Below are 115,343 nucleotides of genomic sequence, written 5' to 3' on the forward strand. Positions count from 1 at the left end.
GTGAGCGCGCTGTGCGGGGCCGGCGGCGCTTTCTCCCTCTCCCCTTCGGGGAGAGGGTCGGGGTGAGGGGTGGGTGCTTGCGACGGAGCCACCGATGGGCGCTGCCGCACCCATGGCGACTACGGCATCCGGCCGCGATCCTTCGTCGGTTTTATCGCGCATTGGGTGCGCTCCTGCAGAAGAAGGCCATCGCGCCGTGTCGCGTAAAGCCTCCACTTCCCTTCCCCTCTACCTGCCAGGAGAGGGCCGGGGTGAAGGGGTGGGTGCTTGCGACCAGCCCATTGCCTCGACTGCAGGAGCGCACCCAGTGCGCGACCGCAGAACCCAACAGCGGCGCTTCGCCGGTCGTTCGCGCACCAGGTGCGCTCCTGCATGAAGCGGTTACATCGCGCCCAACGTGTCAGCCGACGCATTCAGCCAGATCAAAAATCCGCTGCATCGGCACCCACTTCTGTCCCGCCGCCGCCCACGGCAGCGGCTGCTGGAAGGTGGACATCAACGTCTCCCAGGCCTGCACGCGTTCGCTGGCCGCATCCGCGGCCGCCTTGGCGTCGGCATCGAAGTCCGCCGGCACGCGCATCAGCATCACCAGCCGCGTTCCGGTGCGAAAGATCTGCATGTCCAGGATGCCTGCCTCGCGAATCGACGCCACGATCTCCGGCCAGATGTTTTCGCGTCGATGCCAGTGTTCGTATTCGGCAATCAGCGCGGGATCGTCGCGCAGGTCCAGTGCCAGGCATTGCCAGTTCATGCCGTCACCCCGGCCACCGCACGCTGCCAGTGCTGTTGCGCAAACAGGAAGATCGCCACGAAGCAGACCGCCGGCACGAGCATCGCGTGCGCAATGCCGACGCAATCGGACGCCACTCCCATGGCCGCGGTGAGCACCGCGCCGCCGATGATGGCCATCACCAGCAGGGCCGCCGCGAACTTGCGTTCGTCATCGCCCTTGCCTTCCACCCCGAGCGCGAAGATGGTCGGATACATCACCGACATGAAGAAGCTCGACGCCACCAAGGCATAGATGCCCGGACGCCCCGCGATGAACGCCGCCACCGCCATCAGCAGCACGTTGGCCAGCGCGAACAGCGCGAGCACGCGCGAAGCCTTCAGGTGCTTCATCAGGGCAGCGCCGGCAAAACGTCCCGCCATGAAAAAGACCAGGCCCGCCGTGACAAAGCCGGCAGCTGACTTGGCCGACGTGCCCGGCATGGTCGCCTGCGTGTAGCGGATCATGTGGCTGAATACGGCGACCTGCGCGCCCACGTAGAAGAACTGCGCCGCAATGGCGCCGAGCAGGCGCCCGTCGCGCAGCAGGCGCTTGAGCACGCCGCGCGGGGCCGGCACGCCATCCTCGCGGTGCGCCACCGACGGAAAGCGCGTCAGCCAGATCACGCCCGCCCAGGCGATCACGCCCAGGCCGATCACCAGGTAAGGCAGCTGCACCGCTGCCGCCTCGCTCTTCATGAAGGCCTCATGCGCGCCCGCGCTCATCGCGGCGAGTTCCTGGGGCGTGTGTTCCACGCCCGTGAAGATGAACTGCTGCCCGATCAGCACACCGGTGATCGATCCCAGCGGATTGAAGGCCTGGGCAAGATTGAGTCGCGCGGCAGCCGACGATGCTGGACCCAGCAGCGTGACGTACGGATTGGCCGAGGTCTCAAGGAAGGCGAGCCCGCAGGCGATCACGAAGAGCGCTGCCAGAAACATGGCATACGTGGCGTAGGCAGCTGCCGGCCAGAACAGCAAGGCTCCAACGCCATACAGGCACAGCCCGAAGATCACCGCGGACTTGTAGCCGTATCGCCGCATGTACGCGCCCGCGGGGAGCGCGACGATGAAATAGCCGAGGTAGAACGCGCTTTGCACGAGCGCTGCCTGGAAGTCCGACAGCGTGAATGCCTTCTTGAACTGCGCCACCAACACGTCGTTGAGGTTGTTGGCTACGCCCCAGAGAAAGAAAAGACTTACGATCAAGGCCAGGGGCAACAGGGGCGTGCTGCCGTGCGAGTGACCACCCGCCGTTGTCGACGCGGCTTGTGGGTGCATAGATGTCATCCTCCGGCGATTGGCGAATGCGGCCCTTGTGCACCGGGCGCCACACATGTGCAAATATGAACTTATAATTCACCTGTATAACAAGTTGCAGCGCAGCATGCCGCGGTCGGGGAGGCAAGCGATCCCGCCCGCATAGACCGCAGACGAGCCACCCAACACCACGGACGCCCATGGCCGCAGAGTCTCCCAAATACCGCGCTCCCGCCCTCGACAAGGGCCTGGACATCCTCGAGCTGCTGGCACGCGCCGTGGCGCCGTTGACCATCGCGGAGATCTCCGAAGGCGTGGGCCGTTCGCGCGGAGAAATCTTCCGGATGCTGCAGGTACTGGAAGAACGCGACTACATCAGCCGTCCGGACGGCGAAGGCCGCTATTCGCTCACGCCACGGCTTTTCCGCCTTGGCATGGAGCAGCCGCCGGTCAAGAGCATGGTGGAGACCGCCCTGCCCGTCATGCACAGGCTGGCGGACGACATCGACCAGTCCTGCCACCTGGTGGTGCCTTCGCAGGAGCAGATCGTGGTGATCGCGCGCGTCGACCCGCCAGGCGAAATCGGCCTGGTGGTTCGCGTGGGTCACCGGCGTCCGATCTCGCACTCCGCTTCGGGGCACGTGTTGCTGGCGTGGCAGGACGACGAAACGCGCGAGCGCTGGTTCACCATGATGATCGCGCACGAACCCCAGCTGCAGCGCGCGGCCATCGACACCGCGATCAGCGATATCCGCGCCGCCGGGTTCGCCACCATTCCCAGCCAGGTGGTGGACGGCGTCACCGACATCTCGGCGCCGGTCATGCAGCACGGCCGGGCCACGTGCGCCATGACCATCCCCTTCATCGAGCGCCGCGGCTCCGCACTGAACATGGCGACCACCACGAAGCTGCTGGTCGAAGCAGCCAACGAAGTGTCCGAAGCACTGGCTCATCGGCCCACGCCATCCCTGGGGAACTGAAAAGCGCCTCTACACCCATGCGAAGCCGCAAGACGGGCGGCGCTCAATCAGCCATTGGTTGTAGCGCCCATGGCGATACACGGGCACGACGGCCGTGCTAGCTTGACCCCCAGCCCGGCAGCTGCACGGCAAACCGCGCCGCGCCGGCTGTGGCATCACCCGCAAGGATCGCCCTTGGTTGCGTTGGCGCTTGACCATCAGAAGGGGGCAGCATGGGACACGACAAGACGCGCTCGGACGTTTCGGTCGGCCACGTGGATTGGGATGATCCACAGATCAACCGCCTGCTCGAAAACGCCGGCAGCTGGAACATCGACCATCGAAGCCACCTGCCGCCCCAGCGCGTGCAGATCCGCGTCATCTGCGGATGGAGCGCCAACGATGTCAGCAAGCCCGCGCTGCTGATCTCCGACGCCGACGGCATCATGCTGCTCGCCACGCATGTGCCCCTGCCGCACGGCGAAGAGGTTCAGGTGAACAGCGAAACAGGCGGCATCGCGCGAACACGCTGGGGCATCGTGATCGAGGAGCGCGAAGGACAACGCCAGGAAGACCGGGCGCAGGGCCTGTATCTGAACTGGTTACGACATCGCGCCCGCTAGCCGTCCAAAAGACAACCGGCACCGGCACGCCACGAATGCTCCGCGGCACGCCAGGCGGCGGACTCCTCGACGCCCGTCACGCGGCCGCCCCTGCCCGAACCACGCCGATGCCCTCCAACGACCTGTCCTGGGACCATGACAGGTCCTGACCGGAACGTCGTGTCAGCCGCGTCACGACACCCCTTGCCTGGGATTCATCCTCCCAGACAGCGAAGCTCATGCCCGCTTCCATCATCGGGAGCGCCACGTCGGCCAGGAGCAGCCGGACCTCGACCTCGAACCACTCGCCCTGCAGGTGCTCGCCGTCGAAATGTAGGGTCGCAGACCAGAATTCATGGCCCATCTCCACCACGCTCCGCCACTCACCTCCCGAGAGGTGGCTGTCGCAACCACCGGACTCCGTCGGGACCAGGTAAATCTCTGCGATGAAATCTGGCGATGTGTGTGCGGCCATGTCGGTTGCCTGCTGACGACAACACCCTGCGCGGTCGATCCTATTGACCCGGAACGAGCGATCGATGGCCTGGTTGCTTGCCGCTGACGGGCGCCAGGCACGCGGCATCGTCACTCCCCGCCGATCGCTTATACTCGATCGGAGTCGCACGGCGGCGCGCTCCAGTTGCGTGACACCACGCCACCCTCCGGAACGAATCCCACGGTGGGTCAATGCAGGACCGCCGGGCCCGACCGACCGGAAAAGCATGCTCGCGGAACCCGGCGGAACGCGACTGCAAATCTACGGAATGCGGGTTGCGTAAATCTACGTACGGCTGGCGAATGCGCGCCGCCAGCCGGCTTTCCATGTCCCGCCGACCGCTCCCGACGGGCAATCACACTCCCGCGTCAGCCCGCAGCCATCAATGGCCGCGCCGGCCCCGGCTTGCTGGGAAACGCATGACGCAGGATGCGCCATACCACGGTGCCGAACTGCCTGGGCAGCGAGCCGGTGTTGTAGTGCTGGCCGTAGCGGGCGCAGATCTCGCGGACCTCCACCGCCATCGACGCGTAGCGGTTCGCCGGCACGTCGGGATAGAAGTGATGTTCGATCTGGTGGCTCAGGTTGCCGCTCCACAGGTTCATGAGCCGGCCACCGGTGAGGTTGGACGATCCGCGCAGCTGCCGCAGGTACCAGTGGCCACGGGTTTCGTTGACCACGCTTTCCCTGGGAAACACTTCCGCATCGGCGGTGAAGTGACCGCAGAAGATGATCACGTAGGTCCAGATGTTGCGGATCACGTTCGCCACGATGTTGCCGAGCAGGACGGGCAGGAAGAACGGGCCCGCCAGCAGCGGAAACAACACGTAGTCCTTCAGCGTCTGCTTGCCGATCTTTTTCACCACCGGCGTCGCCATCTTCCACAAGGCGCGGCCCGTCATCTTGCCCGCGAACCAGCGACCGATGCGCAGGTCCTGCAGGGCTACGCCCCATTCAAAGAGCAGCGCGAACACCACCGCGATGGCCGGCTGCATCAGGTAGAAGGGCTTCCAGCGCTGTTCGGGGAAGATGCGCAACAGGCCGTAGCCGATGTCGTCATCCATCCCGCGCACGTTGGTCCAGGTGTGGTGGCTGTAGTTGTGCGTCTTGCGCCAGTTGTCACTGGTGCCGACGATGTCCCATTCGTAGCTGCGCCCCTGCAGCGCGGGATCGCCCATCCAGTCGAACTGCCCGTGCATGACGTTGTGGCCAAGCTCCATGTTCTCCAGGATCTTGGCCAGCCCAAGCAGCACCGTTCCCAGGATGCACAACGGCCATAGCAGCGACGGCAGCACGGTGCCACCCAGTATCGCGCCAGCCATGAGCACGACGCGACCGCCCAGCCCCAGCCAGCGCACGCCGGCCACGATCCTGCGGATGTAGTCGGCGTCACCCTGCCCAAGCGTCGCCAGCGTGCGGGCGCGCAGTGCATCGAGTTCCTCGCCGAAGCGATCCAGTTCCTCCGGGCTCAGGGCGCGGCTCTTGATCTTGGGCATGACGTTCAGAGTTCCAGGGAAAGATCGCTTTGCGCCGCGTGCATGCACAACCGCAAGGCTTGGGTAGGTTCGTGTTGCACGCTGCGATCGTGCAGGGCGCGCGTGGCGCCGCTGGGCTTGCCGCACGAGCATGTGTTGCAGATGCCCATGCGGCAGCCGTGCCGGGGTTTGATGCCCTGCTCTTCCAGCGCCTCGAGCAACGACTTGTTCCGCGCGATATCCAGTGTTCGGCCGGTTTGAAGCAAGGTGACGCGCACATGACCCTCGTCGCTCGCGTCGACGACACGCGGCGGCGGGCTGAAGGCCTCGGACTGAAAGGACAGGCACCGGCTGTGCAACAAGGCGCGGGCGCGTTCGACGAAACCATGCGAACCGCAGGCGAGCACGTGAATCCGCCCGTCTTCCGGCAACAGCGTGGCGAGGTGGTGCGAATCGATTCGCCCCGCCGACTCGTCCGCGGCGTGCGCAGTCTCGCCGGTCAGCATGAAGTGCACATGGAAGTTCGGATGGCGCGCCGCCAGGCCCCGCAATGTGGCGGCCTGCACCAGCTCGGCACGCGTGCGGGCCCAGTATGCCAACCGCACCGGCCGGGGAAATCCTGCCGCGGCCTGCGCCTGGACAAGGGCGAGCATGGGGGTGATGCCGCTACCGGCTGCCAGCATCAGGCAAGGCGCCTGTCCGGCGGGCACGCAAAGCTCTCCAAACGCCTGGCCCAGCTGCAACACGCTGCCCACGGCCAGGGCCTGCAGATGCACACCGAGCTTGCCGCCCTCCACCGCCTTCACGGTCATCCGGATACACCCATCCGCGCGCGGCATGTCGGACGCGCTATAGGAGCGGGTGTAGCGCACGCCGTCGATCTCGACACCGATATTCATGTGCTGTCCGGCGCGAAAGCCGCGGAAATGGCGGTTCGGCTTGAGCACCAGCGTGGTGACGCCTTCGGCTTCGGGCCGGCGCTCGACCACCCGGGCGCGTGCGTCACCCCACGACCACAGGGGATTGAGGCGGGACAGCCAGAAGTCGAGGACGGCAGGCGGGGCCCATGCCGCGTTGAGGCGGGACAGCCAATGGGGTCGGCGAATAGCGGTTACCATGGGGTCATTATACAATCATATATACAAGTGTATATACGGTTGTCTATACAGCTGTCTGCTATTCTTTCGCGAGCCCCTCCGACCCGAACCGATGCCTCAAGCCGCCGCCAACGACGCCTCCGAAGCCGGGCGCAAGTCCCAGATCAGCCGGGATGACCTGCTGGCGGCGGCCCTGCGCCTGCTGGGCCCGCATCGGAGCGTCTCCAGCCTCGGCCTGCGTGAAGTGGCGCGCGAAGCGGACATCGCCCCCAACAGCTTCTATCGGCACTTCCGCGACATCGACGAACTCGCGGTCGCCTTGATCGAGCTGTCCGGCGAGGCCTTGCGCAAGGTGGTCGACCAGGCGCGCGTCAACGTGGTGAGTGGCCATGCGGTGGTGCGCGGCTCCGTCGAAGCCTTCATGTCCCAGGTACGGTCCGAGGACGGGTTGCTGCAGGTGCTGCTGCGCGAAGGAACGGCCGGGTCCGACGCCTTCAAGCGCGCCGTCGACCGCCAGCTCGATTTCTTCGAGGAGGAATTGCGGGTTGAGCTGGTGCGACTGACCGAGGCCGCCGACCAGCCCCTGCACGACCCCGCGGTGGCCGCCAAAGCCATCACGCGACTGATCTTCGCGATGGGCGCGCACGCGCTGGATCGCCCCATCGAGGACGATGCGGAACTGATCCATCAGATGACCCAGATGGTGACGATGATCCTGCTCGGCTCGCGCCACCTGCGGACACGCCTCGGCTGACAGCCGTCCGCCGGCCTCGGTGCAAGCCTCGAGTATTGCGCAGGCATCACCCGATGCCATCGCATCGATGCTCATGGGATCAAGCCTGGCGGCCGGTCCACCAGCGACACGGCGCGCGGATCGCTTCCGGTTTTACTTCTGCACGGCGGCAGCCCAAGCTACCCGGAAGGCCTCGACGGGAGACAATCCATGGCCAAGCTGGTCTTCGAATTGAACACGTCGCTGGATGGCTATGTCGATCACCAGAAGCTGGGGCCGCCTGACATGGCGCTCTTTCGCCATTTCACGCAGCGCGTGCGCGACCTGACGGGCATGCTGTACGGCCGCCGCATGTACGAGGTCATGCGCTACTGGGACGAGGACCGACCCGAATGGGGTGCCGATGAACGCGATTACGCGGTGGCATGGCGAAGCCGCCCGAAATGGGTCGTGTCGCGCTCGCCGGAGCCAGTCGGCCCGAACGCAACCCTTGTGGCCGATGACGTCGAAGCCGCCATACGGAGGTTGAAGGCCGGGCACGCCGGTGACATCGAAGTCGCCGGGCCGGATCTGGCGCAAAGCCTCACCGGGCTTGACCTCATCGATGAGTATCGACTTTATGTTCACCCTGTCGTGCTTGGCCACGGCAAGCCATTTTTCGCGGGCCCTCGCCCGCCGCTCCGCCTCGTGGCCAACGACTTGATCGGCGAACGCGTGATCCGGCTGACCTACGTGCCCGCGTGATGGCACGAGGCGTCCGCCGGGCGCTGTCGATGCACTGAGTACCGAACCGGATCGAACGGGCAGCCGCGCTTGCGTTTGGCGCACCACTCATCCGCGACCTGCGTCGTCGCGGCAAAGGTCATCTCGCCCGAACGCCACCCTGGCTCGGCAGCCCGACGATCCTCCACCCGAATTCGCATCGCCGCCTGGTCGCCGCTTGCGCCCAGGTTGACGGCATTGAAGCGCGCGCCACTCGCAGGGCAACCCTGCGGTCTGCCCGCTCAACTTTTATCCACCCATCCGGAGACAGCCTGGTGACAGGCTTCGCGGCAAAAACCGCCCCTCCCGACTCGCCGTAAGCGTGGCGAAAACATTATATACATCAGATCATTACGCGACATATCTCGAGTCATCAGGCGAACCGTTCGCATTATTGTTGCAGTGCAACTTGCATCGATCCAGATTGGGCCTATAACTCTACGCAACTCACATATGAACTCTTAGTTCGTATATGAATCGGACCTGACGAAAAGGCGGGGCCGGGCGGCACGATCGCGGGGAGAGGTGGTATGCGGGGCACGAGCTCGATACAGCCAATAGCCGGCATGGCGGCGCAGCACCCGGCGTGTGCGCCGTGGACGCGCGCGAAAACGAATGATCGATGCATGGCATGGACGCGGGCAACCCTCCGTGATGGTCCGTGCGCAATCACCCGTGGTTGGAGCGGGAACGAGCAGACAAAGCCGTCACGGGGCCTTGTCGCGATCCGGGCGGCCTGAAGCGTCTGTTGCGGTCAGGGGAACCGCAACAGCGGGCCGGCAGGCGAACGAACACAACGCAAAGAAGTGAGCCGAGCTGGCGAGCGCACAACTCAAAAGCAATCACAACATTGAAGCTTTACGGGGAGGATTAGTCATGAGCACCACCTGTCTACGACGCAGCGTACTCGCCAGTTCCCTGGCGCTCGCACTTTTCACGCCGCATGTGTTCGCGCAGTCGGCATCACCCGCCAGCGACCAGTCATCGACACAGCAGGCGCCATCGAGCGCACCGTCGGATGCCAAGCCGGCCAAGGCGGTCGACCTGAAGGCGATCACGGTGACCGGCTCGATGATCCCGCGCGTGGAGGTCGAAGGACCCGCCCCGGTGGTCTCCATTACCGGCGAGCAGATCAAGGCGCAGGGCTTCACCACGCTGTGGGAATTCCTCGATTCGCTACCGCAGGTGGGCCAGCAGGTTTCGGACTCGCCCTCGTGGGGCTCCAGCTCGGTCAATGCGCGCTCGGTCAATCTGCGCGGCCTGGGCCCTGGCTTCAGCCTGCTGATGATCAACGGCCATCGCGTGGTGGACTACCCGCAGCCGTTGAACAAGCAGAGCAACTTCCAGAACTACAACAACATCCCGACCGGCATGATCGACCATGTCGAAATCCTGGCGTCGGGTGCCTCGTCGATCTACGGCTCCGACGCCGTGGCGGGCGTGGTCAACGTGATCCTTAAGAAGAACTACCAGGGTGACGAGCTGCAGGTGACGGGCGGCGGCGCCACCCGCGGTGGCCGCAGCTATGGCGACATCAACTTCCTCGGCGGCAAGTCCGGCGAGAACTGGCACATCCAGTACAACCTGGAAAAGACCAACCGCACGGCGCTGTGGGGCCATGATCGTCCGTACCAGGACTCGGTCTCCGATGCGGGCTATGGCGCCTGGGGCCCGGCCGCGCGCATGTTCGGCTACCAGTACGACGCAGCCGGCGCCATCGCCCTCTCCGCGAAGGACGCCAATGGCCAATACATCACGCCGCCCACCGGCACCTGCTCGAAATTCACCAATTCGCAGCTGGCCCAGTCGCACACCGTCACCACCAACGGCACGCAGATCGCCAGCATCACCGACAACGGTTACTACTGCGCGCAGCCCCATCTGTTCCAGGACTGGGTGCTGACCGGCGGCACGCGCAGCACCAATGGCTACCTGGGCGGCGAGTACGACTTCTCCAACGGCCTGCAGCTGTACGGTTCGGCCGCGCTGTATGACACGGTGGGCACGTCCAACACGCAGTTGAATGCCTTTGGCACCGGCCAGTTCTACGACCAGACCACCGGCCAGGTCATCAGCCAGGCCATCCGTCAGCTGACCGCGACGGAAATGGGCACCTCGGCCAATACCCACGACCGCGAGCAGAACTGGAACCTGGAGCTCGGCCTGCGCGGCTCGATATTCGACAACCAGTTCCACTGGGACCTGAACCTCAACAGCCAGCGCTACACCGTGCGCGAGGACTACACGGCCTACAACCAGAAGGGGATGAACGATTTCTTCCTCGGCAAGCAGCTGGGCACCACCGCCGCCGGCGATCCGATCTATGCGATGAACTGGCAGCAGTGGTGGAATCCGATCAACCCGCAGCAGTACAGCCAGTTCGCGGTGAATGGCGAAAACACGTCGTCATCGTGGCTGGACCAGGCGCAGTTCCGCATCAACGGTGACCTGTTCAAGCTGCCGTGGGTCAACGACTCGGTGGGTTGGGCCGCGGTGCTGGAAGCCGCGCACAACGGCTTCAAGCTCTCGCCCGATATCCGCGGCCTCGACCCGACCACCTTCCAGAACCCGTTTGGCGCGTTTCTCACCGGCGAAGGCACCCGCCAGCGCTTCTCGCTGGGCACGGAGTTCCGCATACCGCTGCTCGATTCGCTGACCTGGACCATTTCCGGCCGCGGCGACAAGTACAACGACGCCAGCAAGGCCGACGTTGCCAAGACCTGGGGCACCGGCATCGAATACCGCCCGTTTGACAGCCTGCTGTTGCGCGGCAGCTACGGCACCAACTTCAAGGCGCCGGACATGCAGGCCATCTACCTGACCGGCTCGACCTCGCCGGTAGGTGATTACATCGACCCCCTGCAATGCATCAACGCCATCAAGTCGGGCCAGTCCAACAGCACGTGGTGCAACCTGGTGCAACGCCCGACCTCGCAGTACTACACGCTGTACACGAACGGCAGCCGCCTGCTGGAGCCGCAGACCGGTCATTCCTGGACCTACGGTTTCGTGTGGCAGATCCCGGGCGTGCAGGGCCTGTCGATGTCGGTCGACTACTGGCACATGGGCGTGGACAACGCCATCCAGTACCTCGGTGCGGACACCGTGCTGACCGATGAGGCCGGGTGTCTTACCGGCGTGCAGGCAAGCGGCACCTCGGCCTTGTCGCCGTACACGGCGCACGTGCCGGGCTCGCAGTACTGCCAGATGGTCACCCAGATGGTCCAGCGCAATGCGGCTGGCCAGATCGTGTCGGAGCAGTCCGGCCCGATCAACGAGGCGTCGCTGTATGTGAGCGGTATCGATGCGCTGCTCGACTACAAGCTGCACACCGAAGACAGCGGCGATTTCCGCGCCACCATCAACTACACCAACAACCTCGAGTACAAGCAGCGTGTGCTCGCTTCCGACCCGCTGCAGAACACCCGCTACAACAACGTGGCGAGCCGCATGACCTGGATCGGCGACTGGACCAAGGGCAAGTGGAACGTGTCGATCTCGGGCGTGCGCGACGGCAGCATGCGTGCCCCGAACTACGCCGGTTGCAACGTGTTGCCCAACGGCATCCAGCCGGGCATGGTCAACGTCGTGAACGGCAGCCAGTCGATCAGCACCGGCATCTGCCAGGTCACGCAGGATGGCAACCCGGTGAACGTCGCCGACACCACGTACCGCGGCAGGACGCCGGTGTGGATCACCTGGAACAGCTCGGTGGGCTACCAGATCAACCCAGACACCCGCCTGAAGCTCACCGTGTCCAACATCTTCGACAAGGTCGGTGCGATCCCCTACTACGCCGGCGGCTTCGAGTTCGTCACGACGGGGCAGACCGCCAGCGAATACAACGGTCGCGAGTGGTTCCTCACGTTTGACTACAAGTTCGACTGATCGATCGGAGGGTCGCGCCTGATCAAGCCGGCCCGTTGAAAAGTGAGCTCGGGCGGCGCCACCCCCTCTGGCCTGGCTCGAGCTGACTTGTGGAGCGAATCGGCCCCGGTGTTTCCGGGGCCGATTCTTTTTGTGCGCCATCCATCGCCATGTGCGCCTGCAGGCTTCGCGGCCCGCGCTGGTCCGATGGCGTGCAACACCAACGCCGCTCGCAAGTTCCTGCCGCCCTCGACATGAGGGCGCGCATGGATCGCCCCAGAAGGCGAAAGCAGCGACGATCAGCGCGGCGACGCCCTTAAATCAATTGCTTATGTCGCCCGCCCCGCTCCGCACGAGCCGCCGGGTGCTCACCAACATCCACTTTGACGCTTGAGCGACCGGCGCTTCTCATTGACCTCCTGCATCGGATGCCACATTTAGGCTCCTGGCTATCGACACGATGGGACACAAGGACAATCCATGAAGCTCGGCATGATCGGTTTGGGCAGGATGGGCGCCAACATGGCGCAGCGCTTGTTGCGCGGCGGACACGAGGTCGTGGGCTTCGATCCGCAGCCCGCCGCGAGACAGGCGCTCGAAGACAAAGGCGCGGCCTCGGCGGATTCGCTGCAGGCCCTGGTCGCCGCGCTGCCCGCGCCGCGGGTGCTGTGGCTGATGGTGCCGGCCGGCGAAGCGACGGACAAAAGCCTGGACGCACTGCGGCCGCTGCTTGGCCCGGGCGATGTCGTCGTCGATGGCGGCAATTCGAACTACAAGGACACCTTGCGCCGGGCGAAGCAGTTCGGCGAGCACGGCATCGCCTATGTCGACTGTGGCACCAGCGGCGGCGTGTGGGGCCTGGATGAGGGCTACAGCCTGATGATCGGTGGCGACGAAGCCGCCGTCGATCGCCTGCGCCCGGTGTTCGAGACGCTGGCGCCCGCCAGGGATCGCGGCTGGGCTCGCGTCGGTCCGGTGGGCTCCGGCCATTTCACCAAGATGGTCCACAACGGCATCGAGTACGGCATGATGCAGGCGTATGCCGAAGGCTTTTCCATACTCAAGCACAAGACCGCCTTTGGCCTGGATCTGCACGCCATTGCCGAAGTCTGGCGCCACGGCAGCGTGGTGCGTTCATGGCTGCTGGATCTCACCGCCGACGCCTTGAAGAAGAACCCGGACATGTCCGGCATCGCGCCTTATGTTCCGGATTCCGGCGAAGGCCGCTGGACCGTCGATGAAGCCATCGACCTCAACGTTCCCGCGCCGGTGATCACGCAGTCACTGATCGAGCGCCTGCGTTCGCGCGACGACGATTCGTTCTCCGACAAGCTGCTGTCCGCCATGCGCAACGAATTTGGCGGCCACCCCATCAAGAAGGAATGACCTGCCGCGCCGGCCACACGCGCTGCCGCTACCTGGCGAGCAGCGCCCTGGCCCGCGCCACCACCGCATCCACCGTAAAACCGAACGACTCCAGCAGTACCTTGGCGGGCGCGGACGCGCCAAAACGCTCCATGCCCAGCATGTCGCCATCGGGGCCGATGTAGCGCTCCCAGCCCTGCGATACGCCCAGTTCCACGGCGAGCCTGGCTCGCACGGAAGGTGGCAACACCTGGTCGCGCTCCGCTTGCGTCAAGGCATCGAAGAGTTCCCAGCTCGGCATCGATACGCAGCGCACGGCCACGCCCTCTTCCTGCAGGCGCTCCGCCGCATGGACGATCAGGCCGACCTCCGAACCGCTGGCGATGAGGATCAGCGCCGGCTTGCCATCGGGCGGATCGCTCAGCACATAGCCGCCACGGCGCAGCCCATCCGCCGCGGCAAACCGGCGGCGATCCAGCGTGGGTACGTCCTGCCGGGTAAGCGCCAGCAGCACCGGACGATCCTTCGTCTCCATGGCGACCCGCCAGGCCATCGCCGTTTCATTGGCGTCCGCGGGGCGGATCAGCACCAGGTTCGGAATGGCGCGCAGATTCGCCAGCTGTTCGATGGGCTGGTGCGTCGGCCCGTCTTCGCCGAGCGCGATGCTGTCGTGGGTGAACACATGCACGACGTGCAGGCCCATCAACGCAGCCAGCCGCACCGGCGGCCGCATGTAGTCGGAGAAGATCAGGAAGGTCGATCCGAACGGCACGATGGCGCCGTGCGCGGCGAGGCCATTGACGATGGCGCCCATCGCATGTTCGCGGACGCCAAAGTGCAGATTGCGGCCGAAGTAACCCCAGCCCGCCGAATCCGAACCTTGCAGGTCCTCGCCTTCCGACGCCACTGGATTGAAATCGCCCAGGCCTTTCAGCACGGTTTTCGTCGACGGGTCCAGATCGGCCGAGCCACCGGTGAACGCGGGCACCCTGGCGGCGAATGCGTTCATGACCTTGCCCGAAGCGTCGCGCGTGGCCATGCCCTTGTCGTCTGCCTCGAACACCGGGATGTCGGCATCCCAGCCTTCGGCAAGCTCGCCGCGAATGGATTGCTGCAGTTCGGCATGAAGATCCGGAAACGCCTTCGCATAGGCATCCACGCGGGCATCCCAGGCTGCCTCCAGCTCCTCGCCGCGTGGCACCGCCTGGCGAAAATGCGCCAGGACATCGTCGGGGACCAGGAAGTCGGGCTCCGTCGGCCAGCCGAGCTTCTGCTTGGTCTTTCTCACGCCCTCGGCGCCCAGCGGCGAGCCATGGGCCTTGAAGCTGTCCTGCTCCGGCGAGCCGTAGCCCAGGTGCGTGCGCACCAGGATCATCGTTGGCCGCGTGCGCTTTGCGCGCGCGGTTTCCAGGGCGGCCTCGATCGCCGCAAGATCATTGCCATCGTTCACGCGGATGGTATGCCACCCGTAGGCATCGAAGCGGCGCCGGCGATCTTCGGAGAACGTGATGTCCGTGCCCGCCGATAGCGTCACGGCATTGTCGTCGTACAGGCAGATCAGCTTGCCCAGCCGCAGGTGCCCCGCAAGCGAGGCGGCTTCCGAGGCAACGCCTTCCATCAGGTCGCCATCGCTGACCAAGGCATACGTGCAGTGATCGATCACGCGATGACCGGGCCTGTTGTAGCGCGCAGCCAACTGCGCTTCGGCCATGGCCATGCCGACGGCATTCGCCATGCCTTGACCGAGGGGGCCGGTGGTGGTTTCCACGCCCGGCGTGTGGCCGCGCTCGGGATGTCCCGGCGTCTTGCTGCCCCATTGGCGGAACCGCTTGATGTCGTCCAGGGTGAGCTCGTAGCCGGTGAGGTAGAGCAGGCTGTAGAGCAGCGCCGATCCGTGCCCCGCGGAAAGCACGAAGCGATCGCGATCGAACCATTGCGGATTGCCGGGATTGAACTTCAGCCATCGCGTCCAGAGCGCGTACGCCATGGGCGCCGCATCGAGCGGCAAGCCCGGATGCCCGCTGTTCGCCTTCTGCACCATGTCGACCGCGAGAAAACGGATGGTGTCGATGCATGTCTTGTCGAAGTCGTTGGACATAAGGTTTTCCGAAGAAGCGTCGCGTGCCTTCGTGCCATGCCAGCGGGTGCGCCCTTCCCTGCGCCACCAGAAGCTCAGGAAGCTTTCGCGCCGCGCAGCGCCTCGCCTTTCTCGGCAACGCGACGGAGCAGTGCCTTCCAGGATTTGACGAACGCCTCGGCGCCCTCCTGCTGAAGTCGAACGGCAAGTTCGTCGGTATCCACGCCTGCCCCGGCAAACCTGGCCAGCACGGTGTCGGCGTCGCCGCCATCCCTTGGCATGACGCCCCTGAGCTCGCCGTGGTCGGCAAAGGCCGCCAAGGTCTTTTCAGGCATCGTGTCGATCGTGTCGGACGTGGCCAGCGCCTCCACATACAACGTGTCGGAGGCGTTGGGGTCCTTGGTGCCGGTGCTTGCCCAAAGCAGCCGTTGCGGAAGCGCGCCCTCATCGGCCAGCGCACGCCAGCGCGGCGATGCGAGCATGTCCCGGTATGCGCGATAGACCGTTCCGGCGACAGCCACGCCAAGCGTATTGCGCAACTTCTCGTCGACCTTGTCCTTGACGGCCACGTCCCAGCGGCTGACGAACAGCGACGCCACGGAACATACCTCCGCATCCAGCTTAGCCTCGAGCCTGCGCTCGATGCCGCGCATATAGGCCTCGGCCGCAGCCATATACTGGTCACTGGAAAACAACAGCGTCACGTTGATCGGAATACCCGCGAAGATCGACTCCTCGATGGCCGGGATGCCCTCCGGGGTGCCTGGGATCTTCACGAACAGATTGCTGCGCGCCGCCTTCTGGTGGATATCGGCCGCGGCGCGGATGCTTTCCTGCGTGTCGGCGGCCAGCAGCGGCGACACCTCCATCGACACCCAGCCGTCCATATGGTGGCTTGCCTCGTAGACGGGATAAAACATGTCCGCGGCGCGGCGCAGGTCGGCCAGCGCCAACTCCATGAACAGCGGCTCACCGGACTCGCCGGCGCGTGCCCTCTCGCGGATGTCCGCGTCATAGGCATGGCCGCCGCCCACGGCCGCGTCGAAGATGGTCGGGTTGGAGGTGAGGCCGGTAACCGAAAACTCGTCGATGTAGCGGCGCAACCTGCCGTCGTCGAGCAGGTCGCGGGTGATGTTGTCCAACCAGAGGCTCTGCCCCAGGTCATGCAGTTGCCGGGTCGGTTTCATGACGAACACCGCGTGTCGCGCATGTCGTGATCGCGCCTTTCCCCGGCACCCGGGAGATCGCGAAAACTTGCCCGCATGATGCACATCGCCTCTGCCTCACTGCTTGAGCACCGCCGCCCCTGCACGACGTTCCGCCGGGGTCCGGCTACCCTGGCCCACCGGGTGTTAAAGCCCGGCATGGAGTGCATGGTCGTCGCGTGATGCCGTATTCCAGCCTTGAGGCGGGATCGAACCGATGGCAGCCTGGCCGGAGAGCCGGGCCTGCAGGGTCCGTTCGCGGGCGCTTGACTGCCCATTCACTACGGCCGTGCGAATGGTTGAGCTCCGTCTCCGGAGGAGCCGTCATGACCGACGACAAGAACCTGCGCGCGCCACGGGACGCCGAGCGCGTCAACGTCAACGAGGACTACGAGGTCCGCTACTGGTGCCGGAAGTGGGACGTCTCGGAGCAGCAGCTGCGTGACGCCGTCAAGCGCGTCGGCGTGATGTCCAGGGACGTGGCGAAGGCGCTCGGAAAATAACGTGTCGCTTCGCGATTACGAACGAAAGCGCCGGTTTGACCGGACACCCGAGCCGCGACCGGAAGGCTCCGCCATCGGCACCGGGCGCGAGCTGTTTGTCGTGCAGCTGCACCATGCGCGGCGCAGGCATTACGACTTCCGGTTGCAGGTCGGCGACGTGCTGAAGAGCTGGGCCTGCCCCAAGGGGCCAAGCTACGACCCGGCCGTGAAACGCCTCGCCGTGGAGGTCGAGGATCATCCCGTGTCCTACGCCGCCTTCCAGGGCGACATTCCCGACGGCTACGGCGCCGGGCATGTCGACACCTTCGACACCGGCGTCTGGTCGGCCTTGGGCGACCCCGAGGAACAGCTGCAGAAAGGTCACCTGAGCTTCGAACTCTTCGGCCAACGGCTCAAGGGTCGCTGGCACCTGGTGCGCAGTCATCGGGCCGAGAAAAAGCCCGCATGGTTCCTCATCAAGGACAAGGACGCCTATGCGTCCAAGCTGGAGGCAGACGACCTGCTCGACACCGCCATGGTGGAGAGCACCCGGCGCGGCGCGGGAAAGAGCGGAGGCGCCAAGGAGGTGGCCGAAAAGCTCAAGCGCGGCAAGCGCCAGGCCGCACCGACCGGCAGGCGTCGTCGCGTGTCAGCCGCGACGTGGGCGGCGAAGATTCCGGGCGCCCGCGAACACTCGATGCCTCCCGGCTTCTTCAAGCCCGAGCTGGCCACCCTGCGGCCCTCGCCACCGACGGGCGATGACTGGCTCAACGAGGTGAAGTGGGACGGCTATCGCATCCTCACGAGCATCAGCGACGGCAACGTCGACCTGTGGTCGCGCAATGGACTGCCCTGGACCGGGAAGCTGCCGGAAATGCGCCAGGCCATCGAGGCCCTGGGGCTCGCGTCGGCGCGGCTGGATGGCGAGCTCATCGCCATCTCCGACGGCCGCCCCGATTTCAATGCACTCCAGCAGACGCTCTCGGGCGAACGCGCCTCGCCGCTTCTGTACATGCTGTTCGACATGCCTTGCCTGGAGGGTTTCGACCTTTCACGTGCCGCGCTGCTGGACCGAAAGAATGCACTGGAACGACTGCTGCAAGACGCACCGCCGCCGTTGCGCTACAGCACGCACGTGATCGGCAACGGTGCGCAGGTTTTCCAGAACGCCAGCGAAAACCGGCTGGAAGGCATCATGTGCAAGCGTGCGGACTCGCCTTATCGCAGTGGTCGCGGCGATGACTGGGTGAAGGTCAAGCGCCTGGAATCCGACGAGTTCGCCGTCGTGGGCTATACGGCAGCCAAAGGCTCGCGCAAGGGCTTCGGCTCGCTCCTGCTCGCCAAACCGGCGCCGGACGGTGAATGGGCTTACGTCGGTCGCGTCGGCAGCGGATTCTCGGACGAGATGTTGGGCAAACTCACGCGCTCACTGGCCAAGGCAGGCACGCGCGTGCCCAGTATCAAGCATGCCGGCGAGGCACCCAGGGATGCGCATTGGATCCAGCCGACCGCCGTCGCGGAAGTGTTCTATCGCGGCATCGGCAACCAGGGACTGCTGCGTCAACCCAGCCTGAAGGCGATGCGGCTGGACAAATCGCCGGCCGACCTGCGCAGCGGCGACCACGATGCGGGCAAGCGCGCATCCACGCCCACCCGCGGGAAACGGACGACTACCGGCGAAGCGATCACCATTACCCACCCCGATCGCGAGGTCTATCCGGGCGAAGGCATTACCAAGCAGGACGTGGCCGACTATTACACGGCCGTGATGGACTGGTTCCTGCCGGGCGTGCTCAATCGACCCACCTCCGTGATCCGCTGGCCGCATGGCATCGGCAAGCCCAGCTTCTTCCAGAAGCACATCCCCGCCGGCGGGCTCGAGCATGTGGGTTCGGCGCGGCTGAAGGAAGAAACCGGCGCATCGGCCGTCTATCTCTATCCCGACAGCGCTCAGTCCATCATCGAGCTCGTGCAGTACAACGCCATCGAGTTTCATCCGTGGGGAGCGCACGTGGACCACCCCGACGGCGCGGACCGCGTCGTGTTCGACCTGGACCCCGGCCCGGATGTGAGCTGGACGCGTGTCAAGGCCGCTGCCCGGCTGGTGCGCCAACGGCTGGACCAGCTCGGATTGCAGTGCTTTCTCCGCACGACGGGCGGCAAGGGACTCCATGTGGTCGTGCCGCTCAAGCCGGTTTCTCCGTGGAGGGAGGTCAAGCTGTTTGCGCAGAGCTTTGCGCAGGTGCTGGAGTCGATGCATCCACTGGAGTTTATCGCGGTCAGCAGCAAGGCCCGCCGCCGCGGGAAGATCTATGTCGACTATCTTCGCAATGGCCGCGGGGCCACCGCGGTGGCCTCGTACTCCCTGCGTGGCCGGCCGGGCGCACCGGTCGCCATGCCCTTGCGCTGGGGCGAGCTCGGCAAGCTCAAGAGCGCCGCACAATTCAATATCAAGACGACCGTTGCCCGGCTGAAGCGTCAACGCGCCGATCCCTGGGAAGGCATCGACAAGATGCGCCAGGGTCTCGGTGCCGTCATCGAATCCCTCTCTTCGTAAGCGCCCCTGGCGCCAGGAGTCCCCATGAAATCCCCGCGGCGTGCCGCATGGATTGTCTTCGTCCTCGCCCTGCTCATCATTCTCGCGGTGGGTTTCTATCGGGCCGCGCGCCACAAGGAACCTCGCCCCGAAGCCACGCCGGCGGTGCCGACGTCCACGGCTTGAACGGCACCCGCCTCCTGTCCCGATGTCGCGCGAGAAGCCCGCGCTCACCGGGCAGGCACGTTGCGACGGACTCCTCCACACGTGCTGCGCGCGGTCGTGGCTAGTCTCACGCCATGTATGCCAGCAGGAATCAACCATGGCGGTGCGCATCGGCATTTCGGGTTGGAGCTACCGGCCGTGGAGGAAGGTGTTCTATCCCGCCGACCTGCCCGCCGACGACGAACTGGATTTTGCCTCGCGACAGTTCAATACCATCGAGCTGAATGCATCCTTCTACCGGCTGCTGACGCCTGCAAGCTATCGGGACTGGCGTCGCCGCACACCGAAAGGCTTTGTCTTTGCCGTGAAAGCGCCGCGCTTTCTCACGCACGTCAAGCGACTCAAGGATCTGGACGAACCGTTTTCCGTGTTCCTGGCGTCCGGCCCGCTCGAACTGAAAGGCAAGCTGGGCCCTTTCCTGTGGCAACTTCCACCGAACTTCCGCTACGACCGTGATCGCATCGAGGCTTTCATGACTGGCCTGCCACGCTCCGGTCGCGATGCCCTGGCGATGGCGCGCCGATACGCCAAGGTGAACAGCACGAGTGCCTTCGAACGGCAACGCCTGAGGCATGCGCTTGAAGTGCGGCACCCGAGTTTTCTCGACGAGGGCTTCATTCGCCTGGCGCGCGACCATGGCGTCGCCGTCGTTGTTTCCGACGGCGCGGGACGCTGGCCGATGATCCAGGACGTGACGGCGGGATTCATGTATATCCGCCTGCATGGCGAGAACACGCTGTATGGAGGGCGCTACAGCGAGCCTGCGCTGACGAGCTGGACCGCGAAGATCGAGGCCTGGCGCAAGGGTGCGCAGCCGGCCCATGCCGCGCTCATGCTTCGCCAGGGCGCCCCGTCCCGGAAGTCGCGGGACATCTACGTGTACTTCGACAATGACATCAAGGTAGACGCGCCTTTCGATTCGCAACGACTGATCAAGCGCCTCAAGCCATGACGGATGCTTTCGTCGCCGAGTCAGCCAGGCGGCGAAAAGGTGCCATCAAGCCTGCGCCGCCTAGCAAAAACTTCACGAAAACCACGCGCGGGCTTGTGCACCGCGCGGGCAACCTGACGCCATGGGTACCCAGGCAAAGATCTTGCTGCCCATCATTGCCTCCTTTTTTGCCAGGGAAGTGTCGCCATGACCGAAGCACGGGAACTTCTGATCGACTGGATCCGTAACGCGCATGCCATGGAGGTGCAGTCCGAAGAGCTGCTGGTCAGCCAGCTGCGCCGCATCGACCATTACCCCGAACTGCGCGACCGCCTGAAATCGCACCGTGACGAGTCACGCACGCAGCGGGCCATATTGGAGGACTTGCTGCACGACTATCGGACGACGCCCTCGGCGTGGCGCGAGGCAGGCGTGAGGCTCATGGCGTTCGGCCAGAACATGTTCCAGGTCGCCAGCAGCGATGAGGTGGTCAAGGGCGTGATCATGCTGGCGTCGTTCGAGCGCATGGAAATGTCGGTCTATCGCGCCCTTGGTTCCGCCGCCCAGCTCGCGGGTGAAGCCGCCCTGGTGGACATATTCGACCGTCTATACGCCCAGGAGCAGGCCATGGCGACGTGGCATGACGAGCATCTATCCGACCTGGTCCGGCAATTCGTGGTGCGCTCGGAACTTCCCGATGTCACGGCCCGGCACTGACCGCCGCTAGCGACCGTCGTCCCGGGGTGAGCGGTCCCGGCGCAGGGAGCTCAGCAGCAGGCCCGCCCCCATGATCGCCCCGGCGCCGTACATCAGCATCGGCAAGGCATCGTGAACGCCGTGCTCCGTGCGGTCGAGCATGGAGCCCGCAATGAACAACGCCGCGGCAATCACGCCGGTGGCGATGCGGTTGGCGATCTTCTGCAGGTTCTCTATGAGATGGGATTCCTCCAGGCCGTCGATACGGAAGCGCATGCGGTTGTCGGCCAGCGTCTGCAGGATGCGCGTCAATTGCTCCGGCGCATCGAGCAGCGCTCGTCGCGCGTCGAGGGCGACCATGCCGTACTCCGCCTGCGCGGCGCCGGGCCGCAGTTGCTCCAGGAGCAGGCGGCGCAGGTTCGCACTGATCAATTCCCGGGTCGGCAGGATCGGCGAGAGATGGCGCAACGCAGGTTCGAGGTTCAGCATGGCCCGCCCGAGCAGGCTCAACTCGGCGGGCGGGCGCAGGCCGTACCTGGCGCCAATGGTCGTCAGCGAGAGCAACAGGCGCCCCATCTCCAGCGTCGCTTCGCCATGGGTCACCGCGTAGCGCAGCACCGCATCGCCGACGGCACGGCGATACCCGACGAGATCGGCTTCCGGCAATTCGACGAATAGCCGCTCGCAAAGACGGGCGACGGCGTCACCATCGCCCTGGGAGGCAAACAACAGCACCTTGAGCAGCGCCCTGCGCGTGACGGGCGCAATGCCCGCGATCATGCCGAAATCCAGCAGGGCCAGCCGGCCGTCCCCGGTCTGCACCAGGTTGCCCGGATGCGGATCCACATGCACGAGCCCATGCAGGAAAACCTGGTCGATATAAGCGCACAGCAGCTGACCCGCCTGCTCCGTGGCCACGTCCTCGCTGACCGGCAGCGGCGCCCCGAAACGCAACTTGTCGCCATGCACGCGGGTCATCGTGAGCACGCCGCCCGAACAATAAGCCTCGTGCACGGTTGGAATGTAGAGCCTTGGATAGCCCGCGAGCTGGCCCGCAAACTGTCTCATGTAAGCAGCCTCGGCCAGGAAATCCAGCTCATTGAGCAGGCTTCTGCGCAACTCGTCGATCCACTGCACCGCGCCATAACGGCGCCCCCATGGCCGTGTGGCGCTGAAACCCATGGGCGATGCGCTCGAGAATATCCAGGTCGGTGCGTATGCGCTGCTCGATGCCGGGTCGACGTACTTTCACCGCGGCATCCGTGCCATCGCGCAAGGTCACCGCATGTACCTGGGCGAGCGACCCGGCAGCCAGCGGCTGCCCGTCGAAACGGAGAAAAACCTGCTCGGGCTCCGCGCCCAGTTCATGCCGGATCGTTTCGCGAATCGCCTCGACCGGCACGGCGTCCACATCGTTCTGGATCTTCTCCAGGGCGGAAAGATAGGACGCACTGACGAGGTCGGGCCGTCCGGACAATGCCTGGCCCAGCTTGATGAATGCGGGGCCAAGACGTTCGAGATCGGCAACGAAGCGTTCGGGTCGATCGACCACCGGAGCCGCCTGCGAAGCATCTTCCTGGCGGAAGATGCCGGCGCGGCGATAGCGCAAGACGAAGCGGAGGATCTGGGCGTAACGCGAGAGGCTACCTGGCATGAGCAAACCCGGAAGTTGGCGCTGCCGATCCATGCGCCTTGCTGACGAAACGCAACGCGGGCCGGCTCAGTCTGACGCTAGCGATGCACAGGTGCACATCGCGTCACGGACCATCATTCCATTCACGAAAAACTTCCCGTTTGCCGGGAAAAGCGGCCGCGAAGGCGCCATTTCCGCTGGAAGGACTTCGCCATTGCCGGGTACAAGGCTCACTTCCCTATCGTCGCCGAGGGCGCATGTCGCGCATCAGCATGCGATGCCCGCCTGCACACATTTCCCGTATGCGCCGGGTACAGGCGGCCCATCCATGCACCGGATGCATCCCCGTCGCGCGGCCGCCTTCCCGCCGGCCGCGTGCGACGGTGCTCACGTCCCTGAGCCGGGCGTGGAAATCCGGCAGAAGCAACGCGCCTCTTTCCCGGCTACTCCGCCTTGGCCGCCTTCCACCCCTCGATGACCTCCTGCTTGCGTTGCGTCATGCGCTCCCCGAGTTCCCGCAGGGTCTCCTTGTCGAGCAGGGACCTGGCCTGCTTGAACATCTGCTGCTCCTCTTCCTCGACATGATGCTCGACCAGTTCCTTCAAAACCTTGGCGCGGCCGGAAAACTGCTCGGACGACGGATCCGTCTGCAACAGGCCCGGAAGCACCAGGTCTCCCGCTGCGCGATGCTCCTCCAACGCCTCGTAATACAGCTTCACCTGCTCCTTGTCGCCGGCTTCCCTGTACGCGGGATAGAAGATCTCCTCTTCGATCCTGGTATGCGCGTGCAGGTTGAGATGAATCTCGCGCAGCAACGTGGCGCGACGCTTCACGGCGCGTGTAGTGGTCCGTGCAAGTTCGCCAAGCAGTGCCTTGACCGCCTTGTGATCGTCTTTCAGCAGTTGGATCGCGTCCATGGGGAAGCCCTTGAATCGTCTTGCGGGCGATCGTGCGGGCTTTGCCGTGAATGCCTCGCGGCGCGAAGGAAAAGCTCTCGTCAAAAAGGTGACCGGCATGGATCGGCCCTTCCCGCTCGAATTGCCGAGGGCATGCATGCCGTGATTGATCAAGCGGCTCGCTCAAGAGGCGTCCCTTCCGGTCGTCGAGAGGAGCGGCCACCGGCGAGGCTCCAGGAAGATGCGCTGGATCTCCGGCTGCTGCCGGCGAATGGCGTCCTCGAGCTCGACAATCGCATCCTCAAGCTCCGCCATGGAGAGGCGTTCATCGAACTTGATGCTTACGGCCAACAGGATATCGTTTGGGGCGAAATGCATGGTCCAGACGCGATGTACCTCTCGCACCGCTGCGTGGCCACACAGCAACTGCCTGATCTTCTCCCTCACCGGCCTGCTCGCGGCCTCGCCGGTGAGCAAGCCGCGGATCTCGTTGGCAAGCAGCGTGGCGGTGGCCGCCAGGATCAGCCCGATGAGCACCGAAGCCAGGCCGTCGTACAGCGACCTGCCGCTCCATTGCGTCAACGCCACGCCGATGAAGGCAACCAGCAGTCCCGCCAGCGCCGCCGTATCCTCGAACAGGACGGTAAACACCGCCGGATCCTTGCTCAAGCGCACGGCACGAATCCAACCCAGGCGCCGGCTCTCCTTCCTGAACTCACGCAGGGCGATGAGCCATACCGTGCCTTCGAAGACGATGCCCACGCCAAGCACGATGTAGTTCACCCAGATACGGCTCATCGCTTCCGGCCGAAGGAGCTTGCTTATGCCCTGGTAGATCGATACGCCCGCACCCAGGCCAAAGATCATCACCGCCACCACGAACGACCAGAAGTAGAGTTCCAGTCCATGGCCGAACGGATGGGCCTCCGACGCAGGTCGCGCCGAACGCCGCATGCCAAGCAGCAGCAACCATTGATTGCCGGTGTCCACCAGCGAATGCACCGATTCGCTCCACATCGCCGAACTGCCGGTGAACATGGCCGCCACCATCTTGGACACGGCAATGGCAAGGTTTCCCGCAAGCGCCGCCCACACGACCCTGGTCGAGCGCTGCTTACCAACGGGAGCGTCGCGCGATGCAGGTGGTTGCATGATGTCGGCCTGATTCTCCGGGCGATACCGTCGTGTTCGGCCGCGAGGCGTTGATGGGGGCCAGGCAAACCGCGATCGCAGTGCCGCTTGTCCGGGTCGATGAGCGGCCCGCACGTCTGAAAGTATTGGCCCATGTGATGGCGATGGGTCGACGCGGGGTGACCGGCATCGTCACAGGCAAACGGACCGCTCCCCGCACTGCCATTGCCGCTGGCACTCGCGGACTGCCCGCCCGCATCGCTTGCGGCGGGCGGTGAACGGACTCATGCATTGGCGTTTCACCAGCGTGGTACGGCGCAATAGGTAGCCTGGTTTTGCGCACCGGCCACCGCCCCTGACTTGGGCCGTCCCCTCTCCCAAGCGGCTTCATACTGCCGGTGCGCATCACGGGGCAGCGGGTTTCCCTCTACCTGGCCCGCTGCCCCATTCTCATGAGTGGCCCCATGGCGCGCGCCGCGCCGGTGAGATGGGTTTCCCATCGACATGCCGGTCGAAGCGAGTAGCCGCTTCACGTCGACGATTTGCGATCGCCCCACGGCAATGCCTGTGACCAGCCGGCTGGTCGACTTTGGAGAGGCGCGGCTCAATCCACGCTGGCCTCGTGTCTGCTCGAGATGTCGTCGGCATGGTTGGCCTTGTAGATGTCTTCCACCACCGAACGCTGCTTGCCGTCTTCGGTATGCACCGAGATGAGGATGTTGCCTTCGCGGATCTTCGCGTCGTAGCGCTTGGCCTCGAACTCCGGAATGCCCAGCCCGATGAGCGCGCCCACGATGCCGCCAGCCGCCGTGCCCACGGCCGCGCCACCCAGCGCCGCCATGATGGGTCCCGCCGCGATGAAAGCTCCGACGCCGGGAATGGCCAACGCGCCGATACCCGCCAGCCAGCCCAGCGCCGCACCCACGCCCAGCCCTGCCACACCGCCCGCCGTCGCACCTTCCGGCGCCTTGGTGTTGTGCTCGTGGGCGAAGTCCTTGCTGCCGCGGCGGTCGGGCAGCAATACGGAGATGTCATCGGCGGGGCATCCTGCCTGCTTCAGGTCCAGCACGATCTTCTCGGCTTGCTCGACCGTCTTGGCGATGCAGTAAACGGCGCTTTTCATGGTGATCTCTCCTCAATGCTCGACATCGAGCTGGTTGTCGACCCGGGTCACGCCGGGCGTGCCACCGGCTATGGCTTCAACGCGGGCCTTCTCTCCCGCATCGCGCACGACCCCGCGCAGCGTCACCACGCCGCCAATGGCGATCAGCTTGACGTTGTGCGCCGACGACGACAGCGAGTGATCGCCGACGATGGCCTTGCGCACGCGCGCCGCCAGTTGCACATCGGCCTTGTCGTTGGGCTGGTTCTGCGGCGTGGGGTTGGCGCCATGGGCGTCGCGCTGGTTGGTCTTGCTGTCGTTCGGCGGCGGCCCGGACGAGGTGGCGGTGGCTTGATAGCCAAGGCCTTGCACCGCATATAGCAGGAGCGAGGCGGACAGCAGCAGACCGGTGCATTTGGCGGCTTTCATGGCGGGCGAATCCGTCGGTGACGTGGCTGTGGGTTGTCGCAATCCGTGAGTCCAGCCGTGGTGAATATCCCGCCAAGCCTTAGTCCATGACGCGCTTCTTGCGCACCTGAACCATGACGCAGTTTTCCTTGTTCAACGAAGGCCCCCTCGTCCTGCTGAACGACGCCAGCGGGCGGATCGTGTACGAGGAAAACGTGATCGATCCCGCGACGGCCGACCGCTGGTTCCAGCAGTTGCTGCATGGTGCGATCTGGTCCCAGCAGCGGCGCGTGATGTACGAGCGCGAGCTGGACGTGCCGCGGCTGACGGCCCATTTCGGTTTTCGCGACGAGTCCTGGCCCCAGCCGCTTGCCGACGCCATGGAACGCGTCAGCCGGCACACCGGCCAGGACTTCGACAGCATCGGACTCAATCTTTATCGCGACGAGCATGACAGCGTCGCGATGCATAACGATCGCCTGGCCGACCTGGCTGAAGGCAGGCCCATCGCCTTGCTCTCGCTGGGCACGACGCGACGCATGCTGATACGCAGCAAGGCGGTGCCGCGCCGCCGTTTCGACCTCGACCTGAACCCCGGCAGCCTGCTGTTGATGGACTGGCAAAGCCAGCATCACTACGACCACGGCATTCCCAAACAGACCCAGCCGGTGGGTCCGCGCATCAGCGTCGCGTTCCGCACGCGCCGGCGCGACGACTGAGCATCACAATCCGACGTTGAGCCCGAAGGTGAGCCAGCGGTCATGCGCGGCGACACTGCCGCGGCCCACGATCACGTCCACGCTGTCGTTGTTGCGGAACGTCCACCGCAATCCGATCTGCGAGGTGGCATCGCCGAGCCAGGGGTGAATGTGCTCGGCCACCACGGCGAGATGCGTGGAGAGCTTGTATTTCAGCCCCAGGCCCAGCAGCGTTTGCCATTGGCGATCGCGGGACCAGAACGCGCCGACGTCGGCATGGATCGACCAGCGCCCTTGCCCCGAAGGCGTCCATGTCATCGCCGCATAGGCATTGCGCGAGAGCACATGCCCGTTCGACCAGGTGACGCCGGTGTTGACCGCCATGCCCAGCGGATGCACCGAGGGATCGCGCAGCATCCACTTCACCGCGGGACTCTCCTGATGCTGGTATGGATGGTTCTGCCCCGCCACGCCCAGCGACCATTCCACCGGCCCGGTGCTGCAGGCGGGCAAGGTATTCAGAGCCTGTTGCCCGCCAGAGAACGCCTGCGCCCAGCTCTGCACCTGGCATTGGCCCGCCGGCGTGATCGCGGCGTCGTCGACGAGGTAGGCACCGGCACCCGCATGCACCCGATGCGACCCGACGCCCATCACCACGACCAGCGCCACCGCCCCTTTGCGCACGGCCTCATCCCTTGCCCATCGTGGCGAACATCACGATGGCGGCGATGGCCATCACCGCGGTAGCCAGCCAGCCGAGCACCAGCAACCACCCGCGCACTACTTGCTGGCCCATCGCCTGCCGGCGGCGGCTCACGATCATGATGGCCGCCATCAGCGGCACCGCGCAGACGCCATTGACCACCGCGCTCCAGTACAGCGCCTTGATCGGGTCAAGCGGCGACAACGTCAGCGCCGCGCCCAGCACCATGGCGCCGATGAGCACGCCATAGAACAACTTTGCCTCGCGTGGCGTGTTGTCCAAGCCATAGCGCGCGTGGGCGGCGCCGGCCACGGCGAAGGCAGTGGCCCCAGCCAGCACCGGCACGGCGAGCAAGCCCGTGCTGATGATGCCCAGCGAAAACAGCGTGAAAGCGAATCGCCCGGCGATCGGGCGCAAGGCCTCGGCCGCCTCCGACGTGGAGGTGATGTCGGTCTTGCCATGCGCATGCAGCACCGCGGCCGCCGTGACGATCATGAAGAACGCGATGACGTTGGAAAAGACCATGCCGGCGCTGGTATCCAGGGCAATGCGACGCAAGGCATCCGGCGCCTGCTCCGCGGCGTCGCGCAGCGGCTCGCGCTCATCGCTCTCGCGCAGTTCTTCCACCTCCTGCGCCGCCTGCCAGCAAAACAGGTAGGGGCTGATGGTGGTGCCCAGCACGGCGACCAGCCCGGTCACGTACTGAAGATTCCACGGCGCGCGTGGCATGACGACCGCGCGCGCCACTTCGCCCCAGGGCACCTTGACCGCAAAAACGGTGGCGACATAGGCAAACAGGCTCAGCGAGAGCACCTTGAGTATCGGCGAGTAGCGCTCGAACGAGACGTAGACCTGCAAGGCCGTGGAAATCACCGCGAATGCCATCGCATAGACGATGCCCGGGCCACCCAGCAGCAGCTTGGCCGCGGCGCCCATGGCTGCCAGGTCAGCGCCGATGTTGATCACGTTCGCCACGACCAGCAGCGCCACCAGGAACCACACGGCCGGCCGGGGAAACTGGCGCGCGAGATTATCCGCCAAACCCCGGCCCGTCACACGACCGATACGCGCGCTCACCATCTGGATGGCGATCATCAACGGCGTGGTGACGAACACGATCCACAGCATGGCGTAGCCGAAACCCGCGCCCACCTGCGAGTAGGTGGCCACGCCGCTCGGGTCGTCATCGGCCGCGCCGGTTACCAATCCCGCGCTGAGCCGCTTCCACCAGGGGCTGGACGATGACGACGACGCGGCCGGGTCGTGCGCAGCCCTTTGCATCAGGCGGTTTCCGCCGAAAGCCACGTATCGGCCCGCTCCAGGCGCAATCCCAGGCTGTCGGCCATTTGCAGGAGCGCGCGGGCCTGTCGCTCCTTCGTCGCGCTGGCGACCGCGTCCCTGGCGATGGTGACGCGATAGCCGCGCACATGCGCATCGATGGCGGTGCACATCACGCACGCATCGGTGGCGGCGCCCGCGATGCACAGCTCCTTCGCGCCCAGGTGCTCCAGCAGGGGCACGAGCTGCGTGTGATAGAACGCCGAATGCCGCGACTTGAGCAACACGACGTCGTCGTTCGCCGGGTACAGGACTTCCAGGAGATGAAGAGACGCCGGCAAGCCCTCTCGCCCGGTATAGGCGAGCACACCACGCCAGCTGTCGCGCCAGCGCTGGAAATTGTCGTTGCAATAGACCACCGGCTCACCCCGCTTGCGACACGTCGTGATGAGCGACGCCATGGCCGGCGCAACACGCACGAGCGCATCCGCCAGGGCGGGGCCGTCTTCAAACCGAAAATCGCTGAAGACATCCACCAGCAACAGCACACGCCTTGCCTGCACGGGCGACCGTGTCGCGATCATCGCGCCTCCACTTGCAACCGATGAGCGGACAGTGGCCATGGCGCCGTCCACGCGCGGTATGGCCGACGTGAGAAGGCTGTCGAATGCGCGGTGCGCCTGCCATGCGTCGCACCGACCTCGGCCATGTGCCCGCATGCGTCGCAGGCCGTCGTCATTCGGTCACGCACTCCACATATTTATCGCGCATGCGCCGCTCACGTTCCTTATGGTCGACTTACACGCCGAGTTGATGCGCCAACTCCTAGCGTCTGGGTCATTGCCGCAGCCACCCCTGGTTGCCGCATCTCCCACAACCATGCAGCAACCGGCCGCCGCCAGCGCGTGGCGTGCCGGCGCGAGAAGTACGCGCCATGAGCAAAGCCATTTCGATTCGAAGCACCTCCTCCAAGGACGTCAAGCGGCGCCCCATCGATCATCGACCCAATCGGCCCTCCCGCCCCCGCCACGGGCAGATCAACGCGCTGTTCGTCACCACCGAGATGACCGACTTCGTCAAAACCGGCGGTCTTGGCGATGTGGCGGCCGCGCTGCCGCGCGCGCTCTCGCGCTGGCATGACATGCGCGTGCTGATTCCCGGCTATCCGGCCGTGCTGGAGCGCGCGCCCTCGCTGCGCTGGGTGGGCTGGACCCAGCCGTTCGCGGACCTGCCGGCCGCTCGTATCGGACACATGCGTACCGAGGATGGCCTCGAGGTGTACGTGCTGCGCCAGCCGGCGATGTTCGAACGCGTCGGCTCGCCCTATGTCAGCCCCACCGGCACCGACTGGACCGACAACGCCACGCGCTTCGCCTTGCTTTCCATGGCCGCGGCGCAGATGGCCATGGGCACCACGGGCGTGGACTGGCGCCCTGACCTGCTGCATCTCAACGACTGGCCGACGGCGCTCGCGGCGTCCTACTTGCAATGGGAGGGCTGCCGCACGCCTTCGATACTGACCATCCACAACCTGGCGCACCAGGGGTTGTTCCCGATGACCGTACGCACGACGCTCGGCATCCCGCCGCGCGCGACCGAGGCGGACTACCACGGGCAGATCTCGTTCCTGCGGGCCGGCCTCATGCTGGCTGACCAGGTCACCACGGTGAGCGCAACCTACGCGGAACAGATCGCCACGCCGCTGTACGGCATGGGCCTGCATGCACTGCTCCATCGCCGTGCGGTGCAAGGCCGCCTGAGCGGTATCACCAACGGCATCGACGACACATGGAACCTTTCCGACGATCCCTCGCTGCCCCAAGGCAGCGACCACAGCGCCGAAGCGGTGCGGGCACGTGCACGCGCACAGTTGCGCAGCGAGCTGGGACTGGACGAGCACGAAGGCCCGGTATTCAGCTTCGTCGCGCGCATGGTGGCGCAAAAAGGCATCGACCTGGTGTGCGAAGTCGGTGCGCAGATCGTCTCGGCCGGCGGCCAGCTCGCATTGATCGGCGTGGGTGACGCGGATATGGAAGCGGCGGTGAGGCGTCTCGCCCGCCGGTTCCGTGGCCGCGTCGCCGCATCCATCGGCTTCAGCGAGCCGTTGGCCCGGCGCATGTTCGCCGGATCGGACTTCCTGCTGATGCCGTCGCGCTTCGAACCTTGCGGCCTGAGCCAGATGTATGCGCAGGCCTACGGCAGCCTGCCCATCGCGCACGCCACCGGTGGACTGCTCGACACCATCGAAGACGGCGTGACCGGGCTGCTGTTCTCGCAACCGCGTGCGATCGACCTTCGCCAGGCGTTGCAACGGGCCTTCCGCATCTACGATGAAACCGAACTGCTCCAGGCCATGCGTCGCGCAGCCATGGCCCAGCGCCACGACTGGGCTGGCCCGGCACGGCAGTACAGCGCCTTGTATGCGAAGGCGGTGGCCCAGCGTGCGGCAGCCTGATCATGGTGTCGAGCGTGCAAGTCGCTTCGTCGCGCAGCAACGGTACGGACAACGCCGAGTTGGCGCGCATCGCGACCGGCACGCACCAGGATCCGTTCGCGTGGCTGGGGCCGCATCGGCACGATGACAGCTGGTCGGTGCGCGCGTGCCTGCCCGGTGCGCGCCACGTCGATGTGCTGGATGAGCGAGGCGCGGTGTGGGCCAGCGCCACCCAGGAAGTCGCGGGCGTCTTCGTTGCCCGCGCCAGGTCCGATCCGGGGCGCTACACGTTGTGCGTCCAGTGGGAAACGATGGAACAAAGGCTGATCGATGCCTACGCTTTTCCGCCACTGCTCGACGAAAGCATGCTGCAGGCCTTCCACGAAGGCAGATTGCATCATTCCGGGCGGCAGCTGGGCGCCTACCCGACGGTGCTGGACAACGTGGCCGGCGTGCATTTCGCCGTATGGGCACCCAATGCGTGGCGTGTCTCCGTGGTGGGCGATTTCAATGAATGGGACGGGCGTCGCCACGTGATGCGGCTGCGCCACCAGGCCGGCGTGTGGGAGATCTTCATCCCCGGCGTGCTGGCGGGCGAGCGCTACAAGTACGAACTGCTCGACCGGCAGGGACAACTGCTGCCATTGAAGGCCGATCCGTACGCGCTGCGCATGGAGCACCCCCCGGCCTCGGCGTCGATCGTCGCCGTGCCGTTGTCGGTGAAATGGCACGACACGCACTGGCGTGCGCAGCGCGCCAAGCACCAGCGACGCGATGCGCCGCTGTCGATCTACGAGGTGCACGCCGGCTCGTGGCGCCGCAAGCCCGGCGGCGGCGCCCCCGACTGGGACATGCTGGCGCGCGAGCTGGTCCCGTATGTGCAGGAGCTGGGCTTCACGCACATCGAATTGATGCCGGTGAGCGAACATCCGTTCGGTGGCTCGTGGGGTTACCAGCCGCTGGGCATCTACGCGCCGACGGCACGCATGGGCGACGCGGATGCGTTCGCCCGCTTCGTGGACTCGTGCCATGTCGCCGGGCTGGGCGTGATCATCGACTGGGTCGGCGCGCACTTTCCCGACGATCCGCACGGGCTCGCGCGCTTCGACGGCACGGCGCTGTACGAGCACGCCGATCCGCGAGAGGGCTTCCACCAGGATTGGCACACGCTGATCTACAACTATGGTCGCCGCGAAGTGGCGCAGTACCTCATCGGCAGCGCGCTGTCATGGATCGACCGCTTCCACGTCGACGGCCTGCGCATCGACGCCGTGGCGAGCATGCTTTATCGCGACTACAGCCGCAATGAAGGCGAATGGGTGCCCAATCACCAGGGCGGGCGCGAGAACCTCGAAGCGATCGAGCTGCTGCGCGAACTCAATCGCCTGATTGCCGAGCGCCACCCCGGCGTGCTGGTGATCGCCGAGGAATCCACCGCCTGGCCCGGCGTGACCGCGCGACTGCAGGAAGGCGGCCTGGGTTTCAGCTGCAAGTGGAACATGGGCTGGATGCACGACAGCCTGCGCTACATGCGGCGCAACCCCATCCATCGCCGCTACCACTACCACGACCTGACCTTCGGCATGACTTACGCCTACGCCGAACGCTTCATCCTCGCGCTGTCGCATGACGAGGTGGTGCACGGCAAGGGCTCGCTGCTGCGGCGCATGCCGGGCGACCATTGGCAGCGCTTCGCGAACCTGCGCGCGTACTTCGGCTTCATGTGGGCGCATCCTGGCAAGAAGCTGTTGTTCATGGGGGGCGAGCTGGCCACCTGGCACGAATGGGACCACGACGGCGAGCTGGACTGGCGCCTGTGCGAAAACCCCATGCACGAAGGCGTGCGCCGCCTGGTCGCCGACCTCAACCGCGTGCTGGTGAACGAACCGGCGCTGCACCAGGAAGACGATCATCCGCGCGGCTTTGCCTGGGTCGTCGCCGACGACGCCAGGCAGTCGGTGTACGCCTTTGTCCGCTATGGCAGCGAGGGGACCGCGCCCGTGCTTGCGGTGAGCAACTTCACGCCGCAGCCGCGGCATGGCTATCGCATCGGGGTACCCGAGGCGGGCCGATGGAGCGAACTGTGCAACACCGACAGCTCGTTCTACGGCGGCTCCAACGTGGGAAACAACGGCGTGATCTCCACCCTGCCCCAACCCAGCCACGGGTACGCGCAGTCGTTGACGCTCACCCTGCCGCCGCTGGCCACGTTGATCCTGCGCGCGGAGGACAGCTGATGGCGGCTGCGAGCTGGGGCGCCTCGCCGCTGCCTTCCGGGATGACCGAGTTCCGCCTGTGGGCACCCGCCGCCCGGGAGGTCACCGTCGCGCTCGAGCACGGCACGGTACCCATGCGCGCGCTGCGCCACGGCGTGTTCGTACTGCGGACCAAGGCGGCCGCTGGCGATGGCTACCGTTTCCGCATCGACGGCGAAGATGTGCCCGATCCGGCCGCGCGCGCGCAATTGGGCGACGTGCACGGCCCCAGCCTCGTGGTGGACCAGGACAGCTACCAGTGGATCCACCAGGGTTGGCGCGGCCGCCCCTGGCACGAAGCGGTGATCTGCGAAATCCATGTCGGCTGCATGGGCGGATTCGAGGCCGCGACCCGGGAGCTGCCATTGCTTCGCGAGGCCGGCTATACCGCCATCGAACTGATGCCTGTCGGCGAGTTTCCGGGCCGGCGCAACTGGGGCTACGACGGCGTGCTGCCCTATGCGCCCGAAGCGAGCTACGGGACGCCCGATCAACTGAAGGCGCTGGTCGATGCCGCGCATGGGCTCGGCATGATGGTGCTGCTGGACGTGGTCTACAACCACCTGGGGCCCAGCGGCAATGCGCTGCCGCGCTACGCGCCGTCGTTCTTCCGCCCGGACACGCCCACGCCCTGGGGGCCCGCCATCGACTTCAGGCACGCCCGCGTGCGCGAATTCTTCGTCGAAAACGCCTTGATGTGGCTGCGCGACTACCGCTTCGACGGCTTGCGCCTGGATGCCGTGCACACGATCCATCCGGCATCCTTCCTGTACGACATCGCCACGCGCATCCGCAACGGCGTTGCGTCCAACCGGCACGTGCACCTGTTGCTGGAGAACGAGCGCAACGATCCCCGCCTCCTCGAACAGGCCTATACCGCGCAATGGAACGACGATGGCCACAACGCGCTGCACGCGCTGCTTACCGGCGAACGCGAGGGTTACTACGCCCATTTCGCCCGACGCCCCCTCGAGCAGACCATGCGCATGCTTGCCGAAGGCTTCGTCTACCAGGGCCAGCGCGACCAGCACGGCCGCCGTCGTGGCAGGCCGAGCGACGGATTGCCGCCCGAGGCATTCGTGCTGTTCCTGCAGAACCACGACCAGATCGGCAATCGACCGCTCGGCGATCGGCTGATCACGCTCATCCCGCGCGAACGCTGGCGCGCGGCGATGGCACTGGTGGCGCTGTGCCCGATGGTGCCGATGTTCTTCATGGGCGACGAATGGGCGTGCGACACGCCCTTCTTCTATTTCACCGACTACCACGGCGTACTGGCCTCGCAGGTGCGCGAGGGACGACGCAACGAATTCGCCGCGTTCTCCGGCTTCTCGGACCCGGGACGACGCGCCCTCATACCCGACCCCAACGCCCGCGCCACGTTCGAGGCCTCATGGCCCAGGGGCGGCGATACGGCAGCGGCCTCGGCCATGCGCCGGTGGTTTCGCCGCCTGATCGACATGCGCATGCAGCATCTGGTGCCCGCCATCCATGGCTGCCACGCGCTCGGCTGCGCCCTGCTCGGTGGCCGTGCGCTGGTGGCGCGCTGGCGACTGGCCGACGGCGCGTCGTGGTCGCTTGCCTTCAATGTCGGCGCCTCCACGTTGCGCTACAAACCCGGCCCTTATGCCGTGCGCATCCACCTCGAGGCCGCGCAGCCTGGCCTGCTCGAAGACGAACTGCCGCCCGACAGCCTGGCCGCCTGGCATGAGCCGCCACCGTGACAGCCGCCGCGCTGCAGCAGCGGGCACTCGCCGCCGGCATCGAGGTTTCGTGGACCGATGCGCAAGGCCAGCGCCGCACGCTTTCGGCCGACACCATCGATGCGCTGCTGCAGGTGCTCGACCCGCATCCGGCACCCGATCACCCGATGATGCGCGTCGTCATCGCCGGTACGCCGCTGGGGATGGCCGACCCGCCGCGCGAGGCCTTCAGCCTGGACACGCGTCGCCCGGTCGCCCTGTCGCAGGATGCGCAGGGGCGGAGGCACGCGCCTGACCACCCCGGTCATTACCTGCTGGATCTCCGCTCGCGCGAAGAGCATCTAGCGGTCGTGCCGAGCCGTTGTTTCGGCGTCGACGACCTGGCGCCGCGCGACAACGGGCGCGCCTGGGGTGTAAGCGCCCAGGTCTATGGCTTGCGTCGCTCGGACGATGGCGGGCTGGGTGACAACCAGGCGGTGGCCGCCGTCGGGCGGCATGTCGCGGCCGCTGGCGGCGACGCCGTGGCGCTGAGTCCGCTGCATGCGTCCGCACCGCCGGACGCGAACTTCAGCCCCTATTCGCCCTCGCATCGTGCTTGGCTGGACACGCTGCAGATCGCACCGGCGCAGGTAGCAGGCACCGACGCGCTGCACGATGCGCTGGAGCACAGCGGCCAGGCACAGGCATGGGTGCGGAACGAGCGGGCGCCGCTGATCGACTGGCCCGCACAGGACACCATGCGCCATCTCGCATGGGCCAGTCTGGTGGACCGATGGGGGCAACGGCCGGACGTACGTTCGATGTTCGAGGCCTTCATGCGGCGTGTGGGAGACGAGCTGTATCCGCATGCCTTGTTTGCGGCGCATCAGCGACTCGCACGCACGCGCGGCGAAAGCGTCGACTGGCGCTCGTGGGAAGCCGGCTGGGCCGATTCCCAAGGTGCGCTCGTGCGGGATTTCGCGCAACGACACGCCGCGGCGATCGAACGCGAGTGCTTCCTGCAGTGGCTGGCGGCGCAGTGCTGGGAACAGACGCAGACCCAACTGCTCGGCGCGGGCCAGCGCATCGGCCTCACCTGGGATCTCGCCACGGGCTTCGACCCCGGCGGCAGCGAAGCCTGGCAACACCGCGGCCTCGTGCTGGAGGGTGCGCACATCGGCGCGCCGCCCGACGCCTTCAATCCCGACGGCCAGGACTGGGGGCTGGCCACCCACGCACCCCACTCGCTGCAAAGCAGCGGCTACGCACCCGTGCGCACGCTGCTCGACAGGATGATGACGCGAGGTGGAGGCCTGCGCATCGACCACATCCTCGGCTGGGCGCGGCTGTGGCTCGTGCCCACCGGCATGTCGCCACGCGATGGCGGCTATGTGCGCTATCCGCTGCACGACCTGCTGGGCCTGCTGGCGCTCGCCTCGTGGCAGCACCGCTGCCTGGTGATCGGCGAAGACCTGGGTACGGTGCCCGCCGATCTGCGCAAGACATTGGCGAGCCGCGGCGTGTATGGCATGGACGTGCTGCAGTTCATGCGCGACTCGCGCGGCTCGTTCATGCCGCCATCCCGCTGGCGTGCACAGGCCGTTGCGATGAGCAGCACGCACGACCTGCCACCGCTTGCCGGATGGCGGGCCGGCACCGACCTGGCCGCACTCGCGCGCGTGCATTCGTGGGACAGCCGCGGGCAAACCGAGGCGTTGCAACGCCGGCACGCCGACATGGTGAAACTGGACCATTTGCTCGACCGGTTTCCGGCGAACTCGTCCGGACATGCCGCCTTGCGCGTGGTGGCCGAAAGCGCGGCGCCACTGGCGCTGTTTCCGCTGGAGGACGTACTGGACGAACGAGAACAACCCAATGTCCCGGGCACCACCTCGTCGCAATATCCCAACTGGCGCCGCCGGCTGAACTGGCGGGTGCCAAAGCTGGATGCGACGCTGCGCTGGGTCGCCGGCCATCGCCGGGGACGTGTCCATGGTTGAGCTGCTGTCGACGGCACGCCTGCAGCTGCACCGGGGTTTCGACCTGTGGCACGCGCGGCGGCAGGTGCCGTATTACCGCGAACTGGGCATCACGCATTTGTACCTGTCCCCGATCGCCGAGGCTCGCGCGGGCTCGACGCATGGCTATGACGTGACCGACCCGACCGTGGTGCGTGCCGAACTGGGCGGGGAAACCGCGATGCGCGCACTGGCCGATGCGCTGCATGAGCACGACATGGGCGCCATCCTCGACATCGTCCCCAACCACATGGCGGCGGACACGTCCAATCCGTGGTGGCGCGATGTGCTCAAGCGAGGCCCTGGCAGCCGCCACGCGCGCTTCTTCGACATAGACTGGGATGCACCCGCTTCGCCCGGTCGCGTGTGGCTACCGTGGCTGAAGGGTCCGCTGCACGAGGTGCTGGCGCGCGGCGAACTGCGCATTGACCGGGCCGACGGCGCGCAGCTTTGCCATGCCGACTGGCGCCTTCCGCTTGCCGAAGGCAGTGACGAAGGCATCGACGATCGCGATCCATCCGCGCTTCGCACGCTGCTTGACCGGCAACACTACCGGCTCGCCTGGTGGCGCAGCGCGGGTGACGTGGTCAACTACCGGCGCTTCTTCGACGTCGATGGTCTGGTCGCGCTCGACATGGACAACGACGAGGCTTTCGATGCCACGCATGCGCTCCCGCTGCGCCTGCTGGCGACGGGCATGGTCGACGGCCTGCGCATCGACCACATCGATGGCCTGGCGCGTCCACGGCACCACCTGGAGCGCCTGCGTCGGGCGCTCGCTCCCATCGCCGAGCGCCGCAACGCGCCGATCAGCCTGCATGTCGAGAAGATCCTTCGCGATGACGAAACACTGCCCGGTGACTGGCCGGTGGATGGCAGCACGGGCTACGACGTGATGGATCGCCTTGGCGCCATCCTGCACGATGCGCGCTCGGAGTCGACCCTCGCGCTGGCCTGGCGCGAGACCAGCGGGCGCCGCCTGTCGTTCGCCGGGGAGGAATGCCTCGCCCGCCACCAGTGGATGCGGCGCGGACTGCGCAGCGACTTCTCGCGGTCCATGCGCGCCTGGCAATGCTGCCTGGACGCATCGCGCGAGGCTGGCGATCTCACTCGCGAATCCCTGGAACGCGCGGGTGCCGACGTGCTGGCGCACATGCCCGTCTATCGCACCTACCTGGGCGCGCACCCACCGGGTGAGACCGACCGCCGGGTGCTCGTCCAGGCGTTCGCCAACGCGGAACGACAGGGCCACCCCGACGATCGCGAGGCGCGGCAATGGCTGTTCAAGAACATCATGGAAGAACCACCACCGCGGAGCACTTGGCATGCGTCCTGGCAAACCGCGCGAAAGCGTTTCGAACAGCTCTCGGCGCCGCTTGCCGCCAAGGCCGTCGAGGACACGGTGTTCTATCGCTATGGCGTGTGGCTTTCGCGCAACGAAGTGGGCAGCGATCCGACCCGGTTTGCCTTGTCGCCCGAGGCCTTCCACCAGCACATGCGACAACGCGCTGCCGACGGCGCACGCAGCCTGTCGGCCACGGCCACGCACGACCACAAACGCGGCGAAGACGTGCGCGCCCGCATGGCGGCCTGGAGCGAGCGCCCGGAGCGATGGCAGGCCCTGCTGCAACAGGCCCTGCCATTGCTGTGCCGGCCTGGCGAACCCGTCGCGCGCGGCGACGTCGCCATGCTGCTGCAGACCCTGGTCGCGGCGTGGCCGCTGGCGCTCGACGCGTCCGACTCGGCGGGCGTCCTGCACTATTTCGGACGCGTGCTGGCATGGTGGATCAAGGCGCTGCGCGAGGCGCGCCTGCGTACACGCTGGACACGGCCCGACGACGCCTACGAAACCGCTGCCACCGCCCTGCTGCAACGACTGGCCAGCGATGCCGCGTTGGCGCCGCTGCTGGCGGAGGTGGCGAAAACCGCACACTGGCTCGATGCGCCCGGCGCGCTCAACGGCCTCGTGGCCGTCACGCTGCGCAATACGCTGCCCGGCGTACCCGATCTCTATCAGGGCTGCGACTACTGGGATCTCTCGCTGGTCGATCCGGACAATCGCGCCCCGGTGGACCACGCCGCGCGCAACGGCACGCTGGCGCTGGCCTTGCCGCCAACGGAGTTGATGCCACGCTTTCGCGACGGCGTCATCAAGCAGGCCCTGCTCAGGCGCCTGCTGTCGGCACGCCGCGCACTGCCCTCGCTGTTTTCACGGGGCGATTACCAGCCCTGGATCGCCAGCGGCCCTGCCGCCGAACACGTGCTTGCGTTTACGCGCCGGCTCGGCGGCTCGATGCTGCTGGTGGCCGTGCCGAGGCTGTGCATGCACTGGATGGACGGCCAGACCTTGCCGCGGGTGCCCGCCGAGGCCTGGCGCGATACGCGCCTTCATCCACCCGACGGCGTGAGGTTTCGCGACCTGCTCGGCGAACGCGCGCTGTCGACACACGATCACGCAGGCTTGCCACTGTCGCTGCTGTTCTGGGAATGGCCGGTAGCGGTGTGGCACGCAACCACGGAGGAACCATGAGCACGACTGCAGACCGCGAAGAGCGCATCCGCCAGATGGCGCACCGCATCTGGGAATCGGAAGGACGTCCCTACGGACAGGACGAACGCCACTGGCATATGGCCGAGCGCCTGGTGGAGGCCAACGAGCGGGCCGTATTCGAAGCCGGGGACAGTGAACCGCCGCATGACCCGGAAGCCTAGCCCGGTCGACAGCATCGACGTGCACGACGCCGCGCCCCAGCCGGCGCGCCGCCCGTCGCGCGTCCGCGAAGGACTGCCCTTCCCGCTTGGCGCCAGCTGGGACGGCCTGGGCGTCAACTTCGCGCTTTTCTCGGCCAACGCGACACGCGTGGAACTTTGCCTGTTCGACGACGACGGTCGCGAGACGGAGCGCATCACGTTGCCGGAGCACACCGATGAGGTATGGCATGGCTACCTGCCGGATGCCCGGCCCGGCCAGATCTATGGTTATCGCGTGCACGGCCCCTACGAACCCCAGGCCGGGCATCGTTTCAATCCGAACAAGCTGCTGCTCGATCCGTATGCCAAGCAGATGGTCGGGCAGCTGCGTTGGCACGATGCGCTGTTTGGCTACGTGATCGGCCACGCCGACGGCGACCTCAGCTTCGACAAGCGCGACAGCGCGCCGTACGTGCCGAAGGCGCGCGTGATCGATCCCGCCTTCACCTGGGGCAGCGAGCGCCGGCCGCAGATACCGTGGGACCACACCGTCATCTACGAAACCCACGTACGCGGCTACACCATGCGTCACCCACGCGTTCCGCCGGAACTGCGCGGCAGCTTTGCCGGGCTCGCCGTGCAGGAGGTGATCGACTACATCAAGGGCCTGGGCGTCACCGCCGTCGAGCTGATGCCCATCCACGCCTTCATCGACGACAAGCATCTGCTCGATATCGGCCTGCGCAATTACTGGGGTTACAACACGCTGGGCTTTTTCGCGCCGCAGCCCCGCTACATGGCGACCCATACGGTGGCCGAGTTCAAGGAGATGGTGGCGCACTTCCACGATGCCGGCCTCGAAGTGCTGCTGGACGTGGTCTACAACCACACCGCCGAGGGCAACGAATATGGCCCCACGCTCTCGCTGCGCGGCATCGACAACCAGAGCTATTACCGCCTCGCGGAAGATCCTCGCCATTACATCAACGACACCGGCACGGGAAACACGCTCAACCTCAGCCATCCGCGCGTGCTGCAACTGGTCACCGACTCGCTGCGCTACTGGGCCAGGGACATGCGCGTCGACGGCTTCCGTTTCGACCTGGCGACCATCCTGGGGCGGGAATGGCACGGCTTCGACCAGGGCGGCGGCTTCCTCGACGTCTGCGGACAAGACCCCACGCTCGCGCGCCTCAAGCTGATCGCCGAACCCTGGGACCTGGGCCCCGGCGGCTACCAGGCGGGAGGCTTTCCGCCGGGCTGGGCGGAATGGAACGACCGCTTTCGCGACACCGCGCGCTCCTACTGGCGTGGCGATGAGGGACGACTGGCCGAACTGGCGACGCGACTCACGGGCTCCGCGGACCTGTTCGACCGGCGCGGCCGTCGCCCGTTTGCCTCGGTGAACTTCATCACATCACACGACGGCTTCACCCTCGAAGACCTGGTGAGCTACGACGACAAACACAACGAAGCCAACGGCGAAAACAACAAGGACGGCGCCGACCATAACCTCAGCTGGAACGGCGGACACGAAGGCCGCACCGACGATGCGGCCATTCTCGCGCTGCGCGCACGCCAGAAGCGCAACCTGCTCGCCACGCTGGTGCTGTCGCAGGGCACGCCCATGCTGCTGGCGGGCGATGAGTTCTCGCACACGCAGGACGGCAACAACAACGCGTATTGCCAGGACAACGAACTGAGCTGGCTCGACTGGCTCGCCGCCGAGCGCAGCAGCGAGCTGTCGGCCTATGTGCGGTACCTGCTGCGCATTCGCCGCCAGTACCCGCTGCTGCGGCGCAAGCACTTCCTCACCGGCAAGACCTTCGACGGCATGGATGTGCGTGACGTCACCTGGCTCACCCCCGAAGGCGACATCATGGAGCAGCCGGATTGGGAGGACCCCGCGCGCGGCACCGTAGGCATGCTGCTGGATGGACGCACCGCGGAAAACGCCAACCGCAGGCCCGGCGGGGAATACAGCCTGCTGCTGCTGGCCCATGCCGGCGCCGAGCCGGTAGCGTTTCGGCTGCCGCCATCGCCCGGAGCGGGCGACTGGCAGCTGCTGGTCACCAGCGAACCTCGCGTGCCCTATGGCACCTACCATGCCGGCAATGAGCCCTTCATCCTGCGGGCGAGAACGCTTTGCCTGCTGCGCGCCCGTGTTGGCCGCCGTCATCGGAAGTACTTGTGATGGCATGTCCGGCCATGGAGCGCGGCGTCGTCAGCGGGTGCGTTCCATGGTGCGCTTGAGGTCGCGCATCTGGTCGTGCCCCTCCAGCACCAGCTGGTAGGCATCCTGCACCACCATGCGAGTGGCGGGGGTGAGGTCGTCGTCCTTGAGCAGGGTTTCATACTTGGCCTTGATGTGATCCTCGCCGCGCTCCACTTCCTTCACCACCGCCTCGTCCCCCTTGCTCAGCGCCGCCCTCAGGTCGACGAACACGCGGTGCACGGTGGCGGCCAGCGTGCCCTCGTCGGAAGGCGTGCCGCCAAGCATGCGCACCTGCTCCTGCATCTTCGCCGCGATGCGTTGCCGCTCTTCGGCGCGACGGCCAAACAGATCCTTCAGCTCCGCACGCCCCGCCTCCTTCGCGGCCTCGGCGTAACCGAGCATGCTGTCGATCGTCACCTCGATGAGATGGTTAAGCACGCGGATGTCATGTTCACTGCTCATGCGATGTTTCCTGGCGAATATCCAGCAAGACCTTGATCGAGAGCGAAGCATCATCCGGTGAATTCGGCATGGCGGACCGGTCAACGCGCCACCAGGCAAAAAAAGCGATGCAAACGGATCGCTTCATGGCCGCTGCCAGCCGATCCACCGAGATGACAGGACGCGTCGTCCTGTGCATGGCGCGAAAACGTTGCCGGCACAAGTTCCCTTGTCGCGAAGTACGCATCGAATGCGCTCAATCGATGCGTGGCACAACGCTTGCTGCACTCGCTTGCGTGTTCTCGTCGGTGATGGACGGGGCCGCATTTCTGGGTTGTCGACGAAGAGGAACTGCCATGAACCGAGACCACAGGCCACGCGACTATCGGGATACCTATGGAAGCGATCAGGACTACGAGGGACGGCGCAGGGAGGACGGCTCTCCCTGGCCAAGACGCCAGGGAGCGGGACAACTGACGGAAGACGTGTATGCGGGCACACGGAACGACCAGGGCTTCGGTGCCTTCGGACGTCCATCAGGCGAGCTCTACGAGCGGGACGATCCGTCGTCGGCGTGGGGCTCCCGTGGTGGTCGCTGGCACGAGGCCATGCGGGGGCGATCGCGCCAGGTGCACGAAAGCGCCCGCCGGCAGCAGCCATGGGGCATGCGGCACACCAGCTTCTACGATGACGAACTCCTCGATGCGCCACCCGATGACGACGACACCAGCGGTTACGCCCAGGGCTACGCGGGTTACGGCCAACCACCGCGCAGGCAGTGGACCGGTCCCGGCGGTTACGGTCCTTCATCGATGCCAGGCGCATGGCCGCGTGCCGCCGGCACAGCCCAGTACCGCGAACAAGGCGAGCATCGCGGCAAGGGGCCGATGGGTTATCGCCGCTCGGACGAACGCATCCGCGACGATGTCTGTGAAGCGCTGACGCTCGATCCGTGGCTGGACGCCACGCACATCCAGGTCAATGTCGACGGCGGCGTCGTCACCCTGCAGGGCACGGTCGCGGACCGGCACATGAAATACCGCGCCGAGGAATGCGCTGACCAGGCCAGCGGCGTACAGGATGTCGAAAATCGCATCCGCATCGCCACGGCCGGTACAAGCGGCGAAGGCCTTGTCACCGAGTCGCGGACTCGCCCCGGCAGCGACCCGCTACTGTCGCGTTGAGCCAACCGGAGACATGCCATGCCTGAAGCAAGCTACCACTGCGGCCATCCGGGCTGTCGATGCATGATCGACAAGAACCAGGGCGAGTTCTGCAGCGACTACTGCCGCCAAGCGGCCAAACTCCCGGCGACGGAAGCCCAGTGCGGATGCGGCCATCCCGCCTGCCAGACACAGGTGCATGCCGCACCGGAACAGCAATCGGATGGGTAACAGCCTAGTCCTTGTGCTCCACGCCTTCGACTGAAGCGCGCAGCGCGGACGACAACGCCGCATCGCCATTGACCAGGTCTTTCCACGCCAACGCAACGCCTTGCCGGTGACCGCGCAAGGTCAACTTGAGTCCATCGGGATCGATGAGCAGCGTGTATCGCTGCTCACCGACGGTGAGTTCGCGTCGCAGGGGTTTATCGAGTGGGGTCATGAAGTTCTCCCGGTAAACAGCGAGTCTCCGGTGCCGGAGCCGCCTCTATGCCCGTTACGAGCCTGATGTCAGGCGACGGCAGCCAGCGCTGCCACCGTCTACGGCACCGCATAGTTCCCCATGATTCGTGTCTGGCCGATGAACCGGGCGGTCGCAAGCATGCAAAGCGGCATGATCAAGCCGGGCATGACCTGGTCATCACTCTCGCGTGATATCGATACCGCATCGCCATGACCATGGCGAAAGCGTCAGCATGAGAAACAGCCCGGTGGCATGCGATGCGAATCGTCACGCCGGCATCGGGCGTGCCCGCCTTTACTGCGCTCGCTTCATGCACGGAGACCATGCGCCACCGGTTGTTGATCCGGTGGCGGCACGGGATCGCCCACCGGCGGTGGCGGTGGTTCGGGATCCGTGAGCGGCGGGCGGGCCGGCTGGGGAATGGGCGGCACCGGCGGCGGAATATCCGGCGACGGCGGCGACGGTGGCCTGGGTGGTTCCGGCGGCGGCGCCGGCTCAGGATCCGGCGGAACGGAGAGCAACCCGCGCGAGATGAAAGCGCGCGGGGTTTGCAGGGGCTGCAAGTACATGGGATTCCCGGCTGGTGGAGTGACTGCGCTTACCGCAGCCTGCAGCACGGCGCCTGCATGTGCCGCGACGCTCCTGTTAAAAGACTCTTCCACAAGCGCCATGCACGGGCCGCCATGTGCGCGCTCCCGCTCACGGTCAGCGGAAGGCCCGGGTGAGTGCGTGCCGCGATCCGCACGAACGCCGCTGGCGCCCGGATCGCACTTGCTCGTCAACCCTATGCCACGCGACCCGCGGCACACCAGCCCGCGACTTCCGCGGCCCATGACGTGCACGCGTCAGACTCGCCCGTCGCCAGCCACTGCCTATGCAGGCGTTCAAGCGCCAGGATCAGCGCCTGTCCGGTAAAAGGTGCAAGCAGTCCACCGGCAAGGAACGGCCGGGCCAGTTCGAAACGCTGCAGGGACACCGGCGAATCGAACAGCACCATCAGCGGAAGAAACGGCGCGCGCCCCTCCTTGCGCACCTTGTTGAGACGCGAGAAATTCGCGCGCCACAGATGGCTTTCGATGATCACGAAGCCGACGGGATGGGGCGTTTCCCTGCTCTCCCGCGTGCGCAGCAGACGCGAAAGCTCGTTGACGCAGCGAACGGTGAGAACCATGTTGCGCAAACCCGCATGGTTCAGTTGGGCGCGGATTTCCTGGGCGCGCTCAGGTTCTTTCACGACAAGGACGATGGTAGGCCATTCAGGCATCATGGGAACGACACTGCGTGGTGGGGACAACCCCATAGACGCAAGTCGCGTGCCACACGTGCGAAGCCGTGATCAACTCATGATCGTGGGTTTGTCGAAGGGAAGGCGCGTCGCGCCGATCGCCGCGAGCGAATCGTCGACACGATGCAGCACGTCGCGTGGCGCATCCACCACCACCAGGATGCGGCCCTGGGCGATTTCTTCCTGGAACTGGCGACGCACCGGGTCGGGCACCGCCGAACCTGCAAGCGCCGTTGCCCATCCACCCACGGCCGCACCGCCGAGCGTCATCGCCGCCGCGCCCGCGAACGTGATGCCCAGCGGAGGAATGGCGATCGCGATCAATCCTGCCAGCAGGCCGGTCGCTGCGCCGCCCGCCACGCCTCGGACGGCCGCAGGATAGAAGTCACCTTCGACGACCTTGCGCTCGTCGGGAATGGTTTCCAGCTCGATATCCGAGCGCGCAATCAGTGAAATATCCCCGTCGACCGCGCCGCCATCCCTCGCGGCTTCCATCGCGGTGGCGGCCGATGCCACGTCCGGCACGCTGAACACATGTCGCGTCTTCATGGTTCCATTGCTCCTGTTCGAGAACCACCCTAGCTGCAGGGAAGTAAACGCCACGGCAAGTCCGCGTGGCCTTGCCGGCACGTGGAACGGGAACAATTTTCCGACACGGGAACTTCATGCCGTGTTGCCCTCATTCAGACGCGGGCACCACGACGCAAGCCTGAACCTGCAGGCGTCATCGAACGCGAGGCGCACCGAAGTGAGCGCACAAGCCTGGCTGCTGGTGCTCGGCATGCTGTTGCTGTTCTCCTCCCTGCTCAGAGGCTGGACGCGGCGCACGCCGGTGACGCCGTTCGTCCTGTATGTGCTCGCCGGCATCCTGCTCGGACCATGGTTTGCAGGACGGGCCAGCATCGATCTCGTAAAGCATGCGCCGCTGCTCGAACGCGCCACGGAGCTGGCCCTCGTCGTGTCGCTGTTCATCAACGGACTCAAACTCCGCGCGCTATGGCATGGCCAGTCCTGGAGCACCGGTATGCGACTGGCGTTTCCGGCCATGCTGTTGACGATCGGCATGATGGTGCCTGCCGTGCATTATCTGTTCACCAGCAGCTGGTCCGAAGCCCTGCTGTTTGCCGCGGCCGTGGCGCCTACCGACCCCGTGCTTGCCAGCCTGGTTTCGGTAGACGACGCGGACGATCGCGATGGCCTGCGCGTTGCACTGTCCACCGAAGCCGGCCTCAACGATGGCGGCGCCCTGCCCCTGCTGCTGCTTGCGCTGTTGCTGTTCCATCCGACGACAGGCAGCGCGGACCTGTGGCGATGGTTCCTGCGCGACGTCGCATGGGCCCTGCCGTCCGGCATCGGCCTGGGTTTCGGGCTCGCGCTGCTGACGGGCGCGCTCGCCACGCACCTCAAGGCCCGCAGCCGGGACACCGGGCCCAATGACTTCCTTGCGCTCGCCCTGCTCGCCATCACTTACGCTGCCGCGCAATATCTCCATGCATCGGTGTTTCTCGCCTCGTTTGCGGCCGGACTCGGCCTGCGCCACGCCGAGTGGCGCGTGGTCAAGCATCACCCCCATCCGCAGACGAAGGACACGTCCGACGTACACCCGCCTGCCGAGGTGCTGGTCAATCCCAATCAACGGGACAGTGAAGTCGCCAGGCATCCCTGGGCATCGATCGGCCTGGTGGTATCCGATGCGCTGTCGTTCGGCGATACGCTGGAGCGGCTGATCGGCGCCGGCGTGCTGCTGTTCCTCGGTATCGCGCTGGCCAGCTATGCGAGCCTGCCGGCTGTCGCCTTGTCCGCACTGCTGTTCCTGGTCGCACGGCCACTCGCGGTACTGGCCGTGACGGCACGCCGTGGCCTTCGCTGGCCGCGCAGGCTGCTGCTCGGCTGGCTCGGCATCCGCGGACTGGGAAGCCTGAGCTACCTCGCCTATGCGATCACGCATGGTCTGCCTTCCACCTCGGCGACCCGGCTTAGCGGATGGGTCGTGACCCTCGTGGTGTTGAGCATCGTCTTGCACGGCATGAGCACCCAGCCATTGATGACATGGCGCGCCTCGCGCATCGAGCAGCGGAACCGCCGCGATGCACGGCCGAAGTGAGCAAGCGTGGCCATCACGCCGGGCCATGAAGCGCCAGCCTGCGGTACGGCAATTGCTTGCCTTGATGTGACACCCGACGCCGGACCCGACATGCGTGACGCCTCCTGCTCCGCCCTCATGGGCTACCCTTCGGCATCCCGTGCAAAAGGTCATCGCCGGCGTGCCAATGCACTGACGCCGCCCTCGATCGCCGCCATGGCGCGTGACCGGCTGGACAGCCAGAACGTCATCGGCGGCATGTATTACCTGTGCCTGGAGCGTTGCGCGGCATGCAGCGACCCTTTGCTGGACGGCCTCGACCCATCAGGCTTGCGGGAGTTTCGGCTTGCCGACGGCGCTTTCGCCAGGGAACTGAGGCGCATGCTCTCGGTGTTTTCGTTCTGCGGGCGCATCGACAGCGCATCCAGCGGAATCGTGCTGCCGCAGATCCGCGCGCTGGCCGATTGCATGAAGGCCACGCGCCCCGCGGGGCTGGACTCGCTGCGGCTCGTGCTCAGCGCCGAGCAGATCGACGAGACGGCCTGGGGTTTGTTGCTGGCGCTGGTGAAGGACGAGGAGCTCACCACGCTCAGCGAAGTCATCGAGACCCTGTATGCGGCGCAACGCACGCAGCGGCAACTCGTGCAGCAGCACTACGAGGAACTCATGCTGCTGTTGTCGCGCGCAGCTCGCAGCCCGCACTACGAAAGCGGCCAGTTCTTCTGACCCTCCCGTAAGTTCATGCGGGGCCGGCCATCCTTCCATTCCGGCGCCGCACGCCGAGCTCGCCGGGCAACCATCGGAGGTAAGCCCTGCCGTGGAAGGAAACTTTTTCCGCGCCTGGGCCCGCCAGACGCGCCGAAAAGCCCTTTAGAGCGACTTCAGCCGTGGCACGGATGTTGCCCGTACAGGAATGCGTCGATACGAGCGCGCCAGTTCGGATTTTCAATCATGCCTACCCAGAACACGTCACTGACTCCCCGAGGCTTCGCCGCAATGGATTCCGAGCGCCAACGCGAGATATCCAGCATTGGCGGGCGCGCCGCGCATGCCGGGGGCCACGCCCATCGCTTCACTTCCGAAGAGGCTCGTGCCGCCGGGCGCAAGGGTGGCAGTGCCATAAGCCGCGACCGCGAGCATATGGCGACCATCGGGCGCCGCGGTGGCCGTAGCCGCAGCCGGGCCTCGGTGTTGGGCACTGCGCCATCCGAAGCCGTCGAGAGCGCAAGCCGTGAGCCTTGAGCGGCGGCTGTCCATCGTCTCGCTGGCATTGGCCGGTCTCGCCCTCGGGGCTTACTCGCATGCGCAAGGCAGTGCTTCGGACTCGCAGGCGTCGAGTCCCGGCACGGCCGACCAGACGTTTCTCCGCGAGGCAGCGAGTGACGGCGCGACCGAAGTGGCGCTAGGCCAGTTGGCCATGCAACACGCGCAGTCGCGGCCCGCGAAGGAAATGGCGCAACACCTGGTGACGGACCACCGCAAGGCAAACGATGAGCTGTCGGGCATCGCCATGCGAAAGCATGTCGAGATAGCGGCGCGCCCCGAAGCCGAGGCGCTCGCCAAGGAGAAATCGTGGGGTTCGGGCGCCTCCTACGATCAGGCCTATGCGCAGGCCATGATCAAGGACCACCGCCAGGCCATTGCCCTGTTCAGCAAGGCGACAGAAAGCAAGGACCCGGATATCCAGCAATTCGCCCAGGCCACGCTGCCGGTCCTGAAACAACATCTTTCCATGGCCGAAGCCCTCGCCAAGGGCGGCGAAGCGCCTGCATCCACCTCTCCAGGAGCCGCAAACCCCTAGTCGCCGACTCAAGGCCGGCCCGAACGAACCTTGCACGCGGCCTCTACCTGACCGGGGGCATGCTCCGGCGGTAGAGGCGCGCTTGCGCCTGTCTCATCCTGGGTTGCGAGGAACGTTCGAACATGGCTCAAGCCGCTCCGTCGGTCCTGCTGGTCGACGACGACCATACTTTCCTCAGTTCCGCGCGGGACTACGCGAGGCTCAAGGGCTGCGAGGTCCATACCGCCTCCACCGTGCGGGACGCCATGCGCACGGTGGAGCAATGTGCTCCGCCTGACCTCATGCTGCTGGACCTGTCGCTGCCCGACGGCAGCGGGCTGGATGTATTGGATCGTCTCGATGCCAGGGACTGCGGCGAAATCGTGGTGCTTACCGGCGACCCTGGCGTGGACACCGCTGTCCGCGCCATGCGTCTGCGCGTGGATGACTACGTGATCAAGCCCATGCGCGGCGGCTACTTCGATACGCTGCTGCAGCGCGCCTCCCATCGTGCGCAATCGCGCGCTTCGAGCGGCCCCTTGTCCAGCAGCCATTGCGGCGACCTCCTGGGCAACTCGCTGATCATGCGCCGCATGTTCAAGCTGATCGAGCGCGTGGCGCCAACCGACAACACGGTGCTGGTGCACGGCGAGAGCGGCGCCGGCAAGGAGCTCGTTGCGCGGGCCATCCACCAGTACAGCGGCCGTCGCGGACGCTTCGTGGCCGTCAACTGCGGCGCGGTGCCCGCCGACCTGGTCGGCAGCCAATTGTTCGGGCACGAGCGCGGAAGTTTCACCGGCGCCATTCGCGATCATGCCGGCTACTTCGAGCAGGCACAGGGCGGCACGCTGCTGCTGGACGAATTCACCGAAATGCCGATGTCGATGCAGACCTATCTGCTGCGCGTGCTGGAAACGCGTGACATCACCCGTCTTGGTGCGCGCGCGAAACAGCATGTGGACGTGCGCGTTGTCGCCGCCTGCAATCGGGACCCGGTGAGCGCCGTACGCGACGGCCTCCTGCGTGAAGACCTGTACTACCGCCTGGCCGATTTCCCGATCGAGGTGCCGCCTCTACGGGCGCGCGGCGAGGATGTGCACATGCTCGCCGGACGCTTCCTGCGCGCGTTGAACGAGGAGCACGGCACCGGTTATGACTTCTCCATGGCCTCCCACGATTTCATTGCGCAATACGCGTGGCCGGGCAATGTACGCGAGCTGCTGCATGCGGTGCGTCGCGCCTATCTTCTGGCCGAGAACGGTCATGTCGAACTGGCGGCCTACCCTGATCCCGCGTTGCTCGGCGCAAGATCGCCACGCAGCGACCTTTGCTGGTCGGGACAGACCCTGGAAGAGCTGGAACGCCAGGCGATCGAGGCCGCACTTGCACGATGCGGCAACGACAAGACGCACGCCGCGCGCATGCTGGGCGTCAGCGTGAAAACCGTCTACAACAAGCTAGTGCGCTACAAGAAGCAAGGCCCGGACGCGTAGTCGACAGGCCTGGACGCTATCCTCGACACCATGCCTGCACACGCGAATCTCAGCACGGTTCGCTTCCGGCCAGCGATGTTCGCCTGCCGCGCTCGTGCTTGTGCGCCCCACCCGCCCCCGCTGGGGGCCGATAGGTATCTGGATACCGATGGCGCGCCGGCCGCGGCGCCATCTCATCGCGTGCTTCCACTGGCGGGTTGCGCGCTGGTGCTCGCGGGCGCAGAACTCGTGGTGGGCGGCGGTGGATTGCTGGCCGGGGCACTGTTCGTCGGCGCGTACGGGCTTCCAGCCGTCGCGGCGGTCGCCGGATGCGTGCCAGGCTCGGTGCCGCCGGTTTCGCGGTTGTGGCAACCCGCGAGCGCGCATGCGCAGAGCAACGCGGTCGAAACAGAATATCGATTCATGCTCATCTCCCCGTGGGGTGCCGGTAGCGGCGACGGGGAGCGTGGCCATGTCGTCGCCCGGCGCCAAGGCCGTGACGTTGGCCGTAGATTGCGCGAACGCCACGCAAGCGGATGCGCAGCGGCCATCAACGGCCTCTTTCACAGGCCGCGGCATTCAGCAGACGCGCGATGAAAGTGACCCTGCGCGATGTTCAGGTGACGCTCGTGCCGGGTGGATCGCACAAGGGAAACCGCAACGTCACCTGCGTGCCGGCTCCCGGCGTGGAATGCAGCATGGCCGTACCGTGCGACTGCTCCATGAAGCCGTGAACCATCGACAGGCCCAGTCCCGTACCCTGCCCCAGCGGCTTGGTGGTGAAAAACGGATCGAACGCCTGCGATGCCATTTCCCTGGACATGCCGACGCCTTCGTCTTCCACCACCAGACAGGCCCCGGCCGGCTCGCCCCGACCTGCTGGCGCGACACGGGTGGAGATACGCACGCAACCGCCATCAGGCATGGCATCGCGCCCGTTGATCACCAGGTTGACCAGGGCGGTCTCCAGCTGGTGCGCATCGCACAGTATCCACAAGGGCTCCGAAGCCAGGTCGCAGCGAACGCTCACGCGTGGCCCTACCGTGCGCTCCAGCAGCTCGGTCATCGAAGCGATGTGCCGGTTGAGATCGACGCGCTCCGGCATCAGCGGCTGCCGCCGCGCGAACGCCAGCAAGCGGCGCACGAGATGCGTGGCGCGATCCACCGCGCGCGACACGTTGTTGATCTGATGATTGGCCTTGGCAGCGTCGCCGCGCTCCAAATGCAACAGAGCCACGTCCAGATGGCCGGTGATCGCCTGCAGGATATTGTTGAAATCGTGCGCCACGCCACCCGTGAGCTGGCCAAGCGCATCGAGTTTCTGCGCCTGCTGCAACTGTTCGCGCGCGGCCTCGAGGGCCGCCTCGGTGGCGCGCTGCCCGCTCACGTCCCGCAGCAGGAAGGCGAAGCCATGCAGCACGCCTTCCTTGTCCTTCAGCGCGCGCACGGTCAGCTTTGCCAGGAAGCGCGAGCCATTCTTTCGCAGGCATTGGCATTCGTCTTCATGGCTGCCCTTTAGCGACGATTGCCTCAGCAGGGAGACATCCACGCCTTCCGCGCGATCCTCTTCACCGAAGAGAAAGCCCACTGACCGACCGATGATCTCGCGCGCCGCATAACCGGTGATGCGCTCGGCGCCTTCGTTCCAGTCCTGCACGAAGCCATCGCGATCGAGCATGCACAAGGCGTAGTCGATGGCGCCCTCGGCAAACAGGCGGAAGCGCCGCTCGCTCTGCTCGAGCTTCGACTGGGCCTCCCAGCGCGCCGTGACGTCGCGCGTGATCTTGGCGTAGCCCAGCAATCGGCCATCCGCATCGCGGATCGCATCGATCGCGATCATCGCGCGGAACCGGCTGCCGTCACGCCGCACGCGCCAGGCCTCGCCGTTGTAACACCCCTCGCTGGCGGCAACGGCGAGCACATGGTCGGGCACGCCTTGCGCGCGGTCGTGCTCGGTATAAAAGAGGGAAAAGTGCCGACCAAGCACTTCCTCGGCCGTGTAGCCCTTGATCTGCTGCGCACCGCTGTTCCAGCTGGTGATATAGCCCTGCGGATCCAGCATGTAGATCGCATAGTCCACCACGGACTGCACGAGAAGCTCGAAGCGGTGCTCCACCGGATCCGTGCCACCCAATGCAGCGGCCTCTTCAAGCGAAACAAAAGCGGGCGGCGAACGGTCTTCCATGGATATCCTCAGTTATTCCTTGCGGGCGCGGCCACAGGCTTCACCTACCACTTCAAGCAAGGTGCGGCGACCGTAGGGCTTGGCCAGGAAGCGCATGTCCTCGTCCAGCGGTGTGTCTGACCACCCAAGGTCGCCGGATACGACGACAAAACAGGCGCGGCTTCCGCGCGCCTTGATTTCCCGTGCCAGCTCGATGCCATTGCGATCTTCGCGAAGGTTGACGTCGGTAAAGACGACATCGACGTCCCCACGGTCCTGGATGATGCTGAGCGCCTGCGACGAGCTTTGCGCGGCAAGCACCTCGTAACCCGCATCTTCCAGCAACAGACCCGTGGCTTCCCGGACATCGGCATCGTCTTCTACCACCATCACTACGCTCATCCGTACTTCTCCGCGCCACGCGTACGACATGCGCCCGCCCCAAGGGCGAGCGTTGGCCAAAGGCAGCTGCTGCGGCTCCAGCACGGCCATCGATGGGTTGTCACCGGACATGCGAGCATGTCGTGTGGTTACAAAGCATGAATAGCGCGACGCGAGTCGGTTTTTCATCGCCTTGTCCGCCCGGAATGTGATGTCCATGGGTTTTCTTCACGGTGCATAGACAGCGTCGGGACGAAATGTATACGGGGCTGCTCCCATGTTTCCGCTGTTGAACACGGAGATGGGCATGGGCGCAGTACTGGTCGTAGACGACGAAGTGACAGTACTGGAGGCAACGACAGCAATGCTGAGCGCCTCGGGTTATGACGCCTATCCTGCGCGCTCGAGCGCAGACGCCATGAAGACACTTGCCGCCCATCCCGGCATCGATGTCGTCGTCGCCGATGTCACCCTGGCGGGCAATGACAACGGCGTGCTGCTTGCCCGGCGACTGGCCCATTCCGCATGGCCGGGGACATTCGTGCTCGTCTCCGGTGACCTCGAAGCCGGCCTGCATACGGAAGACCGTCCGCCCCGCTCGCTTTTCCTCGCCAAACCCTACAGCCGCAAGGCGTTGCTTCACGCCATCGAGCACGCGCGGCGACTGGGAAAGCTGCCACCGACGGAGCAAGGCGGCCGCCGCGAGCGCGGCACGCCGGCCAGATAACCGTGAACGGTGCGGCCCCATCCGGCTCAAAGCGCCCATCGGCATCATGGGCTGCCTTCCTGCTCGATCGCGGCGGGCGTGTACTGGCTTGCCATATCGCGGGTGGATCATCCAGCACCGACGATTTGATCGGGCATGACTTTCTTTCCCTGTACCTGGCCGAGGGTGACGGCCATGCCCTCGTGCGCAACGCGCTGCAGCGTGTGCGCGCGGGCGGCCGCTGCGTACTGCAGGACGTCCCGCTGCGCCGCCTCGGTGGCGACGTTTTCCCCGCCACGGTCACGGTCGAGGCCTTGCGGGCCGGGGATGGCAGGACGCACGCGTTCGCCGTGATCATCCGCGACAGGAGCGAAAATGCAGGCATGGAGGAACGCCTGCGCGAAAGCGAGCGCCGGTTCCGCCTGTTCGTCAATGGCGTGCCCGACCATGCCATATGCATGCTGGACCCCCATGGGGTCATCCTGGACTGGAACCTTGGCGCGGAACGCCTGACCCTGTTCCATACCAGCGAGGCCACGGGCAAGCACTTCCGGATGTTTTTCCGGGAGATCGAGCGCATCGAAGAGCAGCCTGAGCGCCTCATTGCCGAAGCGGCGCAGGGCGGCCATGCCGAATACGAGTGCGATCTCGCCCGTCGCGACGCGACGCTGTTCCCCGCCTGCATGACGCTCGAATCCATCCGTGACAGCGATGGCAGCCTGCTTGGCTTCGCCTGCATCATCTGGGACGCCACCAGGCAGCGGGTGATGGAGGGCCGCATCCACGATGCCCAGGCCGAGACTGCCCATTGGCAAAAAGTCGAGGCGATTGGCCAGCTCACCGGAGGCATCGCGCACGACTTCAACAACAGCTTGCAGGGCATCATCAGTGCGTTGGAGATGGCGACCATCCACCTGGAGTGCGATCAGGCCAAGAATGCCCAGCATTACGTCACCATGGCGCTCGATGCAGCCACGCGCGCCGGCGACCTGACGCAGCGGCTGCTGGGCCTTTCGCGTCGTCGTACGCAACCAAGCCAACACGTCTCCCTTCCGCCCATGCTCGATGCCATCCGGGAAGTGCTGGGAAGGGTGCTTGGCGATTCGATCACGCTGGAGTTCGCGGTGAAAGCCGACCTGCCGCAGGTGGCTTGCGATGGCAACCAGCTCGAGAGCGCCATCCTCAACCTGGCCATCAACGCGCGTGACGCCATGAACGGCAAAGGCACCCTGCAGTTGAAGGTCCATGGCAGGACCTCGGAGCAGACGCGGGGCGTGTTTGCGCATGGGCGCGCCGCGCGCCGCTACGTGGAGATCAGCGTCGCCGACCATGGGCAAGGCATGGACGCCGATACGCTGCGTCGCGCCTGCGAGCCCTTCTTCACCACGAAAGCGAAAGACCGCGGAACCGGCCTCGGCCTGGCGATGGTCGCCGGTTTCGTTGCGCAACATGGCGGCTCGATGGACATCCAGAGCGCCGTTGGCGCAGGCACGACGGTGTCGCTTTTCCTGCCCTGCGGCGATGATTTCATCATGCCGGACCGGCGCGCCGCCAAAGACGTCGAATCCGACATCGCCGGGCTCCGGGTGCTGGTGGCGGAGAACGACAACGCCGTGCGCAGCTCCATCAGCGCCCGACTCAGGCAACTGGGATGCGAAGTGCATGAAGCCAGCGACGGGCGGCAAGCCGCGCGGATGCTCGAAGACAGTCCATCGTGGGGTCTGCTGCTGTCGGACATCGACCTGCCCGAGCTCGACGGCTACGAGCTCGTACGCGAAGCGCGCCGACAGGCTCCCACGCTTCGCGCCATCCTCATGACGGGCCACGCGGACAGCGACCTCGCGGGCAGCGACTTCGCCGACGGCAATACCGAGAGCCTGATCAAGCCCTTCGACATCGGCGCGCTGATCACCAAGCTGCGGCTGCTGGTGGGCAGAACCCGGTAGGTTCATCAAACGGCGCCGCGGAAGCGCCTCAAGTCGGCCACCAACTCCCGATAGCGCTGCTCGCGACCGGCCGCATCCGGCGTGCGCAGCACCGCCGACGGATGCCACGTCGCCATCCCCATGGCGCCACCGGGCAGCGTCACCCACTCGCCATGCCTGGCGGTCAAGCGGAACTTTCCACCGAACACGGCCCTCGACGCCATGGCACCCAGCGCAAGGATACGCCTGGGCTGCACCTCTCTCAGCTCGGCAGCCAACCATTGCCGGCAGATGGCCTGCTCGCGGGCGCTCGCGCGTTGATGCAAGCGGCGCTTGCCGCGCGGCTGGAACTTGAAATGCTTCACGGCGTTGGTCAGGTACAGCCGCTCGCGCTGAAGCTGCGCGTCGGCCAGCGCGCGGTCCAGCAGCTGGCCCGCCGGCCCGGCAAAAGGTTCGCCCTGCTGGTCTTCCTGGTCACCGGGCTGCTCGCCGATCAACATCATCTCGGCGTCCGCTGGCCCTTCGCCAAACACGGCCTGCGTCGCATGCTCCCACAAGGGGCAGGCATGGCATGCCTTGGCACGCCGCCGCAGCGTCGCCAGGGCGCCCGCCGGTGCGGGCGACGCGGGAAGCAGCGCAAGCGGATAGACCCAGTCGACCGTTCGGCGCGCCGGCATCATCGACCTCCTCATGTATCGATCGCTACTGTCCGGATGTGGCCATGAAGCGGCCGAGACCGCTGCGTCAACGGGCACGAGCACGATGAAGCCCGACCGCCACGCCAGCGTTGACGCAGCGGCAACGGCGCAACACCGAAGGTGCATGTCGCCTCACCGCATCATGGAGGTCCTTATGCTGATGTCCTGGCTGACAACCCAAGATCCGTGGTGGACGTACGCGCTGCGCGGCGCGCTGACCTATCTTGGGCTGCTTGTACTCATGCGCCTCGCAGGCAAGCGCGCCTTCGGCGATCTCTCCGCCTTCGACGTGATCCTTCTCGCGCTGGTGGGCGGCACCTTGCGCACCGCGGTCATCGGCCATGATGCGTCCATGACCAGCGCCTTTGTCGGCATCGCCAGCATGCTGGCCACCGACCGCCTGCTCGCCTGGCTGGCGGCGAGGTGCAAGCGCATCAATCGCCTGTTCGAGGGCTACCCGCTGGAGATCGTACGCAACGGACGCCGCATTCCCGAGGCACTGCGACGCGCCAACCTCCCCGACGCCGCCCTCGATCGCGCCCTGCACGCGGCGGGCCGCGAAACCGAGGCGGATGTCGTGCTTGGCCGACTCGAACCCAACGGCAAGATCACGCTGATCCTGCGGAAGTAACCCCTGCGGTCCCGCGTTGCGCCAGGTCACCCCGTCGGGCCGCCCATCACCGGCAGGATCGCGCCGGAAATGTAGCTCGCGCAGCTGGGCGCCGCGAGGAACACGTAGGCCGGCGCGACCTCCTCCGGTTGCGCCGGCCGGCCCATCGGATTGGACTCGCCGAAGCTCTTGACCTGCTCCGCCTTGCGATCGGCGGGATTGAGCGGCGTCCATACGGGGCCGGGGGCGACCGCGTTCACCCTGATGCCGCGCTCCACCAGGTTGGACGCCAACGAACGCGTGAAGGCATGGATGGCACCTTTGGTCGCCGAGTAGTCCAGCAACCGGGCATTACCGAAGAACCCCGTCTCCGAGCCGGTATTGATGATGCTGCAACCCTTGCCCAGATAGGGCACGGCAGCGCGCGCCATATGGAAGTAGCCGTAGACATTGGTGCGGATGGTGAGGTCGAGGTGCTCCTCGGTCAGCGCTTCCAGCGTGTCCGAATGCTCCTGGAACGCCGCGTTGTTGACCAGGATGTTGAGATGACCGAAATGCTCGACCGTCCTGGCCACCGCGTCATCGCAAAACATCGCATCGCTCACGTCTCCGGCGATCACCAGACACTCGCGCCCCTCGGCCTCGACCGCCCGGCGGGTTTCCTCGGCGTCGTCGTGTTCGTTGAGATAGACGATCGCGACATTGGCGCCTTCGCGCGCGAACAACACGGCCACGGCTCGGCCGATGCCCGAGTCACCACCGGTGACGAGCGCCACCATGTCTTCGAGCTTGCCGCTTCCCACGTAGTCCGGCGCCTTGAATTGCGGCCGCGGGCGCAGCCTCGATTCCTTGCCCGGCTTGGACTGGTGCTGCGGGGGTAGTGGATTCACGGGATGGCGGCGGGCGCCCGCTTGCTTCGCGGCCTTGCCCGAGCCGGATGACTTGGCCGGCCTGGAGCGCTCGGTACTTTCGACCTGTTTTTGCACCTGCCGGTGCTTGCCGGCGGCGGCCGCCGTCTTCGTTGTTGCGCGCTTTGTCGTGTTCGCCATGATTGGAGTCCGTCCAGGTCAGCCGCTGCCGATGCTGCGAACAACGTGGTCCAGGCAACGTCAAATCAATGCGCGTCTTGCGTATCGACGTCCAGCTCATCGACGGGAACTTCATCCACTTCAGTCGTGCGTTGACAAACAAGGAACGGATGCCTGACACGCGCTGCGAATAATCGGGGCCCTGCCAGGCGAAAGGCGCGACGGCAGACGCACGGTTAAGGTCCTTTCGCCGTTCCAGGAGTCGAAAACGATGGCAAACGAACACAGCAAGCGTGGCTTTGCGTCCATGGACCCCGACAAGCAGCACGAGATCGCTTCGAAGGGTGGCAAGGCCGGTGGCGGCGACCATGCGTCGCACGAGCAGCATGTGCAGGCCGGCAAGAAAGGCGGTGGCGATCATGCCTCGCATGAGCAGCATGTTCAGGCGGGCAAGCAGAGCCACAAGAACAGCTAAAGCCACTGCATGCCGCGGCCCCGCCGCGGCATGCCCCTACGTTGGTGGCGCCGCGGCGGCCCGCGATACGTCACCGGCGCCCTGGGTCGTACGGGAACGCACATGGCCTCGCGCGCCCAGCACCATTTCCTCCAGCCACTGGGCGAGCAGCGACGAATACGCCTGACGATCCCGTGGCGCGCTCAAGGCATGATCGGCGCCACGAACGAGGCGATAGGTGAGCGACGAGGCGCGCCTGAAGGCATCGCGATAACTGCCGAGCACGGGCGACGGCACGATCCGGTCGTGCTGCGACTCGACCAGCAGGAGGTCGCCTTCGAAAGTACTGCAGGCCCGCAAGGCCTCGTTGTCGTCGGGGCCATGATGCTCGCGCCGGTAGTCGGCCAGGTTCTGCAGCGTGGCGAGGTCTTTCTTGGGAACCTCCCAGTTGTCGTCGCGGTACAGCGCGGGCGCACGCAGTCCCAGCCATCGGACAGGTCGATGGCGCGTCAGCAGTGCCGCCAGATAACCGCCATAGCTGCTGCCGATGACGGCGATCCTCGAACGATCCACGACCGGATGGTCCAGAAGAAAGTCATAGGCGGCGAGCACATCGGCAAGGTTGTCCGCGCGCGTGACGACCTCGCGCAGGTTGCGCGTTGCCACGTGCCCCGACAAGTCGAAGGTGAGGCAGACGCAGCCAAGCGCCGCGAGCTCCTTCGCGCCCGCCTGGTACTGCTCCTGGCTGCCACCCCATCCATGCACCATGAGGACGCCCGGCATGCTGGGCCGCGGCGAAACCAGGGTGCCGGCAAGCTCACCGCCACGCACGGAAACATGCACGACATCGTCCTGGACGCTCATGACGCTGGTACCTCCACGTAGGTCAGTGTCGGCGCATGGCCGGAATCCACCGCTGCGCGATAGATGACCTCGGCGCCCTCAGGCGCTGCCGCGTTCGCTTCATAGCACTCCACATAGTTCGTATCCACGCGCTGCCGGCTTCCGCTCGACAAGCATTCCGCCGCCAGGATCTCCGCGGGACTCGCGCCCCCGATGCGCCAGGATTGCTCCAGCACGCCCGAATGCCACTGGCCCCGCGCATCGAAACCCTGGATGACATCGTAGTTGGCGCGGGATATCACCAGCTCCGGAAACGCTTCGAACATGGCGGCGTGATACGCGCGCGCCTGTTCGACCGCCAATCGCTCGTTCGGCTCGCCGAGCATTTCGAGCAACATCGAAAAACTGCCGCGAACGCAGCACAGGCGGCTTCCACCGTAATGCGCGACGCCATGACGATCGCATGCCTCGCGTTGATAACCCAGGTACGACAGGCTCAGCGTGGGGAGGATCACATGGCCTACGCTGAGCGTCACCGGATGGCGCAGGTTGCGCTCGACCACGACGCCCGCTTCGATGCCTGCCGCGAGCGCGGCCTCTTCCTCCAGCAAAGCCTTCAGCGAGGCAAGGCTGGCCACCACCCATTGCTGTCCGCCGCCCCTGCCCTCGCCAAGCTTCAACCTGACAGCGCCTTCGTTTAGCAGCCGGCCGGCCGCTTCGTGCAGGTCTTCCACGCTGAAGGCGCCCCAGCCGGGCACCACCAGTCCCGACAGGCGGTGAGGATGTTGATGGCGCCATCCCTTGGGCGCCGATGCATGCATGGCCACCAGCGGATGACTGATCAGCTTGGTGCCGACGAACGGGAACGGCACGATGCCGCCAAAGAACTGGTCGACCCAGTGGATGCCCAGCGCGTACGCCTGTTCGACACTCAAGGTATCCGAGGGAACCACATACATGCCTTCCCGCACCAGGTGGCAGCCAAGCCTGGCCACCACCCAGTGATGCGCGGCGAGCTCGTGCTCAGCCAGTTGCCGGCCCTCGACCGGCACGTAGACGGGTCCGCCGGTGAGCACGCCCGTCATCGCCAGGCCCTCGCGGCGAGCATGACGCATCCCGCTGGCACGATGCCGGCCATCGCACCCTGCGCGTCACGGCTGCCCGCGCCCGCCCGAAGCACCGAAGACCTGCCCGGTGATGTAGCTGGCCTCGCTTGCGGCCAGCAACACGTAGATCGGCGCGAGCTCGGCCGGCTGGCCCGGCCGCTCGAACAGCGTGTCGGCACCAAAGTCGCGCAGCTTCTTTTGGGTCTGCCCACCCGTGACCTGCAAGGGTGTCCAGAAAGGTCCCGGCGCCACCGCGTTCACCCGGATGCCCTTCTTGCCCATCTGTTTCGCAAGGCTCTTGGCGAACGCCACGATCGCCGCCTTCGTCATCGCGTAGTCCAGCAGGTTCTCGCCGGGATCGTAGGCATTCACCGAGGCGGTGCACACGATGGCGCCTCCCGCAGGCATCGAAGCAACCACCTCGCGGGTGATCCAGAACATCGCGTAGAGATTGGTCTTGAGCGTCCAGTCGAACTGATCCGAGGGAATCTGCTCGATGGAATCGTGGCTCTGTTGCCTCGCGGCATTGTTGACGAGGATGTCGATGCCACCCAGTTGCCGCCGCGCCTTCTGCACCATGTCCTTGCAGAAGGCCTCGTCGCGGATGTCGCCGGGCACCAGCACCGCCTTGCGCCCTGCCTCCCGGATCAACTGCGCCACCTCCTGTGCATCCGGCTCCTCTTGCGGCAGATAGCTGACGGCGACATCCGCCCCTTCGCGCGCGTAAGCGATGGCGGCTGCGCGACCAATGCCCGAATCACCTCCGGTGATCAGCGCCTTGCGGCCGGCAAGGCGGCCGCTGCCGCGATAACTGGTCTCGCCGTGATCGGGCCGCGGATGCATCTTGCTCGTCAGCCCCGGCCACGGTTGCGACTGTTCATCGAACGGCGGATGGGGATAGTTCGTCGAGGCGCGTTTGCCCGGCGCCTGCTCGTCCGTCGCATCGTCGACGCTCGCCATCCAGCCGGGATAAGCCAGGGACGCCGCAACGCCGAGCGAAGCCTGCTGCACGAGGCGCCTGCGCGCCTGGGAGACCGGGTCCTGCATGGAATCACCTTCAATCGTCGGGTGTGCCGGCGGCCCAGCGGCGCGTACTCACGCCAGGCGCGCTTTTCAGCCACTGCTGCGCCGTAAGGCCGTAGCGGGCCAGGATCGCGTCGATCGATGTGCGTACCCACGGCTGATCGCTTTCGGCTGCACTGAGCAGCACATCGCAGGCAAGCCCCGACAACTCCGTGACGAATGCTGCTGTTCCGGCGTAATGACGATGCAGCGTTGCAGCATCCACCTCCAACCGAACCAGATCCCGTTTCAAATGCGCAACTGTCCTGTTCATGCCTGGAGACTAGAGGTCCATTGATCAACGACCCGGCAAATTTGCATCGTTGTTTCGCTTAACCGGATGCTGAAGCGACGCTGCATGCATTGACATCCATGCGACGGCGGCTTGAGTGAAGTCGCCTCACACGAAGCCATGCGATGGAGCAAGCCATGAATCGTCACACCGAAGAAGACAAGGCCAAGCCGCAGCGCCCGGCCGGCACATCCGGTTACCCCGAGCCCCAGCCGACGTCGCGGCACAAGGGCAAATCGATGCCCGACGCAAACTCCCCGCATGAACCACAGAACAACCCCCGGCAGAAACCCAAGCCTTCGCCCTGAAAACTCAGGCGGCCAGAAGCTCGATCACCGCGCTGGCAAACGCCGGGATATCGCCGGGCTTCCGGCTGGTGATGATCTGGCCGTCGGCGACCACTTCCTCGTCGACCCAATGGGCACCCGCGTTCTCAAGGTCGACCTTCAGCGACGGCCATGACGTCATCTTGCGACCCTTCACCAAGCCCGCGTCGATGAGCGTCCACGGTCCATGGCAGATCGCGGCGATCGGCTTCTTCATCCTCGAGAACGCCTGCACGAAAGTGATCGCTTCCGGAATCTGCCGCAGCTTGTCCGGATTCATCACGCCACCGGGCAATACCAGCGCGTCGAATTCCTCCGCGCGGGCCTTGTCGAGCGGCTGGTCGACCTTGACCTTGTCACCCCAGTCCTTCATGTTCCAGCCGGTGATCTCGGCGCGATCGCCGGGCGCGATCACCGTGACCTGCGCGCCGGCCTGCTCCAGCAAGCGCTTCGGCTCGGTCAGTTCCGATTGCTCGAATCCATCCGTAGCCAGCATCGCCACCTTGCGGCCATTGAGTTGCGACTGATTCATCACGCTTCTCTCCATTGAAGGACCCACGCGCATGATGACGCCAGCCATATCCCGGCCGCGTCGTGTGCGCGTGGGAAGTTCGTGATGCCGCAACCTGTGCGCCATCGCGCGGATGGCAACATCCCAACCGCGCCGCGGGTCACCGCCAGCAACGGACAGGCACGGCACCGATGATGCGCGCTAGATGCGCCCCATGACCGCCAGGATGATCAGGATGATCAGGATCAGTCCGATGCCACCACTGGGGTAATAACCCCAGGAACGGCTGTACGGCCATGCCGGGATGGCACCAATAAGCAGCAGGACAAGAATGATCAGAAGTATGGTCGACATATCGGCTCCTCTGCCTCAGGCGTTTGCCCGCCCCATCTGCGACGTGGAGTGGCCTCACGTCTCCTATCGAGCGACCTTCGATCTTGCGCGGGAACCTTCGCACCCGTGGACTAAAGCCGGTGTGCCCGGCGCATCAACGGACCCGTCCACAATGGCACGGTCGAGCGGCGCAGACGCATCGCGCGCATGCACGACGCCGACGAACACACCGCATCGAGAAGATGACGCCGTCCTAGGTGCGCCCAGGGGACGAACGCGACCGCAACGGATCCAGCAAGGGCTTCAGGCCGTTGTGGTCGAGTTCGAGCGCAAGCGCCAGCAGGCGTCCCAGTTCGCCGGGCGGGAAGCCCTTGCGGGCAAACCAGGCGAGATAGGCGCCAGGGAGATCGGCGATCAGGCGTCCCTGGTACTTGCCATAGGGCATGGCCAGGGTCACCAGGCGCTGCAGGTCTTCGGGCTTCATTTGGCGAACAGCTTCGAGCGGTCCGCGAAGGCCTTGAACTCCAGCGCATTGCCGCAGGGATCACACAGGAACATGGTCGCCTGCTCACCCGGCTGCCCCTTGAAGCGCACATGCGGCGCAACGATGAAGCGCATGCCCGCCGCCTCCAGCCGGTCGGCCAGTAGCCGCCAGTCATCCATCGACAGCACGACGCCAAAGTGCCGGACCGGCACATCGTCGCCATCCACGTCGTGCGCGGCGACGGCCCGCGTCTCCTCGGGCGCGAGGTGCGCCACGATCTGGTGCCCGTAGAAGTTGAAGTCCACCCAACTGTCGCTCGACCGACCCTCCGGGCAACCAAGCAGGTCTCCATAGAAGGCACGGGCCTTCTCCAGCGACGTCACGGGAAACGCAAGATGGAACGGCGACAGGTCGTGCATGGATGGCGCTCGATAACGATGACCCTGCCTTCATACCACCCATCGGCCGCATTACAACCCTGCGGCGACCGGCGCCTGGCGAGCCCATGGCGTCGATGCGACCGGCCCTGCCTGCCGCGCAAGCGATGTCAGCCCGAACCGCGTTTGCGGGTGGACTTCTTCGCGGCGGTTTTCTTCGTGCTCTTGCGCGGCGCCTTGGCCCGGCGCGGCGGACGTTCCTCGCCACCGCCCCTGGCCGGCGTGCGCCGCTTGGACTTGAGGCTCTGCTGGAGCAACGCCATGAAGTCGACCACATTGGTCGCCGCGTTCTCGTGCGCTGTTTCCTCTTCCGGCGTCACCACCACGCCCTTGGACTTCATGCGCTTCTCGATGACCTTGCGCAGTCGCTCCCTGAATTCGTCGCGGAAGGAATCGGGCTGCCATGCGTCGCTCATCGATTCGATGAGCTGCTCGGCCATGTCGATCTCCTTCGCGGTGACCCGGTAGTCGGCGGGCTTGCCTTCGGGTATCGAATACTCGCTCGCATCGACGAGCTCCTGCGGATAGCGCAGCAGCATCAGCAGCAGGCCGTCGCCCTTGGGCATGACCGCCGAGAGATACTCGCGCGTGCGTATCACCACGCGGGCGATGCCGATCTTGCCGGTGCGCTTGAGCGTCTCGCGCAGCAACACATAGCCTTTTTCCGCCTTCTTGCCGGGCACCAGGAAATACGGCTTCTCGAAGTACTCCGCGCCGATGGCGCCCGCGTCGACAAAGGTCTCCACCTCCACGGCCTCGCGGCCTTCGGGCGATGCCGAGCGGATGTCTTCCGGCTGCAGCACGACATAGCTCCCCTTCTTGTATTCGAAGGCCTTCACGATGTCCTTCCAGGGAACCTCCTCGCCTGTCTCCGCATTGACCCTTTCGTAGCGGACCGGCGTATTGCTGCGGCTGTCGAGCATGCGGAAATGCAGGTCCACGCTGCGCTCGGCGGGCATGAGCGAGACGGGCACGTTCAGAAGGCCGAACGACAAGGTTCCGGTCCAAATGGGGCGGGCCATGAGCATGCTCCATCAGCGGGCTGATGAAACATGGAAACGCTCCGGGCGTGAATCACCCGTGATCCGCCGCCCGCCGATTCCTCAAGCTAAGTGGGCCATGAACGAAGGCAGATCGCTTACCTGGATGTCACACGACGATATCGACCGATGGCCAAGCATGAATGGCCCGCAGCATGGAGCCTCGCCATGACCGATCTAGTCATTGCCGAATTCGAAACCCAGTTCGCCGCCTCGTCGGCATTGGAGAAATTGCTGTCGAGGGGCATGCGGCGTGACCGCGGGGTGGTCTGTTCCAGCGAAAGCGTGGGCGGCTCGTCCGCAAGCTCGAGTGCCCCCACCACCGTGGTATCCCGCTTCAGCCACCACGCGGCGCCGCGCAACGAAGTCCGTGCACCGGCGGAAACTACCGACCCCACGCGATTCGCGCATGCCACGCTGACGGTCGAGCTCGCCGGACCGGTGGCACTGGAGGACATCATGCAGATCATGAAACGCTCGGGAGCTTGCGGCGTGCACTTCCTGGTCAACCAGCGATTCGAGCGGGAAGACTCGCAGTGGTTTCCCGCGGTGGACTACGGCTCGCCACGTGACGTGGCGCGGGCGGTCGACGCGGTGAAGTGAAAGCCCGCGACCTCGACGTCAGGCGCGGCGCGGCGGACAAGGCGCGGTCGAGCCTCGCACCACCAGGTCGGCCGACAGCACCCGCTTGCGCGGCGGGACCTCGGGATCGTTGAGCAGCTCGATCAGCATGCTCATCGCCTCCCGGCCGAGCGCATTCTTCGGTTGCGCGACGGTGGTCAGCGCCGGCGTCATGTAGCGCGAAAAGCGGATGTCGTCGAAGCCCACCACCGATACATCCTGCGGCACGCGCAGGCCACGCGACGCCAGTGCACGCATCGCACCGATCGCCATTTCATCGTTCGAGCAGAACACCGCCGTGAACGACTGCCCCTGCGAAAGCAGCAGCTCGATCGCCCGCTCGCCCGCCTCGATGGAAAAATCGCCCACGGCGGTCAGCGCCGGGTCGCCAGGCAGCTTCGCCGCTTCGAGGGCCAGCCGATAGCCCTGCTCGCGATCGATGCAGATTGGGCTGGCCGGCGGCCCCGCGATGAAGGCGATGTCGCGATGCCCCAGCGTCACGAGGTAGTCGACGGCGGCACGCGCACCCGCCACGTTGTCGACGTAGACGCTGGAGATCTGCTGGTCCTTGACGTACTCGCACGCGTTGACAACCGGCAGGCGGCCTTGCATGGGAATCGCGGGCACGCGATGGGACATGGTGATGATGCCGTCGGCCTGCCTGGCCGCCACCATGTCCGCATAGGCCTGCTCGCGCACCAGGCTGCTCTGGGTTTCGCCCAGCAATACCGAGTAGCCGTTTTCGTGCGCCACCTGCTCGATGCCGCGGATGACCTGGGAAAAGAACGGGTTGGCGATATCCGGCAGCAAGGCGACGATCAGGCGTGTTCGCGCCGTGCGCAGGTTGCGCGCCAACGCGTTGGGCGTGTAGCCCAACCGCTTCACCACCTCCTGGATATGCAGGCGCGTGGCTTCGCTGACGATCTCGGGCCGCTGCAATGCGCGCGACACCGTCGCCACCGACACGTTGGCGGCAGCGGCGATCTCCTTGACCGTCCTGACGCGCCCCGACGCCGCCGTGGCGTTGGACGTGTCGGCCTTGCCGCCTTGCCGCTTGCGCTTGGACCCATCCGCACTCACGCGTCTCGCCTCCCGTTTTGCTGCTGTGCTCCGGACGATATCACCGGCCATTCGCCCGCAGGCATGCGGAGAATTGCCTCGATCCAATCGCCACGCGGCCGCCTTGTTGTGCAGTGCAATGTAATGGATTACATGAAATCGTTGCACGTGCATTTGCACATCTGCTACATACTTTAGCGACTTTCCGGCAACCGGCACATGCGATGTTGTCGCGCCAGGCCAAAGTCGAGCGGCAAAACCAAGCTTCCATGCGGATGTAATCGAATACATTTTCGGCAACAACGACACATCGGAGGGGAAATGGCAGGCCAGCCCGCATCGACCGGCGCCCGGGCGGCGTCCAAGGCAGCAGCCATGTGTACCCTGCGAGCCGGCCCCGGCGATGACCAGCGGTTTCGCCATGAAGCGCCCCCGGTGACCGGATGAAGAAGCTAGGCATGGGCCTGGTCGGCCCTGGCTTCATTGCCGCCCATCATCTCGATGCCGTGCGCCGCCTGGGCCATGTGGACATCATCGGTCTTGCCGGCTCCAGCCTGGCGTCCGCCAGCAAGCGTGCCCATGAGCTGGGCGTCGGGCATGCCTATGCGGACTATCGCGAGCTGCTCGCCGACCCCGCCGTGCAGGTGGTGCACAACACCACGCCCAATCACCTGCACAAAGAGGTCTCCCTCGCCGCGCTGCGCGCGGGCAAGCACGTGATATCGGACAAGCCGCTCGCCGGCAACGCGCGGGAGAGCCGGGAACTGTTCGAGGCCGCGCGCGATGCGGGCGTGGCGCACGTGGTCACCTTCAACTATCGCGGCCACGCGCTCGTGCAGCAGGCGCGCGCGATGATCGCCAAAGGCAAGCTCGGCACGCCGGTGTTCGTGCATGGCCGCTACCTGCAGGATTGGCTGACCGACGAAAACGCTTACTCGTGGCGTCTCGATCCCAAGCTGGGTGGCGCCAGTTCCGCCCTTGGCGATATCGGCTCGCACTGGTGCGACCTGGCCGAACATGTCACCGGTTCGCGCATCGCGGCCGTGCTGGCCGACCTGCATACCGCCGTACCCGTGCGCCACGCACCCGCCGAATCGACCAAGGCGTTCGCCAAGTCGAAGTCGGCGAAGCGGCGCGAGGTGAAGATCACCAGCGAGGACATCGCCAGCGTCCTGCTGCGCTTCGACAACGGTGCGCGCGGCTGCGTGGTCGTCGGCCAAGTCCTGCCCGGCCACAAGAACGATCTTCGCCTGGAGGTGAACGGCCGCCTCGCTTCCGTGGCGTGGCAGCAGGAGGCGCCCAACGAACTGTGGATCGGCCATCACGCGCAGGCCAACACCCTGCAGGCCAGGGATCCGGCGACGCTCGATCCGTCGGCGCGTGGCTACGCACACCTGCCCGCCGGCCATCCGGAGGCATGGAGCGATGCGTTCCGCAACCTCATCGCGGACGCCTACGCGTGGATCCGCAGTGGCGGCGCGGCCAACAAGAAGCCTGCGGCACTGCCGACCTTCGCCGATGGTTACCGCAACAGCCTGGTGATCGACGCGATGCTCAAGAGCCACGCCGCGGGAGGCGTCTGGCAGAACGTGGAAGATCCATTCGAGCCGCAACGCAAAAAGGGGAAACGGGGATGAAGTGGCGCCTTCGGTTGATGATGCTGTTCGAGTACGCGATCTGGGGCGCCTGGTACGTCACGGTTGGCACCTGGCTGGGCCAGACCCTGCACTTCAGCGGCCAGGAAATCGGCGCCGTGGCGGGCACCACCGCGATCGGCGCGATGATCTCGCCGCTGTTCGTGGGATTGATGGCCGACCGCCTGTTCGACACCCGCCGCGTGCTGGCCGCGCTGCACGTCATCGGCGCCGTCCTGCTGGCGGTCGCCGCGCAACAGCGTTCGTTCCCGCTGGTCTATGCGGCCCTGCTTGCCTACAGCCTCTGCTACATGCCCACGCTGGCGCTTACCACCTCGCTCGCCATGCGCCACATCACCGACCCGCGCGAGGAGTTCGGCGCCATTCGCGTGTTCGGCACCATCGGCTGGATCGTGGTCGGCCTCGTCGTCGGCGCCTGGGGCGTGGAAGCGACCGCTTCGCCGCTGCTGCTCGCAGCCGGGCTCTCGGTCGTGATGGCGGGCTACTGCCTCACCCTGCCCCCGACGCCGCCGCTCGCACGCAACCAGCGCCTTGAACTGCGCCACGCACTGCCGCTGGAATCGCTGCACCTGCTGCGCGATCGCTCGATGGCGGTGTTCGCGCTGGCCTCGTTCCTCATCTGCATTCCGCTGCAGTTCTATTACGCCTTCACCAACCTGTTCCTCAACGAGGTCGGCGTGGTCAACGCCGCGGGCAAGATGACCGGCGGCCAGATGTCGGAAATCCTGTGCATGCTGCTCATCCCCTGGTTCTTCCGGCGCCTGGGCGTGAAGTACATGCTTGCCGTGGGCATGCTGGCCTGGGTGTTGCGCTATGCCATGTTCGCCTTCGGCGGCACCGGCGAGCTGATGTGGATGTTGTGGCTGGGCATCGTGCTGCACGGCATCTGCTTCGACTTCTTCTTCGTCGTCGGCCAGATCTATATCGATCGGGAAGCGCCGCCGGCGCTGCGCGCCGCCACGCAGGGGCTCATTACCTTCCTGACCTACGGCCTGGGCATGTTCGTCGGCTCCTGGCTGTCCGGACTGGTCGTGGACACCTATGCCAAGACCGCTGCCGAAGGCGTCGCCACGCACGACTGGCACGCGATCTGGATGATCGCCGGCGGCTGCGCCGCCTTCGTGCTCGTGCTGTTCGTGCTGATGTTCAAGGATCGACGGGAAGCTTCGGCCGCCCCCGCCGCCACTACCGCCTGACTCCTCCCACCCACCTGGCCCTCCAGGAGAATGCTTTCATGATGAATCGCAGGCAGTTTATCGCTCGATCCGCACTGTTCGGCGGCGCGGCGTGGCTTGCCGCCAGCGCCCCCGGCAGGCTGCTCGCCGCCGCGTCGCAGGGCAAGCCGCTCGGCATCCAGCTCTACATGGTGCTGAAGGCCTACCAGGACGACCCGATGGGCACGCTCAAGACGCTCAAGGCGATCGGGTACGCCGAAATCGAAGCCATCGTGACCTCGACCGCCAAGACATTGCGCGACCAGTTGAACGAAGCCGGCCTGGGCTGCCCCAGCATGCATTTCGACAGCCTCGGCATCGAGCCAGGCATCGAAGCCGCGCATACGCTGGGTACGCAATATTTCGTCAGCAGCATGCTGCCGTCCTTCATGGAAAAGATGAGCGGCGGCAAGAAGGCCACGTACTCCCGCGACGATGCGAAGCGCACCGCCGAGTTCGCCAACCAGATCGGCGAGAAGGCCAGGCAGGCGGGCCTGCAGTACGCCTACCACAACCATCATCTCGAATTCACCGACGTGGGCCAGGGGCAGACGTTCTACGATGTTCTGCTCAAGGAAACCGATCCGAACCTGGTCAAGCTCGAACTCGACTGCGGCTGGGTGCATGCAGGCGGCAAGAACCCGGCCGAGATCTTCAAGGCCAACCCCGGCCGCATTCCGCTGATGCACGCGAAGGATTTCCTGCCCTCCCCCAAGCCCGACGACTATCCCGGCGCGGAGCTGGGCCGCGGCACGGTCGACTACAAGCCGATCATGGCCGCCGCCGACAAGGCTGGACTGAAGCATTGCTTCGTCGAACAGGAAGGCCCGTTCTCGCGCATGAGCCAGCTCGACGCCGCACGCGTCGACTTTGCCTACCTGCGTCCGCTGCGCTGACCCAGCGCATCCACTCTCGACCGATCGCTTGTTGCAAGGGGCCATGATGGACAAGAACACGTACGACGCCATTGTTGTCGGTACCGGCGTCAGCGGTGGCTGGGCAGCCAAGGAGCTTACGGAAAAAGGACTGAAGACCCTCGTGCTGGACCGCGGCCGCATGGTCAAGCACGGCGAATACCCGACGGCGACGATGGCGCCATGGGAATTGCCGTACGCCAACGAACCCACGCAGGAGGACGTGCGCCGGCATCCGATCCATACGCGCCCCTCGTTCTACGGCATCACGCAGGCGACCAAGCACTGGTTCGTCGACGACCTCGACAACCCATACGTCGAAACCAAGCCGTTCGACTGGTTCCGCGGCTATCACGTTGGCGGGCGTTCGCTGATGTGGGGCCGCCAGAGCTACCGCTTCAGCGACATCGACTTCGAGGCGAACGGCAAGGAAGGCGTCGGCGTGGACTGGCCCATCCGCTACGCCGACATCGCGCCCTGGTACGACTACGTCGAGAACTTCATCGGCGTAAGCGGCGCCACCGACCACCTCGCGCAGCTGCCTGACGGCCAGTTCCTGCCGCCGATGGAACTCAACTGCGTGGAGAAGGAGTTCGGCGGCCGGCTGGCCGACAAGTTCAACCGCAAGCTGATCATCGGGCGCACGGCCAACCTTTCCGGGCCGCTCAAGCACGACCAGAGCCCGCAGCGTGCCACCTGCCAGTACCGCAACCAGTGCATGCGCGGCTGCCCGTTCGGCGCCTACTTCAGCAGCAACTCCTCGACGCTGCCGTCGGCGGAGCGCACCGGCAACATGACGATCGTGCCCAACGCCATCGTCTACGAGATGATCTACGACAACGCCAAGGGCAAGGCGACCGGCGTACGCGTGCTTGACGCCGAAACCGGGCACCAGACCGACTACTTCGCGCGCGTGATCTTCCTGTGCGCCTCGACCTTCGGCACCACGCACATCCTGCTGAACTCGACGTCCACCCGCTTCCCCAACGGCTTCGGCAACGACAGCGGCGAGCTGGGCCACAACGTGATGGATCATCTGTTCGGCACCGGCGCCATGGCCAGCGTGGACGGCCACGAGGATCGCTACTACAGCGGCCGCCGCCCCAATGGTTTCTATATCCCGCGCTATCGCAACATCGGCTCGGACAAGCGCCCCTACCTGCGCGGCTTCGGCTACCAGGGCAGCGCGAGCCGGCGCAACTGGTCGCGGCTCGTGGACGAGAACCTGATCGGCGACGACCTCAAGCGCGCCGCGGAAGAGCCCGGCCCCTGGACCCTGTCGATGGGCGGCTTCGGCGAAATGCTGCCGTCGCACCAGAACTTCGTGTCGCTGGACCACAACCGCAAGGACAAGTACGGCCTGCCCGCACTCAACTTCGACGTCGCGCATCGCGAGAACGAGCGCCTGATGGCGAAGGAGATCGTCAGCGACGCGGTCGAGATGCTGAGCGCCGCCGGTTACAAAAACGTGCAGCCCTACCACGTCGACGCGAATGTCGGCGCGGCCATCCACGAAATGGGCACCGCGCGCATGGGGCGCGACCCCAGGACCTCGGTGCTCAATGCGTGGAACCAGATGCACGCATCGAAGAATGTCTTCATCACCGATGGCTCGTGCATGGCCTCGTCCGCGTGCCAGAACCCGTCGTTGACCTACATGGCCTTGACGGCACGCGCCGCCAACCATGCGGTGGAAGAACTCAAGCGCGGAAACATCTGAGGATATCGCCATGAATCGTCGCGAATGGTTGAAGTGTGTTTCCGCGCTGGCCGTCGGCACCGTCGCCGCCCCGACGCTGCTGGCCGCCTTCGATGCCTACGCCACGGCGCAGACGCCGGGCACCAGCCTGCAGTTCTTCACCCAGCCACAGATCAGCCTCATCTCCGCCGTCGTCGACATCATCATCCCTCGCAGCGACACGCCCGGTGCGGTCGAGGCAGGCGTGCCCCGCTTCATCGACCAGATGTTCGCGAACGTCTACGCCAAGGCCGACCAGGAGCGCTACATGAGCGCGATGGCCGCGTTCGACAAGGCCGGCGGCAAGCCTTTCCTCCAGTTGAGCGATGCGCAGCGCAAGGCGCTGGTGACGAAGCTTCACGCCGAAGCCCTGGCGGACCCGAAAGATACGGCCACGGCACTGGCCGCCTCGTTCGTGCTGATGAACAAGAAACTCGCGATGACGGGTTTCTTCCTGTCACAGCCCGGTTGCACCGAGGTGCTGCAGTACTCGGCGGTGCCGGGCGCCTATCACGCCGACATACCGCTGGCCCAGGCCGGCAACGGCCGCGCATGGGCCGTCGAGACGGTGCTGATGTTCTGATCATGACACAGCCGCAACGACCAGGTGATCACGCATGAAGACACTCAAGGGACCGGGCATTTTCCTTGCCCAGTACGCGGGAGACGCGGCGCCCTTCAACACGCTTCCCGACATCGCCCGATGGGCGGCGTCGCTTGGCTTTGTCGGCTTGCAGATCCCCACCACTGACCGTCGCCTGTTCGATCTCGAACAGGCCGCCGCGAGCAAGGCGTACTGCGACGACATCGCGGGCATGCTGGCCGGACACGGGTTGGCGGTGACGGAGTTGTCCACGCACCTGCAAGGCCAGCTGGTGGCTTCGCACCCCGCCTACGATCGGCTGTTCGACGGGTTCGCCCCCGGGCATCTGCGCGGCGACGCGAAGGCGCGCCAGGCCTGGGCGGTGGAGCAGCTCAAGCTCGCGGCTACGGCGAGCAGGCATTTCGGCCTGTCGGCGCACGCCACCTTCTCGGGCGCGTTGGCGTGGCATCTGTTCTATCCGTGGCCGCAACGTCCCGCCGGCCTGATCGAAGAAGCCTTCGCCGAACTCGGCAGGCGCTGGCGGCCGATCCTGGACGCCTTCGACGAGGCGGGCGTGGACGTGTGCTATGAGCTGCATCCGGGCGAAGACCTGCACGATGGCGCCACGTTCGAACGGTTCCTCGACGCGGTGGATCACCACCCTCGCGCAAACATCCTCTACGACCCCAGTCACATGGTGTTGCAGCAGCTCGACTACCTGGCGTTCATCGACCTCTATCACGAGCGCATCCGCGCCTTCCACGTGAAGGACGCCGAGTTCCGGCCCAACGGCCGCGCCGGCGTGTATGGCGGTTACCAGAACTGGATCGATCGCCCCGGACGCTTCCGCTCGCTGGGTGACGGACAAATCGACTTCGGCGCCATCTTCAGCAAGATGGCGCAGTACGATTATCCGGGCTGGGCCGTACTCGAATGGGAGTGCTGCCTGAAGGATCCCATCCAGGGCGCCACCGAAGGCGCGCGTTTCATTCGCGACCACATCATCAAGGTCACGGATCGTGCGTTCGACGACTTCGCGGCCACCGGCGCCGACCAGGCCTTCAACCGCCAGGTGCTCGGCATCGGTTGATGCGCGATGAGCGAAACCACCGGCTGTTTCATCCATCCACTCGTCGACGCCTGAGGAACGCCTAGGCCATGTCCACCGAATCGCGGGGCATTTCCCGCCGCACCGCCCTTGGCCGCATCGCCGCTGCCGCCGCCTTTGGCGCGACCTCGCTGATCGCTTCCGCGCAAACCACGCCCTCGGCGACGGTGCAGGCAAAGCCGCCTGCCGGGCGTCTCAGGCAATCGCTCAGTCGCTGGACGTCCAAGGAGCCGCTGCCGGCACTGTGCAAGCGCATCAAGTCGATCGGCTTCACCGGCCTCGACCTGGTGCATACCGACGAATGGGATGCCGTGAACGACAGCGGCCTCGTCGTTTCCATGGGCTATCCCACGCGGCGCGAACCTTTCATCCAGACAGGCTTCAACGATCCGGCCCATCACGCCCTGCTGTTGAAGGAGCTGGAAGCCACCATCCCGCTGGCCAGGCGTGCCGGCGTCAAGAACCTGATCACCATGTTCGGCAACCGAACGCCGGGCATCGACACGCAGCAGGCCATCGACAACTGCGTCGCGGGCCTTTCGAAGATCGCCCCGTACGCGGCGGAAAACGGCATCACGATCTGCGTGGAGTTGCTGAACAGCAAGGTCGACCATCACGGCTACCAGGGCGACAGCACCGCGTTCGGCGTCGCCGTGATGAAGGGCATCGGCTCGCCCAGCGTCAAGCTGCTCTACGACATCTACCACATGCAGATCATGGAGGGCGACGTGATCCGCACCATCCGCGACAACATCCAATGGATCGGGCATTTCCATACGGGTGGCGTGCCGGGGCGCCATGAAATCAACGGCACGCAGGAGCTCAACTACCACGCCATCGCGGCGGCCATCGCCGACCTTCACTACGACGGATTCATCGCGCACGAATTCATGCCGACGCGATCCGATCCGTTCGAATCCTTCGCGGAAGCCGTTGGCATCTGCACGGTTTGACCTGTCACCGGGGACCTTCATGAAACGACCACTCACCGCCGCACTGACCCTGTGCGCCTTCGCCTCGTCCCTTGCCTGGGCGCAATCCGCCGTGCCGTCGAGCACGGCTGAACCCACCGATCCCAAGGCCACCGAACAATGGGAGCCTGTTCCGAAGATCATTGCGCCGGGCGCGCAGGCCGGCGCACCGCCCTCGGACGCCGTGGTGCTGTTCGATGGCCGCGATCTCGGCCAGTGGGAGGCCTCCAAAGACCACTCGCCGGCGCACTGGAAGGTGCACGATGGCGTGATGACGGTCGACAAGACCACCGGCAACATCCAGACCAGGCGCCACTTCAGGAACTACCAGCTGCACCTCGAATGGCAGGTTCCCAGAGACATCACCGGCGAAGGCCAGGCGCGCGGCAACAGCGGGCTGTTCCTCGCCTCGACCGGGCCGGGCGACGAAGGCTACGAGGTGCAGATCCTCGATTCGTGGAAGAACACGACCTACGTCAACGGACAGGCCGCCAGCATCTACAAACAGGCGGCCCCGCTGGTCAACGCGATGCGTCCACCGGGCGAATGGCAGACCTACGACGTGATCTGGACGGCGCCGGTTTTCGCAGCCGACGGTTCGCTCAAATCGCCGGCCTACGTCACGCTGTTCCACAATGGCGTGCTGGTGCAGAACCACACCCAGCTCACGGGTGAAACGTTCTACATCGGCAAGCCGAAGTACAAGCCGTACGACGAGGCCGCCATCAAGCTGCAGGCGCATGGCGACCACTCGCAACCCCTCAGCTTCCGCAATATCTGGGTGCGTCCGCTGGACTGAATCATCCCGGTGCCGCTACATCGGCGGCATCGTCTCGAAGGCCGGCACGGAGGGCTGCTGCACGTCCCAGGCCGGACGCCGGATGGCATAGGTCACCGCCTGCGGCTGGTAGCGCCTCGTATCGTCGAGGCTCGCGGCATGGATGGTGAACAGGGCCGGCATCGCGGCAAACGTGAGATACACCGGCGAGCCGCAGCGGGGGCAGAACGCATGCGTCTTGACGTTCCCGCTGTCGGCGACGATGTCCCACGATGCCGCCTGCCCTTCGACACGGACCTGGCTGCGGTCGGGAAACGTGAGATAGGAACCGTGCCCGGTACCGCTGCGCTGCTGGCAGTCGCGGCAATGACATTCGTTCATGAACAGTGGTTCGGCATGGATGGTGTAGCGCACGGCTCCGCAAGCGCAGCCGCCGGTAAAGGCGTCACTCATGGCACTCTCCTGGTATGAAGCGCGGATGCCCCGCGCCAGCGTCAATGACGCGTCGGCGGAACCTCTTGCCCGCCCACGAGCATGTCGAGCCTTTCCACGACCTTGGTCCAGCCTTCGCTCATGTTGCGATAGGCCGTGTCGTTCCGCGGCAGCACGAAGCCCGAATGGATCAACCTCAGTCGCGTGCCCTGGTCCACTTTCGCCAGGATCCAGGTGACGATCGTTTCCAGCCGCGAACCGTAGCCCTCGTTGCTTTCGTGACCGCCTTTCCACGAATAGGCGAAGCGTTCGTTCGGCAGCACTTCGAGCACTTCGCAGCGGATCACGCCGTCCCACTCGCCGGCCGGCTTCGTGGTGAAGGTGAACCGGTTGCCGACCACGGCTTCGAAGCCACTCGGCGGCATCAGCCAGCGCGCGATCAGCGCGCCGTCGGTCAACGCTTTCCACAAGGCCGCGGGCGCATGGGGAAAGATCTCGTCGATCACGATATCCCTGTAGTCCTCGGTCACGACGGCATGGCTCATGGATCGATCTCCTTCATCAGTGCACGCAGGGCATGGAAACGCTCACGCCAGAACGCGCCGTAGTCGCCCATCCAGTCGGCGAGCGGCGTCAGCCCGTCGGGCTGGGCGCGGTAGTAGACGTTGCGCCCTTCCGGTCGTTCGACCACCAGGCCAGCCTGCTTCAACGACTTCAGGTGCTGGGACACGGCGCTTTGGGAAACGCCGCTGCCACGCGTGAGGTCGGCGACGGAGATTTCCTCGGCGCCCGCGATCCGCTCATACACCGATCGCCGCGTGGGGTCGGCAAGCGCACGCATCACATCGTTGAGGCTGGCTGCTTCAGGCATGATCAAAGATTAGTATCTACTTATTGATTAGTCAACACTGATGGATGGATTGCACCCGCCCGCTGAGCCGAGGCCATCGCTTCGCGCCTCTTCAGGCCACATGCTGCGGTTCGTTGCTCGCGGCAGTCCGCCATGTCGTGTCGCGCAGCAAGAAGTGCGACAAGGCCGGGATCAGCACCAGGGCGCCCACCATGTTCCACAGGAACATGAAGGTCAGCAGGATGCCCATGTCGCCCTGGAACTTGATCGGCGAGAACGCCCAGGTCACCACGCCGGCGGCCAGCGTGATGCCCACCAGCGCCACGACCTTGCCGGTGAATTGCACGGCTTGGGCGTAGGCCTGTACCAGGGGCACGCCGGCACGTTGCTGCGCGAGCTGTATGGACAACAGGTACAGGGCATAGTCCACGCCGATGCCCACGCCCAACGCAATGACCGGCAGCGTCGCGACCTTCACGCCGATGCCAAGCCATACCATCAGCGCCTCGCACAGGATGGACGTCAGCATCAACGGAACCACGGCCACCACCACCGCGCGCCAAGAGCGGAACGTCACGAAGCAAAGCAGGATCACCGCGCCGTACACATAGAACAGCATCGTGTGGTCGGCTTCGCGCACCACGATGTTGGTGGCCGCATCGATGCCTGCACTGCCTGCGGCCAGCAGGTACTGGCGGTCCGTCGCCCCATGGGCGGCCGCGAATGAAGCGGCCGCGCGGACGACGCGATCGAGCGTTTCCGCGCGATGATCGGAGAGATAGGCGATCACCGGCATGACGGAACAGGCGTTGTTGAACAGGTCCGGATTGTTCACCGACGCCTGCTGCGCGCCGTAATTGAGCACGTCCTGGTTGCGCGCGATGGTGAGCCATTTCGGGCTTCCCTCGTACGAGCCGGCGGTGATCTGGCGCACGGCATCGCCGAGAAAAGTGGTGGCCTGCACGCCCGGCACCTGGCGCAACGCCCATGCCAGACGGTCGGCTTCCACCAGGGTCGGGTACTTCAGGCAGCCCTCGGGCGGGGTCTTCACGATGACGGCGAACACATCGCTCGACAGCGAGTAGTTGCCGGTGATGTAGGCGTTGTCGCGGTTGTAGCGCGAACCGGCGCGCAACTCGGGCGCACCGGGCTCCAGGTCGCCGATCTTCAGGTGCGTGCTGACCATCAAACCCACCGCCGCAAGCACGGCGGACACGCCCAGCACCGTCACCGCCCAGCGGCGCGAGGTGAAGCGGTCCAGCCATCGCCATGCCGATCGACCACCCTTCCCTTCGGCTTGTTCGCGCTCGGCACGCAGGCTTCGCTCCGCCGCAACGGGATCGACGCCGGCGAACGAAAGCAGTACCGGCAACAGCAGTAGGTTGGTGAAGATCAGCACGGCGACACCGATGCTCGCCGTCAGCGCCAGATCCTTGATCACCGGAATATCGATCACCATCAGCACACCGAAACCCACGGCGTCGGCCAGCAGCGCGGTAACGCCCGCCAGGAACAGGCGGCGGAACGTGTAGCGCGCCGCGACCAGGCGATGCGTACCACGGCCGATGTCCTGCATGATGCCGTTCATCTTCTGCGCGCCGTGCGAGACACCGATCGCGAAGATCAGGAACGGCACGAGGATGGAGAACGGATCGAGCGAAAAGCCCAGCGCGGCGACCAGTCCGAGCTGCCACACCACGGCGACGATGGAGCACAGGATCACCAGCGCCGTGCTGCGCATGCAGCGCGTGTAGCCGAAGATCACCAGGATGGCGATCAATGCCGCGATGCCGAAGAAGCCCATCACCTTGACCAGCCCGTCGATCAGGTCGCCGACCAGCTTGGCAAAGCCGATCACGTGCAGGCGGACCTTCACGCCCGGCATCGCCTCGTAACGCGCGCGGATGTCCTCGAGCGAGCGCGAGAGCACGCGATAGTCGATGGCCTTGCCCGTTTCCGGATGCTTGTCGAGCAGCGGCACGAAGATCATGCTCGACTTGAAATCGTTGCCGACGAAGCGGCCCACGATGCCCGATCGCGCGATGTTGAGCTTGAGCTCGCGCCGTGCCTTGCGGCGAACCATCGTAGCCATCCGGCATCACCGGGCCGCCACGGAAGCCCTCTTCCGTTACCTCGGTCCAGCGCACCGACGGCGTCCACAACGACTTGACCCAGGCGCGGTCGACGCCGGAGGTGAGGAACAGGTCGTCGTTGATCTTCTTCAAGACTTCCTGGTACTTCGGATCGAAGATGTCGCCGTCCTCGTTTTCCACCACCACGCGCAGCGAATTGCCCAGGCCGCGCAGCTCGCCCGCGTTGTCCAGGTAGTTGCGGATATAGGGATGGTGGCTCGGAATCATCTTCTCGAAGCTGGCGTTGAAGTTCAGCCGCGTCGCCGCCAGCCACCCAAGGGCCACCGTGGCGACCACGCACGCCATGACCATGATGAGGCGGTGATTGAACACCAGTCGCTCCAGCAGGTTGCCGGAGCGCTTGTCGAAAGCCTCGATGGAGCGCACGACGGGCATGCGATCGATCGACTCGGATGAAGCGTTCATGGGTTGTCTCCTCGCGCCGGCTCAGTGCAGCGGCCTGGCATTCACGCCAAGCACGCCGGCCGTCACGATCACGTCGCCGGCCAGGGCCACTGCCGATGCCGGTGCCGGCTTGGCCGGACGATGGGTAACGAAATGCTCGCCGCCATCGCGGCTGACCAGCACGGTGCCGGCCTGGCTCACCAGCGCAAGGCCATGCGCACCGAAGCTCGTGCCACCGGTGAGGCCCTCCTGCACGCCGGTGTCGACCGATGCCCAATGCGCACCGCCATCGGTACTGCGATAGGCATTGCCGCGCAGGCCGTACACGACGACCGACGCGCTGTCGCCGATGACACCGAAGTACGTGCCCTTGTACGGTGTATCCACCGCGCGAAAGCGGCCGGTGTCGCGGTCGAGCCTGAGCACCAAGCCCTGCTCGCCGGTGATATAGACGTCCGTACCGATACCGCGCACGGCGTAGAGATGCAGGCGCTGCGGGTTATCGGTGCGGTCGAAACACGACGTCCAGGTCCCGCCGCCGTCGCTGGTTTCGAAGACCAGGTTGAAGGCGCCGACGATGAACCCGTGGCGCGCATCGGCAAACCACACGTCGAGGAAAGGATTCTCCGCGCCCTGCGCGGCAATGCGGCCAGCCTCGTCCACCAGCTTGCCTGCCTCGTCCTGGCTGCCCGCTTCGCCCTGGCCCGCGCGCGCACGAATCTGCTCGAGCATCAGCGCGCCGGCGCGGCGCCCATCCAGCTGCAACGACCAGGTCAGGCCACCATCGGCGCTATGCAGCACGACACCATCGTGCCCCACCGCCCAACCTTGCCGGGGCGTGGGAAAACTGACCGCCACCAGATCGGAGGACACGGGCACCTTGGCCTGCTGCCAGCTCGCGCCGCCGTCATCGGAATAGACGATGTGACCGCGCTGCCCCACGGCGACCATGCGCTTGCCCGCCACCGCCAGGCCGTTGAGCAAGGCTTTCGATGCGAGCGCGCTCGTATCGGCCGGCGTGTCCAGTACGTCGGCAAAACCCGCCACCGATACGGCCGGCAACGCAAGTACCAGCGCGACCAGCGCGCGACGGAGGGATGACGTGAACATCGGGTGCCTCGACAATCCAGGGCTGGCTCCGCCCCGCCCGCATCGCCGAACCACGCCGGCACGCCGGCGATAACGACCCATGCGGTTTCGGGGGAAACCACCAGCAAACAAAGTGCCTGGCAGATGGCGGTGGGGCGCTACCCATGCGGGTGACGGCATACGCCCTCCCCCGAGAGACGCTCTTCGTCACCGCGGTCATGTGGCATTCGCCTCGCCACCGCCATTGCCATGCGAGTGCGTCGCGGAGCGGCCGGCTGGCCGCCACGCGACAAGTCCTACGATCGGCCTGCGCGGACCATCAACGAACGCCCGAACCCGCCAGCGATTCCGGCGACCAGTCGCGTTCCGACATCGGCTTGGTGTAGCGCATGCCACCCGTCTCGCCGGAGAAACCCGTCAGCGAGTACGAACCGGCGATCAGGTCGTAGATGCCATGCAGGTCGGCCACCGGCGCCGGCATGTCGTAGGCCGGCGTGATGTAGGCGTAGCCCGCACGAAACAGCTGTCCGCGCGCGTCGTACGCCTCGGACGCCACGGCCGCCCAGCTGTCCTCATCGAGATAGAACGTGCGCTTGCTGTAGATGTGGCGCTTGCCGGCGGCCAGCGTGGCCTCGATCACCCATACGCGATGCATTTCCCAGCGCACATTGTCGGGGTTGAGGTGATTCGGCTTCAGCAGGTCATCGGCCTTCGACTCGTAGGCCATCTTGTAGTCGTTGTACGGAACATAGATCTCCTTCTTGCCCACGAGCTTGAAGTCGTAGCGGTCCATCGATCCGTTGAACAGGAACACGTCGTCGAAGGTCGCCGAGCCCCCCGAGCCCGGATTGGGCGTGTCGAAGGCGAGATCCGGCGCGACCTTCACGCGGCGCTGGCCAGGCAGGTACTGCCATGCCTTGCGACCCTTGTCGCTGTAGTTGAGCGGATCGACGATCTGCATGGCCTCGCCCGCGCGGCGGGCCGGACCGGTATAGGTCAGGCGCTGTTGCCAGAACACGTCCGCGCCCGGCTTGCTGATGTCCCAGTACGGATATTCCTCGACCGCATCGCCTTCGGTGGAAAGCGAAGCATGGCCGGACGCGTCGACGTTGTAGTTGCGGTACTTGGTGTTGTACGCCACGCCGTTGAAGCGGACGAGGTGGTTCCACATGGCCTCGAAGCCGGTCTGCGGCATCGGGAACGGGAAGCCGGCGTGGCAACCGCTCATCGAACGGCCACCCGCATCGGTCCTTGCCTCGACCGCGCACTTGGCGGTGTTTTCCACCACGAACTTCGGGAACGCCGCGGAGCGGTGCGTCGGATAGACGTCGATGTGGTAACCCGGGTACTTCTTCATCAGGGCCTTGGTGCCCTCGGTCAGATGGGCCGAGTACTTGTCCATGTTCTTGGCATCGATCGTGAGCACCGGCTTTTCACCGGCGAATGGATTGGGTCGAATACCGCTGCCTGCCTTGAATCCCGTGGGCGCGCTGGTCAGGCCGCCGCTGTAGGCGGGAATGGCGCCGTCGGCGCTGCCGGCCATGTCGGCGCCGACGCCCGTCAGCGTGGTGCCGAGCTTCTTCGCTTCGTCGGACGAAACGCCGGCGTGGCCCACGCCGGAGATCAGGACGGCCACGGCCCCGGCCACCAGGGCTTTGCGGAATTGCATGCGCATGCTCCTCACGATGTGATTCGAATTTCCGGCATGGCGTTGCATCGCCACCCCATGGTTGAGCACAGGCCTCGTCACGTCGCGACCGGCATCACTGCGCCGGATTGGCGGTGCGTGTCCTCGCATCGCCGCGCCCATGACGTTGCCTTACTCGTATCGCCGACATCCGTGCCCTGTCTTGCGACCAGGGGCACGCGAAAGCGGTCGATACCCATTGTTCGGAGCGGCGCAAACCATTCCCCCCCCAAAACGCCGGGGGAGGGGGAAACGCGGCAAGGAGGGGTGGGGATTCGGCCTTTGCCCGATCCCCACGTTCAGGAGGGCGACAACGGGGGGGTTATTCCATGCCCTGGATGAGACCGAGCAGCTGAGCGCGATGAACCACGTGCCGGCGGGTGCCCACGCCGAGCTTGCCGAACAGGTTCTTGAGGTGCCATTTCACCGTGGCTTCGCCGACGGCCATCGCCTGTGCGATTTCCTTGTTCGACAGATTGCGCGCGAGGAACTCCAGCACCTCGCGTTCCTTCGGCGTCAGCACCATGCTCGGCATGACGCGCGGGCCGCCCTGGCGCAGCTCCACCGGCGGCGGTATCACGCGCGACGGCGACGCGGTGCCCGCCGACGATTCGCCACTCGCCTCCTCCATCACGCGATACGCCCAATCGGTAAGCACGGGATGGGTGTCGGTGATGATGCGCATGAAGCCATACGTCTTGGCCAGGCTCATGGCCTCGACCATGAGGTCGCGGCCATCTTCGCCGTTGCGGTCCATGGCGAAGGCGCGCAGCGCCATGCACTCGATGCGGAAACGACCCAGCTTGGCCTGTTCGGCCAGCGGCGCGGCGTGTGATACCGATTCGAGCACGCCCGGCCAATCCTGCGATGCCATGGCCCCATAGGCATGTGCCATGGCGCTCACCAGCTCCACGTTGCGCCGCCACAGCGGGCCGCGCCGCGGGCTTTCGGTCGCCACCAGTTCGTCGATCCTGCCGATCAGCGCGCCGCAGGTTTCGCGGCGGAAGCGGCTGGCATGCAGGCGCACCTGCTCGCCCAGGCTCGCCACGCACAGCCGTGGCAGGCGCCGTGCCACGCCGATCGCAAACGAGGCTTCCAGCATGTCCAGCGCGCGGTGTTCTTCGCCCTGCGCCGCGGCGACGCGCGTCACCGTGCGGTAGCCGACCAGGATGGCTTCCGGCGCACCGACGCGCTCCAGCACGTCCAGGCGGTTGGCAAGCAAGGCCACCGCGTCGTCCAGGCGATCGCGCTCGTAGGCGATCGAGGCGAGCAGTGCCGCGAACATGCACGAGAGCGGATGACGGCGGCCGAACTTGGCATCGATGGAGGTCAAGGCCGAACGAAGGCCCTCTTCCGCGAGAAGGATCTGCCCCTCCCACGCAAAGCTCAGGCCCATGATGAATTCGCGCCAGCGCGCGGCGTAGTCCGGCTCCCGCGCAAGATCGGTGCTTCCCGCGGCGCACAGGCGCCTCGCCTCCGCCGGATCGCCCTGCAGCAAGGCCATCATCGCCAGCCGGTTGACGTGCATGCGCTGGAACTTGGGCTCGCTGCCCGGCTCGGCATCCTTCCACGGCGCCAGCATGCCGACGCAGCGGTCCGGATCGTCGGCGTAATAGGCCGCGCCGCTGGCGATCAACACGCACTCGTAGCGCAAGGCGAGATCGACGTCGGGGCGCGACAGGATCAGGCCCACCATTCGCTCCGCCTCCTCATGGCGCTCGCTCACCGCGAGCGACCAGGCCGCGGCCAGGCGCAGTTGCGGATGCTGGTCGAGCACCGACTCGGGCAACACGTCCAGCCACTCGCGCATGGTGCCCATGTGGCCCTGGATCACCGCCTCGTAGAGGCCTTTTTGTGCGAGATCGACGGCCACGCCCCCTCTCCCCGCCTCGCGTGCATGCCGCGCCGCCTGCGTGAGCATGCCGTGGGCCGCCAGCCAGTCCTGCGCGCGTCCGTGCAGTTGCGCACGCTCCGCGCCGGGCAGCTCGGCCAGGCGCGATCGCAAGGCATCCAGCGCCAGCATGTGCAGCCGATACCACTCCGAATCCTCGCCGACCACGAAGATCGGCGTCTCGCGCGACAGTCGCGCCAGCCGCTGCGGCGCGTCCTCATCACCCGTCAGCGCCATGCAAAGATCGGGATGCAGCTGATCCACCACGGCGACGCGAGTGAGAAAGGCCACGTCCTCGGGCGCCAGTTTCGCCGTCAGCGCTTCCACCAGCTGGTTGCGCGAATCGGGCGAATGCGGACTCACCACGCTGCGCAGGTCGCTGCCCCGCTCCATCGCCGCCAGCACCAGTTGCAGGCCAAGCGGCCATCCCTCGGTCATTTCGTGAAGCCGCGCGCAGGTGTCCGCATCGGCCTTGCTGCCGATGCGGTTGCGCACCAGGGCGATGGTCTCCTCCAGGGTGAAGCGCAGCGCCTCCACGCCCACCGACGCGCACAGGCCATAGGCGCGCAGGTCAGCGGCCGTCTCATCGAGCTCGCCGCGTCCGGCCGCAACGACGCGCAGGTTCGGCGGCGCGTTGTGCAGCAGGTAGTTCAGCGCCGCCTGGCTGCTCGCGTGCAGGCGCTCGGCTTCGTCGATCATCAGCACCATCGACAGCGACGACTGCGCGACTTCGCTCAGCCACGCCGTGACGCCTTCGTACTCGCCGGACGCCGCGGATGCGCCCTCGAGCAAGGTCGCGCCGAACGAGGGGCGGCCGCATCCCATGCGCACCGCCAGCACGAGGCTGTGCAGCATGCGCTGCGGATCGGGGCTGCCGTCGGCAGAAATCCAGGCCACCGCCCAGCCGCGCGCAAGGTATTCGTGGCGCCATTGCGCGAGCAGCGAGGTCTTGCCGAATCCGGCGGGCGCCCGCACCAGGATGAAGGGGCGATCGCGGAACTGCTCGTCGTCCAGGCTCAGTCGCGACCGCGCAAGCAGGTAACGCGGCGCGCGGGGCGGCGTGGTTTTCAGAACGAGTTCGGCGATGGCGGGAGCAGCCCCGCCCGGCGTCATGGCCATCGAACAGATCCCGTTGGGCTGGCTCGGCGTTCCCGCAACAACAACGTCATGCCGCGGACCTTGTGCATCACGCAGCTCCCTCACCAACATGCGTCTCAAACCATTGTAGGCACGCCGCCGACGGCGTAGCCACTCATCACCTGCCCTTCACGACGCTCCCCCTCCTAGCCGGGGGGGGATTCCACCGTCGTCGACGCCTAGCCTTGATGACGTGACAAAACAGGTCTGGCGTTGCAGCCGCTTGGCGGCTGCAGCCGGGTTGGACGAAACGCCAACGCGGCAGGGGTGGAGTCCGGCATGAGCCTCGCACGCCGAGGCTCGACCGGGCGGCTGGCAAGTCGCCCAAGAAGAAGGAACGGTGGATTCCATCGCCATCCACGCAAGGACACATGTTCCGGCGGCCATCGCAAGGTGCGGTGGATATGCCGCCCGGCGTCACGGGTTGCACACCTGCCTGGAGTCTGCATGTACCGCCATCTGCTCGTTCCCCTCGATGACAGCGATCGCGCGATCGAAACGGTCAACAAGGCCGTCAACCTCGCGCGCACGCTCGGGGCGCGGGTCAGCTTCCTGCATGTGCACGACCAGCACCCGGCACCGGCGGACAGCAACCTCATGCCGGGCGGATACGCGGCCACTCGCCATGAGCGCGCCCGCGCGCTGCTGACCAAGGCGGAAGCCGCCGCGCGCGCCCTCGGCGTGCCGTGCGATTCGACCATCCTCGAGGGCCATCCGCCCCACGAGATCATTCTCGACACGGCCCGCAAGAGCGGCTGCGACCTGATCTTCATGGCGCCGCACGGCCGCAAGGCCGCGCTTGGCGCAGTCCTTGGCACGCAGACGACGCACGTACTGACCGCAGGCGATGTGCCGGTGCTCGTGTCGTCGCCGCAGGATGCCGGCCTCGCCCATCCCATGGTCGAGGTGATACGCGGCGAACACCGTGCGCTCGCCGCCGTGCTGCATGCGTGGCTGCACCTGCTGGACAACGTGGCCCCGCAGGATCCCGCGACCGTGGTCGAGCTGATGCGGGCGATGGCCCGTTACATCGTGAAGTTCCCGTTGGCCTTGCATCGCCCTAGCGAGCACGACTACCTGTTCTTCGTGTTGCGCGGACGCACCGCCGTCGTCCATGCCGAACTGGACGAGCTGGAACGCCAGCACGAACGCGAACGCGCGATGGCCGAGACCCTCGGCGACGAAGTCGAACATTACGCGCTGGGCCAGGCCACCCTGGGCCAGCTGCGCGATGCCGTCGAAACCTATGCGCACTTCATGTGGGAACACATGGGGCGCATCGAGGGCGTGGTGTTGCCTGCGGCTCAGCGCTACCTCTCCGAAGCCGACTGGAACGAAATCCAGGCATCGGCGACCCGGCCCGGCAGTTTCCGCGCGAATGGCGACGCACAAGCGGCCTACCGGCAACTGTTTTCATGCATCGCCCATCTTGCGCCGCCATGAGCGCGGCCCACGCCATATCCGGAAATACCCGGCGCCATGCGCCGACGCTTTGAACGAGGATTACCGTTTGGAACACGCCATCCGTTTTTATGAAGCCGGCAGCCCCGATGTGCTGCGCTACGAAACGACCCAGGTCGGCGCGCCCGGGCCCGGCGAAGTCCGCCTGCGCCACCAGGCGGTAGGCCTCAACTTCGCCGACACGTATTTCCGCAACGGCACCTATCCCATCCCGCTACCCAACGGCATCGGCGTCGAAGCGGCCGGCATCGTCGAAGACGTGGGCCCTGGCGTGAGCAATGTTTCCGTCGGCGACCGCGTGAGCTATACGGGTTTCGTCAACACCCTTGGCGCGTACAGCACGGTCCGGCTGGTACCCGCCGCGCCGCTGATCCTGTTGCCCGAAGACATCAGCAGCGAAACCGCCGCCGCGATGACCATGCGGGGCCTGACGGCGGCCTACCTCATGCGTCGCCTCTACCCGTTCCAGGCGGGCGAAACGATTCTGCTGCACGCTGCCGCCGGCGGCGTCGGCCTGATCGTCTCGCAGTGGGCGAAGCTGCTTGGCCTGCGCGTCATCGGCACCGTCTCGACCGACGCGAAGGCAGCCGTTGCACGCGCGCACGGCTGCGACGAAGTCATCAACTACAGTCATGAGGACATCGCTGCGCGCGCCCGCGAACTGACCGGCGGCGAGGGCGTGTCCGTGGTGTTCGACTCGGTGGGCAAGAGCACGTTCATGGCCTCGCTCGATTCGCTGCGCCGACGCGGACTGATGGTCTGCGTCGGTACCGCGTCGGGCACCATTGCGCCATTCGATCCGCAATTGCTCGCCATGAAGGGCTCGCTGTACCTCACGCGCCCGGCCCTGGCCGACTACATCGCCGATCCGGCCGACAAGGCCGATCTCGCCCAGCGGCTGTTCGATCACGTGGCATCCGGCCGCATCAAGATCGAGATCAACCAGCGGTATGCGCTCGAAGACGCGGTGCAGGCGCATCGCGACCTGGAAGCGCGCAAGACCACCGGCTCGTCGATCTTCGTCATCTGAGGCACCCCATGCGTATCGAGCAACTCACCTGCAACATCGGCGCCGAACTGTTCGACGTCAATCTCGCCGATGCCGTCCACGACGACGACCTGTTCGGGGAGATCAAGGCCGCGCTTCTCAAGCACCGCGTGCTCTTCCTGCGCGACCAGGACATCAGTCGCCAGGAGCACGTGGCCTTCGCGCGCCGCTTCGGCGAGCTGGAAGACCATCCGGTGGCGCCCAGCCACCCGGATGCACCAGGCCTGGTGCAGATCTACAAGACGCCCGACGCGCCGATCGAGCGCTACGAGAATGCCTGGCACACCGACGCCACCTGGCGCGCCGTGCCCCCGATGGGGTGCGTGCTGCGTTGCGTGGAGTGCCCGCCGGTGGGCGGCGACACCATGTGGGTCAACATGGTGAGCGCCTACGACATGCTGCCGGCCCACATCAAGAAGCAGATTTCCGGCCTGTATGCGCGCCACAGCATCGAAGCCTCGTTCGGCGCCGCCATGCCGATCGAGCGGCGCCATGCGCTGAAGGCGCAATACCCCGATGCGGAGCATCCCGTGGTGCGCACGCATCCGGAAACGGGCGAGAAGATCCTGTTCGTGAATGCATTCACCACGCACTTCACCAACTTCCACACGAAGGACAATGTGTGCTTCGGCCAGGACGCCAATCCGGGCGCGAGCCACCTCCTGAGCTACCTGATCAGCCAGGCCTGCATCCCTGAATTCCAGGTGCGCTGGCGCTGGAGCAAGAACAGCGTCGCCATCTGGGACAACCGCTCCACGCAGCACTACGCGGTCATGGACTACCCGCCCTGCCATCGAAAGATGGAGCGCGCTGGCATCGTCGGCGACGCCACGTTCTGAACCCAGACCATCCACCACAGAGCAACAGGACAAGCCATGAACTTCCTCGACGGTTCGCTGTTTCCCGAGTACCAGGACAAGCTGGTCATCACCGCCGCGCCCTACGGTCCCGAGTGGATCCCTTCGGATTTCCCGGAAGACATCCCGGTCACCATGGAGGAGCAGATCCAGAAAGCGGTCGACTGCTACAACGCCGGCGCCAGCGTGCTGCACCTGCACGTGCGCGAGCTGGACGGCAAGGGTTCCAAGCGCCTGTCGATGTTCAACGAGCTGATTGCCGGCGTGCGCAAGGCGGTGCCGGACATGGTCATCCAGGTCGGCGGCTCGATCTCCTTCGCCCCCGAAAACGACGGCGCGAGCGCCAAGTGGCTGAAGGACGACACTCGCCACATGCTGGCCGAGCTCGATCCCAAGCCGGACCAGGTGACCGTCACCGTCAACACGGTGCAGATGAACATCGTCGAGCAGATGGAGATGGCGGACATTGCCGGCACCTCGCTGGCCGAAGCGCCGACCTACCAGGCGTATCGCGAGATGATCGTGCCGTCAGGCCCGGGCTTCATCGAAGAGCACATCAGGCGATTGACCGCCGCCGGCATCCAGAGCGCCTTCCAGTTCTACAACATCAACAGCTACGAGACGGTGGAGCGGCTGATACGGCGCGGCGTCTACAAGGGCCCCCTCGTGTGCAACTGGGTGGCGATCGGCGGCGGCATGGATCAGCCCACCATCTACAGCCTGGCCAACTTCCTGCGCGCCATGCCGGACGGCGTCATGCTGACGGTGGAAAGCAGCATGCGCAACGTGCTCCCCATCAACATGATGGGCATCGCCATGGGCCTGCACGTGCGCTGCGGCATCGAAGACAACCTGTGGAACCAGTCGCGCACCGCCAAGATGACGACGGTCGAGCAGATCGAGCAGCTGGTGCGCATTTCGCGCGAGTTCGGCCGCGAGGTCGCCAACGGCAAGGAGGCGCGCGAGATCCTGAAGATCGGCGTGTTCTACGACACCATCGAAGAGACCTTGGCCGCCAACGGCTTTTCGCCCAACCGCAAGCAGGCAAAGCCGGGGCTCGCCGAGCTCGCCGCCTGAGTCGTAACGGCCATCGCACCGGAGCCGTTGGCGCTCCGCGTGACGGGCCAAAGCGCGACAGATGCCGTCGCGCCACCACAGCCGGCATCGGGCCGGCGAGGAGACCGCTTTGGGAATGCACTACGCCGAGGCAACCACACTCGACACACCCGCCACCTCCATGGCAACGCCGCGCGCCTATGCCTGGGTCGTGTTCGCGCTCACGTTCGGGCTGCTGCTGTCGGACTACATGTCGCGCCAGGTACTCAATGCGGTCTTCCCCCTGCTCAAGGCCGAATGGGGTCTTTCGGACACCCAGCTGGGATCGCTTTCCGGCATCGTCGCCTTGCTGGTCGGCGTGCTCACGTTTCCGTTGTCCGTCATCGCGGATCGCTGGGGGCGCGTGCGCAGCATTCTCCTGATGGCCATGTTATGGAGCGTGGCAACGCTCGCCTGCGGCATCGCCACCAATTACGGCCAGATGCTGGCGGCGCGCTTCTTCGTCGGTCTCGGCGAGGCCGCCTACGGCAGCGTCGGCATCGCGCTGATCATCAGCATCTTCCCGGCCTATCTGCGCTCCACGCTCACCGGCGCGTTCATGGCCGGCGGCGCGTTCGGTTCGGTGGTCGGCATGGCGCTCGGTGGCGTCTTCGCCGCCCGGTTCGGCTGGCGCTCGGCGTTCGTCGCCATGGCGGTCTTTGGCGTCGCGCTGGTGATCACCTATGCCTTGACCGTCAACGAGCAGCGGCTGCGTGGCAGCGACGCTGCCGCCATGGAACTGCGCCACGGCCGTCCCGGCTTCAGCATGTCCCTGCGCAACATGTTCGCCGGGCTTTTTTCGACGACCTCGGTGATATGCGCCTATGTCGGCAGCGGCCTGCAGTTGTTCATCATGGCCGCCGTCATCGCGTGGATGCCCAGCTACCTCAATCGTTACTACGCGATGGCGCCCGACAAGGCAGGCGTCACCGCCGCTATGTTCGTACTGATCGGCGCGATCGGCATGGTGATCTGCGGCGTGGCCACGGACCGCATCTGCCGCCATTCGCCACCGCGCAAGCTGGCCATGGCGATGGCCTATTGCCTCACCACCGCGCTCGTCCTCGGCATCGCCTTTCAGTTGCAGCCCGGCGTCGCGCAGCTTGCTGTCATCGGCATGGGCATGTTCCTTGCCGCCGGCACCTCCGGGCCGGCCGGCGCCATGGTCGCCAACCTCACGCCGACACCGATTCACGCCACGGCGTTTGCCACGCTCACGCTCGCCAACAACCTGCTGGGCCTCGCGCCAGGGCCGCTGCTGACCGGCATCCTGGCCGACCAGGTCGGGCTGATGGACGCGTTCAAGCTGGTCCCGTTCATGGCGCTGTTCGCTGCGTTCGCCTTCTGGATCGGCCGGCGCCATTACGCGCAGGACATCGCCCGCGTGCAGGCACGGGCGCTCGCTGAAGCGTGAGCCCTCCGGACAACGACGAGATGGATACACCCGTGACGAGTCCCACCATCCTGATGGTTCCCGGCCTGCGCGACCACGTCGCCGAACACTGGCAGACACTGCTTGAAGCCAAGTTGCCCAACGCACGATCCGTGCCGCCGCTGGAGCTCGACAAGCTGAGCCGTGCCGCGCGCGTCAGTGCGCTCGACGAGGCGCTTGCCGCCATCGATGGCCCGGTGATCCTGGTTGCCCACAGTGCCGGCGTGATGATCACGGCGCATTGGGCCCGCGCGCACCAACGGCCCATCCATGGTGCGCTGCTGGTGACGCCGGCCGACCTGGAGTCGCCGATGCCGCAAGGCTATCCGGCCACGGATGTCCTGCGTGACAACGGTTGGTTGCCCATCCCACGCGAGCGCCTGCCCTTTCCCTCCATCCTCGCCTCCAGCGAGAACGACCCGCTATGCAATGCCCAGCGTGCGACCGAACTGGCGAAAAGCTGGGGAAGCCTCATCGTCGATCTCGGCAAGGTCGGTCATCTCAACCCGGCAGCCGGTTACGGCCCGTGGCCACAGGCTGAAGCGCTGATCGAATCGTTGCGATGATCGGACGGTCATCGGAAAGCCGCCGACGCATCGAGATCGACTTCTACTTCGATCTGGTCTGCCCGTGGTGCCTGATCGGCAAGCGCCGGCTCGAAAGCGCCATCGACCTCATCGCGCTGGCCTACGCCGACGTGGATGTCGCCATCCACTGGAAGTCGCTGCCGCTGCTTCCCGCACTGCCGGCCGAGGGCGTGCCATACGGCGCGTTCTATCTCCATCGGCTGGGCAGCGCGGCGGCGGTAGCGGTGCGCCGACGACAGATACGCGAAGAAGGCCTGGCCGCCGGCGTGGCGTTCTGCTTCGAACGGATCGAGCGCATGCCCAACACCTTGGCGGCGCACCAGTTGGTCGCGCTTGCTGGCGAGACAGGCGGCCCAAGGCTGCAGGCTTCAGTGATCGAAGCGCTGTTCGACGCCTACTTTCTCCGCGGTGAGGACCTTGGTGACATTCCGTTGCTCGCCACGATCGGCGAGGCGCATGGCATCGAGCACGCCATCAGCATGGCCCGTCTGGAGCACGCCATGCGTGAGGCACCGCTGGAACGCTGGCAGTCGGAAGCCCGGCGCCTGGGAATTTCGGGCGTGCCATCCATCGTGAACGAGGGGCGGGTACTGCAGGGCGCGCTGCCACCGGGTCAGCTCGCCAAAGCCTTGCTGGACGCCTTGCCTGCCTGATCAGGCGCAGCGCCCATGACCGCGCAGGGATGCACTCGATCCACGCCGGTGCACACGTGGCGGAGCCCTGCCAGCTGCGTCCACGTGCCTCGCGCCAAACCCACGAAGCGAGTGCGCAGCGCTGTGCGTCTCGCTCTGCATGCGCGTCGCTTCTTGCCTCCCCCATCGGGTTGGGGGGGGTCTTCAAGAGAGGGGCACAACACTCTCGTCCAACCGGAGTCACGCCGACGGCGATGCAGTCGGCGGCGATGACGCCCCGTTGCGGCCCAGCCGCGCAGATAGCGCGAGTGCGGAGCTGCCGGACCGGGATGGTTTCGTGGGCATGAATCGCTGCGCCGCCGGGAACACCTTCCGGCGCGGATGGCGACACATGCCTGCAGGTGGATCAACAACAACGAGGTCGTACGGGGCCATGGCCCCATGCGTCAGCCCTCGTGCCGCTCGCGATGTTCGGGCCGCACCGGGAGGCGACACGCACGGCGTGACGACCAGAACGGCACACATGGGGGAGGAGTACGGCATGAAGAACGTTTATGGGGCGAACAGGCGCCGAAGCGGGACGACCATTCGCGTGATGGCATGGGCGGTGGCCGCGGCGCTTGGCACCTCGGGAGCTGTGCATGCGACGGAGATCGACACCGGCAATCCGGACATCTCGATCCGCTGGGACAACACCGTTCGCTACAACCTCGGTCATCGCGCGCATTCGCAGGACCAGTCGATCCTCAACAGCCCGAACAATGACGATGGCGACCGCAACTTCGGCAACCACTCCATCGTCACCAACCGCCTGGACGTGGTGAGCGAGTTCGACTTCGTCTACAAGAAGAACTACGGCTTCCGCGTGAGCGCCAACGGCTGGTACGACCAGGCGTACAGCTCGCTGGACAACACGCACGTCAGCTCGTCCAACCATATCGTCAATGGCAAGCCCGCACTCGGCCTGCCCAATTACACCGAGCGCTATTTCGAAGGCCCGTCGGGCCAGTTGCTCGATGCCTTCGCCTTCGCCAACTTCGACATCGGCGGGGTGAACGTCAACACCAAGGCGGGTCGCTACGACCTGTTCTGGGGCGAGGCCCTGCTCAACCCGATCCACTCGCTGAGCTATGGCCAGTCACCGCTGGACATCGGCAAGCTGCTCACCGTGCCCGGCGCCACCGCGAAGGAGCTGTTCCGTCCGCGCACGCAGGTGTCGGCGCAGGTCCAGGCCACGCCCACCCTTTCGTTCGAAGGCCAGTACTATCTTCGCTGGGAGCAGGTGTATTACCCCGAATCGGGCTCCTACATGGACCCCAATGACGCGGTGTTGAAGGGCGGCCAGTCGATCTACATCAACCCGACCCAGCGCGCGCTGCGCGGCCAGGACATCACCCCGCAGGATCACGGCGACTGGGGCCTGGCGATGCACTGGAGCCCGGAGGCCATCGATTCCACCATCGGCCTCTACTACCGCAACACGTCCGACATCCAGCCGCAATTCATGCTGGCGCCGGCCGTGGCGCCCAACGTGCCCGCCGCGGCCTGCAAGGCGCTCGGTTACAAGTCGCTCACGCCGACCATCTGCTACATCAACCCGTCGATGGCCACCGTGCCGCAGGTGCTGGCCGGCAATGTCGGCAAGTACATGGCCACCTACGCCGATGGCATCGACATCTACGGCGCGAGCTTCGCCAAGCAGATCCTCGGCGTCAGCTTCAGCGCGGAAGTGAACTACCGCCACAACATGCCCCTGGTAAGCATTCCGGTACAGTTGCTGCCCACGCCGCTGGCCAACAAGGTGGTCGGTGCGATCAACACCTTGCCGACGGACGGCAATGTTGCCGGCGCTCGCGGCGACACCTGGCATGCGGTCACCGATTTCGCCGGTGTCGTGCCGAAGACGCCGCTGTTCGACACCGCCAACTACGTGGTCGAGTTCGTGTGGAGCCGTTGGGACAAGGTCACGCAGAACCCCAACGCGTTCGAAGGCACCAGCCCCGGTTACACCGGCATCGACAAGCCGACGAAGAACTACACAGGCACGCAGCTGAGCTTCACGCCGACCTGGTTCCAGGTTTATCCGGGCGTGGACCTGCTGGCGCCGATGACCTACACGATGGGCCTGTCCGGCAATTCGGCTGTCACCTTCGGTGGCAACAAGGGCATGGGCAACTTCTCCTTCGGCGTTGGCGCGGACGTGCGCCAGAAGTACCGCTTCGACCTGAAGTACATCGGCTATGTGGGCCGCCTCGCCGTCAACCAGGCGGGCGTGGTCACCTCCAGTGCCGGCCTTGCCTCGTTGCTGCGCGATCGCAACTACATCGACCTCACGTTCCAGACGACCTTCTGACGAGAACACGGCATCGCCGCCGTGCGCGGCGGTGCCGGACGACTTCCCACCGATAAAAACCATTGGCAACTTCACGCGACATCCCACTGAAGCGTCGCCCTTCCATGAAGGGACGACATGCCAGGCAGGCGGCCACCGCCTGCTTCATGCACATCCCCTGCCCTTTATGCGGAGCACCGCGATGATTGGCCTGATGATGCAGCAACCGCTGCTTGTCTCGTCCCTGCTGACCCACGCCGCGCGGCACCATGCCGAGCAGGAGATCGTGTCACGGCGGGTCGAGGGCGACATCCATCGTTATCGTTTCACCGACATGGCGGCACGATCGCGCCGTCTCGCCAACGCACTCGCCGCGTTGGACATCCGCCCGGGTGATCGCGTGGCCACGCTCGCATGGAACGGCTATCGCCACCTCGAGCTCAACTTCGCCGTGTCCGGCTCCGGCGCCGTGCTGCATACCATCAATCCGCGGCTGCACCTGGATCACATCACCCATATCGTCGAGCACGCCGACGACAAGGCCATCTTCTTCGACCTGACGTTCCTCCCCATGATCGAGGCGCTGCGCTCCCGCCTGAGCACGCCGCGCCTGTTCGTCGCCATGTGCGATGCGGAGCGCCTGCCCGGAAGCGGCGGGATGCTCTGCCATGAAGACCTGATCGACCTCCATGACGACGGCCACGAGTGGCCGTCGCTGGACGAGAACACGGCCTCTTCGCTCTGCTACACCTCAGGCACGACGGGCAATCCGAAGGGCGTGCTGTACAGCCATCGCTCCACCGTGCTGCACTCGTACGCCGGCGCGCTGCCCGATGCGTTCCATTGCTCCGCACGCGACACCATCCTGCCCGTGGTGCCGATGTTCCACGTCAATGCCTGGGGCTTGCCGTTCATTGCCTGCATGGTCGGCGCGAAGCTGGTGCTGCCCGGCCCGGCTCTCGACGGCCAGTCGCTGCATGAGCTGATCGAAGCCGAGCAGGTGACGCTGTCTGCCGGCGTGCCGACGATCTGGCAGGGCCTGCTTGCGCACGTGGCCGGCCGCAGCCACGCCTTTTCCTCGATGAGGCGCACCGTGATCGGCGGCGCGCCGTGCCCCACGGCCATGGCCGTGCAATTCCAGAAGACGCACCAGGTCGATGTACTGCATGCCTGGGGCATGACCGAGCTGAGTCCGCTGGGCACCGTGTGCAGCTTCAAGCCCCGGCATCTCGCCCTGCCCGAAGACGAGCGTTACGCCATCCAGGCCAAACAGGGGCGTGCCGTGTTCGGCATCGACATGAAGATCGTCGATGGCCAGGGCAACGAACTGCCGTGGGACGGCGAGGCGGTCGGCGACCTGATGGTGCGAGGCCCCTGGGTGGCCGCCGGTTATTACGGCGAGTTGTCCACGCCGGTGCATGCCGACGGCTGGTTTCCCACCGGCGACATGGCGCGCATCGACCGCGACGGCTTCATGCAGATCACCGACCGCAGCAAGGACATGATCAAGTCCGGCGGCGAGTGGATCAGCTCGATCGACATCGAGAACATCGCCTGTCTTCATCCCGGCGTGGCAAGCGCCACCTGCATCGGCGTGCGCCATCCGAAATGGGACGAACGCCCGCTGCTGCTCATCACCCGATCGCCCGGAAGCACGCTGGACAAGGACGAATTGCTGTCGTTCCTCGAAGGCAAGCTGGCGCGCTGGTGGAAGCCGGACGATGTGATCTTCCTCGGCGGCTTTCCGTTGGGGGCCACTGGCAAGGTGCTGAAAAACAAGCTGCGGGAACAGTACGGCGCGCATTACGCCGGATCCGGCACCCCTACGCCGGGCTGACGCGCTGCCGCCCCGGTCGGCAGCGCCGTCCTGCGGCGAAAGGCCCCGCATCTCGCGATTGGATCAAGGCGGGTGTAGACTCATTTAATGAGAATGACTCGCATCCGCGCACGACTGGCCGCCCTCCTGCTGCCCGGCCTCATCGCCGTGCTCTCGACCGTTCACGCAGGCGATGCCTCGCCGCCCAACGTCAGCCAGACCTGGCAGATGCTGGATTACCTGGCGGTCGACTACGCCGGCGCCGTCCGGCACGGGCAGGTGGTCAGCGCATCCGAGTACGAGGAAATGCGCGAGTTCGCCCGCCATGCGCGCGACAAGGTCGATGCCCTGCCACCTTCGCCCGCCTCGCCGGCATTGCGCACACAGGCCGACCAGCTGGTCGCGTTGATCGATGACAAGGCGACCGAGGCCGATGTCGCGCGCCAGGCGCATGCGCTGGCGAACGCCCTGCTGCAGGCCTATCCCGTGCCCACCGCGCCCGCGCACGCGCCCGACCTGGCTCGCGGCGCAACGCTCTACCAGGCGCAGTGCGCCGCCTGCCATGGCGCCACCGGGCACGGCGACGGCCCGGCCGGCCTGCAGCTCACGCCGCGTCCGATCGACTTCACCAACCAGGCCCGCGCCGACCAGCGCAGCGTGCTTTCGCTCTACGAAGTGATCACCCAGGGCGTCGCCGATACGCCGATGGCGAGCTACAAGGCGGTGCTGTCCGACGACGATCGCTGGGCACTGGCCTATTACGTGGGAACACTCGCTTATGCGAACGCATCCCGAGGCGGCATGCAGGCATGGCAACAGGACGCCAAGGCGCGTGGTGCCATCGCATCGCCCAGCGAGCTCGCGCGCGCCCGCGTCAGCGAACTCGCCGAAACCGTCGGCGCCGACCAGGCGCGCGTGATCATCGGTTACCTGCGTGCCCACCCGGACGCCGTCCACCAGGCGCTCGAGGGCATTCCGCTGGCGCGTGCCCGCCTGGCCGCCAGCCTGGATGCCTATGGCCGCGGTTCCACAGACGAGGCGCAGCAACTCGCCCTGTCCGCCTATCTCGACGGCATCGAACCGGTCGAAGCACGACTCGACGCGCGTGACAGCGCCTTGCGCTCGCGCATCGAAACGGCGATGGGTGCCTACCGCACCGCGCTTGCAAGGACGGGCAACCAGGAAGCGGTCGCCACCCAGGCACACGCCGTCGACGGCATGCTCGAACAGGCGCATCAGCTGCTGACGGCCGCTGCCGCCAGCCCTGCGGCGACGTTCGTCGGCGCGCTGACCATCCTCGTGCGCGAAGGCCTGGAGGCCTTGCTGGTGGTGGTCGCCCTGCTCGCCTTCCTGCGCAAGGCGGATCGACATGACGCAACGCGCTACGTGCACGCCGGCTGGACCCTGGCCCTGCTCGCCGGCGCCATCACCTGGGGCATCGCCAGCTACGCCATCAGCATCAGCGGTGCCAGTCGCGAACTGACCGAAGGCCTCTCTTCGCTGTTCGCCGCCGCCGTACTGCTGGGTGTCGGACTGTGGATGCACCAGAAGAGCATTGGCGGACGCTGGCAGTCGTACCTGAAGGCCAAGATGGCCACGGCGCTGGACCGCAAGTCCGCCTGGTTCGTGTTCGGCCTCACCTTCATCTCGGTGTATCGCGAAGTGTTCGAGACGATTTTGTTCTACACCGCGCTATGGAACGAGGGCCAAGGCTTCTGGTTGCTGGCTGGCCTCGTCACGGGCGCCGCGTTGCTGTCGGTGATCGCATGGCTCCTGTTGCGCAGCAGCCGCCGGCTGCCGCTTGGCACGTTCTTCTCGGTGAGCTCGGCGGTCATCGCGGTGCTTGCGGTGGTGCTCACCGGCAAGGGCGTCGCCGCCCTGCAGGAAGCGGGCTGGGCCGCCGTCACCACGGCGCCCGCGCCATCCATCGACTGGCTGGGCATCTATCCGACGTGGCAGTCGCTGCTGGCCCAGCTGGCCGTCACGCTGATGCTGGTCGCCGGCTTCACTGTCAATCGGTGGCGCGCGCGCGCTGCCTGAGGCAGGCGAGCCGCATCCCCCATCACGTGGCGGGATGCTTCGGCCCTCGCACTCCAGTGCGCAGCCGTGGCGCCTCGACGGCAAAGCTCCGACGGCCCGTCGCGCACAAGGTGCGCTCACCAACGAAGAGGGCGGCCACGCAGCACAGCGCGAAAACCCGCTGCTCGCTCCCTCTCCGGCAAGGGCGAGCGACCGCGAAAGACCCGTGGACCGGTCAATGCGCCGGCGGCGTGCCGAGCCATTCGATTTCGGACAGCGACACATCCTTTCCACCGGTCGCACGCCAGCGGTAGTACGTGTAGTCGCCCGGCTGCGCCACCGCGAACACCCGCGTCTGCCGTCGCCACGGGAAACGTTCCTGGCGGCGGCGATCCAGCGTCTTCCAGTGCACGCCATCGGTGGAGGCCTCCAGCGACCAGTCGCGCGGATCGCTGCCCTGCTTCGCCGAGGAGGTGAGCGTATACATCGCCACGCGTTGCGCGGCATTGAAATGCACCTGCGCGCCTGGCTGCCTGCCATGCAGCGTGGCCTCGGTATCGGAGGTGTTGTCGCTCAACGCACGCGCCGCTTCCGCATCGCCTTGGACGGTCACCGTGCCGTTGGCGGCATCCGCCAGATCGACCCAGGGCGAGGGCGCACTCGAACCCGTCGTCACCGAGGGCAGGCCCGCGTCATCGCCCGCGCCCCAACGCGACGGCTCCGCCCCCATCTCGAATACCAGCTCGGCGCCCCGGACCAGGTCGGCATGGCTGAGCCAGTTGCGGTCATACGGCTTGCCGTTGAGCGTCACCCGCTGGATGTAGCGATTGCGATCGCTGACCTCGGGCGCGCGAATGTCGATGGTCTTGCCGTTCTCGAGGTGGATCACCATGCGCGGGAAATACGGCGCACCGATCGCATAGGCAGGCGTGCCCATGCGCAATGGATAGAAGCCCGCCGCGCTGAACAGCCACCACGCGGACATCTCGCCATTGTCCTCGTCGCCGGGATAGCCCTGGCCGATCTCATCGCCCACGTAGAGGCGGGACAACGCGTCGCGTACCTTGTCCTGCGTCTTCCACGGCTGGCCCGCCAGGTCGTACATGTAGAGGATGTGGTGCGACGGCTGGTTGCTGTGGCCGTACTGCCCCATGCGCACATCGCGCGCCTCCAGCATCTCGTGGATCACGTCACCGTAGGCGCCCACGTTGAAATCATTGCCGGCCGCGAAGAACGCATCGAGTTTCCTGGCCAGGCCATCGCGGCCGCCATAGAGGTTGGCGAGGCCCTGCCCGTCCTGCACGCTGTCGAACGACATGTTCCACGCATTGGTCTCGGTGTAGTCGCCGCCCCAGGCCTTGGGATCGAAATGCGCCGCATCGGTGCGCCACGTGCCATCCGGCTTCCGGCCCACGAAAAAGCCCAGCGCCGGGTTGAACAGGTTGACGTAGCCCAGCGACCGGCCGCGGAAATAGCGGGCATCTTCCGCGTAGTGGCTGGCATAGGGATCGTTGCCCTCGTGCCCGTCGGCAAGACTCTGCGCGAGTTCGCCGATGCCGAAGTCGTTGAGATAGCCCGCCATCGACCATGACAGCGCCTCATCGGTGCTGTTGTCGACATAACCGTGGAACACCGAGCGCTCGATGCCCTTGCGGCCGGCACCCGGTACCTCGCTGGGCACCGTCGCATCCTTCAATGCGGCCTGGTAGAACGAGCGCACATCGAAGTTGCGCACGCCCTTGTTCCACGCATCGGCAAAGGCCACGTCGGCGCTCGTTCCCACCATGAGATCGGCGAAACCGGGCGACGACCAGCGCGCGATCCAGCCGCCATCGCGATACTGCTGCACGAAGCCGTCGATCATCTCGCCGGCGCCCTGGGGCGTGAGCAGCACGTAGGCTGGCCACGCGGTGCGATAGGTATCCCACAGCCCATTGTTGACGTAGGGCTTGCCGGCGAGCACGCGCGCGCCGGTCTGCACAGGCGTATCGGCGCCGGCCTTCGCGGAGAACGGGCTGGCGTAGCGGTAGTCCGGATGCGCCGTCGTGCCTGTGTTTTCGAACGCCTCGTTGGGATAGAGGAACAACCGGTACAGGTTGGAATAGAGCTGTCGCTTGTCAGCGGCACTGGCGCCTGGCAGCTCCACGCGCCCCAGGAGTTCGTCCCACTTGGCCGCCGCGCGCGCCTGCACGCTGTCGAAGGTGTCTTCCGGCGCGATTTCCATCGCCAGGTTGCGCTTGGCCTGCTCGAGGCTGATGAGCGAAGTGGCAATGCGCATCGTCACCGTCTTGTCCTGGTGCGTATCGAAGCCGTACCACGCCGCGACGTGGTCGCGCCCCTGCCCTTCAAGTCGACCGCTTTCCGTCACCGGATGGTCGAAGGTCGCATAAAAAAACAACCGCGTCGCGCCAGTAGAGAGGCGACTGGCGACATCGGAATAGCCGCTGATGCTCGAGTGGGGGGTATCGAGCACGACGCTGCCGTGATCGTCGCGGTTGTCAAAAACCAGCTGCGAGCGATCGCCCGCAAAGGTGAAGCGAAGCATGGCCGCGTGGCTGGTGGGCGTCATCGCCGCCACGATGCCGTTGTCGAAGCGAACCTGGTAGAGGTCCGCCCGCGCGGTTTCGTGATCATGGGTGAACGGCAGCGCACGCTGCGCGCGATCCAGCGGCGGGGCGCCGGTAGCCGCCGCGGCCGGCATCACCTGGAACGTCTGGCGATCGCCCATCCACGGGCTGGGCTCATGGCTCAGCGCGAACGCCTCGATGCGCGGGTGGTTGTCCGCATCGTTGCGCTCCTGGTACTGGTAGATCCAGTTGGAACCCGCGTTGGTGGTCGGCGTCCAGAAATTGAAGCCATGCGGCGTGGCGACGGCCGGGAAATTGTTGCCACGCGAGAACTTGCTGTTCGCATTGCTGCCGCGCCGTGTCTCGACATAGGCGTGCGGGGCCATCGCCGCATCGGCGACCGCCTGCTCGCCAAGGCGCAGGTCGTCGAGATAGCCATGGAACGCCGCGCTGTCGGCGGGCGCATCGCTCACCAGCTCGATAGCCTTCACCGTCTTGCCCGCGGCCACCTTGCCCACGTCGATGTCCAGGGCATTCCATTGGTTGTCATGCAACACGCGCGAGCCGCCCTGTGCCGACGCGTTGGCCGCCACGCGATGCTGGTCCCGCGCATCCATCGCGGACAATCGCGAGCCGTCGTCGAACAGCAGGTCCACGGCAACGTACTGCGCCGCGTCGCCCGGCCCCTCGCCTGGGCGCACCGGGAAGATCACATAGGAGAGATGCGTGCCGGGCGTCACGGACTGCTTCAGCTTGTACAGCGTGAGGCGTCGTTGCCCCGGCTTGCCGGCGCCCGCTTCATAGCGCAGGGCATGGGTTCCGGTGAAACCGACGTTCGCCGCGGCGGTGAGCACCTCTTCCTTGCCCGGCCCCGACACGACGCGGGCTTCCCAGCCTTTGCCGCGCGCGGAGGACGGCGATGCGTCGCCGCGCTCGAACGAACTCAGGAAGGGCTTGCCGGGCGCCGCTGCGTCGGCGATCGCGCAGGTCGAGGCAAAGGTCACCAGGGCGACGCACACGGCCTGCCCCCAACGACGCGACGCGACGCGATGTCCCGCAGATATCTTTCCCATCACCCTCTCCCCTCACCCACTATCCATGCCTCGGAAAATAGTCCGCCCGCCGCACGTCAACCATGCGGCGGCGGGAATGAAGGCGGCGCCTTCGACGGATCGCTGCCCCAGCGCGGATTGGCCTCCGCGCGCAGATCGAAATGCAGATGACCACCCTGCGTGGCGAAACCCGCCGGCAGCCATGGACTGTCGTGCGGCTTGCCATCCACCGTCAGCGCGTGCACGAACGGCTTATCGGACGCGGCGCCGGGTGCCTCTATGACCACCTCGCCGCCTGCGCGATGCACCACCGCACGCGGAAACAGTGGACTGCCGAGCACCAGCTCCGCGCGACCGGGAATGGCCGGATACATGCCAAGCGCGGACCACACATACCAGGACGACATCTCGCCGAGGTCGTCATTGCCCGGAATGCCTTCAGGCACGTTCTTCCACAGCGTGTTCAGCACGATGCGCACGGCTTCCTGCGTCTTGTAGGGCTGGCCCGCGAACGCATACAACCACGGCGTGCCTATCGATGGTTCGTTGTCGAGTTCCGCGTGAAGCGGGCCCGCGGCAGTCAATGCCCAGTGCCCGTTGTCGTCGTGGAAGAAATGATCCAGCCGCTGGATCGCCTTGGCGCGGCCGCCCATGCGATCGAACAGGCCTTGCACGTCGAACGGCACCATCCACAGATAGACGGAGGCACTGCCTTCGACAAAGCCATCCTCGGTATCGGGCGCAAAGGCCGGCCAGCTTCCATCCGCATTGCGGTTCTGGATATAGCCCGCTTCCGGCGTGGCCGCGGGGTTGTAGAGATTGCGCCAATACCCCGCACGCGCGAGGAACCGCCGCTCGGCGGCATGGTCGCCGACACGGGCGGCAAGCTGGGACAAGGCAAAGTCCGCCGTGGCGTCTTCCAGCGTCTCGGCCGCGCCGCCCCAGGCATGCGATGTCGTGGCGATGTAGTGCAGCGAGAGCCACTGATCCAGCGATGGACGCTGGCCGACGCACTCCACGTTGCATCCGTCATCGGACATGTCATGTGCGGTGGGCTCTGTCGCAGCCTTGGCAAGCGAGTCATACGCGCCACGCAGGTCGAACGCGTGGCCGCCGAACGCATCGATCGCGGCGATTGCCGGCACCGCGGGATCGCCGCTCATCACATGCGTGCCGCCATTGTTGTGCGTCCAGCGATCCCATTCACCGTTGTTCTGCCTGGCCTGGTTGTAGAGCGATTGCGCGATATCGCTGCCCACGTCGGGATACAGCCAGGTGAGCAACTGGAGCTGCGAACGGTAGACGTCCCATCCGGAGAAATTGGCGTACTGCGCGTGCTGCCCGCCCTCCAGCCGGTGCACCTGCTGGTCGAATCCAAGGTACTCGCCGTTGCTGTCGCTGAATACGTTCGGGTGCATCAACGAGTGGTACAGCGCGGTATAGAACGTCGTGCGCTGCTCGTCGCTGCCACCCTGTATGTCGATCTTCGACAGGGCCTGGTTCCATGCTTCGCGGGCCTTGCCGCGCACCAGCGACATGTCCGTTCCCGCAGGTACTTCCGCCTGCAGGTTGGCGCGGGCGTTCGCGAGGCTCACGTAGGAAATGCCCACCCGCACGTGCACGGGCTTGCCGCCCGGCCGAAAACCCAGCCACGCGCCGGAGCCCTTGCCGGCTTCGGGAAAGCCCTTGTCGCCATAGCCGGTGCCGCCACGGGCCGTCGTCGCCTTCGGCTTCACGTCGCCATCGTGCCACGCGCCATGTTCGATGATCGGCTGGTCGAACTCGGCGACGAAATACAAGGTGTAATAGCTGCGCTGGTCGGCCTTCGCCAGATAGCCGCAGAAATTGCCGCTGGTCACCGAACCCGTGACTGCACGCGACGATGCATCAATGGTAACGCTCGCATCACTGCTGCCCACCTCCGAGTCGGAGACGCGAATCAACAGGTTCGCGGCCTGCCCGGAAGGAAACGCGAAGCTCGCCATGCCGCTGCGCAAGCCGGCCGCGAGTTCGACCTGCACGCCATTGGCCAGGCGCACACGGTAGTCGCCCGCGCGCGCCTGTTCATCGGCATGGGTGAAGTCGCTGGCGTAAGTGGCGTCCGCGAGATCCGCCGATGGCGAACCTGCCACCGGCAAGGTGATCGGCATGAAGGGGACATCACCACCCGCGCCACGGCATCCCGCACCGGAAAGATGCGTCAGGCTGAAGCCGCGGATCCGCGTCGCGTCGTATTGGTAGCCGCTGGGCGAGGCCGTGCGCGCATGCGTGCCCTTGGTGTTCTCGGGACTCCACTGCAGCATGCCGAACGGCATGACGGCACCCGGGAAGGTATTGCCGCCGTGGCGGCCGCCGATCAAGGGGTTCACTTCGTCCACCGGTTGCTTCGCTTCGCCGGCCATCGGCGAGCCAGCAAGCAACCACGCTGCGCCAAAGAGCAACGCCACGCTTGCGCCGCGCCGAGCACGCCAACCCACCGACCGCCCCTGCCTCATGCCCTCTCTCCGCCGGCCTTCATCGCTGGCCGATTTTCCGCAGTTAAATCGATCTAAACACGACTGCCAAAAAAAAGGCGATGAGATCCTGGCGGTCGGTCCGTTGCCGGTCGATCGCCGAAGCTGATGCCTCCGGCAACTCTACCCGGTTTCCGGCGGCTCATGCTTGCTGCGTTGCGGAAAACGTGAAACGTCGCCGCCGCCCGTGGCGCGCCCAGGGACGTCCATTCGAGACTTGACGTCTTGCGACCAGGGTCAACGGCAACTTCCCGATGGCATCGCCTGCCGCAATTCGATCACCTGCGCGGACTGGTAGCCGTGCGGATGCATCGACTGCCATCGCCAGGCATCGGCGCACATGCGCAGGAGATCGTGCTGCGCATGCCATCCGAGCGTCTCTTGTGCATGCGAGGGGTCGGCCCACACTTCGGCGACGTCGCCCGGGCGGCGATCGACGATCTCGTAAGGCACGCGGCGGCCGGAAATGCGTTCGAAGGCCGAGACGACTTCGAGCACGCTGTAGCCCCGCCCCGTGCCGATGTTGAGCACATGGCAGCCGCCCACCCTGAGAACGTCGAGCGCCTTGGTGTGGGCGTCGGCCAGGTCCATCACGTGGATGTAGTCGCGCACGCCCGTTCCGTCACGGGTCGGATAGTCGCCGCCGAACACATGCAACCTATCCTGCATGCCCGCCGCCACCTGCGATACGTAGGGCATCAAATTGGAGGGAACACCGCCCGTGTCCTCCCCCATCAGCCCGCTCGGATGCGCGCCCGCAGGATTGAAGTAGCGAAGGATCGCCGCACTGAACGAAGGCCGCGCTTCGCACAACTCCTGGATCAGGCGCTCCATCACCAGCTTGGTATGACTGTATGGATTGCATGCGCGCAAGGGGGCGTCTTCCTTGATCGGCACGACATCGGGGTCGCCATACACGGCCGCCGTCGAACTGAAGACGAGTCGATGCACGCCAGTCGCCTGCATGGCCTGCAGCAGCGCGATCGTGCCCGCAACATTGTTGTCGAAGTAGAGCAATGGCAGGCGGCAACTTTCGCTCATGATCTTCAATGCGGCAAAATGGACGACCGCATCGAAGCCGCTTGAAAGCACGGACTCGAGCGCGGCCTTGTCGCGTACGTCGCCCTGCACGAAGCGCACGTCGGCGCCGCTCAGCTGGCGGATATGGTCGACCGCCGACAACGAGCCATGGCAGAGGTTGTCGTAGATCACCACCTCGTGGCCTTGCTCGATCAACGCCACGCACGTGTGGCTCCCGATGTAGCCGGCACCGCCGCAAACAAGCACTTTCATACGCTATCTCCGCCGACCGACCTATCCGAAGGTGATGGCGTCCATTGCAACGCTTATCACCAGGCTGAGCGTCTATACGACGAATCTCATTGGCCGTATATACGCCTTAGCAGATATCGCGAATCAGCTGAACGCAGCCCCATCAAATGTGGCGCATGAACCGCGATACACGGCCTTGCCGCGCGAGGCGACCAGGCCACGCCGTGCATCGGTACATAAAGAAGCACGCGTATCGTCATGCTATCGAAGGCAATCTCGTTTTCTTCACGATACATAGCGCGCGCGTAACGATGTGATCGTGCGGCAATGATTCAGGCAGCTACGGTTTTTGTAATGCTGCGTTCATGCTTTTTATGGCATCACATGTCGCCCTTCTAAAAAACCTGCAAAGCCAGGGTTATGCACGCGGAAGGCGACGCATGGAAAAACTTCCCATGCCAGCTTTCCTTCGACCGTTCAGCCGAGCTGAACCTTAATTGCGAGCTTCAGGTGTGCCGACGTATGGCGGCGCCCAGGGTCCACCGTTGCTCGCGGAAGGCCTTCTGAATAAGGAGCCAGTGACCGTGAAAACACTATCCGCCTTGTTGCTTGCCGGACTCCTGCTTTGCCTGCAGGGATGCGTGCCAGGACAGTACATGACCAAGGAAGGCTTGACGGAAGGAACACCAACGGACAACAGCCAAATCCAGTTGCTCACCATCACTCCACAGCTCCTGCAGCAATCCCCGCAGGGCGACCTGAATGCAACCGTCCCCCAGGCGCTGCTCGACTACCGGCCTGAGCCATACCGCATCGGCCCGGGCGATACGCTCTACATCACGGTATGGGATCACGCCGAACTGACCTCTCCCGCCGGCGTGCAGCAACAAACCGTTGCAAACGGACGCCTTGTCCGTTCGGACGGCACGCTGTTCTATCCCTATGTCGGCTCGATCAAGGTCGAGGGCCTGACGCTCGAGGAACTGCGCGCGCAGCTCTCGAGCAAACTGGCCAAGTTCGTGGAGCGGCCGCAGGTTGACGTGAACGTCGTCGGCTACAACAGCCAGCGCATCCTGCTGCAAGGCGCTTTCATGAAGACCGATCCGCAACCCATCACAGCCGTGCCGCTGACGCTGGGGCAAGCCATCGGCACCGCCACCATCAATGCGGACCAGGCCAACCTCGGTGACATGATCCTCGTCCGCGACGGCAAGGACTATCACCTGGACCTGTCGGGAACGAGCAGCAATACACGGCACAGCCCGGCGCAGGACATCTATCTCAAGCCAGGCGACCGCATCTTCCTGCCCTACAACGACACCAAGGAGGTGTACGTGATGGGTGAGGTCATGCGTCCGCAAGCCGTCAACTTCCGGACCGTTGCCAGCATCAACCTGACCCAGGCCCTGGGCCGCGTCGGCGGACTCAACCCGCTTACCGCCAATGGCAAGGAGGTCTACGTGATCCGTGGTGCGAGCAACTTCGAGAACGCGCCCGCCAAGGTATTCCAGCTCGATGCACGTTCGCCGGCGGCGTTTGCGCTGGGCGACCAGTTCTGGATGAAGCCGGGCGATGTGGTCTTCGTGGGCCCCGCAGGCATCACCCGTTGGAACCGCGTGATCAGCCAGCTCCTGCCGTCGCTTAGCGTGATCAGCACGGCCGCCTACACCAACTACAGCGTGAACCATTGATGCGACAAGCGGAGCCATCCAGGTGGCTCCGCTTCGTGTACCGGCCCTTAAAAAACAGAGGTATTTGCATGAATGCATGCCATCGAGATCAGCACAGCCCTGCGTTTTCGTCCTACTTTTGACGCTTTCTGCAAATTGATCGACTTTGTCTGAACGGCCATCGCGCGATGCACGAAATTGCAATGCAGACGTGATAGCTTCTAAAGCCTGGTGTCGAACGAACCAGGCTTTATCACGCAGGCTGCTGGACTCCGACGGTTCCAGCAGGAGCAGCAACGATCCAGACCTTTCACGGCCCAGGAGTGCAGGCCGCAAGGAATGGCGTTGCTCAAAGCCTGCACCACTTACCACCGGCTCGCACGGACACAGGGGGGTGAGCTGAGAGCGGCGGGTAATGTGCTATGCAAGATACTCATGTGATTTTCGCCTGCCTGATGGGCGCAATCACTTCAGCGACAGCCATCTTCATGCTTCGCCGGTACGCGCTGGTCCTGGGTCTCATCGACCACCCAACGCAACGCAAGCAGCATGTCGGCAAGGTGCCTTTGATCGGCGGCCTGGCGATCTTCATGGGCGTGACCGCCGGCGCGGCGTGCTACGGCCACTTCCATTGGTTCATCAAGGTACTGATCGATACCACCATGCTGCTGACGCTGCTTGGCGCCCTGGATGACCGCTTCGATCTCAGCGTGAGGGAGCGCCTCGTCATACAGACGATCGCGATCCTCACCGTCATCGCCACGACGGGCGTATACATCCACACGCTCGGCACGATCTTTGGCTACGAGATCGAGCTCGGCTGGCTCGGTTACCCGTTCACCGTGATCGCCGTCATCGGATTGGTGAACGCGTTCAACATGATGGACGGCATCGACGGCCTCGCGGGCAGCCTGGAGATGGTGAGCATCGCGGCCATCACGCTGTTCGTCGGCCTCGGCCCGCTCCACGAGGCCATCGTGCTGCTTGCCCTGCTCGCCACGGCCTCGCTGCCCTACCTGGTGGCCAACCTTGGCCTGGCCGGCCGGAAGATCTTTCTCGGCGACGCGGGCAGCACGCTCATCGGCTACCTGCTGGCCTGGGTATTGATCCGCATGACCCAGGTGCCCGAGGCGCACATGTCACCGGTGAATGTGCTGTGGTGCGTGGCCCTGCCCGTGTTCGACACGCTCGCCGTGATGCTCCGTCGCATGAGCCAGGGCAAGTCGCCCTTCAAGCCGGATCGCGGGCACATCCACCACATCATGCTGGGCTGCGGGTTCGGCCCGCGCAAGACACTGCTGGCACTCATCGGCTTGGCAGGCACGTTTGCCTTCATCGGCGTCGCGATCAGCCATGGCATCGCCTCTGCGGGCGTCAACCTGATGATCTTCTGCCTGACACTGGCCGCCTATATCTGGACAACCACGCGCCTGTGGTCGCGCCAGGAAGCCGCCCGCGAATTGTCGCAGGCATCCAAGCCATGGGCTGCGCGTGCCAATGGCGTCGCGGCAGCGTCCTCGATGAATACCGGGTTGACCAGCCACGGCGGTCGCGGAACGATCGAGCCATCCACGCTGCGCGGCTCGGGCTTCAAGCCGGGCATCGAAGGCAGCTCCTTTCGCTCGGCCTTACAGGAGCCGCCACGGTAGTCCACCGTGGCGGGCTCGCCGGCCGCGCGCCGGGTCAGCTTCCAAGAAACTGGATCGCTGAGCCGGCCGCGATCCTGGTGATGCCGGACTCGACCTTGTTGTCGTACTCGTAGGACTCTGCCAGCGACAGCGTGGCCTTGACGGTGCGCATCTCGTTGCTGGTGCTGAGGAAGGACATCACGCCCCGCGAAACGCCGCTCGCCTGCGGCGCGCTTCGCGCGACATTGCCGGAAATGACCACGTTCTGGATCTTCCTCGCCTTGTCGGATGTATCGTCCATGGCAAAGCTCAGGCAACTTCCGCGGATATCCACGAAGGTATTGCCGGCGCACACCACGTCGTTGGCGCCGTAGATGCCGATCGCTCCCATCTGCGGGCGAATGCCGACGAACGTATTGCCGGTGACGACGGCCCGCACGGCGTTGTCGCTGGCCTTCCATACGTAGGTGCCGAGGCGAACGGCATCACCGCCCGGCCCGGAGCCCGGCGGTGTACGCTGGAACGTGCAGCCGCTGATCTGCGTGTTGCTGAGTCCGCCGATGAACACGTCATAGCGGATCGAATTGACGAAGTTGCAGTTGACGATGGTCAGGTCGTCCGGCGGGTCGGCCTTGGTCTTCGGCTTGGTGGCACCGTAGATACCCCAGTAGCAGTTCACGAACTCGCAGTCGGACACGGTCCAACCGCGTATGTTGTCGCCGGTCTGGTGTCCATTGAAGAACGTGATGCCGGCGGTGTTCACCGAATTGATGTCGATGAACTTGCAACGGCTGATGCGGATATTCCTGTAGATGCTCCAGTTGTGGTCGGGCTCGAAGTCGATCGCGCCGACCGAGGAAGACAGCTTTGCGTTGCCGATGTTCTGGAAGGTGCACCCCTCCACCGTCAGCGTGTCGCAATCGATGATGGACAGCCCGTTTCGATTGGCCTTGACCAGGCCGTCGAACAGGCAATCGCGCACCACGATGCGCTGGTTGTGGCGTTCCGTGTCATGGAGCGTCCCCGATCCCACGTACATGCCGTCGCCACGAAATCCGTGGAAGGTCACGCGCTCCACCACCATGTCGGACGTGGCGTTGACGGCCAGCAGGTAGAAGTACTGCATGTAGCCGAACTCGTCCACGCGGCCGTTGAGCACGAAGTCATGCAGGTGGATGTTGCGCATGTTGTCGGCGACCAGGCGCGTGCCGCCATCCCGCACGTGCGTCACCATCATGAATTCGCATTGCAGCGAGTTGTCGTAAGCCTTGAGCTGGCTTGCGCTCCCTTCGCCATACAGCTCGAGGCCGGACTTCAGGTCGAGCTGCTTGACCAGGTATACCCCCGAAGGAATGAACACCTTGCTGGAACTGTCGATGGCCGCCTGGATGCCCAGCGTGCAATCGTAGGTGCTGACGCCGGCGCGGATCGCCGCGCGCTCCTTCTCGGGCAGGAAATCAAGGACGTTGGCCGCCTTCGATGCGGTTGACATGGTTGTTATCTCCGTCTGGGAAGGGTGTCACTGGCGAAGGAGCGCGACGCCTACGGGTTGGCAAAGCTCCGCGTAAACCTCCATGGTTCGCCTTATGACGATGCCTTCGTCGAACTCTGCATGTGCCTTGCGGCGTGCCGCCTGTCCGAGTTGCCGCGCAAACTCAGGCTGGTCCTGCAATCGTCGAATGGCGTCGGCCAGCGCATCGCTGTCCTTGACGGGAACCAGCAATCCATCCACGCCGTCGCGCACGACTTCGCGGCACCCCGGCACATCCGTGGTGACCAGCGGAAGCCCGCAGGCCGCCGCCTCCACCAGCGTGCGCGGCAGCCCTTCGCGATAGCTCGGCAGGACCACCACGTGCACGCTGCCGAGCAACCGGATCATGTCGTCGACATGGCCGAGCCAGGTGATCAGCCCCTCTTCGACCCAGCCGCGTATCGTCGACTCCGGTACCGCCGCCGGGTTGCCTGGATCCGGCATGCCGGCCAGCAATGCATCGATGGGACGCCCCTGGTCGCGCAACTGGCGCAGCGCGTCGATGAACTCCTCGATGCCCTTGTCCCAGAGCAGGCGGCTCGCGAGCAGTACGCGCAGGCTGCCATCGCGGGGCGCGGCGCTGGGCACGCCGGCGAAGCGCGCGCAATCGACACCTGATCCGCGGATCAGGCGGATGTGCTCCGGATCCACCAGACCGGCACGCGTGAACAGCTCCACGTCGTCCGAGTTCTGCAGGATGAGCCGGGCCTGCTCTCCGCCCAATGCGAGCCTCATGAGTCCGCGCACGACCGGGCGCAACAGGCGCGCCTTGAGTTGCTCGCTGGTGAAGACGTAACCCATGCCGGCCACGGCGTTCACGCGAACAGGAACGCCCGCCAGGCGCGCCGCCAGCGACCCATACACCGCGCACTTGATGGTGAAGCCGTGGACCAGGGTGGGCCGCTCACGACGGATCAGGCGCACGAGATACCAGAGCAGCGCCATTTCGCGCATGGGATTGAGGCTGCGCCGCTCCATCGGCAACGGCTCCCAACGCAAGCCGAGGCCACGGAGCTTCTCGCCGTAGGGCCCGGGTGGAGAAATCAGCAACACGTCGCAGCCGGCGTGGCTCAGCGCCATCGCCAGCGATCGCCTGAAGTTGTAGAGATACCAATCGGTATTGGCGAAAAGTATGACCTTCATTCGTACACCTCGCGCATGCCCTTCGAGGTCCTGCCCCTCCCATGGGCAAACACCGGGCGGTTCTATGGGGCGGCTGTCACGACAATGTCCCTTCCGTCTCCTGCAACCAGGCCTGGAACATCAAAATGGTCCACAGTGATTGCTGCCAGTTTCGGCGGCCGCTCAAGTGTTCTTCCCAACGCTGCCGGATGGGGCCGGGCTCCAGGTAGCCCTCGCGGCGCAGCCGGCTTTCGCTGAGCAAGGCCTCCGCCCAGTCGCGCAGCGGGCCCCGCAACCAGCTGCCCAGCGGAATGCCGAAGCCCATCTTGGGGCGCTCGATCAACTCCTTCGGCACATGCCGGTAGAGCAACTGGCGCATCAGCCATTTGCCCTGCCCCTGGCGAATCTTCTGATGCAACGGGATGCGCCACGCGAGCTCGACCACGCGGTGGTCGAGCATCGGTGCGCGGGTTTCCAGGCTGTTGGCCATCGCCGCGCGATCGACCTTTACCAGGATGTCGTCGGGCAGATAGTTCTGGGCGTCCATCGCCATCATCCACTGCGCAAGGTCATCGGCCTTTGGCCAGGAGCGTGTATCGGTGAACGACGTCTCGGCCTGGTTCGCGCCGATCACGATGTCCGAAGGCTTGCGCCAATGGCTCACCAGGTTGAGGAAGAACGCGCGTCCATCCGAGGCCGTGAGCACTTCGGCGAGCTTGTGCGCCTTGTCACCCGGATTGGCGAGCTGCCAGCCCTTGGGCAACACGGGGCTGGCGAGGTTGAACATGGCGTCCCATCCGCCCGGCGGCAGCGCCTGCAGCGCGGACGCCATGGTCCGCCGCACCACATGCGGCATGCGCTGCATGCGCTCCCACGTCGTGCGTGCCGCGAGGTAGCGGTTGTAGCCGCCAAACAGTTCGTCGCCGCCATCGCCGCTCAATGCCACCGTCACTTCGCGCCGGGTCAGCTCGCTGATGAGAAACGTCGGTATCTGCGAGCAGTCGCCGAATGGCTCGCAATAGATCGATGGCAGCTTCGGAATGACGGCAAGCGTGTCCTCCGGCCTCACGTACAGCTCGGTGTGTTCGGTACCCAGGTGGCGCGCCACCGCCTTGGCGTGCACGGCTTCGTCGTAGTCGCTTTCGTCGAAGCCGATCGTGAACGTCCTCACCTGGCCCCGGCTGGACGCCTGCATCAACGCGGCAACCGTGCTGCTGTCGATGCCGCCGCTCAGGAAGGCGCCCAGCGGCACGTCGGAAATCAGTTGTCCACCGACGCTGGCGCCGAGTTGCTTCTCCAGCGCGTCGATCGCCTCCTCGTCACTGCAGTCGAGGGGATCGCGCAGCCCGGCGCTCACGACATCGTTGCATCGCCAGTACGGGACCGGCTGCGCCTCGCCGGGCGCCTCGGCGCATATGCACACGAAATGGCCGGGCGGAAGCTTGAAGACATGGCGATAGATCGAGTGCGGCGCGGGGATGCAGTCATGGGCAAGCAGCAGTGCCAATGCGTCGCGGTCCACTTCGGTCCGAAGCGCGGGATGCGCCTTGAGCGACTTCAGCTCCGAGCCGAACAGGAACGTCGAATTCTGCCACGCGTAATAGAGCGGCTTCTCGCCCATGCGGTCGCGCGCCAGCGTGAGGGCGCGTTCCTGGCGGTCCCATACGGCGAACGCGAACATGCCGACGCAAGCCACCAGGGTCTGCTCGATGCCCCATGCAACAAAGCATGCCAGCAGCGTCTCGGTGTCGGAGTGACCGCGCCACGGTGGGGCCTCGCCGTGGCGGGCGAGACGCTCGCGCAGTTCGAGATGGTTGTAGATCTCGCCGTTGAACACGACCACGTAGCGACCGTCGGCGGAGGGCATCGGCTGGTGCCCGGCGGCCGACAGGTCGAGAATGGAGAGCCGACGATGTGCCAGCGCGATGCCGACATTCTCGTCGCACCACAAGCCACCGTCGTCGGGCCCGCGATGGGTCAGCTGACGCGACATGTTGCCTGCCCGTTCGAGCAGCACCTGCCGGTCGTCCGAGCGCAGCTGCCAGAAGCCCGTTATGCCGCACATCGGCTCTGCCCCACGCTGTGCAATACCCGGGCGAGCCGCGGCGCTTGCGTCTGCAGGCAATAGGTCTGCTCGACCGCCATGCGTCCGGCCTGCCCCATGCGCAGGCGCATGGGGCGATCCTCGATCAATTGCACCAGGTTGTCCTCCCAGCTAGCGCTGCCGGTCGCGAGAAAACCGCTCTCGCCGTGGCGCACGATGTCGATGTTGGCACCGACGCGCGACGCCACCACGGGCAGGCCGCACGCCATGTACTGGATGAGTTTGTAACCGCACTTGCCCCGCTCCCACGGCCCGTCGCGCAACGGCATGATGCCGATGTCCATGCGGGCGATCGCGGCGGCCTCGCTCTCTTCGGTCCATGGCAGGACCTCCGGATCGAAACCCTTGAACTGGTCGACCACGGCGGGGTTCGCGCCCACCAGGAGCAGGCGCGCACCGTGTTCGACGCAAACCTTCTCGAGCACCTCGCGCTGGTCGAGCAGATAGTTTTCGGTGAGCGGTGAACCGATCCAGCCGATCACCGGACCCCGATCTTCCCCGTGCACCACCGGTTGATAGCGCCGCTCATCCACCACCGTGGGAATGACCTCGATGCGCGACGCGCCGGCCTGGG

General features: G+C 65.6%; 100 protein-coding genes and 1 pseudogene (1 of these 101 running past the window's edge). 52 read left to right on the forward strand and 49 right to left on the reverse strand.

The features are described from left to right. Positions 1-400: 400 nt before the first annotated feature. Complete coding sequence (locus tag JMF82_RS02360; protein WP_201312931.1) at positions 401-751, reverse strand: L-rhamnose mutarotase; 351 nt, start codon at positions 749-751, stop codon at positions 401-403. Beyond that, entirely contained in the window at positions 748-2,049 is a 1,302-nt protein-coding gene (gene fucP, locus JMF82_RS02365) for an L-fucose:H+ symporter permease (RefSeq protein ID WP_201312932.1), read from the reverse strand. Before fucP ends, JMF82_RS02360 begins: the two co-directional genes overlap by 4 nt. Before the next feature lie 179 nt (positions 2,050-2,228). Here fucP and JMF82_RS02370 point away from each other — a divergent pair, with 179 nt between their 5' ends. Both JMF82_RS02370 and JMF82_RS02375 read left to right on the forward strand, forming a co-directional pair. After that, positions 2,229-3,008 (forward strand): IclR family transcriptional regulator, encoded by a 780-nt coding sequence (locus JMF82_RS02370; RefSeq protein WP_201312933.1) that lies wholly within the window; start codon positions 2,229-2,231, stop codon positions 3,006-3,008. Positions 3,009-3,220: 212 nt separating this feature from the next. Continuing rightward, positions 3,221-3,610, forward strand: a complete 390-nt coding sequence (locus JMF82_RS02375) for a hypothetical protein (RefSeq protein WP_201312934.1) — start codon at positions 3,221-3,223, stop codon at positions 3,608-3,610. 76 nt (positions 3,611-3,686) lie between these two features. Here JMF82_RS02375 and JMF82_RS02380 read toward each other — a convergent pair whose 3' ends face one another. From JMF82_RS02380 to JMF82_RS02390, 3 genes are all read right to left on the reverse strand, one after another. After that, positions 3,687-4,172, reverse strand: coding sequence for a hypothetical protein (locus JMF82_RS02380; RefSeq protein ID WP_201312935.1), 486 nt, complete (start codon positions 4,170-4,172; stop codon positions 3,687-3,689). Between the two features lie 281 nt (positions 4,173-4,453). Beyond that, positions 4,454-5,581: an acyl-CoA desaturase gene (locus JMF82_RS02385; RefSeq protein WP_201312936.1), complete on the reverse strand. Its 1,128-nt coding sequence runs from the start codon at positions 5,579-5,581 to the stop codon at positions 4,454-4,456. Between the two features lie 5 nt (positions 5,582-5,586). Beyond that, positions 5,587-6,678, reverse strand: a complete 1,092-nt coding sequence (locus tag JMF82_RS02390) for an iron-sulfur cluster-binding domain-containing protein (RefSeq protein WP_201312937.1) — start codon at positions 6,676-6,678, stop codon at positions 5,587-5,589. A 91-nt stretch (positions 6,679-6,769) separates the two neighbouring features. On the opposite strand from JMF82_RS02390, the gene fabR reads away from it, so the two are divergent. From fabR to gnd, 4 genes and pseudogenes are all read left to right on the forward strand, one after another. Further along, the gene (fabR, locus tag JMF82_RS02395; RefSeq protein ID WP_201312938.1) at positions 6,770-7,411 is read left to right on the forward strand and encodes an HTH-type transcriptional repressor FabR; all 642 of its coding nucleotides are present in this window, start codon (positions 6,770-6,772) and stop codon (positions 7,409-7,411) included. Positions 7,412-7,600: 189 nt separating this feature from the next. Beyond that, positions 7,601-8,134: a dihydrofolate reductase family protein gene (locus tag JMF82_RS02400; protein ID WP_201312939.1), complete on the forward strand. Its 534-nt coding sequence runs from the start codon at positions 7,601-7,603 to the stop codon at positions 8,132-8,134. A gap of 894 nt (positions 8,135-9,028) precedes the next feature. Then, positions 9,029-12,040, forward strand: coding sequence for a TonB-dependent receptor (locus JMF82_RS02405; RefSeq protein WP_201312940.1), 3,012 nt, complete (start codon positions 9,029-9,031; stop codon positions 12,038-12,040). 450 nt (positions 12,041-12,490) lie between these two features. Further along, positions 12,491-13,405, forward strand: a pseudogene (gene gnd, locus JMF82_RS02410) (phosphogluconate dehydrogenase (NAD(+)-dependent, decarboxylating)); the annotation flags it as partial. A 28-nt stretch (positions 13,406-13,433) separates the two neighbouring features. Here gnd and tkt read toward each other — a convergent pair. Both tkt and tal read right to left on the reverse strand, forming a co-directional pair. Then, the gene (gene tkt / locus JMF82_RS02415) at positions 13,434-15,482 is read right to left on the reverse strand and encodes a transketolase (protein WP_201312942.1); all 2,049 of its coding nucleotides are present in this window, start codon (positions 15,480-15,482) and stop codon (positions 13,434-13,436) included. A gap of 74 nt (positions 15,483-15,556) precedes the next feature. Beyond that, entirely contained in the window at positions 15,557-16,648 is a 1,092-nt protein-coding gene (gene tal, locus JMF82_RS02420) for a transaldolase (RefSeq protein WP_201312943.1), read from the reverse strand. A 344-nt stretch (positions 16,649-16,992) separates the two neighbouring features. On the opposite strand from tal, the gene JMF82_RS02425 reads away from it, so the two are divergent. The 5 genes from JMF82_RS02425 to JMF82_RS02445 all read left to right on the forward strand — a co-directional run bounded on the left by JMF82_RS02425 (position 16,993) and on the right by JMF82_RS02445 (position 21,557). After that, the gene (locus JMF82_RS02425; RefSeq protein ID WP_201312944.1) at positions 16,993-17,169 is read left to right on the forward strand and encodes a DUF3606 domain-containing protein; all 177 of its coding nucleotides are present in this window, start codon (positions 16,993-16,995) and stop codon (positions 17,167-17,169) included. A gap of 1 nt (position 17,170) precedes the next feature. After that, on the forward strand, positions 17,171-19,705 hold the full coding sequence (gene ligD / locus JMF82_RS02430) for a DNA ligase D (RefSeq protein WP_201312945.1): 2,535 nt from the start codon (positions 17,171-17,173) through the stop codon (positions 19,703-19,705). 24 nt (positions 19,706-19,729) lie between these two features. Continuing rightward, positions 19,730-19,870, forward strand: coding sequence for a hypothetical protein (locus JMF82_RS02435; protein ID WP_201312946.1), 141 nt, complete (start codon positions 19,730-19,732; stop codon positions 19,868-19,870). 136 nt (positions 19,871-20,006) lie between these two features. After that, positions 20,007-20,861 (forward strand): DUF72 domain-containing protein, encoded by an 855-nt coding sequence (locus tag JMF82_RS02440; RefSeq protein WP_201312947.1) that lies wholly within the window; start codon positions 20,007-20,009, stop codon positions 20,859-20,861. A gap of 186 nt (positions 20,862-21,047) precedes the next feature. After that, positions 21,048-21,557, forward strand: a complete 510-nt coding sequence (locus tag JMF82_RS02445) for a DUF892 family protein (protein WP_201312948.1) — start codon at positions 21,048-21,050, stop codon at positions 21,555-21,557. 6 nt (positions 21,558-21,563) lie between these two features. Here the strand turns inward: JMF82_RS02445 and JMF82_RS02450 are convergent, their stop codons facing one another. The 6 genes from JMF82_RS02450 to JMF82_RS02475 form a co-directional block, all read right to left on the reverse strand. Further along, positions 21,564-22,718 carry an AarF/ABC1/UbiB kinase family protein gene (locus JMF82_RS02450; RefSeq protein WP_201312949.1) on the reverse strand — a complete coding sequence of 385 codons (1,155 nt, stop codon included), beginning with the start codon at positions 22,716-22,718 and terminating at the stop codon, positions 21,564-21,566. Continuing rightward, a complete protein-coding gene (locus tag JMF82_RS02455; protein WP_201312950.1) occupies positions 22,633-23,223 on the reverse strand; it encodes an AarF/UbiB family protein in 591 nt (196 codons plus the stop codon). The genes JMF82_RS02450 and JMF82_RS02455 overlap by 86 nt, the downstream gene beginning before the upstream one ends. Before the next feature lie 389 nt (positions 23,224-23,612). Continuing rightward, a complete protein-coding gene (locus tag JMF82_RS02460; RefSeq protein WP_236585257.1) occupies positions 23,613-24,239 on the reverse strand; it encodes a hemerythrin domain-containing protein in 627 nt (208 codons plus the stop codon). A gap of 9 nt (positions 24,240-24,248) precedes the next feature. Further along, positions 24,249-25,217: a cation diffusion facilitator family transporter gene (locus JMF82_RS02465; RefSeq protein WP_201312951.1), complete on the reverse strand. Its 969-nt coding sequence runs from the start codon at positions 25,215-25,217 to the stop codon at positions 24,249-24,251. Between the two features lie 583 nt (positions 25,218-25,800). Next, entirely contained in the window at positions 25,801-26,319 is a 519-nt protein-coding gene (locus tag JMF82_RS02470; protein ID WP_201312952.1) for a hypothetical protein, read from the reverse strand. A gap of 12 nt (positions 26,320-26,331) precedes the next feature. Beyond that, entirely contained in the window at positions 26,332-26,727 is a 396-nt protein-coding gene (locus JMF82_RS02475) for a BON domain-containing protein (RefSeq protein WP_201312953.1), read from the reverse strand. Between the two features lie 113 nt (positions 26,728-26,840). On the opposite strand from JMF82_RS02475, the gene JMF82_RS02480 reads away from it, so the two are divergent. Then, on the forward strand, positions 26,841-27,425 hold the full coding sequence (locus JMF82_RS02480; RefSeq protein ID WP_201312954.1) for an alpha-ketoglutarate-dependent dioxygenase AlkB: 585 nt from the start codon (positions 26,841-26,843) through the stop codon (positions 27,423-27,425). 3 nt (positions 27,426-27,428) lie between these two features. On the opposite strand, the gene JMF82_RS02485 is transcribed toward JMF82_RS02480, so the two are convergent. Genes JMF82_RS02485 through JMF82_RS02495 form a run of 3 tightly spaced genes read right to left on the reverse strand, consistent with a single transcriptional unit; the run spans position 27,429 to position 29,969 of the window. After that, positions 27,429-28,088 carry a hypothetical protein gene (locus JMF82_RS02485; RefSeq protein WP_201312955.1) on the reverse strand — a complete coding sequence of 220 codons (660 nt, stop codon included), beginning with the start codon at positions 28,086-28,088 and terminating at the stop codon, positions 27,429-27,431. Between the two features lie 4 nt (positions 28,089-28,092). Beyond that, the gene (locus tag JMF82_RS02490) at positions 28,093-29,388 is read right to left on the reverse strand and encodes an Nramp family divalent metal transporter (RefSeq protein ID WP_201312956.1); all 1,296 of its coding nucleotides are present in this window, start codon (positions 29,386-29,388) and stop codon (positions 28,093-28,095) included. After that, positions 29,388-29,969, reverse strand: coding sequence for an isochorismatase family cysteine hydrolase (locus JMF82_RS02495; protein WP_201312957.1), 582 nt, complete (start codon positions 29,967-29,969; stop codon positions 29,388-29,390). The genes JMF82_RS02490 and JMF82_RS02495 overlap by 1 nt, the downstream gene beginning before the upstream one ends. Before the next feature lie 350 nt (positions 29,970-30,319). On the opposite strand from JMF82_RS02495, the gene glgA reads away from it, so the two are divergent. Genes glgA through glgX form a run of 7 tightly spaced genes read left to right on the forward strand, consistent with a single transcriptional unit; the run spans position 30,320 to position 42,659 of the window. Continuing rightward, positions 30,320-31,840, forward strand: a complete 1,521-nt coding sequence (glgA, locus tag JMF82_RS02500; RefSeq protein ID WP_201312958.1) for a glycogen synthase GlgA — start codon at positions 30,320-30,322, stop codon at positions 31,838-31,840. A 59-nt stretch (positions 31,841-31,899) separates the two neighbouring features. Beyond that, positions 31,900-34,056: a 1,4-alpha-glucan branching protein GlgB gene (glgB, locus tag JMF82_RS02505; RefSeq protein ID WP_236585263.1), complete on the forward strand. Its 2,157-nt coding sequence runs from the start codon at positions 31,900-31,902 to the stop codon at positions 34,054-34,056. Next, complete coding sequence (treZ, locus tag JMF82_RS02510) at positions 34,056-35,798, forward strand: malto-oligosyltrehalose trehalohydrolase (RefSeq protein WP_201312960.1); 1,743 nt, start codon at positions 34,056-34,058, stop codon at positions 35,796-35,798. Before glgB ends, treZ begins: the two co-directional genes overlap by 1 nt. Then, on the forward strand, positions 35,795-37,756 hold the full coding sequence (gene malQ / locus JMF82_RS02515) for a 4-alpha-glucanotransferase (protein ID WP_201312961.1): 1,962 nt from the start codon (positions 35,795-35,797) through the stop codon (positions 37,754-37,756). The genes treZ and malQ overlap by 4 nt, the downstream gene beginning before the upstream one ends. Next, entirely contained in the window at positions 37,749-40,304 is a 2,556-nt protein-coding gene (gene treY, locus JMF82_RS02520) for a malto-oligosyltrehalose synthase (RefSeq protein ID WP_201312962.1), read from the forward strand. Before malQ ends, treY begins: the two co-directional genes overlap by 8 nt. Beyond that, the gene (locus tag JMF82_RS02525) at positions 40,301-40,486 is read left to right on the forward strand and encodes a DUF2934 domain-containing protein (RefSeq protein WP_201312963.1); all 186 of its coding nucleotides are present in this window, start codon (positions 40,301-40,303) and stop codon (positions 40,484-40,486) included. The genes treY and JMF82_RS02525 overlap by 4 nt, the downstream gene beginning before the upstream one ends. Continuing rightward, on the forward strand, positions 40,470-42,659 hold the full coding sequence (gene glgX, locus JMF82_RS02530; protein ID WP_201312964.1) for a glycogen debranching protein GlgX: 2,190 nt from the start codon (positions 40,470-40,472) through the stop codon (positions 42,657-42,659). Before JMF82_RS02525 ends, glgX begins: the two co-directional genes overlap by 17 nt. A gap of 30 nt (positions 42,660-42,689) precedes the next feature. Here the strand turns inward: glgX and JMF82_RS02535 are convergent, their stop codons facing one another. Further along, a complete protein-coding gene (locus JMF82_RS02535; RefSeq protein ID WP_201312965.1) occupies positions 42,690-43,142 on the reverse strand; it encodes a PA2169 family four-helix-bundle protein in 453 nt (150 codons plus the stop codon). After that, on the reverse strand, positions 43,132-43,269 hold the full coding sequence (locus JMF82_RS02540) for a hypothetical protein (RefSeq protein ID WP_201312966.1): 138 nt from the start codon (positions 43,267-43,269) through the stop codon (positions 43,132-43,134). The genes JMF82_RS02535 and JMF82_RS02540 overlap by 11 nt, the downstream gene beginning before the upstream one ends. A 208-nt stretch (positions 43,270-43,477) precedes the next feature. Here JMF82_RS02540 and JMF82_RS02545 point away from each other — a divergent pair, with 208 nt between their 5' ends. Beyond that, a complete protein-coding gene (locus tag JMF82_RS02545) occupies positions 43,478-44,305 on the forward strand; it encodes a BON domain-containing protein (protein WP_201312967.1) in 828 nt (275 codons plus the stop codon). A 214-nt stretch (positions 44,306-44,519) separates the two neighbouring features. On the opposite strand, the gene JMF82_RS02550 is transcribed toward JMF82_RS02545, so the two are convergent. From JMF82_RS02550 to JMF82_RS02560, 3 genes are all read right to left on the reverse strand, one after another. After that, on the reverse strand, positions 44,520-44,726 hold the full coding sequence (locus JMF82_RS02550) for a hypothetical protein (protein WP_201312968.1): 207 nt from the start codon (positions 44,724-44,726) through the stop codon (positions 44,520-44,522). 805 nt (positions 44,727-45,531) lie between these two features. Then, positions 45,532-46,047 (reverse strand): hypothetical protein, encoded by a 516-nt coding sequence (locus JMF82_RS02555; protein ID WP_201312969.1) that lies wholly within the window; start codon positions 46,045-46,047, stop codon positions 45,532-45,534. A gap of 36 nt (positions 46,048-46,083) precedes the next feature. After that, positions 46,084-46,581 carry a DUF1269 domain-containing protein gene (locus JMF82_RS02560; protein WP_201312970.1) on the reverse strand — a complete coding sequence of 166 codons (498 nt, stop codon included), beginning with the start codon at positions 46,579-46,581 and terminating at the stop codon, positions 46,084-46,086. Positions 46,582-46,780: 199 nt separating this feature from the next. On the opposite strand from JMF82_RS02560, the gene JMF82_RS02565 reads away from it, so the two are divergent. From JMF82_RS02565 to JMF82_RS02585, 5 genes are all read left to right on the forward strand, one after another. After that, the gene (locus tag JMF82_RS02565) at positions 46,781-48,136 is read left to right on the forward strand and encodes a cation:proton antiporter (protein ID WP_236585258.1); all 1,356 of its coding nucleotides are present in this window, start codon (positions 46,781-46,783) and stop codon (positions 48,134-48,136) included. A gap of 195 nt (positions 48,137-48,331) precedes the next feature. Beyond that, positions 48,332-48,841, forward strand: a complete 510-nt coding sequence (locus JMF82_RS02570; protein WP_201312971.1) for a hypothetical protein — start codon at positions 48,332-48,334, stop codon at positions 48,839-48,841. 222 nt (positions 48,842-49,063) lie between these two features. Further along, positions 49,064-49,357 (forward strand): KGG domain-containing protein, encoded by a 294-nt coding sequence (locus JMF82_RS02575; RefSeq protein ID WP_201313028.1) that lies wholly within the window; start codon positions 49,064-49,066, stop codon positions 49,355-49,357. Beyond that, the gene (locus JMF82_RS02580; protein ID WP_201312972.1) at positions 49,347-49,916 is read left to right on the forward strand and encodes a DUF4142 domain-containing protein; all 570 of its coding nucleotides are present in this window, start codon (positions 49,347-49,349) and stop codon (positions 49,914-49,916) included. The genes JMF82_RS02575 and JMF82_RS02580 overlap by 11 nt, the downstream gene beginning before the upstream one ends. Before the next feature lie 122 nt (positions 49,917-50,038). Next, positions 50,039-51,388, forward strand: coding sequence for a sigma-54 dependent transcriptional regulator (locus JMF82_RS02585; RefSeq protein WP_201312973.1), 1,350 nt, complete (start codon positions 50,039-50,041; stop codon positions 51,386-51,388). Positions 51,389-51,983: 595 nt separating this feature from the next. On the opposite strand, the gene JMF82_RS02590 is transcribed toward JMF82_RS02585, so the two are convergent. After that, positions 51,984-53,552, reverse strand: coding sequence for a PAS domain-containing sensor histidine kinase (locus tag JMF82_RS02590; RefSeq protein WP_201312974.1), 1,569 nt, complete (start codon positions 53,550-53,552; stop codon positions 51,984-51,986). Between the two features lie 12 nt (positions 53,553-53,564). Next, positions 53,565-54,131, reverse strand: a complete 567-nt coding sequence (locus JMF82_RS02595; protein ID WP_201312975.1) for a response regulator — start codon at positions 54,129-54,131, stop codon at positions 53,565-53,567. 58 nt (positions 54,132-54,189) lie between these two features. Between JMF82_RS02595 and JMF82_RS02600 the strand changes: the two genes are divergently transcribed. Then, on the forward strand, positions 54,190-54,639 hold the full coding sequence (locus JMF82_RS02600; RefSeq protein WP_201312976.1) for a response regulator: 450 nt from the start codon (positions 54,190-54,192) through the stop codon (positions 54,637-54,639). A 125-nt stretch (positions 54,640-54,764) separates the two neighbouring features. After that, a complete protein-coding gene (locus tag JMF82_RS02605; protein WP_201312977.1) occupies positions 54,765-56,564 on the forward strand; it encodes a PAS domain-containing hybrid sensor histidine kinase/response regulator in 1,800 nt (599 codons plus the stop codon). A 5-nt stretch (positions 56,565-56,569) separates the two neighbouring features. On the opposite strand, the gene JMF82_RS02610 is transcribed toward JMF82_RS02605, so the two are convergent. Then, positions 56,570-57,220 carry a UdgX family uracil-DNA binding protein gene (locus JMF82_RS02610; RefSeq protein ID WP_201312978.1) on the reverse strand — a complete coding sequence of 217 codons (651 nt, stop codon included), beginning with the start codon at positions 57,218-57,220 and terminating at the stop codon, positions 56,570-56,572. 181 nt (positions 57,221-57,401) lie between these two features. Between JMF82_RS02610 and JMF82_RS02615 the strand changes: the two genes are divergently transcribed. After that, complete coding sequence (locus tag JMF82_RS02615; RefSeq protein ID WP_201312979.1) at positions 57,402-57,872, forward strand: DUF421 domain-containing protein; 471 nt, start codon at positions 57,402-57,404, stop codon at positions 57,870-57,872. A gap of 26 nt (positions 57,873-57,898) precedes the next feature. On the opposite strand, the gene JMF82_RS02620 is transcribed toward JMF82_RS02615, so the two are convergent. Then, the gene (locus JMF82_RS02620; RefSeq protein WP_201312980.1) at positions 57,899-58,900 is read right to left on the reverse strand and encodes an SDR family oxidoreductase; all 1,002 of its coding nucleotides are present in this window, start codon (positions 58,898-58,900) and stop codon (positions 57,899-57,901) included. Positions 58,901-59,150: 250 nt separating this feature from the next. Between JMF82_RS02620 and JMF82_RS22205 the strand changes: the two genes are divergently transcribed. Further along, positions 59,151-59,354: a KGG domain-containing protein gene (locus JMF82_RS22205; protein ID WP_201312981.1), complete on the forward strand. Its 204-nt coding sequence runs from the start codon at positions 59,151-59,153 to the stop codon at positions 59,352-59,354. A gap of 36 nt (positions 59,355-59,390) precedes the next feature. On the opposite strand, the gene JMF82_RS02630 is transcribed toward JMF82_RS22205, so the two are convergent. The 4 genes from JMF82_RS02630 to JMF82_RS02645 all read right to left on the reverse strand — a co-directional run bounded on the left by JMF82_RS02630 (position 59,391) and on the right by JMF82_RS02645 (position 62,618). Continuing rightward, positions 59,391-60,197, reverse strand: a complete 807-nt coding sequence (locus tag JMF82_RS02630) for an alpha/beta fold hydrolase (RefSeq protein WP_201312982.1) — start codon at positions 60,195-60,197, stop codon at positions 59,391-59,393. Further along, positions 60,194-61,291 (reverse strand): DUF3182 family protein, encoded by a 1,098-nt coding sequence (locus JMF82_RS02635; protein WP_201312983.1) that lies wholly within the window; start codon positions 61,289-61,291, stop codon positions 60,194-60,196. Before JMF82_RS02635 ends, JMF82_RS02630 begins: the two co-directional genes overlap by 4 nt. A gap of 36 nt (positions 61,292-61,327) precedes the next feature. Then, complete coding sequence (locus JMF82_RS02640; RefSeq protein WP_201313029.1) at positions 61,328-62,242, reverse strand: SDR family oxidoreductase; 915 nt, start codon at positions 62,240-62,242, stop codon at positions 61,328-61,330. Positions 62,243-62,339: 97 nt separating this feature from the next. After that, the gene (locus JMF82_RS02645; RefSeq protein ID WP_201312984.1) at positions 62,340-62,618 is read right to left on the reverse strand and encodes a hypothetical protein; all 279 of its coding nucleotides are present in this window, start codon (positions 62,616-62,618) and stop codon (positions 62,340-62,342) included. Positions 62,619-62,773: 155 nt separating this feature from the next. Between JMF82_RS02645 and JMF82_RS02650 the strand changes: the two genes are divergently transcribed. Next, positions 62,774-62,944 carry a hypothetical protein gene (locus JMF82_RS02650; RefSeq protein WP_201312985.1) on the forward strand — a complete coding sequence of 57 codons (171 nt, stop codon included), beginning with the start codon at positions 62,774-62,776 and terminating at the stop codon, positions 62,942-62,944. A 4-nt stretch (positions 62,945-62,948) separates the two neighbouring features. Here JMF82_RS02650 and JMF82_RS02655 read toward each other — a convergent pair whose 3' ends face one another. The 5 genes from JMF82_RS02655 to JMF82_RS02675 all read right to left on the reverse strand — a co-directional run bounded on the left by JMF82_RS02655 (position 62,949) and on the right by JMF82_RS02675 (position 65,749). Beyond that, the gene (locus JMF82_RS02655; protein WP_201312986.1) at positions 62,949-63,494 is read right to left on the reverse strand and encodes a type 1 glutamine amidotransferase domain-containing protein; all 546 of its coding nucleotides are present in this window, start codon (positions 63,492-63,494) and stop codon (positions 62,949-62,951) included. 180 nt (positions 63,495-63,674) lie between these two features. After that, positions 63,675-63,827 (reverse strand): DUF3309 family protein, encoded by a 153-nt coding sequence (locus JMF82_RS02660; RefSeq protein WP_201312987.1) that lies wholly within the window; start codon positions 63,825-63,827, stop codon positions 63,675-63,677. Between the two features lie 232 nt (positions 63,828-64,059). After that, complete coding sequence (locus JMF82_RS02665) at positions 64,060-64,290, reverse strand: DUF3820 family protein (protein WP_201312988.1); 231 nt, start codon at positions 64,288-64,290, stop codon at positions 64,060-64,062. After that, the gene (locus tag JMF82_RS02670) at positions 64,287-64,709 is read right to left on the reverse strand and encodes a VOC family protein (RefSeq protein WP_201312989.1); all 423 of its coding nucleotides are present in this window, start codon (positions 64,707-64,709) and stop codon (positions 64,287-64,289) included. Before JMF82_RS02670 ends, JMF82_RS02665 begins: the two co-directional genes overlap by 4 nt. Positions 64,710-64,837: 128 nt before the next feature. After that, complete coding sequence (locus JMF82_RS02675; protein WP_201312990.1) at positions 64,838-65,749, reverse strand: Ku protein; 912 nt, start codon at positions 65,747-65,749, stop codon at positions 64,838-64,840. A gap of 186 nt (positions 65,750-65,935) precedes the next feature. Here JMF82_RS02675 and JMF82_RS02680 point away from each other — a divergent pair, with 186 nt between their 5' ends. Beyond that, on the forward strand, positions 65,936-66,370 hold the full coding sequence (locus JMF82_RS02680) for a hypothetical protein (protein WP_201312991.1): 435 nt from the start codon (positions 65,936-65,938) through the stop codon (positions 66,368-66,370). 18 nt (positions 66,371-66,388) lie between these two features. Here JMF82_RS02680 and JMF82_RS02685 read toward each other — a convergent pair whose 3' ends face one another. Then, complete coding sequence (locus JMF82_RS02685; RefSeq protein WP_236585259.1) at positions 66,389-67,468, reverse strand: LacI family DNA-binding transcriptional regulator; 1,080 nt, start codon at positions 67,466-67,468, stop codon at positions 66,389-66,391. 422 nt (positions 67,469-67,890) lie between these two features. On the opposite strand from JMF82_RS02685, the gene JMF82_RS02690 reads away from it, so the two are divergent. The 8 genes from JMF82_RS02690 to JMF82_RS02725 all read left to right on the forward strand — a co-directional run bounded on the left by JMF82_RS02690 (position 67,891) and on the right by JMF82_RS02725 (position 76,429). Further along, positions 67,891-69,084 (forward strand): Gfo/Idh/MocA family oxidoreductase, encoded by a 1,194-nt coding sequence (locus JMF82_RS02690; RefSeq protein WP_201312993.1) that lies wholly within the window; start codon positions 67,891-67,893, stop codon positions 69,082-69,084. After that, positions 69,081-70,298, forward strand: coding sequence for a nucleoside permease (locus JMF82_RS02695; protein WP_201312994.1), 1,218 nt, complete (start codon positions 69,081-69,083; stop codon positions 70,296-70,298). The genes JMF82_RS02690 and JMF82_RS02695 overlap by 4 nt, the downstream gene beginning before the upstream one ends. A gap of 38 nt (positions 70,299-70,336) precedes the next feature. Beyond that, positions 70,337-71,212 (forward strand): sugar phosphate isomerase/epimerase, encoded by an 876-nt coding sequence (locus JMF82_RS02700; protein ID WP_201312995.1) that lies wholly within the window; start codon positions 70,337-70,339, stop codon positions 71,210-71,212. A gap of 46 nt (positions 71,213-71,258) precedes the next feature. Next, positions 71,259-72,950, forward strand: a complete 1,692-nt coding sequence (locus tag JMF82_RS02705) for a GMC family oxidoreductase (protein ID WP_201313030.1) — start codon at positions 71,259-71,261, stop codon at positions 72,948-72,950. A gap of 10 nt (positions 72,951-72,960) precedes the next feature. Then, positions 72,961-73,551: a gluconate 2-dehydrogenase subunit 3 family protein gene (locus tag JMF82_RS02710; RefSeq protein WP_201312996.1), complete on the forward strand. Its 591-nt coding sequence runs from the start codon at positions 72,961-72,963 to the stop codon at positions 73,549-73,551. A gap of 34 nt (positions 73,552-73,585) precedes the next feature. Beyond that, entirely contained in the window at positions 73,586-74,641 is a 1,056-nt protein-coding gene (locus JMF82_RS02715; protein WP_201312997.1) for a sugar phosphate isomerase/epimerase, read from the forward strand. A 68-nt stretch (positions 74,642-74,709) separates the two neighbouring features. Continuing rightward, positions 74,710-75,612, forward strand: a complete 903-nt coding sequence (locus tag JMF82_RS02720) for a TIM barrel protein (RefSeq protein ID WP_201312998.1) — start codon at positions 74,710-74,712, stop codon at positions 75,610-75,612. Positions 75,613-75,631: 19 nt separating this feature from the next. Further along, positions 75,632-76,429: a DUF1080 domain-containing protein gene (locus tag JMF82_RS02725; RefSeq protein WP_201312999.1), complete on the forward strand. Its 798-nt coding sequence runs from the start codon at positions 75,632-75,634 to the stop codon at positions 76,427-76,429. A gap of 15 nt (positions 76,430-76,444) precedes the next feature. On the opposite strand, the gene JMF82_RS02730 is transcribed toward JMF82_RS02725, so the two are convergent. The 4 genes from JMF82_RS02730 to JMF82_RS02745 all read right to left on the reverse strand — a co-directional run bounded on the left by JMF82_RS02730 (position 76,445) and on the right by JMF82_RS02745 (position 79,773). Beyond that, positions 76,445-76,861 (reverse strand): GFA family protein, encoded by a 417-nt coding sequence (locus JMF82_RS02730; protein ID WP_201313000.1) that lies wholly within the window; start codon positions 76,859-76,861, stop codon positions 76,445-76,447. Between the two features lie 41 nt (positions 76,862-76,902). Then, the gene (locus tag JMF82_RS02735; protein ID WP_201313001.1) at positions 76,903-77,385 is read right to left on the reverse strand and encodes an SRPBCC domain-containing protein; all 483 of its coding nucleotides are present in this window, start codon (positions 77,383-77,385) and stop codon (positions 76,903-76,905) included. Then, the gene (locus JMF82_RS02740; RefSeq protein ID WP_201313002.1) at positions 77,382-77,711 is read right to left on the reverse strand and encodes a metalloregulator ArsR/SmtB family transcription factor; all 330 of its coding nucleotides are present in this window, start codon (positions 77,709-77,711) and stop codon (positions 77,382-77,384) included. The genes JMF82_RS02735 and JMF82_RS02740 overlap by 4 nt, the downstream gene beginning before the upstream one ends. A 91-nt stretch (positions 77,712-77,802) precedes the next feature. Continuing rightward, a complete protein-coding gene (locus tag JMF82_RS02745; protein ID WP_201313003.1) occupies positions 77,803-79,773 on the reverse strand; it encodes an MMPL family transporter in 1,971 nt (656 codons plus the stop codon). Between JMF82_RS02745 and JMF82_RS02750 the strand changes: the two genes are divergently transcribed. Next, positions 79,742-80,239, forward strand: a complete 498-nt coding sequence (locus JMF82_RS02750; RefSeq protein ID WP_201313004.1) for a hypothetical protein — start codon at positions 79,742-79,744, stop codon at positions 80,237-80,239. The genes JMF82_RS02745 and JMF82_RS02750 overlap by 32 nt on opposite strands. Positions 80,240-80,269: 30 nt before the next feature. On the opposite strand, the gene JMF82_RS02755 is transcribed toward JMF82_RS02750, so the two are convergent. From JMF82_RS02755 to JMF82_RS02765, 3 genes are all read right to left on the reverse strand, one after another. Then, on the reverse strand, positions 80,270-81,337 hold the full coding sequence (locus JMF82_RS02755; RefSeq protein ID WP_201313005.1) for a YCF48-related protein: 1,068 nt from the start codon (positions 81,335-81,337) through the stop codon (positions 80,270-80,272). Positions 81,338-81,635: 298 nt separating this feature from the next. After that, positions 81,636-82,985: a DUF1329 domain-containing protein gene (locus JMF82_RS02760; RefSeq protein WP_201313006.1), complete on the reverse strand. Its 1,350-nt coding sequence runs from the start codon at positions 82,983-82,985 to the stop codon at positions 81,636-81,638. Between the two features lie 340 nt (positions 82,986-83,325). Then, positions 83,326-86,013, reverse strand: coding sequence for a LuxR C-terminal-related transcriptional regulator (locus tag JMF82_RS02765; RefSeq protein WP_201313007.1), 2,688 nt, complete (start codon positions 86,011-86,013; stop codon positions 83,326-83,328). Between the two features lie 465 nt (positions 86,014-86,478). Here JMF82_RS02765 and JMF82_RS02770 point away from each other — a divergent pair, with 465 nt between their 5' ends. The 10 genes from JMF82_RS02770 (at position 86,479) to JMF82_RS02815 (ending at position 99,331) form a co-directional block, all read left to right on the forward strand. Further along, positions 86,479-87,474 (forward strand): universal stress protein, encoded by a 996-nt coding sequence (locus JMF82_RS02770; RefSeq protein ID WP_201313008.1) that lies wholly within the window; start codon positions 86,479-86,481, stop codon positions 87,472-87,474. A gap of 67 nt (positions 87,475-87,541) precedes the next feature. Further along, on the forward strand, positions 87,542-88,522 hold the full coding sequence (locus JMF82_RS02775; protein ID WP_201313009.1) for a quinone oxidoreductase: 981 nt from the start codon (positions 87,542-87,544) through the stop codon (positions 88,520-88,522). A gap of 8 nt (positions 88,523-88,530) precedes the next feature. Further along, on the forward strand, positions 88,531-89,379 hold the full coding sequence (locus JMF82_RS02780; protein ID WP_201313010.1) for a TauD/TfdA family dioxygenase: 849 nt from the start codon (positions 88,531-88,533) through the stop codon (positions 89,377-89,379). Between the two features lie 36 nt (positions 89,380-89,415). Then, positions 89,416-90,474 carry a 3-keto-5-aminohexanoate cleavage protein gene (locus JMF82_RS02785; RefSeq protein WP_201313011.1) on the forward strand — a complete coding sequence of 353 codons (1,059 nt, stop codon included), beginning with the start codon at positions 89,416-89,418 and terminating at the stop codon, positions 90,472-90,474. A 115-nt stretch (positions 90,475-90,589) separates the two neighbouring features. Continuing rightward, positions 90,590-91,906 (forward strand): MFS transporter, encoded by a 1,317-nt coding sequence (locus JMF82_RS02790; protein ID WP_236585264.1) that lies wholly within the window; start codon positions 90,590-90,592, stop codon positions 91,904-91,906. A 32-nt stretch (positions 91,907-91,938) separates the two neighbouring features. Further along, a complete protein-coding gene (locus JMF82_RS02795; protein ID WP_201313013.1) occupies positions 91,939-92,490 on the forward strand; it encodes an alpha/beta hydrolase in 552 nt (183 codons plus the stop codon). Further along, complete coding sequence (locus JMF82_RS02800; RefSeq protein ID WP_201313014.1) at positions 92,487-93,164, forward strand: DsbA family oxidoreductase; 678 nt, start codon at positions 92,487-92,489, stop codon at positions 93,162-93,164. Before JMF82_RS02795 ends, JMF82_RS02800 begins: the two co-directional genes overlap by 4 nt. Before the next feature lie 520 nt (positions 93,165-93,684). Next, on the forward strand, positions 93,685-95,496 hold the full coding sequence (locus JMF82_RS02805) for a DUF1302 domain-containing protein (protein ID WP_201313015.1): 1,812 nt from the start codon (positions 93,685-93,687) through the stop codon (positions 95,494-95,496). A 181-nt stretch (positions 95,497-95,677) separates the two neighbouring features. Next, on the forward strand, positions 95,678-97,312 hold the full coding sequence (locus JMF82_RS02810) for a 3-(methylthio)propionyl-CoA ligase (RefSeq protein WP_201313016.1): 1,635 nt from the start codon (positions 95,678-95,680) through the stop codon (positions 97,310-97,312). Between the two features lie 93 nt (positions 97,313-97,405). Continuing rightward, positions 97,406-99,331, forward strand: coding sequence for a cytochrome c/FTR1 family iron permease (locus JMF82_RS02815; protein ID WP_307837950.1), 1,926 nt, complete (start codon positions 97,406-97,408; stop codon positions 99,329-99,331). Positions 99,332-99,545: 214 nt separating this feature from the next. Here the strand turns inward: JMF82_RS02815 and JMF82_RS02820 are convergent, their stop codons facing one another. From JMF82_RS02820 to galE, 3 genes are all read right to left on the reverse strand, one after another. Further along, positions 99,546-102,950, reverse strand: a complete 3,405-nt coding sequence (locus JMF82_RS02820; protein WP_201313018.1) for a GH92 family glycosyl hydrolase — start codon at positions 102,948-102,950, stop codon at positions 99,546-99,548. Positions 102,951-103,006: 56 nt separating this feature from the next. Further along, positions 103,007-105,376 (reverse strand): GH92 family glycosyl hydrolase, encoded by a 2,370-nt coding sequence (locus tag JMF82_RS02825; RefSeq protein WP_236585260.1) that lies wholly within the window; start codon positions 105,374-105,376, stop codon positions 103,007-103,009. A 303-nt stretch (positions 105,377-105,679) separates the two neighbouring features. Continuing rightward, complete coding sequence (galE, locus tag JMF82_RS02830; protein WP_201313020.1) at positions 105,680-106,735, reverse strand: UDP-glucose 4-epimerase GalE; 1,056 nt, start codon at positions 106,733-106,735, stop codon at positions 105,680-105,682. A gap of 563 nt (positions 106,736-107,298) precedes the next feature. On the opposite strand from galE, the gene JMF82_RS02835 reads away from it, so the two are divergent. Both JMF82_RS02835 and JMF82_RS02840 read left to right on the forward strand, forming a co-directional pair. Continuing rightward, positions 107,299-108,405, forward strand: coding sequence for a polysaccharide biosynthesis/export family protein (locus JMF82_RS02835; protein WP_307837951.1), 1,107 nt, complete (start codon positions 107,299-107,301; stop codon positions 108,403-108,405). A gap of 467 nt (positions 108,406-108,872) precedes the next feature. Then, positions 108,873-110,033, forward strand: a complete 1,161-nt coding sequence (locus JMF82_RS02840) for an undecaprenyl/decaprenyl-phosphate alpha-N-acetylglucosaminyl 1-phosphate transferase (RefSeq protein WP_236585261.1) — start codon at positions 108,873-108,875, stop codon at positions 110,031-110,033. A gap of 34 nt (positions 110,034-110,067) precedes the next feature. Here JMF82_RS02840 and JMF82_RS02845 read toward each other — a convergent pair whose 3' ends face one another. From JMF82_RS02845 to JMF82_RS02860, 4 genes are all read right to left on the reverse strand, one after another. Continuing rightward, complete coding sequence (locus JMF82_RS02845; RefSeq protein ID WP_201313022.1) at positions 110,068-111,504, reverse strand: right-handed parallel beta-helix repeat-containing protein; 1,437 nt, start codon at positions 111,502-111,504, stop codon at positions 110,068-110,070. A 27-nt stretch (positions 111,505-111,531) separates the two neighbouring features. After that, positions 111,532-112,686 carry a glycosyltransferase family 4 protein gene (locus JMF82_RS02850; RefSeq protein WP_201313023.1) on the reverse strand — a complete coding sequence of 385 codons (1,155 nt, stop codon included), beginning with the start codon at positions 112,684-112,686 and terminating at the stop codon, positions 111,532-111,534. A 76-nt stretch (positions 112,687-112,762) separates the two neighbouring features. Further along, the gene (gene asnB, locus JMF82_RS02855; protein ID WP_201313024.1) at positions 112,763-114,730 is read right to left on the reverse strand and encodes an asparagine synthase (glutamine-hydrolyzing); all 1,968 of its coding nucleotides are present in this window, start codon (positions 114,728-114,730) and stop codon (positions 112,763-112,765) included. Continuing rightward, positions 114,718-115,343, reverse strand: the 3' portion of a protein-coding gene (locus tag JMF82_RS02860) for a glycosyltransferase family 4 protein (protein ID WP_236585262.1). 295 nt of this gene lie beyond the right edge of the window; the window shows 626 of its 921 coding nt (coding positions 296-921); its start codon lies off the right edge, out of view; its stop codon occupies positions 114,718-114,720. Before JMF82_RS02860 ends, asnB begins: the two co-directional genes overlap by 13 nt.

The sequence above is a fragment of the Dyella sp. EPa41 genome (genome assembly GCF_016586165.1).
Classification (GTDB): Bacteria; Pseudomonadota; Gammaproteobacteria; order Xanthomonadales; family Rhodanobacteraceae; genus Dyella.

Bases quoted from the DNA above. Each gene is read 5' to 3' on its own strand.
- JMF82_RS02360 (WP_201312931.1), bottom strand. From the start codon at position 751: ATGAACTGGCAATGCCTGGCACTGGACCTGCGCGACGATCCCGCGCTG.
- fucP (WP_201312932.1), bottom strand. From the start codon at position 2,049: ATGCACCCACAAGCCGCGTCGACAACGGCGGGTGGTCACTCGCACGGC.
- JMF82_RS02370 (WP_201312933.1), top strand. From the start codon at position 2,229: ATGGCCGCAGAGTCTCCCAAATACCGCGCTCCCGCCCTCGACAAGGGC.
- JMF82_RS02375 (WP_201312934.1), top strand. From the start codon at position 3,221: ATGGGACACGACAAGACGCGCTCGGACGTTTCGGTCGGCCACGTGGAT.
- JMF82_RS02380 (WP_201312935.1), bottom strand. From the start codon at position 4,172: ATGCCGCGTGCCTGGCGCCCGTCAGCGGCAAGCAACCAGGCCATCGAT.
- JMF82_RS02385 (WP_201312936.1), bottom strand. From the start codon at position 5,581: ATGCCCAAGATCAAGAGCCGCGCCCTGAGCCCGGAGGAACTGGATCGC.
- JMF82_RS02390 (WP_201312937.1), bottom strand. From the start codon at position 6,678: ATGGTAACCGCTATTCGCCGACCCCATTGGCTGTCCCGCCTCAACGCG.
- fabR (WP_201312938.1), top strand. From the start codon at position 6,770: ATGCCTCAAGCCGCCGCCAACGACGCCTCCGAAGCCGGGCGCAAGTCC.
- JMF82_RS02400 (WP_201312939.1), top strand. From the start codon at position 7,601: ATGGCCAAGCTGGTCTTCGAATTGAACACGTCGCTGGATGGCTATGTC.
- JMF82_RS02405 (WP_201312940.1), top strand. From the start codon at position 9,029: ATGAGCACCACCTGTCTACGACGCAGCGTACTCGCCAGTTCCCTGGCG.
- tkt (WP_201312942.1), bottom strand. From the start codon at position 15,482: ATGTCCAACGACTTCGACAAGACATGCATCGACACCATCCGTTTTCTC.
- tal (WP_201312943.1), bottom strand. From the start codon at position 16,648: ATGAAACCGACCCGGCAACTGCATGACCTGGGGCAGAGCCTCTGGTTG.
- JMF82_RS02425 (WP_201312944.1), top strand. From the start codon at position 16,993: ATGACCGACGACAAGAACCTGCGCGCGCCACGGGACGCCGAGCGCGTC.
- JMF82_RS02435 (WP_201312946.1), top strand. From the start codon at position 19,730: ATGAAATCCCCGCGGCGTGCCGCATGGATTGTCTTCGTCCTCGCCCTG.
- JMF82_RS02440 (WP_201312947.1), top strand. From the start codon at position 20,007: ATGGCGGTGCGCATCGGCATTTCGGGTTGGAGCTACCGGCCGTGGAGG.
- JMF82_RS02445 (WP_201312948.1), top strand. From the start codon at position 21,048: ATGACCGAAGCACGGGAACTTCTGATCGACTGGATCCGTAACGCGCAT.
- JMF82_RS02450 (WP_201312949.1), bottom strand. From the start codon at position 22,718: ATGGGTTTCAGCGCCACACGGCCATGGGGGCGCCGTTATGGCGCGGTG.
- JMF82_RS02455 (WP_201312950.1), bottom strand. From the start codon at position 23,223: ATGGATCGGCAGCGCCAACTTCCGGGTTTGCTCATGCCAGGTAGCCTC.
- JMF82_RS02465 (WP_201312951.1), bottom strand. From the start codon at position 25,217: ATGCAACCACCTGCATCGCGCGACGCTCCCGTTGGTAAGCAGCGCTCG.
- JMF82_RS02470 (WP_201312952.1), bottom strand. From the start codon at position 26,319: ATGAAAAGCGCCGTTTACTGCATCGCCAAGACGGTCGAGCAAGCCGAG.
- JMF82_RS02475 (WP_201312953.1), bottom strand. From the start codon at position 26,727: ATGAAAGCCGCCAAATGCACCGGTCTGCTGCTGTCCGCCTCGCTCCTG.
- JMF82_RS02480 (WP_201312954.1), top strand. From the start codon at position 26,841: ATGACGCAGTTTTCCTTGTTCAACGAAGGCCCCCTCGTCCTGCTGAAC.
- JMF82_RS02490 (WP_201312956.1), bottom strand. From the start codon at position 29,388: ATGCAAAGGGCTGCGCACGACCCGGCCGCGTCGTCGTCATCGTCCAGC.
- JMF82_RS02495 (WP_201312957.1), bottom strand. From the start codon at position 29,969: ATGATCGCGACACGGTCGCCCGTGCAGGCAAGGCGTGTGCTGTTGCTG.
- glgA (WP_201312958.1), top strand. From the start codon at position 30,320: ATGAGCAAAGCCATTTCGATTCGAAGCACCTCCTCCAAGGACGTCAAG.
- treZ (WP_201312960.1), top strand. From the start codon at position 34,056: ATGGCGGCTGCGAGCTGGGGCGCCTCGCCGCTGCCTTCCGGGATGACC.
- treY (WP_201312962.1), top strand. From the start codon at position 37,749: ATGGTTGAGCTGCTGTCGACGGCACGCCTGCAGCTGCACCGGGGTTTC.
- JMF82_RS02525 (WP_201312963.1), top strand. From the start codon at position 40,301: ATGAGCACGACTGCAGACCGCGAAGAGCGCATCCGCCAGATGGCGCAC.
- glgX (WP_201312964.1), top strand. From the start codon at position 40,470: ATGACCCGGAAGCCTAGCCCGGTCGACAGCATCGACGTGCACGACGCC.
- JMF82_RS02535 (WP_201312965.1), bottom strand. From the start codon at position 43,142: ATGAGCAGTGAACATGACATCCGCGTGCTTAACCATCTCATCGAGGTG.
- JMF82_RS02540 (WP_201312966.1), bottom strand. From the start codon at position 43,269: ATGAAGCGATCCGTTTGCATCGCTTTTTTTGCCTGGTGGCGCGTTGAC.
- JMF82_RS02545 (WP_201312967.1), top strand. From the start codon at position 43,478: ATGAACCGAGACCACAGGCCACGCGACTATCGGGATACCTATGGAAGC.
- JMF82_RS02550 (WP_201312968.1), bottom strand. From the start codon at position 44,726: ATGACCCCACTCGATAAACCCCTGCGACGCGAACTCACCGTCGGTGAG.
- JMF82_RS02555 (WP_201312969.1), bottom strand. From the start codon at position 46,047: ATGGGGTTGTCCCCACCACGCAGTGTCGTTCCCATGATGCCTGAATGG.
- JMF82_RS02560 (WP_201312970.1), bottom strand. From the start codon at position 46,581: ATGAAGACGCGACATGTGTTCAGCGTGCCGGACGTGGCATCGGCCGCC.
- JMF82_RS02570 (WP_201312971.1), top strand. From the start codon at position 48,332: ATGGCGCGTGACCGGCTGGACAGCCAGAACGTCATCGGCGGCATGTAT.
- JMF82_RS02585 (WP_201312973.1), top strand. From the start codon at position 50,039: ATGGCTCAAGCCGCTCCGTCGGTCCTGCTGGTCGACGACGACCATACT.
- JMF82_RS02590 (WP_201312974.1), bottom strand. From the start codon at position 53,552: ATGGAAGACCGTTCGCCGCCCGCTTTTGTTTCGCTTGAAGAGGCCGCT.
- JMF82_RS02595 (WP_201312975.1), bottom strand. From the start codon at position 54,131: ATGGACATCACATTCCGGGCGGACAAGGCGATGAAAAACCGACTCGCG.
- JMF82_RS02600 (WP_201312976.1), top strand. From the start codon at position 54,190: ATGTTTCCGCTGTTGAACACGGAGATGGGCATGGGCGCAGTACTGGTC.
- JMF82_RS02610 (WP_201312978.1), bottom strand. From the start codon at position 57,220: ATGCCGGCGCGCCGAACGGTCGACTGGGTCTATCCGCTTGCGCTGCTT.
- JMF82_RS02615 (WP_201312979.1), top strand. From the start codon at position 57,402: ATGTCCTGGCTGACAACCCAAGATCCGTGGTGGACGTACGCGCTGCGC.
- JMF82_RS02620 (WP_201312980.1), bottom strand. From the start codon at position 58,900: ATGGCGAACACGACAAAGCGCGCAACAACGAAGACGGCGGCCGCCGCC.
- JMF82_RS22205 (WP_201312981.1), top strand. From the start codon at position 59,151: ATGGCAAACGAACACAGCAAGCGTGGCTTTGCGTCCATGGACCCCGAC.
- JMF82_RS02630 (WP_201312982.1), bottom strand. From the start codon at position 60,197: ATGAGCGTCCAGGACGATGTCGTGCATGTTTCCGTGCGTGGCGGTGAG.
- JMF82_RS02635 (WP_201312983.1), bottom strand. From the start codon at position 61,291: ATGCGTCATGCTCGCCGCGAGGGCCTGGCGATGACGGGCGTGCTCACC.
- JMF82_RS02640 (WP_201313029.1), bottom strand. From the start codon at position 62,242: ATGGCGAGCGTCGACGATGCGACGGACGAGCAGGCGCCGGGCAAACGC.
- JMF82_RS02645 (WP_201312984.1), bottom strand. From the start codon at position 62,618: ATGAACAGGACAGTTGCGCATTTGAAACGGGATCTGGTTCGGTTGGAG.
- JMF82_RS02650 (WP_201312985.1), top strand. From the start codon at position 62,774: ATGAATCGTCACACCGAAGAAGACAAGGCCAAGCCGCAGCGCCCGGCC.
- JMF82_RS02655 (WP_201312986.1), bottom strand. From the start codon at position 63,494: ATGAATCAGTCGCAACTCAATGGCCGCAAGGTGGCGATGCTGGCTACG.
- JMF82_RS02660 (WP_201312987.1), bottom strand. From the start codon at position 63,827: ATGTCGACCATACTTCTGATCATTCTTGTCCTGCTGCTTATTGGTGCC.
- JMF82_RS02665 (WP_201312988.1), bottom strand. From the start codon at position 64,290: ATGAAGCCCGAAGACCTGCAGCGCCTGGTGACCCTGGCCATGCCCTAT.
- JMF82_RS02670 (WP_201312989.1), bottom strand. From the start codon at position 64,709: ATGCACGACCTGTCGCCGTTCCATCTTGCGTTTCCCGTGACGTCGCTG.
- JMF82_RS02675 (WP_201312990.1), bottom strand. From the start codon at position 65,749: ATGGCCCGCCCCATTTGGACCGGAACCTTGTCGTTCGGCCTTCTGAAC.
- JMF82_RS02680 (WP_201312991.1), top strand. From the start codon at position 65,936: ATGACCGATCTAGTCATTGCCGAATTCGAAACCCAGTTCGCCGCCTCG.
- JMF82_RS02690 (WP_201312993.1), top strand. From the start codon at position 67,891: ATGAAGAAGCTAGGCATGGGCCTGGTCGGCCCTGGCTTCATTGCCGCC.
- JMF82_RS02695 (WP_201312994.1), top strand. From the start codon at position 69,081: ATGAAGTGGCGCCTTCGGTTGATGATGCTGTTCGAGTACGCGATCTGG.
- JMF82_RS02700 (WP_201312995.1), top strand. From the start codon at position 70,337: ATGATGAATCGCAGGCAGTTTATCGCTCGATCCGCACTGTTCGGCGGC.
- JMF82_RS02705 (WP_201313030.1), top strand. From the start codon at position 71,259: ATGGACAAGAACACGTACGACGCCATTGTTGTCGGTACCGGCGTCAGC.
- JMF82_RS02710 (WP_201312996.1), top strand. From the start codon at position 72,961: ATGAATCGTCGCGAATGGTTGAAGTGTGTTTCCGCGCTGGCCGTCGGC.
- JMF82_RS02715 (WP_201312997.1), top strand. From the start codon at position 73,586: ATGAAGACACTCAAGGGACCGGGCATTTTCCTTGCCCAGTACGCGGGA.
- JMF82_RS02720 (WP_201312998.1), top strand. From the start codon at position 74,710: ATGTCCACCGAATCGCGGGGCATTTCCCGCCGCACCGCCCTTGGCCGC.
- JMF82_RS02725 (WP_201312999.1), top strand. From the start codon at position 75,632: ATGAAACGACCACTCACCGCCGCACTGACCCTGTGCGCCTTCGCCTCG.
- JMF82_RS02730 (WP_201313000.1), bottom strand. From the start codon at position 76,861: ATGAGTGACGCCTTTACCGGCGGCTGCGCTTGCGGAGCCGTGCGCTAC.
- JMF82_RS02735 (WP_201313001.1), bottom strand. From the start codon at position 77,385: ATGAGCCATGCCGTCGTGACCGAGGACTACAGGGATATCGTGATCGAC.
- JMF82_RS02740 (WP_201313002.1), bottom strand. From the start codon at position 77,711: ATGCCTGAAGCAGCCAGCCTCAACGATGTGATGCGTGCGCTTGCCGAC.
- JMF82_RS02745 (WP_201313003.1), bottom strand. From the start codon at position 79,773: ATGGTTCGCCGCAAGGCACGGCGCGAGCTCAAGCTCAACATCGCGCGA.
- JMF82_RS02755 (WP_201313005.1), bottom strand. From the start codon at position 81,337: ATGTTCACGTCATCCCTCCGTCGCGCGCTGGTCGCGCTGGTACTTGCG.
- JMF82_RS02760 (WP_201313006.1), bottom strand. From the start codon at position 82,985: ATGCAATTCCGCAAAGCCCTGGTGGCCGGGGCCGTGGCCGTCCTGATC.
- JMF82_RS02765 (WP_201313007.1), bottom strand. From the start codon at position 86,013: ATGGCCATGACGCCGGGCGGGGCTGCTCCCGCCATCGCCGAACTCGTT.
- JMF82_RS02770 (WP_201313008.1), top strand. From the start codon at position 86,479: ATGTACCGCCATCTGCTCGTTCCCCTCGATGACAGCGATCGCGCGATC.
- JMF82_RS02780 (WP_201313010.1), top strand. From the start codon at position 88,531: ATGCGTATCGAGCAACTCACCTGCAACATCGGCGCCGAACTGTTCGAC.
- JMF82_RS02785 (WP_201313011.1), top strand. From the start codon at position 89,416: ATGAACTTCCTCGACGGTTCGCTGTTTCCCGAGTACCAGGACAAGCTG.
- JMF82_RS02790 (WP_236585264.1), top strand. From the start codon at position 90,590: ATGCACTACGCCGAGGCAACCACACTCGACACACCCGCCACCTCCATG.
- JMF82_RS02800 (WP_201313014.1), top strand. From the start codon at position 92,487: ATGATCGGACGGTCATCGGAAAGCCGCCGACGCATCGAGATCGACTTC.
- JMF82_RS02805 (WP_201313015.1), top strand. From the start codon at position 93,685: ATGAAGAACGTTTATGGGGCGAACAGGCGCCGAAGCGGGACGACCATT.
- JMF82_RS02810 (WP_201313016.1), top strand. From the start codon at position 95,678: ATGATTGGCCTGATGATGCAGCAACCGCTGCTTGTCTCGTCCCTGCTG.
- JMF82_RS02815 (WP_307837950.1), top strand. From the start codon at position 97,406: ATGACTCGCATCCGCGCACGACTGGCCGCCCTCCTGCTGCCCGGCCTC.
- JMF82_RS02820 (WP_201313018.1), bottom strand. From the start codon at position 102,950: ATGGGAAAGATATCTGCGGGACATCGCGTCGCGTCGCGTCGTTGGGGG.
- galE (WP_201313020.1), bottom strand. From the start codon at position 106,735: ATGAAAGTGCTTGTTTGCGGCGGTGCCGGCTACATCGGGAGCCACACG.
- JMF82_RS02840 (WP_236585261.1), top strand. From the start codon at position 108,873: ATGCTTCGCCGGTACGCGCTGGTCCTGGGTCTCATCGACCACCCAACG.
- JMF82_RS02845 (WP_201313022.1), bottom strand. From the start codon at position 111,504: ATGTCAACCGCATCGAAGGCGGCCAACGTCCTTGATTTCCTGCCCGAG.
- JMF82_RS02850 (WP_201313023.1), bottom strand. From the start codon at position 112,686: ATGAAGGTCATACTTTTCGCCAATACCGATTGGTATCTCTACAACTTC.
- asnB (WP_201313024.1), bottom strand. From the start codon at position 114,730: ATGTGCGGCATAACGGGCTTCTGGCAGCTGCGCTCGGACGACCGGCAG.